This window comes from Granulosicoccus sp. 3-233 (assembly GCF_052681095.1).
Genome location: NZ_JBQYLE010000006.1, coordinates 86,993 through 202,335 on the forward strand (window position 1 = coordinate 86,993; position 115,343 = coordinate 202,335).

A 115,343-nucleotide genomic window follows, 5' to 3' on the forward strand; every position below is an offset into this window, starting at 1 on the left:
GCGGCTCGTGCGGCTCGTGCGGCTCGTGCGGCTCGTGCGGCTCGTGCGGCTCGTGCGGCTCGTGCGGCTCGTGCGGCTCGTGCGGCTTTCATCCTACGTTCATGAACGCCGCTGTCTTCCGGCAATGCATGCAACAGTTTTCAATCGGTATTACAATGACGTAGCTACGTCCGGCGCTATGCCAGACCCCTGACAAACACCGGCCTGGCGTCTGGCAATCGAGTGGACACCGACGCATCGGGCAAGCCAGCTTCTCCCAATCAGTAACGACACTTATTTTCATGACTATCAAAGTATTCGGTCACAAATCTCCCGATACCGACTCCACCGGCTCACCCCTCATCTGGGCCTGGTATCTGACGGAAGTGCGCGGCACTCCTGCTGAAGCCTGTCTGCTTGGCGAGCCCAATACCGAAGCTGCGTTCATGCTCCAGCGCTGGGGTCTGGACAAGCCAGGCATCATCGAAGATGTCAGCGAGGACGACAGCGTCGTGATTGTCGATACCAACAATCCCGCCGAACTGCCCGACGGTATCAACTCGGCGGATATCATCGAGATCATCGATCATCATATGCTCGCAGGCGGTATCAAGACGCGCAAACCCATCACGATCACGGTACGTCCGGTAGCCTGCACAGCCACCATCATGCACGACCTGATGGGCGAAGATGCAGGGCGGATGCCCGAGAACATCAAGGGAGCAATGCTGTCCTGCATACTGTCCGACACGCTCGAATTCCGGTCTCCGACCACAACCGATCGCGACCGTGAGGTGGCCGAGAAGATTGCCGGGGAACTGGCAATTTCCATCCCCGACTATGCCTCTGAAATGTTTGCCGCAAAATCCGACGTGTCCACTTTTTCCGATGCCCAGTTGCTGCGCATGGATTCGAAGCAATACGACATCGCCGGCAAGAGCTTTCGAATCTCGGTACTGGAAACCACTTCTGCCGGTACCGTGCTGGCCCGCAAGGAATCACTGATGCAGGCGATGCCGGGCGTGGCGAGTGAAGACGGAGCAGATCAGGTACTGCTGTTCGTCATCGATATCCTGGCTGAAGAAGCGACATTGCTGGTACCCAACGAACTGGTCAAGCAGGTTGCGGAGAAAAGCTTCGGTGCAACCGTAAACGGCGATACCGTCACCTTGCCAGGCGTGGTCAGCCGCAAGAAGCAGATCATCCCAAGCCTTAAAGTCTGAGGACCACGATCGTTGCGGCTGACGTCAATGCGGCAATTCGCCAGTCGCCCGACAAGCCTGCATACCGCACCAGGTTCGGCGCGGTATGCGGTTGCAGACAGCACCGGACGAAATCAGGGCTGGCAGGGTACAGTCCAGGAATCGATGCCAGCAACCACGACCTCGGTGACCTGATCGCCGAGCTGAACTTGACCTGACCGAGAAACTGTAATGGTCATAGAACTCTGGCTGGCGTTTGTCATCGCATCCACCATCCTGCTGATCATCCCCGGCCCCACGATACTGACCGTCATCAGTTACTCGATTGCACAGGGCAAACGAGCCAATATACCGCTGGTTGCCGCTGTCGCTCTGGGCGACTCGACGGCGTTGATCCTGTCCCTGGCTGGCCTGGGCACGATACTCGCCACCTCGGCCTGGCTTTTCACTGTCATCAAGTGGGTTGGCGGACTGTATCTGGTGTATCTCGGTGTCCGCATGCTGATGAGCAATGACCCCCCTGTCAGTGAGGGCGGGCAGCCTGAGGCTCTGTCCCCATGGACACTGTTTGCAAACACCTGGCTTGTCACCGCGCTGAACCCGAAGGGCATCATCTTCTTCGTCGCATTCCTGCCTCAGTTCCTCGACCACGACAAGCCGGTACCGGCACAGCTGTGGATCCTTTCTCTGACGTTCGTTGCACTGGCAAGCCTGAATGCAATGCTGTATGCGGTATTCGCCACCAATGCCCGCAACCTGCTCTCATCAAGCGCCGCGCGCAAACGCTTCAACCGTGGTGGTGGATGCCTGTTGACGATAGCCGGTGGCTGGGCACTGACAGCCAGGCAGGCAATGTCGTCCTGAGCGCCTGCCCTGCCCGGTTATCACGCATCCGTGACGCAACGAATCTGCATCACAAATCACGGATCACAAACCAAGCAGTCCGCAGTCCGCAGTCCGCAGTCCGCAGTCCGCAGTCCGCAGTCCGCAGTCCGCAGTCCGCAGTCCGCAGTCCGCAAACATGATCATCCATCACACCGACGCGGACTGCATCAACGCCACCTTGCCTGTCCACGAATCGTCCTCAACCGCCGTTGCCAATACCGCTGCAACATCACCGCGGGCAGCCGTTCCCTTGACATCAACATCGTCTCCGTACAGCACGTCACGGCTACCGTCGTCATCCGTGAGACTGACCGGTCGCACAATCGCGTAGGCAAGACCCGACGACTTCAGGTGTTCGTCAGCATCATGCTTGGCCTGAAGATAATGAGCCAGTTCGCTGTTCTGATCCGGTTTGTCGGCGCCGACCGTGCTGAGCATGACGAAGCGTTGCACATCGGACTTCACAGCCATATCCACCAGCCTGATCGCGCCATCACGGTCGACCTTGTCGGTCATCTCGGGCCCTGTCCCCCCTCCCGACCCGGCAGCAAACACCACCACATCGCAGCCTGCGCATACGTCATCCTGCAGATCCGTCAGATCACCCTGACGTAGCGTGACATCCCCGGGTAGATCGCTCGTGTCCGAGCTTGACCTGACCAGTGCTACCGGAGAATGCCCGCGTGACTTCAGTTCTTCGATCAGGCGGACTCCGGTCTTGCCCGTGGCTCCAGCGACTAGTACCTGCATATCATGCTCCTGCGATTCGTTGAGATTGGCGATTGCTTTCCTGTTGGCGAGACTGCCAGCGGCAGATCCCGACTGTCACTCATCGTTCGGGAGCCATCGGCCCGCCATGGGTAATGGCCGCCCGATAGCCGGACTCCATCTGCATATGCTGCCAATACGCGGCGAGACGAGGCGCATCTTCAAGAAATCCGGATCTGGACAGATTCGCCAACAGATATGAGAACTGCATGTCTGCCAGTGACACCATGTCGCCAAACAACAGACCTTTTTCCGGAAGCTGATGGACGATGTACTCCTGATGCTTCTGCATCGCTTCATACGCTGCACTGGTCGGCTCGTCACCGCGCATATGTGGCAACAGCAATTGCATGGCAACACTCGCAAACGAACTCTCGACATAATCAAGCAGTTCCTCATGGCGCAGATGATCGTCGGTACCGGCAGCGGGAACATGCCGACCATCGCCGAACCTGTCATGCAGATAACGCAGACAAGTTGCGGACTCCGCCAGCACTAGCTGTTCATCCTGGATAACCGGAGACTTGCCCAGCGGGTGAACTCTCGCCAGACTCTCAGGCGCCCGAAAGTTTTCCGTACGCTCGTAGAACACCAGATGGTAAGGCTGCTCGAGATCTTCCATCAACCACAGCAGGCGTATGGCACGTGAATAGGCCAGACAGTGAATGGTGATCATGGCAGGAAAATCGCCTTGATGTTGACGAACTCCTTCATGCCGAAACCGCCGTGTTCACGCCCGTAGCCCGAATCCTTGACGCCGCCGAAAGGCATGCCGGGATCCGCAGCACCGAAGGAATTGATACGTACCATCCCGGTATCGAAGTGATCCCGCGCAAGGGTAACGGCTCGCTTCTCATCGCGAGTGAAAATGCCACCTCCGAGCCCATAACGACTGTCGTTGGCAATGCGCATGGCATCCTCATCATTCTTCGCCCTGATGACCGAGGCCACCGGGCCGAACAGTTCATCGTCATGGGCAGGAGTACCAGGCTTGCACTCTGTCAGTACCGTTGCAGGAAAATAGTAGCCGCTTCTCTCCGGCGGATTTCCACCACAGGACACTACCGCACCGCCGGCAACGCTCTTTTCCACCTGCTCGCACAAGGTATCGAATTGCTCTTGGCTCGATACCGGGCCCAGTTGCGTGTCCTCATTCCGTGGATCGCCCATTCTGACCGCTTGCATCTGTTCGACAAATGCACTCAGGAATTCATCATGAACCGCATCACATACGACAAATCTCTTGGCGGACACGCAGGTCTCACCATTGTTGTAAATGCGCCCCTGCACACAGGTTTTCACCGCGAGATCCACATCCGCATCTTCCAGCACCAGGTAGGCGTCGTTGGACCCGAGCTCCAGAACGCTCTTCTTCAAGTGGCGACTGGCCAATGAGCCTATATGTCGTCCGGCACTGTCGCTGCCTGTCATTGTCACGCCTCTGACCTGTGGGTGTGCAATGATTTCATCCGATGTATCGTGATCTATCAGCAGCACCTCGAAAAGCCCCTCGGGCAGACCCGCTTCCCGGCACAAATCGCGAAACTTCAACCCGCTGCCAGTACAAATGGCCGCATGTTTGAGAATGACCGAGTTGCCTGCCATCAGATTCGACGCCAGTACACGAGCGGGCTGGTAAATGGGAAAATTCCACGGCTGAATACTGTAGATGACACCGATCGGTGAGTACGTGACGATGCCCCGCTTGCCCTTTTCGCCATGTGTTCGTTCTTCATCGGCCAGTTCGGCTGGGCCATTCTGTGCCGTGTATTCGAAGATCTGTGCGCACAACTCGACCTCGGTCAATCCGTCGCGATACAGCTTGCCGACTTCCTCAGTCATCAGACTGGCAAGATCTTCCGCGTGATTGCGAAGCGCTGAAGCGATGTCGCGGAGAAAGGGAGCACGCTCTTCATGCGACTTCATGCGCCATTCGTGGAAGGCGCGATTGGCGGACTCGATCCTGTCGAAAGCAGCGTCCTTGCTCATGAGCTCATGACTGCTGATCTCTTCCTCGGTGGCGGGATTGATGGTCGTGATGGTTCCCATGCTCGAATTTCCTCTGCTCTCTGCGGTAGGCTGCCCCGAGTAAACGGTGGAAACTGACAGGGCTGGCCAGGTCGATGAAGCAGAGTCTATCGATGAGGCTTCCGGAAATTCGGGCTTTGCGCTTTCTACATGGTTTCAGGCAATATCCTGCGATTCCTCTCCAACCCGCAACCGTCCAGAGCTCATGGAGGGTGGCGCCGAGCATGGGACAAGCATTGCCAGGGATTCTGGCGCTGTACAAGGCAAACAGCCTCAATGAGACATGATTCCTCGACCCGACATCGCCTTCGGCCGAGCAATGTTCCCGGCCGACGGACGGCCGGGAGTCATACAATGCAAATCAAGTCAACAGCACCAGCGATATCCAGGGTAACAGCAGCAACAACGCCAGCCGCACGATATCCGCGATCCAGAATGGAATCACGCCCTTGAAGATGGTGCCCAGGGAGACATCGGTCAGTACCGAGCGCAAGACAAAGGCGTTCATCCCGACCGGCGGCGTTATCAAGCTGATCTCGGTCACGACAACGACCACAATGGCGAACCAGATACTGACCATTTCAGGATCGGCCAACAGACCACTACCGAAGTCGAGTTGAATGATGATCGGATAGAAGACCGGTACCGTCAGCAGAATCATCGACAGGCTCTCGAAAACGCAGCCCAGTACCAGATAGATGCCAACCATGATCAGGATGACTCCCCAGGTACTGAAGCCTGAGTCGTAGACCATGTCCACCAGCGCATCCGGCAGCCCGGCGAAGTTGACAAAGGACGAGAATATCTCTGCGCCGATGACAATGACGAAAATCATGCCGGATGACAGTACGGTTTCTCGACAGGCAGAGGCGAAACTTTCGCGTGTCAGTCCGCGTATGGCCAACGCCAGCACCAGCGCAAAGAATGCCCCCATGCCAGCCGCCTCGATCGGCGTGAAAAAACCCCCATAGATACCGCCCATGATGAAGGCAAACAGGGCAAGGGTTCCCCACACGCCGATACGGTCGCGTCGCGTCATGGGAGCCGCCTCGGTAACCGGAGGCGCTCGATCGGGAAAGATTCTCACCGTGATCATGACTGCCGCCAGATATAGAACGATGCCCAGCAGGCCTGGCAACAGACCGGCAATGAACAGCTTGCCTATATCACTTTCAGTCAGCAGCCCATAGATGATCAGAATGACCGAAGGTGGAATCAATATACCAAGCGTGCCTCCTGCAGCGATGGCACCGGCTGCCAGACTGTCGGAATAGCCGAAGCGACGCATGGGCGGCATTGCCACGCGCGACATGGTGGCAGCCGTGGCCAGAGAAGACCCGGATACCGCAGAAAAACTGCCGCAACTGATAACGGTGGCCAAGGCCAGTCCACCACGCATACGCCCGAACAGGTGATCAGCGCCGGCAAACAGACCTTGCGCGATACCTGCCTTGGCCATGATGTTCCCCATGAAGATGAACAGGGGAACGACGGACAATGAATAACTGAGCCCGGTTTCGAATACGGCATTGCCGATCATCGAACCCGCTGGCCCCCAGCCACGCATGATCGCGAACCCGATGCCGCCCACCAGAGCCATGGCGAAAGCGATCGGTACGCGCAGGAATATCAGTATCAGCAGAATGCCGATACCCACCAGTGAGATCATCATTGGCGATATTCTCTCAACAAACCGAATATGGCTGCCAGAATGCAGGTAAACGCCCCGAACATGGCAAACAGGCCGAAAGGCACGCCGAGCGATTCGGAATGGGCCCCATCGGCAAACTGCCGGATACCGAGAATCCAGAGGCGCCAGGCGAAGAACAGCAGCACGGCAGCCGAAAGCATACCCACCAGAATATTCAGTACGTGCCTGACACGGGGCGGAATGCTGTTCACCAGCATGTCGACATCCACATGCCCACCGGCACGACTGACCAGTGGCAGAGACGCAAATACCAATGCACCCAGCAACATTTCGGTCAGCTCGAAGGCACCGGTCAGCGGCTTGTCGAGCAGATAACGCCCGATGACATCAATGCCGGTCACCATCATCAGACTGATCAGCAACGCACCGGAGACAAGCTCCAGTGCAATGGCAGACACTCGTTCGATCATTGATCAACGCCAGTGATTTCACGCAGGCGAGCAATGGCGGCAGCACCGTCATACCCCTCCGGCAGTGAATCAGCCCAGTCATTTTCCAGCGCACCGGCAGAAGCCTTCAAGGCTTCAAGAACAGACTCGGGTGCCGCATCCAGGCTGATACCGGCCTCTTCGATCTCGGCGACAGCAGCAGAATCGGCATCGATCCATGCCTGCCCGACTCGCTCGGCAAAGGCCAGACCGGAGATGGACTCGATGGCCGCCTGATCTTCAGCACTGATGGAGTCCCACTTGCCCTGATTCATGACCAGAAACCAGCTGGTATTGTAGATGCCACCGGGAACCGTCATGGAGAATTTCACGTCATCGGTCAGGTTGAATGCCGTCAGAGCTTCATAGGTGAACGTTGCGCCGTCAATCACACCGCGAGACAGCTTTTCATAGACTTCAGTCGACGACATGAACAAGGGCGTGGCACCCAGGGAATCCATCAGGCTTGCCACATAGCCACCCGGCACACGAATCTTCAGACCGGCAAAGTCTTCAGGTGTCTCGATCTTGCGCTGGTTGTTGTGAAACAACCCGGGTCCATGGACAAACAAGCCCAGCAGTTTCGTGCCTTCATGGTCCTTCTCGGCGTCCAGGTCTTCCGTATAGACCGTATAGAATGCCTTGGATGTTTCGATGGCATCGTCGCCCAGAAAGGAAAACTGTCCCACTTCAGCCTTGGTAAAGCGATCATCCTGACTGAAACTGTGCAAGCCGTAGGTAATGTCGGCAACGTCATCGCGCGCCATATCGAAATGTGCAGGTGGACTGCCCAGAGGCTTGCCCAGCACGCGAACACTGACGCGACCTTCGGTGACTTCTTCTATCTCTTTCGCCCAGGGTTTGATGGCGTTCAGTACAACGGGGTGGCGTGGCGGCAACCAGCTGGACAAGACCAGATCCGTATCAGCCTTGAGCGAGCCTGAGAGAGAGGCAGCGAACAATCCTGCCATAACGGCCCCGCCAGTAGTACCCAGCATGGCTCCCAGCGTGGTGAGCCTGTTCAATCCAGTCATCAGAAATCTCCAGTGGTGACAATAGGCATCAACGCGATGCCGATCCGCCCGCAAACGTGGGCTGGCTGGCGACAATATCCGTTGCACGTGCAACTGTCAAGAAATCCTGACAGAGCCTACTCCCGCTGTTCTTCATTCTGCCCAACCAGTCCCATTGACTGCTCGAGCCTGTCCAGTGCCTGCAAAAAGGCCTGCAATTCCTGCTCGTTCAGGCAGGACACGATATTGCGTTCCTGTTCCAGAACCACCGGTGCCACCTTGCCATGCAGAGCTCGCCCCTTGGCTGTCAGCCGCAACTTTGCCTCACGTCGATCATGCCGGCTTTCGGTGCGAGTCACGTAATTCAGCTCGATCATGCGGTTCACACCACGACTGATACGCGATTTGTGAGTACGTGTGCTCTGCACTATATGTTGTGCACTGCATGACTCCCGCGATTTCAACGCAGCCAGAGTCACCAGAATGCGCCATTCGACGATATCGATACCAAAACGATCGGTATAGACCTCGGCCAGTTTGTGACTGACTTCCGCGGCCAGGCGATTGAGGCGAAAAGGGATGAATTTCGACAGTTCCAGATCAGTCATCAATTCCATGCATCTCCAATATTTAATAGTTGCATTCGCAACTTTCTTGACAGTTGCAACTGCAACCGTTAAATTCTACACCAAGTGAGATCGACGCCTCTCCAAGGCCGATCCCTCCCCCCATCGAGCCATCTGAATTGCGGAGCCTCCACATCGTGTCAGACACTCAACTTCACTACATGCCTGGTTTCGGGAACGATTTCGAAACCGAAGCGCTGCCCGATGCCTTGCCTCAAGGCCGCAACAGTCCGCAGCGCTGTAACTACGGCCTCTACGGCGAACAGCTCAGTGGCACAGCCTTTACCGCCCCCAGCCACCAGAACGAGCGTACCTGGTGCTATCGCATACGCCCTTCGGTCAAGCACTCGGCGCGCTACGAGAAGATCGACCTGCCATACTGGCAATCAGCCCCGCGGATTGATCCGGAGATCGTCAGTCTCGGCCAGTATCGCTGGGATCCGATTCCACATACCACCGAGGATCTGAACTGGTTGACGGGCATGCGTACCATGACCACGGCTGGCGATGTCAATACCCAGGTGGGGATGGCGACGCACGTCTACCTGGTCAACCAATCGATGGTCGATGAGTACTTCTACTCGGCCGACAGCGAAATGCTGATCGTACCGCAGGAAGGTGAGCTGCGCCTGTGTACGGAACTCGGTATCATCGATCTGGCACCGAAGGAAATCGCCATCATTCCTCGGGGCCTTGTCTATCGTGTGGAACTGATCAGTGGTCCCGCTCGCGGCTTCGTCTGCGAGAACTACGGGCAGAAGTTCGAGTTACCCGGTCGGGGGCCCATCGGTGCCAATTGCATGGCAAACCGGCGCGACTTCAAAACCCCCGTGGCGGCTTATGAAGATCGCGAAGTGCCATCGACTGTCACCATCAAGTGGTGCGGGCAGTTCCATCGCACGCCAATCGGACACAGCCCGCTGGATGTGGTGGCCTGGCATGGCAACTATGCACCGGTCAAGTATGATCTGCGTACCTATTGCCCCGTCGGTTCCATTCTTTTCGATCACCCCGACCCATCCATCTTCACGGTTCTCACGGCCCCCTCCGGTGTACCGGGCACCGCCAATATCGACTTCGTACTGTTCCGCGAACGCTGGATGACCATGGAAGATACCTTCCGGCCACCGTGGTATCACAAGAACGTCATGTCCGAACTGATGGGCAATATCTATGGCGAATACGACGCCAAACCTCAGGGTTTCGCGCCAGGCGGTATCAGCCTGCACAACATGATGCTGCCACACGGCCCCGATCAGGAAGCCTTCGAAAAGGCCTCCACGGCGGAACTGCAACCGGAGAAACTGGACAACACCATGTCCTTCATGTTCGAGACCCGCTTTCCTCAGCACCTTACCGCCTTTGCAGCCACCGAAGCGCCGCTGCAGGACAATTACATCGACTGCTGGGACAGCATCGAGAAAAAATTCGATGGTACACCGGGCCTCAAGTGAGAGTATGGCCGGCACCACAGTCAATCAGTCAACAGGAAAACCTATGAGCTATCTGAAGAGCTGGGTGGATTCGGCCAATAGTGCCTCCACCGACTTCCCTTTGAACAACCTGCCCTATGGGGTGTTTTCGATCGGCAATGAGGCACCCCGCTGTGGTGTCGCCATTGGCGAGCATGTGCTCGATGTCGCCGCCGTAGAGTCACAAGGGCTTCTGAGTATCGGCGATTCACCGCTATGCCAGGACGCTTGCTGGAACCCTCTGATGGCGCTGGGCAAGGATAGCTGGGCACTGTTTCGTGAACGCCTGACAGCGCTGCTGAGCGAAGGGTCAGCAGAACAGGATCGATTGCAGGAACACCTCTACCCTCTGGCGGATGCACAGATGCACATGCCGTTCACGGTAACCGAGTTCACCGACTTCTACGCCGGCAGACACCACGCGACCAATGTAGGCACGATGTTTCGCGGCGCCGAAAATGCCTTGCCACCCAACTGGTTGCACATCCCCATCGGCTACAACGGCCGAGCCTCTTCCGTGGTCGTTTCCGGTACGGACGTTCGGCGCCCCTGGGGCCAGTTGAAGGGGCCTGATCAGGAACTGCCCGCCTTCATGCCCTCACGTCGATTCGACCTGGAACTGGAAATGGGCGCCATCGTCGGCTCGGCGTCCAATGGCCCTGTCAGCGTGGATGAAGCCGATGCCATGATTTTCGGCTATGTGCTGCTGAATGACTGGTCGGCGCGTGATATCCAGGCGTGGGAGTATCAGCCACTGGGGCCGTTCCAGGCAAAGGCGACGGCCACAACCATCAGCCCATGGATCGTCACATCAGCGGCGCTGGAAGCGTTTCGTGTCAGCACACCCGAGCGCGAATTCGAACTCCTGCCTCACCTGAAAGACACCGGACCGATGCTGTATGACATCGATCTGACGGTGACGCTGGCGCCACAAGACAAGCCCGCCACCACGATCGCCAGTACCAACTATCGTGAAATGTACTACTCCGCCGCGCAGCAACTGGCACATCACTCCACCTCGGGCTGCCCGATGCGAACCGGCGACCTGTTGGGTTCGGGAACCATTTCCGGCCCGGAGACGAGCATGCGCGGATCCCTGCTGGAACTGAGCTGGGGTGGCAAGGAACCCTTGACACTGGACAGCGGTGAGACGCGTTCGTTTCTCGAAGACGGCGATACATTGACATTGCACGGTCACGCCCAGGGCGATGGCTTTCGAATCGGCTTTGGCGATTGCGCCGGCACCCTGGTGCCTGCACTCGACGACCCTTACGCCCGCTGATTCACACAATCCAAACCCATTCAGGAGAATTACCATGGCCAAGGCATTTGCCTCGCAAGGCGACATGACCGAAAAGACCATCAGTTTTACCGAAGTCGGCAATGGCCTTTGGGCATTCACCGCTGAAGGCGATCCGAACTCCGGCGTCATCATCGGTGATGACAGCGTCATGATCGTGGAAGCGCAGGCCACACCTCGTCTGGCCAGCAAGGTCATCGAGAAGGTGCGTGAAGTGACCGACAAGCCGATCTCGCATGTGGTTCTGACGCATTACCACGCCGTACGTGTACTGGGCGCCAGTGCATTCAATGCAGAGCAGATCATCATGTCCGAGACAGCTCGCTCCATGGTTGTCGAGCGCGGCCAGGAAGACTGGGACAGTGAGTTCGGTCGCTTCCCTCGCCTGTTCCAGGGCCATGAGAGCATTCCGGGCCTGACCTGGCCAACGCAGACCTTCAAGGGCCGCATGTCGGTGTATCTGGGCAATCGACGAGTCGATCTCATGCAACTGGGCCGGGCGCATACCGCTGGTGATATCGTCATCCACGTACCGGATGAGAACGTCATGTTCACCGGTGACATCGTTGAAGACCATTCGGCCTGCTATTGCGGTGATGGACACTTCGGGGACTGGGGCAAGACGCTAGACAATATCGCTGCCTTTGATGTAGATGCCATCGCACCCGGCCGCGGAGATGCACTGGTCGGTCGTGAGCAGGTCAACTCTGCAATCGACAGTACCCGCGATTTCCTGGAAAGCACCTGGAAACCGGCTGCCAGAGTCGCTGCCCGTGGTGGTTCGCTCAAGCAGGCGTGGGACGCAGTACGTAAAGCCTGTGATGCGAAATTTTCAGACTATGCCATCTACGAGCACTGCCTGCCCTTCAACGTGGCACGAGCCTACGATGAGGCTCGCGGTATCGATACACCACGTATCTGGACCGCCGCGCGCGATCAGAAGATGTGGGAAGACCTGCAAGGCTGATCCACAAGCCACTACCTGATCAACAGATCCGTTTTCACTATCAAGAGAACCGCCATGGTCGACGTAAGGTACACCACTGCCTTCGAACTCTACCCCTACCAGCGTCACGCTGATCAGGACACGAGCACACCGAAACGCCACCCTGTGGTTGTCGTGGGCGGTGGCCCGATCGGCATGGCCATGGCTCTGGATCTGGGACGAAAAGGCACACCGGTACTGGTGCTCGATGACCATGCCGGTGTGGGCCAGGGCTCCCGCGCCATCTGCTTCGCCCGCCGTACGCTGGAGATCACCGACCGACTCGGTTGCGAACAGCGCATGCTCGACAAGGGCGTGGTCTGGAACGTGGGTCGTGTCTTCCACGGTGAGCAGGAAATCTACGATTTCAATCTGTCGCCTGAGGAGGGCTTGCGCAATCCGGCTTTCATCAATCTGCAACAACCCTATTTCGAGAAGTTTCTGGTCGAGCAGATCCGTATCGAACAGGAGCGCGGTACGCCCATCGATATCCGGGGTTGCAATCAGGTCACGGCCCTGCAGGATCATGGCGATTTCGTCTCGCTCGACGTCGATACGCCCGAAGGTCCGTACTCGCTGGAAGCCGACTGGCTGATTGCCTGTGATGGTGCCCGTTCACCGGTGCGGGACATGCTGGGGCTGGGTTTCGAAGGACGGGTCTTCGAGGACAACTTCCTGATTGCCGATGTGAAGATGAGCGCGCCCTTTCCGACCGAACGCTGGTTCTGGTTCGAACCGCCGTTCAAGAACGCCGGTCAGTCCGCCTTGCTGCACAAGCAGCCCGATGACATCTGGCGAATCGACTTCCAGCTGGGCTGGGATATCGATCGCAAGAAGGAACTGGAGGTGGAACGGATCCGGGCTCGGGTGGATGCCATGCTGGGTGACGGCGTCGACTACGAACTGGAATGGACCAGCATCTACACCTTCCAGTGCCGTCGCATGGAAAAATTTCGACACGGCTCTGTGTTGTTTGCCGGTGACAGCGCGCATCAGGTATCGCCTTTCGGTGCGCGTGGTGCCAACTCCGGCATACAGGATACGGACAATCTTGCCTGGAAACTCGACCTGGTGATCAAAGGCATTGCATCCGACAGCCTGTTGGACAGTTACTCTGAGGAACGTGTTTTCGGAGCTGACGAGAATATTCTCAATTCCAGCCGCGCGACAGATTTCCTGACACCCAAGTCCAGAGCCAGCAAGACCTTTCGCAATGCGGTATTGCAACTGGCGCAACATCATGAATTCGCCCGCCCACTGGTCAACTCCGGGCGACTGTCTGTACCGTGCGTCTACGACAACTTTCCACTGAACGGCGAAGACAGGCTCGATGGCCCTGCTGCGACCCGAGTCGGCGCCGCCTGTGTCGATGTCAAGCTGGATGATGGTTATCTGCTGGACAGACTGGGCAATGATTTCGTGCTCATGGGTATCAACGCGACACTACCGGAATCCCTCGAGGTCGACGGCCTGGAGGTACGCATGCTGAAGCTGTCATCGGACAACGATCCAAGCGGCAAGCTGCAGACACGCTATCTGGGTGACCAGGACAGTGGCGTCTACCTGGTTCGGCCGGACCAGCATGTGGTTGCACGCTGGAGCGAATTCGATGCGGAGAGGGTCCAGGCCGCCGTCAGGAATGCCATTGGCAAGGGGTGACATCATGAGCAATACCGAGACTACGACACTGCAACTGCAATCCAATCTGCCAGACGGCGATGGCTTCTACGATGAATTGCTGCGCGCCCACGAAGGTCTGAGCGATGAACAGAGTGAAGCCTACAATGCCCGGCTGATTCTGATCCTGTGCAATCATATCGGTGACCGCAAGGTGCTGAGCGAGGCACTGGCTGCCGCGAGGATTGCCTCGTGAGTGCCACCATACTGTACGACTATTGGCGCTCATCGGCCAGCTACCGCGTACGCATTGCCTTGAATCTGGCGGGAATCGACTGGCAATCGATTCCGGTGGATCTGGTCGCCGGAGACCATCGGTCGGCGGAACATCTGGCACGCAATCCGCAGGGCCTGGTACCGGTCCTGCAGATCGACGGGCAGAGCCTGACCCAGTCATTGGCCATCCTGCAATATCTGGACAGTACACGCAGTCTCGGCCTGCTGCCCACTGACCCGCTGCAACGTGCCAGAGTGGAGGCCCTGGCGCACAGTGTGGCGATCGATGTGCATCCGGTGTGCAATCTGTCGGTGGTCAAGCATGCCACTGCTGGTCAGGAGCCTGCGCGTACCGAATGGATGCAGCATTTCATCACGCCGGGTCTGGCCGCTTTCGAAGCCTTGCTGGCGGGTTTCGAACAGGCACCCTACTGTATCGGAGACAAGCCTTCCTTCGCCGACATCTGTCTGATGCCACAGTTGTACAATGCGGAACGCTGGGGTGCGGACTTCTCGGGGTGCCGACGGATCCTCCAGGTGGCAGAAGCCTGCCGTGAGCATCCGGCATTCATCGCGGCTCATCCGGACGCCATGCAGCCCTGACAAGGAGCTGGGCCTACTGTGCGGACAATGCCTGGCACAAGGCTCGGCGAAAGCAGCCGACCCGTTTCTGCCCTCCAGTCGATAGCAACGCCACGAATGATGATCGAGCCTGAATCAGCTGCTGTTGGCAGACACCCGATTCAGGGCTCGATCTTCAACGCGGAGCCACGAGACTATTCGGCAGGTCGTATTTCCAGCATGGGGCGGTGGTTGATCCCCTGCACCGGGTTCAGCGTTGAAAAGCCTTCGCTGTCCGTGATGCTGGTTCGTTCACCACCGTTGTGATCGATGCCGAAGTTGGCCGCCAGATAATCCAGCACGGTATCTCGCTGCTCGCCCTGCAAGGGCGGCATTTTCTGCTTTTCGCTCATCCAGTCCAGCAACACATCCCAGCCATCTCGGGTCAGGCCTTGCTGCGTGACCAGGTTGAGAGAATGACAGCCGCCACACCAGGCACCAGTCAGATTCCGCCCTTCACCCTCTGGCCAGTTGGCGCCAAAGGGATCATCCTGTGCCTGCAGGTTCGCCATCGGCAACAGGGCAATCAATACCACCATGGCCCCAGAGATTCCGATCTTGCGGGCAATACCTCGCTCGAATCGTTTGATCATCCGATTCCCGATCATGCCTGGGGAACCATGACCGCGATGCGGTGCATGGCGTTGTTCAGATAGCCCTTGGGATTCCAGCCGACACTGAAGGGTTGTACCCTGCCCTTGTCATCGGTGGCTCTGGCCCAGATCTCGTAATAGCCGTGTACCGGGAACGTCACTTCGCCTTCCCAGGTGGCCCAGGAGAACGGGTTCATCAACGGTGCAAGGGTGGCTTCGGTCCAGGAATTACCGAAGTCATTGGACAGTTCCACCTTGGTGACGGTGTCATCGCCGGCCCAGGCGTGCCCACGCAGACGCAAGGAAGTCTGCCCCGCGGACAGCGTTTCACCCGAACGCGGGCTGGTGATCAGGGATTTGACCGGCATTGAATGGAAGGTTTCGAAGTCGCTGTCAGCGACTTCGGCACCGGGCTGCACGGGATAGGACGGCACTGAGTAGGACGGAGGTGCCATCTTCGTACCGTTCCACTTCTTGTCGGCCAGAACGATTCCGGTCAGCCATTTCTGCGAACAGGACCCCGGCCACCCGGGCATCACCAGTCGCAGCGGCGCTCCGTTCATCGGATGGATGTCTTCACCATTCTGCTGGAAGGCAATGAGGTTGTGAGGGTCAAGTGCCTTTTCGATCGTCACTCCACGTGACAAGGGTGATTTCTCCGGATCACCGGACAGATGGGTGTCCGCACCGAGGTGTCCGGTATAGACGGCTGTCGACTTCACGCCGGCCTTTTCCAGAACATCCTTCAGACGCACACCCGTCCACATGGAGTTGCCGATGGCACCGGTGGTCCACTGATTGCCCTTGGCAGGTGGATTGAAGCCGGCACGGCCATTACCGCCGCATTCGATCTGCAAGGCGAGCTCGACGACCTCGAACTGTGATTTCAGCTCTTCGATGGTGAACGTCAGTGGATTCTCGACTTCACCGGCGATGCTCAGTGTCCATTCATCGACATTGACCTCCTGCGGCGGCACCCCATTGTTGCGCACGAAGTGACGATTGATGGGCGTGATGTCCGCATCCAGCAGATGCGCCGGTGTTTCGGCATTGACCGGGCGATCGTTCAGCACGACCAGCCCGTCCTTGCCATCGATGTCGAAATTCACGGTGCCATCGGCAATGGCTGCAGGAATCAGACCTGCGGGCATGTAACGATGGAACGGTATGAAGCCACCCAGCGCGGTTGCCATGGCCGTCAATCCGGCCCCTTTCAGAAAGCCACGACGATCCGGGTGACTGACTCTGCCGAAGATCTGTCGGTCCGCAGCCTCGGCATCCTTCGCATACAGTTCGAACAATCCGATCTTGCGTTTCTTTACCATGATATTCGCCTCTGGAATGTGTACTGATTATCGAATCAACGATACTTTTTTGCGTCGTCCAGATGGGGAGTATGCACTGGGCCAGTGCGCAAGGCACTCGATTTGTGCTGCGTCATTGCCATTTCGTCTGAACTCCCCATATTCCGGTACTTTCAATCATGAACGCACTGGCCTGACATTCTTCAGGCTACGCTGCAGGAGACCCTGATGACCACACTATCCGTTCTCGACCTGGTTCATGTACGAGAGGGCCATACGCCCGCCGATGCCCTGCCGGAAGCACTCGACTTCGCACGTCACGCCGAGAAACTGGGCTACAAGCGCTTCTGGGTTGCAGAGCACCACAATATGATAGGCATCTCCAGTGCTGCCACATCGGTCGTCATTGGCTATCTGGCCGGTGGCACATCCAGTATTCGCGTCGGATCCGGGGGCATCATGCTGCCCAATCATTCTCCCCTGCAGATTGCCGAACAGTTCGGCACCCTGGAATCCCTGTACCCCGGGCGCGTCGATCTGGGTCTGGGACGTGCGCCGGGTACGGATCAACTGACGGCACAGGCCATGCGACGCGACCTGCACGCCGCCGCAGAGCGATTCCCGCAGGATGTACAGGAGCTGCAACGTCTACTGGATGAGGCCAAACCCAACCAGCCCATTCAGGCAGTACCGGGGGCCGGGCTCAAGGTGCCCCTGTGGATGCTTGGATCGAGCCTGTTCGGTGCGCAGTTAGGTGCCCGGCTCGGTTTGCCCTATGCCTTCGCGTCCCACTTTGCGCCAGATGCTCTGGACAGTGCTCTGGCCACCTACCGCGAGCGCTTTCAGCCGTCCGAACAGTTGCAGACACCGTACGCTGTTCCCTGTATCAACGTGATCGTGGCGGATACCGACGACGAAGCGCGCTATCTCTACACGACCTTGCAACAGATGTTCATCGGCATGATGCGAGGGCGTCGTGGATTGATGCCAGCCCCGATCGATGACATCGAGTCGTACTGGAACAGCGCGGAAAAGGCGCAAGTGAGCCACATGCTGTCCTGTGCTTTCGTGGGCTCGGCCGACACGGTACGCACCGGACTCGAGCAGTTCCTGCAACGCACTCAGGCTGAAGAACTGATGATCAGCATGCCGATATTCGATCGCACGGCACGAGCACGTTCACTTGAACTGCTGGCAGGTATCGGCATCTGAGCCGGAACAGGCATGACAGGCACGGCGAAGAACAGCCACTCGGGCAGCTTCGCCAGCGTTGCGACACCACGGTGTAGCCACGATTGGCAAGGATCGGTCGTGTCTAGAACAACACGTCGGGTAACCATGTAGACACGCCCGGTGCCAGCCAGACCACCAGTATCCCGATGAGCTGCAGACCGATGAATGGCAGGACACCGGCGTAGATCTGACCGGTAGTGACCTCCTTGGGCGCAGCGCCACGCAGATAGAACAGTGAAAAGCCGAAGGGCGGCGTGAGAAAGCTGGTTTGCAGATTGATGGCCAGTAGAATACCCAACCAGACCGGGTCGTGCCCCATCAGAATCAGTGGCGGCACGATCAAAGGCAGTACGATCACGGATATTTCGACGAAATCGAGAAAGAAGCCGAGTACGAAGACAAATGCCAGACAGAACAGCAGGGCGCCGGCTGGGCCGCCCGGCATGTCGGCAAGAATAGCCGCGACGCGCTCCTCGCCCCCCAGTCCGACGAACACCAGAGAGAAGATTCCGGCAGCCAGTATGGTGGCGAAGATCATTGCTGTCATGGTCATGGTCGAACTGACAGCCTCATGAATGATGCGCTGCCGAAATGTGCCACGCAGCGCCGCCAGGATGGCCAGCGCAGCGATCAGCGTCAGACCGATATACATACCTCCGGCCGCCAACGCCACTGTATCCAGATCATTGCGTTGCAGGCGCACCGGAAAGAGCCCTGCCATGACGCCCAGAACAATCAACGCCACCGCACCTGTCAGAATCAAACCTCGGTACTGCCCGACACGCAAGCCTGCCATCAGCAGCGCGCCTACGGCACCGACGGAGGCTGCTTCGGTCGGTGTTGCCACCCCGCCCAGTATGGCCCCGAGTACCGTCACGATCAGCAATACAGGCGGCACGATAGCCCCCAGCACTTCCCGCCTCGATGGCATTGCCAGATCCATCGATGCCGGTGGCATGTCCTGCGGTCGAATCCAGCCGCGCAGCAGAATGTACAGTAGATACAGAACCACCAGAATCAGACCGGGCACGATGGCAGCCGCGAAGAACTGTCCGACGGACAAGGCCTCCACCGAGAATTTGCCTTGCTCGTATTGCGCCTGCTGATAGGCATTGGACATGACATCGGCGAGGATGATCAGCAAGGTTGAGGGTGGGATGATCTGACCCAGCGTACCGGCAGTACAGACGATGCCGGAGGCAACACGAGGGTTGTAGCCGGCACGCAGCATGGTAGGCAATGCGATCATGCCCATGGCCACCACCGTGGCACCGACAATACCGGTAGAGGCCGCCAGCAAGGTACCCACCAACACCACCGAAATACCCAGTCCACCCCGTAGCTGACCGAACAGCCGCCCCATGGTATCGAGCAGTTCTTCGGCAATTCGGCTCTTCTCGAGCACCGCCCCCATCAGCACGAACAGCGGAATGGCAATGAGTACGGAATTGCTGAGCAGGCCGAAAATGCGCTGACTGGTAGCTCCCAGCAGGGAGATATCCATGATGTCCAGCGCCCAGCCCAGATAGGCGAAGACAATGGCCACACCACCGATACTGAATGCCACGGGAAAACCCAGCAGTATCGCCCCCATGAGAGCCGCGAACATGAAGACATCGAGATACTCAGTCATCGCTGTTCGCACCCGAGAACAATCGCAGCAACAGCGCTGCGGATTGCAGCAGAACCAGTATGCAGAAGGCCGGTATGAGCGTCTTCATCAGAAACACTGCCTTGATACCACCCACCGATATCGGGCCTTCCAGAATCTTCCAGGCGTTCACCACCGATGGCCATGACCAGTATATCAATGCAAGCATGGTAGGTATCAGGAAAACCAGATGACCGAAAATCTCGATTCGTCGACGAGCTGCGGGGCCAAGCTTTGCGTAGAACACATCCACGCGCACATGCTTGTCCACCAACAAGGTGTAGCCGGCAGCCAGCATGAACAGGGTGGCATGCATGTAGAGCACACTCTCCTGTACGGCGATGCTGTTGAGTCCGAACACATACCGCCCTACCACAATGCCGAACTGGACCAGCACCATGAGCAGGACCAGCCATCGAACCACAGCGGCGACACCCTTGTTGATGGCATCAATGAAGTCGGCGAGCTGCAGCATCTAGCGTGTACCCGGGTAGTCTCTGTCATTGTCAGGTGGAAGCCCGGCGAAAACCAGCGCAAACTGGCGCCTGTTCGCCGGGCATGGAGTGCTGTATGACTAGCCTCAGTAGCCCATGACTGCGGCGCGAGCATTCATCTGCCCGTTATCTGCATAGCTCATGTAGCCCCCCACCAGATCCCGATAGGCCAGATAGCTTTCGGTGATGCGCTTGACCAGTTCATCATCGTCCTGACGCAACTCGTCAATGACCTCTGCCGCTGCCGCCCCCATGGCAGTAATGACATCCTCCGGCAGACGACGAACCTGCACACCGTGCTCGGCCACCATGGTTTGCAGTGACTGTGCATGTTTTGTCGTGTATTCGGTCCAGACCGGGTTGTAGAGACTCTGACAGGCGAAGTCCACGACCTGTTTGAGATCTTCCGGCAACTCGTTGTACACCTCGGCATTGACACCGCATTCCTCGGCTGAGGCCGGTTCACCGACACCGGGCCAGTAGTAGTTCTTTGCAACCTGATAGAAGCCGAGCGCCGAGTCGGTCCAGGGACCGATGAATTCGCCGGCATCCAGGGCGCCGGTCTGCAGGGCCTGGAACATGTCCCCGCCCCCCATGGCCTGTGCCGCCATGCCCAGTTTGGTTGCCATCTCGGAAGCCAGCCCGGTAGTGCGGTATTTCAGACCCTTGAGATCTTCAGCCGAATTGATTTCCTCGCGAAACCAGCCAGCCCATTGTGGTCCTGAATTGCCGCACAGAAACGGCTTGATATCGAAGCGGCCATACATCTCGTCATACAACTCCTGACCGCCCCCATGGGCCAGCCAGCCGAACTGCTCATCGGCACGCAGACCAAAAGGCTGGGAGCCGAACAACAGGATACCCTTGGACTTGGAACCCCAGTAAGCGGGTACGGCATGGTAGAGCTCCGCCGTGCCTTCGGACACGGCATCGAAGACACCCTGCCCCGGTACCAGTTCGCCGGCAGCGTACAGTTTGACCTCGATGCGGCCACCGGACAAAGCCGTGATGCGATCAGCCAGCATCTGTGCCGCAACACCGGGTCCTGGCAGGTTCTTGGGCCATGCCGTGACCAGTTTCCACTTGCGAACATCCTGCGCAATGACCGGTGCCGTGATTCCCACAGTGGATGTCGCCGCAGCGCCCACCAGACTTGCCTTTACGAATTGCCGTCTTTTCATGATGCTCCTGAAACTTGCTGAATCCAGTTTTTTATACCACATATGTATGGACATAAAACAGCGAATTTCTTCAGAAGCCAGCTGCAGCGACAAGGGCCTGCTCAAACGGACTGACCCCTTGCTGACTGCTGTAAGCGATATGAAGGGTGCTTCAATCCTGCTGCAATGCCTTGCCCAGCAAGGACACAGAGACTGCCAGCAATACCACATCCTTCAGCAGAAACTGGCCGGGTACAACCGACAGTGCGGGAAATCCACCCAGACTCGCTTCCCAGCCGGGAGCCGTGAACAGAAAGCTCAGTGTCACCACAAACGTACCGATGGCTGCCAGTGAACCGAGAATGGCCAACTGACGCTGGCGAGCGCCCACAATCAGTGCGATGGCCGTGAGTATTTCAATGGTACCTATCAGGTTGGACGTCGCCTGGACGCTGAAGATGCCATACAACCAGGACACCAGCGGACTGGAGGCCACCAGACCTTCAATGGCAGTGGCTTCATAGGCCGTGAATTTCATTGCACCGATCCAGAGCAGAACCAGCACTACCGAATAGCGAGTGGCCAGTTCACCTGCTTGGGCCAGTGTGGCACCCAGGCCGGCAGAGCCTGCAGCGCTGACCCGCGTGGTTGGATGACGAGTGTCTACAGTCGTTGTTTGTGCAGTCATGAGTTGATTGATCCTGTTGCTTAGCGTAGTTGTGTGAAAGCAGGAACAGTATCTACCTTTATCGGTATACAATAGTGCCTCTCTATTGACCGTTGGTATCACATGGACCACCTGTCTACACTCTTCACGCATTTCACTCCATCCGCCAGGGTGTTCTTCACCGGCAACCTGCTCGAGACCTCGAGCTTTGCCGCCAGCGAAGGGCATGGGCATCTACATGTATTGCGAGCTGGCGCTGTACAGCTGATTGACAGATCGGGCGTCTCCACCACCTATGACCAGCCTTGCCTGCTTCTCAATGCACGCCCCATGGACCACCGCCTGCAACCTGTGACAGGCAGCGGAACCGATCTGGTCTGTGCTGCCATCGACCTGGGCAGTGAGCTCAACAACCCCTTGATCGTGGCCCTGCCAGCCACACTGCATATCGAGCTGGCGGCCTTGCCACGGCTGGCGGCCACCCTGCAGATGCTGTTCGAGGAAGCTGGTCAGGAAGACAGTGGCCAGCAGGCAGCCATGGACCGACTGACCGAATACCTGCTGGTCCTGTTGCTACGTCATGTCATCTCCACGGGCAGCCTCAGTGCCGGCATTCTGGCCGGGCTGAGCGATGAGCGTCTGCACAAATCCATCAAGGCCATGCATGACAGGCCCGATCATCCGTGGACACTGGAAGAACTGGCAGAACTGGCGGCTCTGTCAAGAGCACGTTTTGCATCACGCTTCAAGACCAGGACTGGCATGACCCCGCTGAATTACCTGACACACTGGCGTATCGGCGTGGCCTGTTCCATGTTGCGCAAGGGACGCCGTATCGAACGCATTGCCGAAGCGGTGGGCTATGGCAGTCAGTCTGCCTTTACGCGGGTATTTACCAGACACATCGGCACCCCGCCGCAGGAATGGCTGGCCCGCAAGCGCGATGCTACAGATCAATAGCCATGCGGTAGCCCGGAGCATAAACCAGTCGGACAACCGTTATCGTTGCATCTTGCGTATTGCGCGTTCGTCGCTCGGCCATGAACACGGCAGCGTGCTTTTCACAACCAAGCGCTCCGGCATCTTCTTCGCTGGCCGATTGCGCTGACAAGACCAGATCGCCACCGCTGAACGGCACATGCTCTACCAGCCATTCATTCGGACTCTGCACGTTGAAGTCGGCATCGGCTGCTGCTGGAACCACCGCCAGGTCGATCCAGCGGTTCTCCACCACATACGGTTTCCCATCTGCCGTGTGCAGGGCGCGCAGAAAGACAATCCTGGCATCGGCCTCGACTTGCATGCGCTCCTGCACAGCCTTCGAGGGGCGCTGCTGTCGACGCTTCAGCAGTTGGTACCCGTACTCACACTGCAACTGTTCGATCTCGAGCCGGATAACCGGAATATTGAACGTGGCCCGACGCTCGGGATTGATGACAACCCGCGTTCCTCCGCGGCGGCGACGTTCCAGCAAACCCTCTTCTGCTATGGCCTGCAAGGCCCGATTGACCGTGGTACGCGCACAACCGAACTCGGCGGCCAGGTCGGCTTCACTGGGCAGCAAGTCCCCCGGTTTCCAGAATCTGTCATGCAACCGCCGCAACACTTCGGTCTGTACGTCCTGCCAGCCATTGATGGAGACACCTTTCATGACGATTCGATTCTTGGATGACCGTGCAACAGAGTCACTTTGCTCTGCCATTGAGGATGGCATGTACGACTTGACAAAGTCAATATGTATGAACATATTGATCACTACCGATCTGCACCACAGCAGGAAACAGCATGCGCCTTGCCAATACCACCCTTGCCACCCTGGACACGGACAGCCCGTATGGGCTGATAGAACAGGGTGCCGTCGTCATCGACAAGGGCAGGATCGAATGGGCTGGCCCGGAAATCGAGCTACCCGAAGAATATGCCAGACATGAACGACAGGACCTGGGTGGCAAACTGGTGACCCCTGCCTTCATCGACTGCCATACGCATATTGTTCATGGTGGCCATCGGGCACGAGAATTCGAAATGCGGCTCGAAGGCGCCAGCTACGAAGAAGTTGCCCGCGCAGGTGGTGGAATCGTATCCACCATGAGTGCCACGCGCGCCTCCGATATCGACGCCTTGATCGAGTCGGCCCTGCCGCGTGTGGATGCCTTGCTCGCCGAAGGCGTCTCCACCATAGAGATCAAGTCTGGTTACGGACTTGATGAAGCCACTGAACTGAACATGCTGCGCGCTGCGCGCCTCATTGAAACCCTGCGTACCGTGCGTATCCGCACCAGCTTTCTGGGTGCCCATTCCGTACCACCGGAATACAAGGGGCGTGCAGACGACTATATCGATGAGGTCTGCCTGCCCACCTTGCGTCTGGCGCATGCGGAGTCACTGCTGGATGCGGTCGACGGTTTCTGCGAAGGTATTGCCTTCAGCCCGGAACAGATTGCACGCGTATTTGATGAGGCTGGCAGACTGGGCCTGCCGGTAAAGCTGCATGCAGAACAGCTGTCACATATCGGCGGCACGGCGCTGGCTGCCAGATATGGTGCACTGTCTGCCGATCACGTGGAATACGCCAATGAGGATGATGCCAGGCTGATGGCCGAATCAGGTACCACGGCGGTCCTGTTGCCCGGTGCGTTCTATACACTGCGAGAGACTCGCAAGCCGCCAATCGAAGCGTTTCGGCAGCACGGGGTAGCCATGGCACTGGCCACAGACTGCAACCCCGGGACTTCACCGGTAACCTCCCTGCTGCTCATGATGAACATGGCCTGTACACTGTTTCGCATGACGCCTGCCGAGGCATTGGCGGGCGTGACTTGCCATGCTGCCTCTGCCCTTGGCTTGAGCGACACGGGTCGCATTCGTCAGGGCATGCGAGCCGATCTGGCGATCTGGGATGTCGAGCATCCGGCTGAGCTATCCTACCGGGTCGGCACCAACAAGCTGTACCAGCGCCTGTTTTCCGACGCCGAAGATTGAACCGAGATGACTTCTCTGAAGAGATTGACCCGAAATTCTGCCCGTTCGGCAGCCTGAATCTCTACGGGCAGCGAATTACAGATCGCAATTACGAACGCAGTTACAGATCGCAGTTACAGATCGCAGTTACAGATCGCAGTTACAGATCGCAGTTACAGATCGCGGCTGCAGATCGCGGCTGCAGATCGCGGCTGCGGTCGCGACTCTGGTTGTTGGCTCTATCTGCATCGGTGCACTGCGTCACTGATGCAACGACAACAACCACTGCAACTGCAACTGCAACTCAGAGCCTGCGCAGCTTCTGCATGACCTCTCGATAGCGTCGCACAATCGCCTCACGCGCAATGTGCTGTCCATCGCTGACCTGATGTCGTCCGGCTGACCAGACATCCGTCACCATGCGATCGTCACCGGCGAACACGAAGGTATCCAGCAGAACATCCCCGACCAGCCCTTCCAAGTCCGGATGCTGACTGTCCAGCGCCATCAGGTCAGCCCATTGCCCGACCTCTATCCGCCCTGCCTGTCGACCAGCGGCCTGCGCACCACCCGACAGGACCTCATCGTAGAGGCGTCTGGCAGTCGATTTCTCCACCGTGGCCAGTGCCGCACGTGAATGATCACGTAGTCGCTGCGAGTAATCGAGGGTTCGCAGTTCCTCGCTGAGTGAGATGCGGATGTTCGAATCCGAACCGATGCCGATGCGACCGTTTTGCGACAGATAGCTGACGCCATCGAAAATGCCATCACCCAGACTGGATTCGGTGATGGGACACAAGCCAGCCACCGCGCCGCTTTGCGCCAGGGCTGCAGTTTCATGTGGCAGCATCTGTGTGCAGTGGATCAGGCACCAGCGCTCGTTCACCGCCGCATTATCCATCAGCCATTCCACCGGGCGGGCTCCCCAGGCCTGCTGTACCTCATCGACTTCGGCAATCTGTTCTGCCAGATGCATGTGGAATGGTGCGTCAGGGGCTATCTGCAGCAGTGGTGCCAGCGAATCCTGACCGACAGCCCGCAGACTGTGTGGCGCCACACCGATGCGGGTATCTGCCGGAAGCTGGCTGATGGCCTCGCGGCTGGCCGTCCAGAGCCTTTCATAGGCAGCCAGGTCCGTCCCGAATCGACATTGCCCCGGCCCCAGAGTACGCTGGTCGCAGCCACCGTACTGATAATGTACCGGCAACAGGGTCAACCCCATGCCAGAGCTTGCCGAGGCTGCTGCCACGCGGGAAGCCAGTTCAGCCATGTCGGTATATTCATGACCGCCGGGTTGATGGTGCAGATAGTGAAATTCCACATTGCAGGCATAGCCTGCTTCAAGCATTTCCATCTGCACAAAGGCCGCGATGGCCTCGACATCATCCGGCGTCAGACGATCCAGAAAGCGGAACATCAACTCTCGCCAGGTCCAGAACGTATCGTTCGGATTGGGTCCACGTTTCTCGGTCAATCCCGCCATGGCGCGCTGAAAGGCATGGCTGTGCAGATTGGCGACAGCCGGCAACAAGTTAGCTGTATGGCTTGTGTCCCTGCTGTTTGAAATCGGAGCCGGGTCATCACTTTCAGTGGTCGCGGTGTGCACAGCGGCGATGCGCCCCTGATCATCGATGCTGACGCTGACGTTCTCCGCCCAACCATCCGGAAGCAGTGCCTGTGCCGCGTGAATTATCTTCATGACGATATGCCCGTGTCCACTTGACAATCTCAATATGTATGGACATATTGGCACAACTGACCAACGACTGACAAGTTCATCATGAGCATGATTCTGGTACCGGGATCGACATCTCTGGCCACGCTGGAGACACTGTGGAGAACAGGAAACGCCGCCGCACTGGATCCACAGGCGCGCCCTGCCATGCAGGCCGCAGCCGAACTCGTGGCGCAGGCGGCAGCCGGTGACGTCGCCGTCTACGGTGTCAACACCGGTTTTGGCAAGCTGGCCAGCATCAAGATCCAACCAGAAGACACAGCCACATTGCAACGCAATCTGGTGCTGTCTCACTGCTGCGGTGTCGGTGAAGCACTGGACGTGGCCACAACCCGGTTGATGATGGCACTGAAACTGTTGTCGCTGGGTCGCGGCGCCTCCGGGGTATCACTGCAGACCGTCGACCTGATCGAGAGCATGCTGGCAAAGGGGGTCACCCCGGTCGTGCCCGTGCAGGGCTCGGTAGGCGCCAGCGGCGATCTTGCGCCACTGGCACACTTCGCCGCCACCCTGTTCGGTGAAGGCCAGGCGGTTCTGGATGGCGAGACCATGCCGGCAGCCCGAGCACTGCAAAAGGCAGGACTGACACCTGTTGAACTGGGGCCCAAGGAAGGTCTGGGACTGATCAACGGCACACAGTTTTCAACGGCCTGCGCTCTGGCCGGGCTGTTCAATACCTGGCGACTGGTTGCCAACTCCACACTGATCTCGGCCATGGCAACCGATGCCATCATGGGCTCCACTGCTCCGCTGAATCCTGCCATTCATTCGCTGCGAGGTCATGCCGGGCAGATTGCCGTTGCCGATGCCATGCGCCAGTTGCTGGAAGGGTCGGAAATACGTGAAAGTCACCGGGAAGGTGATACCCGAGTACAGGACCCCTATTGCATTCGCTGCCAGCCTCAGGTACTCGGCGCAACGATCGACCTGCTGATGTTTGCCGGCCGAACCCTGGAAACCGAAGCCAATGCCGTCACGGACAATCCTCTGGTGCTGGTGGACACTGGCGAAATAGTCTCCGGTGGCAACTTTCATGCAGAACCCGTTGCCTTCGCGGCCGATCAGATTGCCATAGGCATTGCCGAGATCGGTGCCATTGCGCAGCGCCGTGTGGCACTGATGGTCGACCCGACCCTCTCATTCGATCTGCCACCCTTTCTGACCCCCTCACCGGGCCTGAACTCCGGCTACATGATTGCCGAGGTGACCACCGCGGCCCTGATGAGTGAAAACAAGCATCTGGCCAATCCCTGCTCGACAGACTCGACCCCGACCTCGGCCAATCAGGAAGACCATGTGTCGATGGCAGCTCACGGTGCTCGACGACTGTTGCGGATGAACGAGAATCTGGGAAACATACTGGCAATAGAGTTGCTGTGCGCGGCTCAGGGCATCGAGTTTCGTACCCCGCTGACGACCAGTCCGGTTCTGAGCGCCGTACTGAGTACGCTGCGTGCCAGTGTTGCCAGTCTCGACAATGACCGCTATCTGGCGGACGACATCGCCACCGCTGCCAGACTGGTCACACAGGGCGAACTGTGCAAAGTCGCCGGCCTGGACCGGTTCATGGCCCCCATCATCAATGCCTGAAGGAAGACACCCTCATGACAGACTCCAACACCGAATCAGACAACACCCCTCGACCCGATGCGCGACACAATCAGCGTACCGTGATGCCCGCCACGGGTAAGGAGCTATCGTGCAAGAGCTGGCTGACCGAAGCGCCACTACGCATGCTGATGAACAATCTTCATCCGGATGTCGCCGAGAATCCGCATGAACTGGTGGTGTATGGCGGCATCGGGCGCGCGGCGCGTACCTGGGATGACTTCGACAAGATCGTGGCAAGCCTGCAGGAACTCGAATCCGACCAGACTCTGCTGGTGCAATCCGGCAAACCCGTCGGTGTTTTCCGTACCCACGCCGATGCTCCACGGGTACTGATCGCCAATTCCAACCTGGTGCCACACTGGGCAACCTGGGATCATTTCAACGAACTGGACAAGAAGGGCCTTGCCATGTACGGCCAGATGACCGCCGGCTCCTGGATCTACATCGGCAGCCAGGGCATTGTGCAAGGCACCTACGAGACCTTCGTGGAAGCCGGCCGGCAACACTACGATGGTGATCTCACCGGTCGCTGGATTCTGACTGCCGGTCTGGGTGGCATGGGGGGCGCACAACCACTTGCGGCCGTCATGGCTGGCGCGTGTTGCCTGGCCGTGGAATGTGACGAGACGCGAGCCGATTTCCGACAACGCACTCGCTACGTGGACGAAAAAACGCACGATCTGGATGAAGCCCTGGCCATGATCAAGCAATGGACCAGCGAAGGAAAGGCCAAGTCTGTCGCTCTGATCGGCAACGCTGCCGACGTCTATCCCGAACTCGTCAGACGCGGCGTTCGCCCCGACATGGTCACGGACCAGACCAGCGCTCACGATCCTCTGCACGGCTACCTGCCGCAGAGCTGGAGCGTGGCAGAATGGAAGAGTCGTCAGGAGAGTGACCCGAAGGCTGTGGAAAAAGCCGCTCGCGCCAGCATGAAGGTGCATGTAGCGGCCATGGTGGACTTCTGGAATGCCGGCGTTCCCACACTCGATTACGGCAACAACATTCGACAGGTGGCACTGGAGGAAGGACTGGAAAACGCCTTTGCCTTTCCCGGTTTCGTACCCGCCTACATTCGGCCTCTGTTCTGCCGGGGTATCGGGCCATTCCGCTGGGCTGCGCTGTCAGGCGACCCGGAGGACATCTACAAGACCGACGCCAAGGTCAAGGAGATTCTGGCTGACGATCATCATCTGCACAACTGGCTGGACATGGCGCGCGAGCGCATTGCCTTCCAGGGCCTGCCGGCTCGCATCTGCTGGGTCGGACTGGGTGTCCGTGACAAACTGGGACTGGCCTTCAACGAAATGGTCCGTAGCGGCGAGTTGTCAGCGCCGATCGTCATCGGTCGTGATCACCTGGACTCCGGCTCGGTGGCCTCTCCCAACCGGGAAACCGAAGCCATGCGGGATGGTTCGGATGCCGTGTCCGACTGGCCACTGTTGAATGCCCTGCTCAATACGGCCTCCGGCGCCACCTGGGTCTCACTGCATCACGGTGGTGGCGTCGGCATGGGCTTTTCCCAGCATTCAGGCATGGTCATCTGCTGTGATGGCAGCGAGGAGGCCGATCGGCGCATTGCACGTGTATTGTGGAACGACCCTGCCACCGGCGTCATGCGCCACGCCGACGCAGGCTACCCCGAAGCTCTCGACTGTGCCCGGGACAATGGTCTGCAGCTGCCCGCCATTCTGGACTGACAGACGCTTCAGCAACCGCAGGACATCAGCATTCGAAGCATACGGAGTCACGGTCATGCATGACATCATCACCCAGAATCATGTCGATACCTTCCAGAACGATGGTGTCGTCCTGATCCGCGGTCTGTTCGACGGCTACATCGATACCCTCAGACAGGGTGTCGAAGAGAACCTGAACAGTCCCGGCCCCTATGCTGCCGAGAATCTGCAGAGTGGTGAGTCGGGACGGTTCTTCGATGATTATTGCAACTGGCACCGCATTGCGCCCTTCGAGAGGGTCATCCGCGAGTCGGCGGTGGCCGAGGTTGCCGCCTCGCTGATGGACTCGCGACAGGTACAGCTGTTTCACGATCATGTACTGATCAAGGAACCTGGAACAAGCAAACCCACGCCCTGGCACCAGGATAGCCCCTACTATTTCGTTGAAGGTCAGCAGAATGTCTCGTTCTGGGCTCCGCTGGATCACGTCAGTGATGCCAGTCTGCGGTGCGTCGCCGGCTCCCACCTGTGGAAGAAGCCGGTGCTGCCGACTCGCTGGCTGGCCGAGGACAATTTCTATCCGGACTCCGACGATTACCTGCCGGTCCCCGACCCGGACAAGGAAGGCATGGACATTCGCGAATGGACGCTGGAACCGGGCGATGCCGTGGCCTTTTCGTTCTCCACTCTCCATGGTGCGCGCGGCAATCATGCCGGTACCCGTCGCCGGGCCTTTTCACTGCGTTTGCTGGGCGATGATGCCCGTTATGTCGAACGCCCGGGCCCGACATCTCCGCCATTCCCGGGTCATGCCATGCAGGCCGGTGACCGCCTCCGTGAGGACTGGTTTCCGGTGATCTACAGTACGCAGGGAGAGATCATTTCATGAAAAGCCTCGGACTGTCTTTCAAGGCTCTCACCCCAGTACGCTGCACAATCGATCAATCGCGCGACGCACTTCCGGCAGGTGCCGATCATCCTGATGGGTGACGATCCACTGATCGTGAGACAACTCCGCAATGGTTCCACCCTTGCGTTGCAATTCTGCCTCACTGTCTCCGATGAATGTGGGCAACAGAGCAATCCCCACGCCGACCATGACCAGATCAAGACTGTTTCGGGGGGTGTTGACCTCACAGACGCCATCGTTGCCGGCGATCCTTTTCAGCCAGCGGGCAGAGGGTGTGTCGGCAATCACCCGGATCCAGCGCTCCGGGGCTCCCGCTACCGCATACGGTGCGAACTCGACACGCTGTAATTTGCGAGTGGCCAGATGATCATCGGTGGGTCGCTGATTCCTGAAGCCGATGGTGACTTCACGCCGAGGAATATTCAGAATGTCTTCGGCCTGCACAAAACGCAGTTTCAGATCCGGCGGGCTACCGCTCAATGCTTCATGATTGCGCAACAGTAGCAACGTTGTCCAGGTGCCCGCAGAGACCTTGACCAGTGGCTGCCTTGCATCAACCGGTCGGGCTGTCAGTGTGCCGATACGACTTTCGACGTCGGTCAACTGCTGCAACAGTTCACGTGCATCTGCGGTCAGCTCATAGCCACGATCGTGTCGGATGAACAGCTCGCGGCCCATGGCTCTCTCCAGCTGCAACATTCGACGGCCGAGTGTGGCAGCGCTGCTACCGGTTGCCCTGGCCGCCGGCGACAGGCCACCTTCGCGAGCCACCGCCAGAAACAGATGCAGGTCCGACCACTGCACTATCTTTTCATTCATGAAAATATCCTTTCATTTCATATCATTTCGCGTTACCCATTAAGCCTGTAGCCTGATTGCAAATCAAGCCGATCCAGCAGGACTTCATCATGAAAACAGACATCACATCCCCTCTGGGCATCAATACCCTCGGCCACGGCGGACCACGCGTATCGAACTTCGCACTGGGGGCCATGACATTCGGTGCGGAAACCAATGAAGCGGATGCCTTCAGTCAGCTGGACTGCTTTGTCGATCACGGCGGCACATTCATCGATACCGCCGACGTCTACAGCGATGGTGTGTCGGAACAGATCATCGGCAAATGGGGGCGACAGCGTGGTGGCCTGGACGATCTGGTCATTGCAACCAAGGGGCGATTCGCACCACCCGCCGGCAGCCACGGCGCTTCTCGCCGCAGTCTGCTCAGGTCGGTGAATGCCAGTCTTGAACGTCTGCAGATCGATGCCATCGACCTCTACTTCATCCATGGCTGGGACCAGGACACCGATGTCGCCGACACCCTCGCGACACTGGCTGATCTGGTCACGGCAGGCAAGATTCACCATATTGCGTGGTCGAACCTGGCGGGTTGGCAGCTGCAGAAAATCGTGTCAACAGCCGAGGCATACCGACTGCCCATGCCGGTCGCTCTGCAACCCCAGTACAGTCTGCTGGAACGAGGAATCGAACTTGAAGTCCTGCCCTGCTGCCTGAGTGCCGGCATTGCACTGACACCCTGGTCACCACTGGCTGGCGGCTGGCTGACCGGCAAGTATCAGGCGCATACCAGACCCACCGGCAATACCCGTCTGGGGATCGACCCGAACCGGGGTGTCGAAGCCTGGGATCTGCGCAATACCGACAAGACCTGGGAAGTGCTGGCAGTGCTCGAAACCATTGCAGAGCAGCATGCGCGACCGGCAGCACACATTGCACTGGCCTGGCTGGCATCCCGTCCAGGGGTGGCATCCATCCTGCTGGGGGTACGTACTCTGGATCAGTTACGCGACAATCTGGCAGCGGCAGAGTTGCAACTCAGCGAGACAGAGCTGGCGCAACTGACTGTCGCATCAGCCACCGGCCTGCCCGCCTATCCCTACCGCTTTCTGGAAAACTGGAGCAGGATGGATATCTGGAAGACCATGGGAACTGACTGAGTCCGGCCAGCCCCCATGTCTTCAACTCAGGGCCGGGCGCTTGTCGACAACGCGCCGGGCCTTGCCCTCGGAACGCTCGATAGTGCCAGGCCCGGACAATTCGATCGTGCTGCTCAACCCGACCAGAGACTTGATCTTGCGCCCCAGTTCGGTGCGAAGTCTGGCCATGGTCGTGGCATCCTGCAACTCCCGCGTCTCGACAAAGACCGACAGTGTATCCATGCTGGCCTGACGCTCCACCAGCAGCTGATAATGGGGAGACAGGCCATCGATACCCAACAGTATTTCCTCGATCTGGCTGGGGAACATGTTGACTCCGCGAATGATGAGCATGTCATCCGAACGCCCCGTGATCTTGTCCATGCGACGCATCGGACCAAAATCCGGTGGCAGCAGACGCGTCAGATCACGCGTGCGATAACGGATCATCGGCAAGGCCTCTCGGGTCAGCGTCGTGATAACGAGTTCCCCGTACTCCCCTTCGGGCAGCACCTTTCCGGTCTCGGGATCGATGATTTCGGGGTAGTAGTGATCCTCCCAGATGGTTGGCCCGCTCTTGCTCTCGATGTATTCATTGGCAACGCCGGGCCCACCCACTTCGGACAGCCCGTAGATGTCCAGCGCATCGATACCCAGCCTGCTTTCGATCTCCTGTCGCATGCTGTTGGTCCAGGGCTCGGCACCGAAGATACCGACCTTCAAAGAGGTCTCCCGCGGGTCGATTCCCTGTCGCTCCATTTCATCAATGACATTGAGCATGTAGGAAGGCGTGATCATGATGATGCTCGGCTTGAAATCCTGGATGAGCTGAATCTGTTTGGCCGTCTGGCCGCCCCCCATGGGGATGACGGCACAACCCAGGCGCTCGGCCCCGTAGTGAGCACCCAGGCCGCCAGTGAACAGGCCGTAGCCATACGACACGTGCAACATGTCCTTGCGGGTACCGCCGCTGGCGCGGATGCATCGCGCGACCAGGTCTGCCCAATGGTCGATATCCTGACGGGTGTAGGTGACGACGGTCGGCTTGCCTGTGGTGCCACTGGATGCATGGATCCGGACAACATCCTCCATCGGCACAGCCGTCAGACCGAAGGGATAGTTATCGCGAAGATCGCCTTTGGTGGTAAAGGGAAACTTCGCGATATCGGACAGCGACTGCAGATCATCCGGTGTGACGCCAAGCGCCTCGCACTTCAGACGGTAAGGGGCGACCCGGGTATACGCATGACGCACACTCTGCTGCATGCGTTCGAGTTGAATGCCTTGCAGCTCATCGATACTCGCGGTCTCGATCGGTTCAAGACTGCCTGCTTGCCTGTTCGTCTTAATGGTTGCTCCCCCGCGCAATGATTGTATTCGGACAGGCAACTATACACATCACCATCCGGCACTGGCATCCGACAATACCGGCACGCGCCCCGAACACAAGCTGCAAGCCGATCCCGAGTAGCTAGCCAACACCCTGTCTGTCGCTCGAATCGCAGGATCGAAGATAGGTCTGCTGGATGACCCAGGCATCATAACTGGCCCGGTGACGCATTTCCCGGTGCTCGCTGAGCACCTGTTGCTTGACCGCATCCCATCGCTCGGTTTGCGCCTCGCTCATCAGTTGCTCGATGGGACTCAGTCGAAACTGCATGGCAAGTCCTGCTGACTGGAACAGTGTCGTCATCCAGGGCTTGTCGACGACCCATCCATCTGAATAGGTAGACTGGCCTGCCAGCAATTCGTTCAAGGTCTCAGCCACTTCACGAACCGGCCTGCCATGCCGACGCAGCGTCTGCTGTGAAATTCGATGCACGGCTTCGGCCGATTCCTCCCAGTGAGTCCAGTCACTGGCAGGCTTGATCAACAGGCTGTGACGCTGGCCACCGACAGTCACCAGACCCACTTCGATCGGATAGCTGGCACTGCCGAATCCGGAAGCTTCGATATCAACGATGATGGGAATCATGCCAGGCGTTCCAGGGGTCGGGGTCAGACGAATTCCAATGCCGTGTCGTAATACCACATTATCGTCACACAAGAATCATGCCAGCCATGCCCCCCCTTCACTTCATGCCAGCTTGTCTCCCTGTGGCTCTTGCCCCATTTGCCCCATTCAGCTGCCGCCGACAATCAAGTGCTCGGGTCCATAATCGAACCCTGTGATATTACGATTCCCGTCTTCGGTCAGAACCAGAATATCGTGCTCACGATAACCCCCCGCCCCCGGCAGATGATTCGGGATGGTGATCATCGGCTCCATGGAAACCACCATGCCCGGCTGCAGGACCGTATCGCAATCTTCCCGCAGCTCCAGCCCGGCTTCACGTCCGTAGTAATGACATAACACGCCGAAGGAATGCCCATAACCAAAGGAGCGGTACTGCAAGAGATCCTCGCTGGCGTAGAGCTCATTGAGCTCTCGGGCGATGTCCGAGCAGCGGTTGCCCGGAACCAGCAACTGCTTTCCCCGGTCATGCACCCGACAGTTGATCTCCCACAGGCGCCGCGATTCCTCGTCCACCTCCTCGGCAAACAGGGTGCGCTCCAGAGCAACATAATAGCCTGCCACCATCGGAAAACAGTTCAACGACAGGATGTCACCCCGTTCGATCCTGCGACTGGTGACCGGGTTGTGAGCGCCATCGGTATTCAGTCCCGACTGGAACCAGGTCCAGGTATCGAGCAGCTCTGCCTGCGGCCACGTACTGGCAATCTCGCGCACCATGGTGGCCGTGGCATGCAGGGCCACTTCGTGCTCCGGCGTACCGACGGTGGCAGCTTCGACACAGGCAGCACCCCCGATGTCGGCAATACGTGTCATTCGAGTGATATGGGCGATCTCCTCGTCCGACTTGATCATGCGCAGACGCATGGCAGCGGCGGCAATATCCACGAAGTCGATCTGCGGGAAAAAGCTCTTCAGGTCAGCCAGAAAATCGATGTTGACATGATCGAACTCGATTCCAACTCGTCGTACCTGACCCAGCAACTGTTTGACTGCCTGCAGATAATTGTCGCGACTCCAGTCCGTATAGGTGAGGTTCTTGCCGGCGGTGCGTCGCCAGGGCTGCCCACCATCGATACCCGCACTGATACTGGTCAACTCATCATGGGTCATCACCAGGCCATATCGGCGCCCGAACTGGCAGTACAGAAAGTCGGCGTAGTAGTTGATGTTGTGATAGGAACTGAACAGAACGGCGTCAATAGCCTGCTCAGCCATGTGCTGGCGCATGGCCTGCGCACGCTGCTGCATTTCAGCGGCGGAAAACGTGCCTTGGGCCTTCTCACCGTTACCGGTGTAATCCTGAAATCGTTCACGTTGCATGGCGTTGGTCTCCTGATCCCACTTTGTCTGTCAATCGTCCGAGAATGCACTCCGACGCCGCTCTGTTCAACCGATCGATTTTCATGCAAGCTTTAGTTTTTCTCATGTCGACAGAGCGTCATGTCCCAGCTCCCCCTGAACGCCCTGCGTGTATTCGAGTCCGTCGTCCGACATGGCAGCTTCCGGGCGGCGGCCGATGAGTTGTGCGTTTCCCAGTCAGCGGTCAGCCACCAGATTCGACATCTGGAGCAATGGTTCGACACCCCCTTGTTCGATCGTAGCGGCAGTCGACCTCAGGCAATGCAGCGCGCCGAAGAACTGGCAGATACGCTGCGGCATTCGCTGGCACAGATTCGGCACGCCTGTGATCGTGTTCAGCCACGTGGTACCGGTTCAGCAGATCTGGTGATTGCTGCCATTCCGTCCGTGGCTGTCTGCTGGCTGATTCCGCAGTTGTCGCATTTCAGGCAACGACACCCGGATATCACCATCCGCATCATCTATGCATTTCACGGTCAGGCACTGGATATCGACGACGTCGATTTTGCTTTCGTGTATGCCGACGGAGAGCCGGATATCGCTGGTACCCAGGCCCATTATCTGATGCCGGGCGCCAGCGTACCGGTGTGCAGCCCGGCCGTAGCGGCCACGCTGGACACACAAAAGCTGCTGGCAGCGAGCAGCGACATCAGTTTTCTGCATGACTCGGACACACTCGGCTGGCAAGCCTGGTTCCGAAGAGCCGCAGGATGTGAGCAATCAGTACCCGGCGCGATTTACGAGGACTTCAACCTGTTGCGCGCTGCCGTGCTCTCCGGACAGGGTGTGGCCCTGTGCCCACCGGCCATGCTGCAGGACGATCTGCGCACCGGTCGGCTGGTTCGGCTCTCCGAGGTCACGGTGAAGGATTCCTGGAATTATCATGTGCTGGAACATGCGCACTCTCGCGGCAAGGCCGGTTCGTCATCAACATTCAGTGATGGCAGGAGCACAGCCATGGTGAGGGAAACAGGACAGAGCTCGGCACGCGGACGGTCGGATGCTGTCAAGCTGTTCAAGGACTGGCTGTTCAGCATCATTCCGACAGATGGCCGGACAAATGGCCCGGCAGATTGACAGGCAGGCAAGCGAGAATGGCCGTGACAGGCCTATTCGACAGGACCGCGCTGCAGCTGTGCGGCACTTGCGCTATCCCGCCTGTTCGGACTGCCCGCCTCCAACAGGAGACGGGCTTGCATTGCGTCAGTCTCTGGCACCGCTGAGCGTGGACGCGGGTGATGCCACATCCATGTCCGGAGACTCTTCTTCAGGCTCGTGCGGAATAACGATGTTCAGCACGATGGCGATGATGGCAGCCGGCAACAGTCCCGAGGTCATCAGCACCTTGACCGTAGCCGGCAGGTGCTGCAAGGCGTCCGGTTCCAGTTGCAGCCCCAGACCGACCGACAGGGCGATGGCGAAGATCACCATGTTGCGACGATCCCAGACGACATCCGACAGCATGCTGACACCGGCGGAGGCGACCATGCCGAACATCACGATGACGCCACCGCCGAGAACGGCAATGGGCATGCTCGAAATGACTGCGCCGAATTTGGGCACCAGACCACAGACAATCAGAAACAGGCCACCGATGGTCACGACATGACGACTCATGACCCCGGTCATGGAGATCAGCCCTACGTTCTGGCTGAACGAGGTATTCGGAAGTGCGCCGAACACACCAGACAATGCGGTACCAAAACCATCAGCCAGCGTACCACCGGAAATTTCCTTGTCAGTCGCTTCTCGTCCGGCTCCACCCTTGGTGATACCCGAGATATCACCCACGGTTTCGATCGCCGATATGACGCCCATGAGGCACATGCCGATAATGGCGGCGGCATTGAACTCGATCCCGAAGTGAAACGGATCCGGCGCTGAAAACCAGGTCGCTCTGGCGACATTGTCGAAATTGACCATGCCCATGGGAATGGCAACCAGATACCCTGCCAGCAGACCCAGCAAGACCGCGGACACGGACATCATGCCATGGGTGAAGAACTTCAGCCCCAGCGTCACGCAGATGACCAGCAGTGCCAGTCCCCAGTGAGTCAGGCCACCGTATTCCGGCGTGCCGATGAGCGGCACCCCGCCAGCCGCGTATTGAATACCAACCTTGACCAGAGCCAGACCGATCATCAGAACGATCAGACCGGTAACCAGTGGAGGCAACCAATGACGGATGCGGCCGATGACGGTCCCCAGAAAGAAATGAAAGATGCCGCCGATGATGATGCCGCCCATCAAGGCCGCCATGCCGAACTGCACGGCAATGGGAATCATGATGGGGATGAATGCGAAACTGGTGCCCTGCACCACCGGCAGACGCGCCCCCATGGGGCCCATGCCGATGGTCTGGATCAGTGTCGCCACCCCGGCAAAGACCATTGACATCTGAATCATGTAGATCATGTCGGAGATATCGGCCGAGCCAAATCCGAAGCCTGCCGCCCCAGCCACTATAATGGCAGGAGTGACATTGCTGACGAACATTGCCAGTACATGCTGAATACCCAGGGGGGTGCCCTTGACGATGCCGGGAAAGTAGTTCGGATCGCGCATTTGCGCGGGCGTCATGCCGGCTTGAGTGCGTGCCATGTAGTGCTCCGGTTTTGGACCTGATTCGAATGTACACGAGCAAACGGCATATTGCACACATTTTTGCACACAATATTGTGAACAGTTTTCAACAGGCGGCTGATGAACGGGCAGATCACGGGCTGATTGTCTCTGTTCCGGGAACCTCATGACCGCTCTTGCGTTGCAGGCTGTTGGCTTGCAATCGGGATTCATCCTTACAATCGAACGGCAACAATGGAAAACACTGTGGAAACAACAGCAGAGCAAACGCCCGCATGGGCCGGAGTGGATTGGGGGACGTCCAATCTGCGGGTATGGGTCATGAGTGCCGATGACACGCCTCTGCACTCACTCGGCTCCAGTGCCGGCATGGGGACATTGCAGCCAGACGAGTTCGAGCCGACCCTCGTTGCCTTGCTGGAACCCTGGCTGGACGCAGGCAGAACGCTGCCGGTGATCTGCTGCGGCATGGTCGGTGCCCGTCAGGGCTGGAGCGATGCCGGCTATCTGAGCACTCCCGTGAGCCGCGACAGCCGGAGCCCGGCACATGGCGTCGCCACCCACGATGACAGAATCAGCGTTGCCATTCTTCCCGGCGTGAAGCAGGCCTCCCCGGCCGATGTCATGCGCGGTGAGGAGACCCAGATTGCCGGCTTGCTGCACCAGACGCCTGCCTTTGATGGCACGGTCTGTCTGCCTGGTACCCATACCAAATGGGCACGGGTCGAAAGCGGCTGCATCAGTTCCTTCCAGACTTGCATGAGCGGCGAGATGTTCGCCCTGCTCTCCACCCAGTCGGTTCTGCGTCACTCCATGCAGGATTCTCAGTGGTCAGACGACTCCTTTACCCGGGGCGTCAGCGACATCCTGGCCAACCCCGCCAGCCTGTCCAGTCAGCTGTTTGCCTTGCGAGCCGAGAACCTGATCAACGATGTTCCCGGCCACGAATTGAAATCGAGATTGTCCGGCCTGTTGCTGGGGGCCGAACTCGCGGCAACCCGCACGTACTGGCAGGACAAACACGTTACCATTGTCGGCGACGACAGACTGGCAGGACTTTATTCGCAGGCCTTGTCTCAGGTCGAGACTCAGGTGGCCGTGGCCGATGGCGCCAGCCTGACTCTGGCCGGTCTGATCGCCGCTCATCACAGTCAACAGGAGTCATAAGCAGTGAACCGAAATCTGATAGCCATCCTCAGAGGAGTGACCCCTGCGGAAGTGGTCGACATCACAGCGGCAATCATCGAGGCGGGCATCTCCTCCATCGAGGTTCCCCTGAACTCACCCGATGCCTTCAACAGCATCGAGCTGCTGGCAAGTCAATTCGGTGAGTCGGCTCTTGTCGGTGCCGGTACGGTGCTCACCGTGGAAGATGTCGAACAGGTAGCAGCCGTCGGCGGCAAGCTGATCGTCTCACCCAACTGCAACCCCGAGGTCATCAGGGCGACCAAGGCTCATGCCATGTTCTCCTACCCCGGTGTCATGACCGCTACCGAGTGTTTTCTGGCACTGGAAAATGGCGCCGATGGTCTCAAGTTCTTCCCATCTTCCTTGCTGGGTGCGGCCGGTCTGGCAGCGTTGAAGGCCGTTCTGCCACCCAGTGCAGAAACCTATGCCGTCGGTGGGGTTGGTCCGGACAACTTTGCCGAGTGGATCAATGCCGGCGCCAGCGGTTTTGGTATCGGCACCGGAATCTACAAGCCTGGATTCACCGTGGCTGATGTTGCCAGTCGCGCCGAGAGCATTGTGGCTGCATACGATCAGTGCCAGAGTCGATAAGCAGCCATTTCCCGGGGTCGGTCGCATTGCACTGATCTCCTGCGGAAAACGGACTGCGGCTGTGCCGTTGGTCGGGATCGGCAGTCCCGGCCAACGGCCTCTTGCAAAGCGACTGCCTATTCGGCCTCGGTATATTCCTCGATCAAGGCACGCGCTTCGTCCAGCAGTGCCTGACCATCGATACCCTGATCGTTCATGTCTGCCACCCATTCCTCGATCACTGGCGCCGCCTTCTCCTCCCAACGAGCCGCCTCTTCGTCATCGAGCACATTGATCGTATTGCCTCGCTGCACAGCCAGCTCCCTGGCCGGCGCATCCGCCTCTTGCTGGGTACGTCCTGCAAAGGCCGAGAACTCCATGCCTGAATTCTCGTCGATGACCTGCTGAAGGTCTTCAGGCAATGCCTCATAGCGCGCCTTGTTCATCGCCAGCACGAATGTCAGGGTATACAGGGCATGATTGCCGAACTCGGTATGATTCTCGACCAGCTCCGAGACTTTCAATGACGTGGTCACTTCCCAGGGAATGGTTGTCGCCGTGATGACACCCTTGGACAGCGCTTCCGGCACGGCCGGTACGGGCATGCCGATGGGGGTCGCGCCCAGACTCTCCAGCAACTTGTTGACCATGCGCGAACCGCCACGCATCTTGACACCCTTCATGTCATCGACCGAGGATATCGGCTTGGCCGAATGCAATACGCCGGGTCCGTGCACCCAGGTTCCCAGCACCTTCAGATTCGCGAATTCGGTGTCTTTCATCTCCTTTTCGAACAGGCTCCAGTAGGCGCGTGAAACCGCTTCGCCATCGGTCATCATGAATGGCAGTTCGAATACCTCGGTACGCGGATATCTGCCGGGCGTATACCCGACAACCGTCCAGACAATATCTGCCACTCCGTCAATGGCCTGATCGATCAGCTCCGGCGGTTTACCACCCAGTTGCATGGATGGGAAACGCTGGATCTCGATGCGCCCGCCGGACGCCTCTTCGATGTCGTCGGCCCAGACATCGAGTATCAGCTTCGGAACATTTGCCTGAGCCGGCAGGAACTGATGCATGCGCAGGGTAACGTCGGCAGCGACGGCATTACTGGCACCGACCAGGGTCAGGCTCGACAACAGGCTTGCAGCCAGGCAGGATAATGCCAGGCGCTTCTTCAATCGGTTCACTAGAGGGTCTCCGCATCGTGGCGTGTGGGATGTCTGACCGATTGTAACCCTTGAAGCCGGGTGCGCACTCGATCTGTGCGGCCACGATGACGATGCACAGCCAGCCCGGCCCGTATCAGTCGATGCACTGCGGTCACTCGACTCGAGAACTGCAACATGATGCCACCCATACCGCCGGGGGCTTGGGTGCCGTCCCGACACCCACAGCTGCAAACCCTGACTACTTTCCGTAGCGATTGCTGACGTACAGCTCGCTGGGTAGTACCTGCCGTTCGTAATTGGAGTTATGGACACGCTCTGGCAGCTCGATCGGGTCGTGCGGCACATCCTGATAAGGTACTTGCTCCAGCAGATGACTGATGCAGTTGAGGCGCGCCACCTTCTTGTCGTTGCCTGCCACGATGAACCATGGGGCTTCGGGGATATTGGTGCGTTCGAAGGTCAGCTCCTTGGCCTTGGTGTATTGCTCCCACTGAACACGCGCCTGCAGGTCCATGGGGCTCAGCTTCCACTGCTTCAGTGGATCGTAGATCCGCATCTTGAAGCGCCGCTGTTGCTCCTCATCGGTGATGGAGAACCAGTACTTGATCAGACGAATACCGGAGCGGACCAGCATGCGTTCGAATTCGGGCACATCCTGAAAGAACTGCTCCACCTCATCGTCACTGGCGAAGCCCATGACCGATTCGACGCCCGATCGGTTGTACCAGGAACGGTCGAACAGCACGATTTCACCACCTGATGGCAGATGCGGTACGTAGCGCTGAAAATACCACTGTGACTTTTCGCGTTCGGTCGGCTTGTTCAGTGCCACTACCCTGGCAACACGCGGATTGAGCCGTTGGGTGATACGCTTGATGGCACCGCCCTTGCCCGCCGAATCACGACCTTCGAAGATGATGGCCACCTTCTCGCCGCTGTGGACCACCCAGTCCTGCAGCTTGATCAACTCGCGCTGCAGGATCAGCAGTTCACGCATGTAAGTGGAACGTGACAACTGTGAACGCGGGGACTCGGCATAGATCTCCAGCAACTCTTCGGGCATTTCCAGTCCGTCGAACAGCGGTGCCATGTCCTCGTTGAGCAGCTCCTCCATCTCGTCTTCGAGCCACTCGGATTCATCCAGTGCGTGTCGCAGTCTTTGTTCAGTCATTGTCAGGGTCAGTCTTCATTCGATTGGCTGGAACGGAATTACCGAACCCGCCAGGGCCGGAGGCAGAATGCAAGGTCTCGAGACGTTTGCACCCGCCTCCGGCCCTGGAGGGATCCGGCAGACTCACTACCCGTAAACCAGCTCTACGGGCAGTCATGGCCAGTAGCTGGACTCAGGGCAGATCCATGCAGTTGGCATAGAACGTCGTGGTCGCCGGCCAGTCGGAAAATACACCGATGACACCCACGTCCTGCGCCAGTACATCAATGGTCGTCAGAATATCACCATCGCTGTGCAAGGCGTCCAGCGTGCTCTGGTAGTAATAGCTGCCATTGCCCTCGATCACATCCTCGACGATTCGGCCCGATCGATCGGAAGACCAGGAGATGATATCCAGACCAGCCTCCCTGGCATTGACAGCATATTCGGAGGGAACGATCTGATTGTTGTCATCTGTCGTCAGCAGCGTGGGCATGGGGGGTGCAATGATGTTCAACCCCGCTTGCTTGAGTGCTGCAAATTCCTCGCGGCTGGGCGGCGTCGCGGCCATGTCTGCCGGGTTGCGGCCGTCGAGCCAGACTGCCTGCTTGCCGTAGGTGGGGAACTCGCGAATCCACAAGGCAGTGTCATCGATGTCGAAGGATTGTGGCCACACATCGTCATACCAGATGCCTGCGTCGACATAGTCCTGAATGAACTTGCGGGCGTAATTGGCCTGGGTCAGACCCGAATCGCCAAAGCCGTCGGTGACGCCCTTGAGTTCCGGTGTGAATTGCCCACCCAGCTCGCTGATCAGCTGGATGCTTTCCTTGTGGCTCAGCAGCGTTGCGCCCGTGGCATAGAGATCGGTGCGGAAGTCGGCAGTGCCTCCCATGTATTCTTCCACGGTAGTCGCAGCCCTGTTGGCGGAATCCATCTTGCCCTTGAGCGACTTGAATTCCTCCAGCGTGAGATCACTGGCGCAGCAACGGGCAGTGGCTGCCTCGATCATCTCGCCGTTTTCATCGTAGCTGGCTGGTTGAAAGGGTATCGAGCATTTCTCTGCCAGCGGTGTGGCCAGAATGTTGGTGGTCGTGTGCAGATCGCACTGCGCGTGACGGCACACCAGCTCGGCATCACTGGTGAAGGTCACGTCACATTCGATCACGCCGGCACCCATGCGATGTGAGGCCAGATAGGCTTCCATGGTGTGCTCGGGAAACTGCAGCGATGCGCCACGGTGAGCAATGGAGAAATTGCGACGATCATACTGGGTCTTGGTGACTGCACATCCTTGCAGCGTGTCTTTCAGCTCGCTGTCCTGTAACTGATCAACCAGATAGAACGGACGCGGTCCCAGATGGACCGGATCGGTTTGACCGGCAACGGCCGTCCCGGAGACAACACTGGCGGCACTGGCAACAGCCAGTACAACACCGCTCATGAAAACGTTCATGTAATTCCTTCTCGGATGATGGGTGGATGTTCGTACACACTGAAGCGCACAGCATCGCAGCCACATATGACGGAAGGGTTACTTTTCCGGCATTTTTCTTCTTATTCGCTGACTCTGCCACCCAGCATGTGAGAGACCTGACGGCACATCTGCATCAGGGCCTTGCGGGCCTCCACCTTGCAGGGATGCTCCCCGGCGGTCAGGCGCTTGACGAACGGAATGGTCACGGCGGCGATGATCTGTCCGGAATGATCATGCAAGGGTGCCGAGATATTGGTGACCCCTTCCACCACCATCGACGTGCATTCACTGTAACCATGTGCGATGGCGAACTCTCGATTCTGCACGAACAGGCGTCGCAGTTTCGCTGGCTGATCACTCAGTTGCTCATCCAGCAGCAGCAGATCCTCTTTGGACATATCGGACGTCAGCACCGCCCCCGAAGCGGTCTGAACCAGCGGAATACGTGCACCCAGTCGTACTGATGTCACGTTGTTGCCCGGTGAATCCACCTGGGCGATGACCAGAATATCCGTGTCGTGACGTATGGCCATATGCACCGACTGGTTGATCTCCCGAGCCAGCGCCTGCATCGATGCGGCAGCCACTGTCGACAGGCGTCTGACCGGCGGATAACGATGCGCCACCTCGAACAGCCGGGTCGTCAGGGAATAGCGCTCACTGTGATCGTCGAATGCCACATAGCCGCGCTCTTCCAGTACCACCAGCATGCGAAAGATCTCGCTGATGGAGCGTTGCAGCGCCCGCGCAATATCGGCCTTCTTCTGTGCCTCGGGCTCGGAAGCCAGAAACTCGAGTATGTCCAGCCCCTTGGACAGGGCCGGAGCGGTGTACTTGTCGGAACGCTCCTGCGGGCGGTTCACTTCGGGAGCTCCGCAATCGGTGTGGCCGGTGCGGCGCTGCTGACATAGGCGGCCTCCACCAGAGCCATGGTCTGCCAGGCATCCTCGACACTGCTGATCAATTGTGAGTCCTCTCCGGTCACGAAACGCTGCAATTGTGACATTCTCGAGGCAAACGCGTCAGGAAACCACTCCCCCTGCAGATCAATCTGCTGCCAGCCCTGTTCACCGTGTTTCAGCCACAATTCATCGGGCTCACCTCGCGGGTAATCCAGATTGACACCCAGCTTGACGTAGGCTGCCCCCTCGGACCCGCAAAGCCGGAATTCACAGGCCTGAAAACGCCGGCCAAAGGCATGGTCATGATTGACGGACAGGCTGCAGCGCACACGTTCGCCGTAATCGAGTATGGCGCTGGTGCGGGTCTGCGCCATGGTGCTGGCTGGATGGCCCATGGTTCTGGCATGCACACCCAGTGGATTGCCGAGAACGCCCCGAACGAAGTCCAGGTAATGGATCGAATGCAGCGCAATCTCCACCCGCGGCAGCCCTTCGAGAAACTTCCATAGCCCCCAGGGTGTATCCAGCGCCAGCCAGGCATCGAAGTCCAGTACCTCACCCAGCATGCCCTGACCGATGGCGTCCTGCAGAGCCAGCATCATGGGCGAGAAGCGCAGCTGAAAATTCACCGCCGCCTGCAGCTTGCGCTCGCGACAAAGCGACAGGATCTCGGTGGCCTCGGCCAGATCACTGCCCATGGGTTTCTGGATCAGTGCGGCAGCGCCTTCAGGCAACTGCTGCAATACTCCCAGGTGCGCCGCTGGCGGCGTCGCCAGATCGAACACGACCTCACCGGCGGCAGCGGCTTCACTCATCGACGCATAGGCCGTACACCCCCAGGTACCGGCCAGCGCCCGTGCCTTGTCCAGATCCGGATCGAAAATGCCCTGCACCCGATAACCCGCCTTCTCATAAGCCGGCAAGTGGGCATCGGAGACAATGGACCCGGCTCCGATGATGACAATGGGGCGCGCCTGGCTGGCCAGTGGCCAGTGTTGCCTGAAAGGCATCGTATGCTCCGCTCGTTGCTATGAGTTGTTCTACCGTCGGCAAGACAGCCTGGCGGTCCGATGTCCCGAACGCGTCAATCCAGGTGAAAGACATCTTCCATCATGGCCCACCATTCGCCTTCCTTGCGAGTCTCCAGTGGGTTCTGGCAAGGCTTGCAGACGCTCCACCAGCGTTGTGTTTCCGGATCAGCTGCCATCAGCGCGGCATCGGCAGCAAAGTCACTGCCGTGGTATTCCCAGTAGGCGAAGAGCAGGTTTTCCGGCTCCTTGAGGAAGATCGTGTAGTTGCGGATATTGCATTCGCTGATCTTCGCCAGCACCCCCGGCCAGACATCGGCATGCAATCGCTTGTACTCCGCCACCTTGTCTGCATTCAGTCCAATGACCATGCCCATGCGTTGCATCTGTCGTTTCCTCAGTTGATTCGTGTTGTCAGGATGTCGACGCGGCGCTTGTCGATTTCGTCCCAGTCCCAGTCGATACCCAGTCCGGGCTCGGCACTCGGGAACGCGCGTCCATTCTCCATGCGCATGCCGCTGCCCGTGATGTCATCGAGTTGCGGTATGTACTCCAGCCACGGCGCATTCGGAATGGCGCACACCAGACTGACATGCAGCTCCATCAGAAAGTGCGGGCATACCGGCACATTGTGTGCCTCGGCCATGTGCGCCACTTTCAACCAGGGTGTGATGCCGCCAATGCGTGCCACATCCACCTGTACGATGGAGGCGCCCCCCAGGGTCAGATAATCCTTGAACTGGCTCAGCGAGTACATGCTCTCGCCCACGGCAATGGGCACCGTGGTGCTGGCTGCCAGACGCACATGCTCCATGACATCATCTGCCGGCATCGGCTCTTCGAACCAGGCGATATCAAACTCCTCCAGCACCCGGGCACGTCGCGTTGCCTCGGCTCGACCGAAAGCCTGATTGGCATCAACCATGATTTCCGAACTGTCGCCCACGGCCTTTCTGACTGCCGCCAGGCGTTTGCGATCCTCTGACAGATGCGGCCGACCGATCTTGATCTTGGAACCGGCAAAGCCCTTTTCCTTCGCTGCCACGGCATCATCCACCAGGGCCTGGGTATCGATATGCAGCCAGCCACCTTCGGTGGTATACATGGGGACACTGTCCTTGGCGCCACCCAGCATTCGATAGAGCGGCAGGGAGGCACGCTTGCAGCGAAGGTCCCACAATGCCGTGTCGATCGCCGCCAGCGCCAGTGAAGTGATCGCCCCGACCGTGGTGGCATGCGTCGAGAACATCAGCTCGCGCCAGATCCGGTCGATGTTCTCTGCCTCCTGACCGATCAGTTGTGGCGCCAGCGTCTCGGCCAGCAATGACATGACGGCCGGACCACCCTGCCCGATGGTGTAGGAATACCCGATGCCCACTGCGCCATCGCTGTCCGTTATTCGCAGCAACGGGGTTTCCTGGCTGACGAAGGACTGAATGGCATCGGTGCGTCTGACCTTGGGTCGAAGATCGACCATGCACAATTCGACGTGTTCTATGGTTGCCATGCTCTTTCCGGTGTTCCCGCTTCAGCCCAGACTCAGTTGTGTATCGGCATCGAACAGATGGGCGCGACTCATGTCCAGCTGACATCGCAGTGTTTCACCCATCGAGACCGGTCGCGGATTCAGCATCTTGGCCTGGATCTCGCTACCGGCGATTTCGCCGAACAATACCGTTTCCGTGCCCAGCGGCTCGGACAGATTGATCAGCAGATCGAAGCTGGCGGTTTCCGAGCCCAGCGTCAGACCGTGCCCCTCCGGCATCAGATTGTCGGCACGAAACCCGAAGATCACCGACTGCCCGGCGACGACACCACCCAGCAGCCGTGCAGGCACAGGCAATCGGGCGCCGTCTTCGAGGCACAGATGCTGACCATCGCTGTCGATGGTGGCAGGCAGCAGATTCATCGGCGGTGAACCGATGAAGGTGGCCACGAAGGTGTTGACGGGATTCTCGAACACCTGCAAGGGCGTCCCCTGCTGCTCGATATGGCCATCGCGCATGATGACGATCCGATCAGCCAGAGTCATGGCCTCCACCTGGTCGTGCGTGACATACACGATGGTAGTCTTGATACGCTGATGCAACTTCTTGATCTCGATACGCATCTGCGCTCGCAGTTTGGCATCGAGGTTGGACAGAGGTTCGTCGAACAGGAAGACGTCCGGGTGTCGCACGATGGCTCGCCCCATGGCCACCCGTTGCCGTTGCCCACCGGATAGCTCCGCTGGTCGTCGTTGCAGCAATTCGCCCAGGCTCAGTATTTCTGCAGCCTCGGCCACGGCCTTGTCGATCTCCGCGTCGCTGCGGTTGGCAATCTTCAGGGAAAACCCCAGATTCTCAGCCACGGTCATGTGCGGATACAGGGCGTAGTTCTGGAACACCATGGAGATGTTTCGATCTCTTGGCGGCAGATCATTCACCCGCTGTTCACCGATGTGGATATCGCCGCTGCTGAGTTCCTCCAGGCCGGCAATCATGCGCAAGGTGGTGGACTTGCCACAGCCCGAGGGTCCGACCAGTACGACGAATTCGTTGTGCGCGATATCCAGATCGATACCATGCACGACCTCGACCTTGCCGTAGCGCTTGATGATCTTGTTGAGCGAAACGCGTGCCATTGACTATCCCTTGATTCCGCCGAAAGTGAGGCCACTGATGAGGTGCTTTTGCACGATGAAGGTCAGTATCAGAGCCGGAATGATCATCAGGACGGCCAGCGCACACATGCCGCCCCAGTTGATGGTGAATTCGGACGTGAAGTCCAACAGGCCGACCGGCATGGTCTTGGAAAAGACCGAGCGGGTCAGTTGGCTGGCCAGCGCATACTCGTTCCAGGAGGTCAGGAACGCAAAGATGGCCGCCGATGCAATACCGGCCTTGGCCACCGGAAACTCCACTTTCCAAAAGGCCTGCCAGCGTGTACAGCCATCGATCTCGGCGGCTTCTGCCAGTTCGCGCGGCACCTGCCTGAAAAAGCCATCGATCAGCCAGATGGAGAACGGTACATTCATGGCCACGTAGGCCAGAATGAGCCCGAAGTGCGTATCGATTATACCCACCTTGGCAAAGACGATGAACAAGGGCAGTGACAAGGCCACACCCGGCACCGCACGAGTGACCATGAAGCCGACGAAGATGGCCGATTTTCCACGAAAACGATAGCGGGCAAAGGCGTAGCCACCGGCAATGCCGACGAGAATGGCGATGATGGTACTGGTCACCGAGATGATCAGCGAGTTCATGAAATAGCGCAGCACCGGCACTCCACCTTCCCCGACAGCACCGAACATGGCTCGGTAGTGATCGAGACTGAGCTTTTCCGGAATCCAGATCGGCGGCTTGGCCATGATCTCCACCGTCGGTCGAAAGGAGTTGAGCACGATCCACAAGCCGGGCAGGCAGATGATCGACATGGCGATGAACAGCGTGATCAGATGCGCTGCCTTCAGACCGAATTTCTTCAGACGATGTTGTTGATTGATATCCATGTCAGGCGTTGTATCCCAGCGCCGTGCGCGATGCGTTGAGCTTCCTGAAGAAGTAGACGGTGAAGAAGATGGCCAGAAAAATCGAGACATAGCCCATGGCATTGGCCAGACCCATCTTGGCATCCACATAGCCTGTGCGACCGATCAGGGTCCACAACAGTTCGGTGCGTCTGGCGGGGCCACCGTTGGTCATGATCTGTACGATGTCGTAGGCGCGCGCCACATCCAGACTGCGAATGGCCATGGCAATGTAGATGAAGGGCATCAGAAACGGCAAGCTGATGTGACGAAAGGATTGCCACGGGGTACAGCCATCGACCTTGGCCGCCTCCAGCGGGTCACGCGGTATGGCAAACAGCCCTGCCAGAATCAGTATGGCGAACACCGAAGTGGACATCCATACCTCGGCAAAGATGATCGAGAACATCGCCAGTTTGCCGTCAACCAGCCAGGCGATGGCCTGATCGGTGATACCCAGCGACTGCAGGGCATTGTTCACCAGCCCGACATTGTCGTTGAAGATGAACTTGAACTGGAAGCCCACCAGGATGGGTGAGAACATCATCGGAAACATCATGATGGTGCGCAGGCCACGCTGCCCCCAGGTCACCTTGTTGACCAGCAGTGCCAGTCCCAGGCCCAGCAGCATCTCCAGATTCAATGCCACCGTCAGCAGGAACACCGTGCGCCCGAAAGCCCACCAGAAGTTGGCATCGGTGGCAACCTTGACGTAGTTGTATTCTCCGATCCACTTGTACAGGGACTCGGGTCGGGTCAGGCGATACGGCGTGAAGCTCGAGTACAGTGAGAGCAACAACGGCACGAGCACCACGACCAGCAGGATCACGATGGCTGGCAGCAACAGTGCCAGCCACGGTGGTAGTCGACGAAATGCTCTGGTCACGACGGAGCCACGCTCCGTCGTTGTACATGCTGAAGGATCGGCACCCTAGTACTCGCCGTTTTCCCGCATCATCTCGTCAACGGCTTCCGCTGCCACTTCCAGCGCTTCTGCCGATGTCCTGTCTCCCAGAATGGCTGCCTGCAACTCCGGATAGATGACATTGGTGGCCTCTATCCAGTAAGGCGTCTTGGGTGCCGGAAAGGCATGCTCGGCCGCCGCCTGAAACGCTTGCAACACTTCGCTCCGATAGGCATCTCCCTCCGCCTGAGCCACGACGTGCTCCCACACGGCCTTGCGGGTGGGCAAGGGACCTGCCGAGCTCTCCAGCTTCTGGCTCTCTTCATTGGTCAGGAAGGCAACCAGTGAAGCGGCAGCTTCCTTGTTCTCGCAGGACTCGGTAACCGAGAATCCGTGATGACCGGACCAGCCGGTGCGGATACCGGCACTGCCCTGGGGCTGCACCACGACACCGACATTGCCGGCAACCTTGGAGCTCTCCGGATCATTGAAGAAACCTGCCCAGCCGGGCCAGTCGAGATTCAGGGCAATGGTACCCGAGGCAAAGCCCTGCCCCAGCTCATCCCACAGGTAGGAGGTCGTGCCCTTGGGAGCCGCGCCTTGCTGATAGATATTGACGAACCAGTCCAGCGCACGGATACCGGCTTCACTGTTGAATGCCGGTGACCAGTCGTCATTGAACAACTGCCCGCCTTCGGCCACGACCATTTCGTAGAAACGACCGACAATCGCCTCGTCCTTGCCGGCAAACTGGGTGCCATAGAAATTGGGAGGATCGCTGAAGAACACCGCCTGGTCACTGACTTGCTGCCAGGTGTCAGGCGGCGTCAGATCATAACCATATTCCTCCTTGAAGGCCGCCTGCTTATCGGCATCTTCGTACAGGCTCTTCTGATAATACAATGCCGACACATCGAACTGGGCTCGTGGCAGCATGACCAGACTGTCGCCGATTCTGGATGCGGCAATGTTGGAATCCACATAGTCGGCAATGAATTCGGGCGTCAGATACGGGGTCAGATCGGTATACAAGGATGGATACTGCGACGCGAAGGAAGAATGGTTGGAGCCAACGCACCATCCCAGAGACCCGGCTGCCAGGTCCGATTTGAATTCCTTGTCCAGCTCGAAGTGGTTTTTCTTCGAGATGACATTGACGCTGGCACCGGTCTCGGCCTCCCAGTCGGCAATGCGTGCATACAGCGCTTCATATTGCTGGCCGCCAATGAGTTTTGCATCCAGCGTCACGCCATCGAATTCCGCAGCTGTCGCCATACCAGACATGGCCAGCAGCGGAATGGCCAGCGTGGTGGCTGCCCGGTATTTAGAGTTTTTCAAGATCATGCCCCCTTCTTGTGAGTACAGCACCGTGCCTGAATACGACAGGTGTTTCAAATATAAACGCAATTTTCACATACAATCAAGTTATATCTGGAAATTCGCTGAAACTTCAGCCCACAATGAGCCCACCATCCACCGGAGAGTCCTTGATGTTGATCGACACCCATTTGCACCTGATCTACCGCGACAAGCTGAGCTACCCCTGGCTGGCCAACGTCGAACAGCTGAACCGTGATGCCAGCTATGCGGACTACGCGAGCATCGCCCATCGAGTCGGCATCATCGGCGCGCTGCACATGGAGGTTGATGTGGCCGACCCGGACCGGGATGCGGAAACCGACCTGGTGAAATCCCTGATGGATCAACCCGGCAGCCTGATGCGCGGCGCCATCGCTTCCTGCCGTCCGGAATCCGACGAATTCGCAGCCTGGTTCGACAGCCAGCGCTCACGCAGCGAGATCATCGGCCTGCGCCGCATCCTGCACGTGGTACCGGACGACCTGTCCACCTCACGGACTTTCCGGGATAATGTCAAACGCCTGACAGGCACCGGCCTGACTTTCGACCTTTGCGTGCTGGCCAGACAGATTCCGCTGGCCATCGAACTGGTGGATCACTGCCCGGATGTGCAGTTCGTACTGGATCACTGTGGTGTTCCTGACGTGAAATCCGGAGAACTGTCACCGTGGCAGGAAAACATGACGGAACTTGCCAGACGCGACAATGTGGTGGGCAAGGTCTCTGGCGTGATGGCCTATGGCGATCACGACAACTGGGTACTGGACGATCTGCGGCCCTATGTGGAGCACACCATCAGTGCCTTCGGCTGGGATCGTGTGGTCTGGGGCAGCGACAGTCCTGTCTGTACCCAGGGAGGCCGTATCGAGACCTGGGTGGCCGCCACGCACGCCCTGATCGACGGTTGCTCGGCCGATGAAAAGGCGGCGTTACTGCGCAACAACGCCTTGCGGCTCTGGAATCTCTGATAGTTGGCGCTGAACGGGCACGAATACCCCTTTATCAGCTACCATTCGTGCCAGTCAGCCCCTATCTTTTCCAACGGCACGCCTCGAAGACCGGGTTTTCCGCGTGTCGGTTCCGCATCCGATTCCTGTAGGCAACATGACTGAAAAACTGCGATTCACTGTGCTGGGCTGCGGCTCGTCAGGTGGCGTACCACGTGTGGGCAATCAATGGGGCGTCTGTGACCCGCAGAATCCGCTTAACCGACGGCGTCGCTGCGCACTGCTGATAGAAGCGATCGGGGGCGACGGCGGGGTTACAACCGTACTCATCGATACCGGAGCAGACCTGCGCGAGCAATTGCTTGATGCTCAGGTCGGGAATCTGGATGGCGTTCTGCTCACTCATCCGCATGCCGATCATATCTTCGGACTTGACGATCTGCGTCAATTGGCCATCAGCCTGCGTTCCAGTATCACCGTCCACATGGATCAGGCAACCGCTGACGTGGTCATGCAACCCTTCGGCTACTGTTTCCATCAGTCTCCGGGCAGTAGCTACCCGCCCTTCTGCCAGCAGGAGACCATCACACACGGTGTGGCGAGCATCATTGACGGACAAGGTGGCAGAATTTCGGCAATGCCGTTGCTGGCGGAGCACGGTGACATCCATGCGCTGGGCTTCCGCATTGCCGACGTCGCCTATCTGCCTGACATGAAACGCATCACTGACCCGACCAGCCTGGATGCCTTGCAGGGCTGCCGCATCCTGATCATCGACGCCTTGCGCCATGAGCCGCACCCATCGCACATGAACCTGCAGGAGTCTCTGGCCTTCATCGAGCGAATCGGGCCCGAGAAAGCCATTCTCACCAATATGGCGACCGAACTGGATTACGCCGCCTTGCAGGCACAGCTACCCGAACATGTCATACCCGCACATGACGGTCTGCAGCTGACAATCCCCATGGCTTGATCGATCAAGCGCCTCAGCGACTGCCGGCTGACAGCATCAGCCGTGCACGGATGCGGCGGCGCTCGTTCAGACTGGGATTCTGCGCGGCCGGTATTACGGTTTCCACCTCGGCCGGCACCGCCTCTCCACGTCTTTCCTTGCCGGCAATCTTGTCGGCATACATGCGCTGATCCGATTCCCGCAACAACTGTTCGGCCGTCGAGCGTGCCGTCGCCGGAGACGAGACGCCGACACTGGCTGACACGCTGATGTCCTGACCGTCAAACACGAATACGGTTTCTGCCGCCTTGCGGATGGTTGCTTCCACTTCCCGCGTCTTGCGGCCACCATGGCTGTCTCGCACCAGCACCACGAATTCGTCACCACCGAGTCGTGCCAGCAATGCATCGGAGGGCAGATAGGCCGTCAGCGTCACAGCAATGAACTTGAGCAGTTCATCGCCAGCCTCGTGCCCGTAAGTATCATTGACTGCCTTGAAACCGTTGAGATCGAACAGCACGACACGGTTGACACGCGAGCCCCGACGGCGGTTCTGCATGCGCATGGCCAGGTTCTGCTCCAGATACCAGATGAAGAAGCGTCGATTCGGCAAGCCAGTGAGGCTGTCACGGTAGGCAATGTCCTGCAGGGCGGACGTTCGGGAACGCACCTTCGAGCGGACTCGCTCTGGCTCGCCCAGGATGTGACGCGCCATCAGACCTACCAGCAGGCTGTTGGCCGTCACCGCCAGCACACCACCTCCCAAAGCGAACGTCAGACACAGGATGACTGCCGCCACGGCGACAGCACCTGCCAGGAAAATTCCCGGGGGAAATGCGAATGGTTGTCTGTCTGCTCTCATGCCACTGCCTAACCTGCAGGTCGAATGGGCAGGGAATCGCAAGTTGAATGCCAGAGAAATATTGATAGAACCTGTTGTTTGGCCCTTGACTACTGCAAATAGTGTGCTAGCGACTTTTCCTGTCGGGATGGAACAGGTGACACCGATCGGAATCCGGCGCTACTGGCGTCGGCCCCGTTGGCAAACACGCAAGCACGATGCATGCAGAAGACGCGACCTCACACGCGAACCCCGCGACCATACAGTCGGTGCTTTCATGGGGTCGGACCATGAGCGCACGGACAACGCCCCTCACCTTCAGGGTCGGACCATGCCAGTGGCCTCCGGGGTCGGACCATGAGCGCACGAATAACGCCCTTCGTCTCCTGGGTCGGACCATGACCTCCCGGATAAGCCCATTCTCAATGACTGGCCAGCGTCTCCAGAGCGGCGCAGTTGATCAGTTCGATATGCCCGCGCGTCTGTCTGACCCACTCACGGCGCTGGAACTCTGCCAGTTGACGGGAAATGACTTCGCGGGCAGTGCCCAGCTCCGCTGATAATTGCTGATGGGTGATGGTGATATCGGAGTCACCGCCTGCGAGCTCCAGCAGTTTTTGCGCAACCCTTACGTCCATGCGCTGAAAGGCGACCTCCTCGACCATCAGAAAGAGATCACTGATACGGCGGGAATAGGCATGAAAGACGAACTGTCGGAACTCACTGGAATGTTCCAGCAGCCTGTCGAACAAGCGCCGCGGAATGGCCACCGCCTGCACCTCGGTCTCCGTCACACCAGACGCCGTGTACTCCTCATGAGCCAGCAGACAGGATGTCGTGAGCACACAGCTCTGACCACCCCGAACTCGGTACAGAACGATCTCACGACCCTTTTCAGACAGATGCTGGACCCGAACCGTACCGCTCAGAACCATCAGCAGATTGTCCGGCTTCTGACCGGGACCAAAGACCACCGTATCGGCGGGTGCCTTGATGATCTTGCTCTCACCAAGGAGCAGATCGTGATCTTCCGCGGACAGCTGCGCCAGGGCCGGAAATGTTGAAAGCCAGTCCATAGAAATCCATTGCACTTGCAGGAAATGACAACAGCCACGAGCCGGCAACTTCCCGCTGCCGGCTCGTGCCACGACTACCGCAGCAGATTCTCGTTGCCGAACTACTCGGACAACGGAATCCGGTAACTGGCAAACCCACTGTCCAGCGTATCGATGTATTCGAAGCGCTGCGCATTGTCGGCTTCTGCCGCCGCTGGCGATGTCTGGAACTGCACCTGAACGTCACCATTGATCGGCGCGAAACGCCAGTTGCCGTCAGCCTTCGGATCCAGTTCTCCCGAGGCCAGAATATAGTCGACCAGCACCTGTCGATTGGTTTGCGGAGCTTCGACAATGATGGTGCTGCCATCGAGAGCCGGGAAGTTTCCGCCGCCACCAGCACGATAATTGTTGGTAACCACCACGAACTCCTGGTCCGGATCGATGGGCTCACCATTGAACGTCAGATTGATGATGCGACGAGCCGTCTCGTCCAGCAGTTCTCCCTTGTCGCCGTAGCGCGCAGGCTGAGCCACATCGATCTGATAGCTGACGCCGTCGATGACATCGAAATTGTAGGACGGATGCGTCTCGCTGATCAGCTCCTGGGGCTCTGTCGAGGACGGATCGATCTGATTGAACTGCGCGGCGGAACGCTCCAGCCATTCGTGTACCTGCGCCCCATCGAGTTTTACCAATCGTGCCGTATTGGGGTAGATGTACAGATCAGCAACGTTGCGAATGGCTATTTCGCCAGCTGGCAGATCGGTGAAGTAATCCGGACCGCCACGACCACCAGCCTTGAACGGTGCGCCGGCGGACAAGACCGGTAAACCTTCGTATTCGGTACCTTCAATGACCTGCTTGCCGTACCAGGCTTGCGCATTGTTGACGATCTGGATGGACGGATCGTCCTGTACCAGGGCAAAGAAACTGTTGATCGGTGAGGCGATACTGCCGACTGCCTGACCCACCCATTCGATGGTCGCTTCGTGCTCATCGGCAACGGCATCAACGATGTCCTGCTGCGAGCCGACAACGGGAATACTGTCGCGTCCTTCGCGGCGGAAAATGGCGCGATTCTCCACGGCACTGTCACTGACCGTCCAGGCGTCGCCTTCCTGAGTCAATGTCAGGTCGATGATGCCCAGATGACTTCCCCAGAAACCCGGCATGACAGCCGGAACACCATTGAGCGTGCCTTTTTCCAGATCAGCCCCGGGAAAGCCCTCGTAGGCGTCGGAAGGAAATACGCTGTGCGCATGCCCGAACAGGATGGCGTCGATACCGTCTACCTGCGACAGCTCGGCCGTTGCATTTTCCTTCAAGCCATCCGGGTGCGAGGTCGCGATACCGCTGTGAGCGATGGCAACGACCACATCAGCGCCCGCTTCACGAATCTCGGGCACCAGAGCCTCGGCCGTGTCGACAATACCACGCACCGTGACACGACCTTCCAGATGGCCCTTGTCCCAGCTCATGATCTGTGGCGGTGTGAAGCCGATGACGCCCACCTTGAGGTCCTGCCACTGTCCATCGTCATCCATCACGCGCCGATCCAGCATCACATACGGCTGGATGTAGCTGCGATCATTACTCGGATCCTCGTCCCCGTCCACCGCAAAGACGTTGGACAACACATACGGAAAGTTGGCCCCAGACAGCGATTTGAGCAGAAACTCCAGACCGTAATTGAATTCATGATTGCCGATATTGGCAGCATCATAGCCCAGCAGATTCATTGCCTTGAACATCGGATGCACTTCACCATAGCTCAGCCCCCGCGAGCGTGCCATGTAGTCTCCCATCGGATTGCCCTGCAGCAGATCGCCATTGTCGAACAGCAGACTGTTGCGAGCCTCGGCGCGGGCGTCTCTGATCAGAGTGGCGGTTCGTGCCAGACCGAAATCATCCACCTCGGTGTTCTTGTAGTAATCGAAGTTCAGTGCATGCATGTGCAGATCGGTGGTCTGCATCAGACGCAGCTGCAGATCCGCAGCCAGAGCACTGGCGGTCAGGCCGCACGTCAGAAGCGGCACGAATAGCAGGGCCTTGATGCCCGTGCCGGAGATGCTGTGATTCATGAGCGATTTCCCTTGTACAGAGTCGTATCAGCCGTCAGTCTACAACGTAATCGAGGGGCACCAGTGGAAAGTCAGCCTCTCATGACGCCGCCATGGTCGGCTGCAGGTCGGACGGTTCATCGATATCCTTGAGGATACCGGCAGAATCGCAAGGCACCTCCTGCACACAGTCCGGAAAATCCCTTGCAAGCACCCTGGCGCCGACATCTCCTTCCAGTCGCAGCACCGAATCGAACAGCGATGCAGCGATCAGCACCGGATTGCCACGCTGCCCCTGATAGGTCGGGATATACAGCGCCTTGCCCGGATTCAGGCGGTATGCAGCTAACAGGGATTGCATGACGCTGGCAGTGACTTCCGGCATGTCAGCCAGACAGACGATCACCGCGTCCACTCCGGCTTCACCGAGTTCACCGATGCCGCAGATCAGGGAACTGGCCATGCCACTGGCATGCAGTGCGTTGTGTACGGTGCTTATCGGCAGGCTCGCGCGCTGATCGGCGATCTGACACAGTTGCTCGACCGACTCGGCATCATGGCCGGTCACCACGAGAGCGCTGTCAAGACCACTGTGTCCCACTGCGTCCAGAACATGAGTCAGCAGAGGCTTGCCGGTTTGCGTGGCAAGCAACTTGTTATGCTCGCCAAAGCGTCGGGAAGACCCTGCTGCCAGCACCAGGGCCGCAACGCCGAGATTGCCTGTGCCCCTGACACGCGGCTCTGGCCGGTCGACGATCTCATGCAACAGCCCCCCCACACCGAGCGAGGCAATCCAGCCGGAGCTCACCGGCAGCCGGGCAGACAGACGCTCCAGCACCTTGTCCAGCCCATTGGGTTTGGGCGACCGCGCGCAACCCGGCAGACCGATGATGCTGGTGTTCCCAAGCCTGCCGATCAGCAACAGATTCCCCGGATCCATCGGCATCCCGAAATGTTCCACTTGACCACCCAGCCTCACAATGGCCGATGGCACGATATCCTGACGATCGCTGATAGCCGACGCCCCTGCCACCAGAAGCCAGTCCACGCCACCTTCGACAGCATCGCTCATGGCCCTGACAAGCTCGTCGACGTCATGTGACACTCGCCGTTCGCTCGTCAGCTGCGCACCCTGCTTCAACAGCCGCTGCCTGGTGACACCGACGGTCTTGTCAAGAATCGACTCCCTCATGCCCGGCAGGCGCGTCTGGATCAGAGCGGCTCGCTGGGGTACGGTGGCATGCACCCGAATCTGTCGCCCCTGCAAACCCGCCAGAACCTGTTGCAAGGCATTCTTGCTGACCGCGTAGGGAATGATCTTGACGGTTGCAACCAGTCGTGACTTGCCAACCGAAGTCGACGGGTGCACGGTCGCAATGGTGATGCCTTCATTCACCAGGTTGGCCTGATAGACGAGGGTTCGCTCGAAATCACAGATCCCGTCGGTCTGAGCATGCAGATTCACTCGACCGGTACTGGCCTTTCCCAGCCTCAGCCCTTCACCCGCCAGTGCCGTCGCCAGTTGCAGTGCTGCCTCATCCTCGTGGATATCGTCACTGTCGAGCTGGGCCACAGTTATGTTGGCAATGCCGTCCGCCTGCAGTTGCTGCACCAGAGCCGCGGTCAGACGCTGCCCCTTGCGTATCTTTCCCGCAGAAGTCCGTACCGAATGTGCCAGCAGACTGCCCGCAGAATCCTCCACCGGAATATCACCAAACTTCATGTTCTACCCATCGTCTATTGTTCGCCTTGCAGCGCATTGGCCATACCGGAGCAATAAGCACTGTACATTGCCTCTCCCCTGGGATCCAGAAACGGCATCAGCCTTGCTGCCGGCGCCACGATATCGGCCAGAACAACGGCGGCGGTATCTCGCCCCAGCACCGGACTGGCAGATGCACCAACGGGTGCAGTCAGCGGCCCCTGCACCTGCCAGGCGGACGCTGTGTTCTTGCCTGTCGCATGCGATTCCATGGACACATCCAGTGCATGATCGCTCAAGGACAAGCTGCCATCGCCCAGTACGATCGCATCTTCCGTACTGATCACCAGAGTTGCAATATCAATGTTTTCCGCGGACAGTTGCAGATCGACAAATGAACACTTCACGCTGGCCGGATCGATCGACTCGGCGGCACTGTCAAGTAGCGATAACCCGTTCCCATTCATGAAACGCGACAGCACCAGGCTTGCATCGCCAGCTGCCACCAGCGCCAGCAGCTGACCGTCCTTCACCCGCGGCGCCTCGTCCGTTCCCTGTTGCGACAGTTGCACATCAAGATAGACTGCCAGACTGCCAGGCTTGCCTGACGACGAGCTGTCTGCCGCCAGCTCGAAACGCTTCAGGTACAGATTCAATGAGGTTTCAGTCTGCGTACCGGTGGATCGAGTATCGACAACGCCTTCCAGGACCCCGCTGCCCAGATTCATCCGATCAATGGCCAGCATCAGCCGGTCATCCACCATCTCCGCCTGGACATCGAACATCGACACCGGCCAGGTCTCCGCCACCACTCGATCCGCTCGATAGCTGACGCTACCCACCAGGGGCTTGTCCGCCGAACCCAGGTAGCGCATCAGGCTCCCGAACGCAGAACCCTCTCCTGCCAGCGCCATGAGCGAGAACTCGGCCGGCAAGGCCTGCTCTGACGACAAGAAGCGCAGGTCCTCGCCGTGCAGTTCTTCGGAACTCAATTGCGCCTTCACGGTGATCGGCTTGCTGCTCGTATCGAGGCGTGCTTCACCGACAAGATCGCTCTGCCCCCATTGCAAGGCAAACTCGTTCAGCTGCCATTCTGCTTCGTCTCGCAGCACGTCACCCGATACGGTCAATGGTGACAGATCTGCGAAGGATGCAGGCACGATGAGTTGCCAATCCCGGACAGACGCAATATTCATCGAATAGCCCAGGGACACGTCGGACAACCGAGCCGGTTTGCCGATAGACCCTTCGAGCAACAAATGACTGTCTCCCAACTCGACATCCAGCTTCACACCCTCGGCACCGGCCCCCTTGGGAAAGCCTCTTGTCATGTAATGCAAGCTTGGCAAATCGGCCGACATCAACAATGTTCTGCCCAGCAATTCGCCATCAATCTGCAGACGTGTGCCATTCCCGGAGTTATCCGTCGAGGCAGCACCACTGATACGCAGACTGACACTCTGCGACACTTCATCACGACCGCTATGCAACGTCATGGAATCGATCAGGATATCGCGAATCTGCAGATCAGACAGTGAGTCGACAAGGCGGCGTACGACAGACCCTTCATCCACCAGGTGTTCAAGCAGTGATTGCAGATTGTCTGGTCTGTTCGGTTCATCGTGCAGCTGCAAGTCCGCCCCGGCAAGGGATAGTCTGTCGACAGAAGGATGGCCACGCAGCAGATCCAGCCATCGTACCGATACCTGCATCGAGTCCAGATACAGCATTGCCGCTCCCTGATCGGGCTCGATGCTCATACTACTCACATCGACTTGCAGCAACGGGCCGAAAGGCCTGATCTCCACGTCTTTCATTGCAACATGAGCATCGAGTCTGCTGGTAGCCAGGGATGCCAGGCGATCAGCCAACCAGTTACCGGGCAGGTATGTGGCCAACAGAACCAGGGCTGCAATCAATAGCGTGAGTGCTGCCAGTATTCGTCCAAGCCATCGAACCATCTTGCCACCTTCCGCGCCTGTGATCCGCAGCGTGAAGAAGGCAGCCCGGACTCAGGTGCCAGAGATCAACTCTCTACAGCGGTTTGCTGCTCCTCTTCATAGCGGTTCAGGCGATTGTACAAAGTCTTGAGGCTGATACCCAGAACTTTGGCACTCTGGCTCTTGTTGTTGTCGCAGGCGATCAGTGTCGCCTTGATCAGTTGTTCTTCCACATCCTTGAACGCCATGCCGATGAATGGTGCTATCTGGTCGCTGACACCGCTGTCCCCTTCCACGAACAGCGTGGGGTCGGCACCGATCTCATCACCGTCCTCGGTCAGTCGGTAAGCGGTCAACAGCGTATTCTTCAATTCGACCTGATTGCCCGGCCAGTAATGGCCGCGCAATTGATCCAGCATGGCAAGGGACAGGCTCTTTTCACTGTCAAATACCTTGTTGAGCTGATCCACGGCACGTCTTGCGAACAGTTCGATATCCTCCTTGCGCTCGACCAGAGGCGGCACACGAATGGTATTTTTCGCCAGAGTGTAATAGAAGGGATCGTACAACCGACCCTCGGCAAGCGCCACTTCCGCCGGCTCCCGCAATATGCCAACGATGGAGCACTCGTAGGCCGTCGGCGTCAAGGCGTTGCTGGCCAGCGCCTTGCCAGACACCATGAAGCTCTTCAAGCGCCGCTGAATATCCAGTGACAGGGTCGAGACATCATCCAGCACCAGCGTACCGCCATTGGCTTTCTGCAGGTAGGCTTCGATGCCACCGGCCTCGCCGCCCGCCTCGCGCCCATGATCGCCAAAGAATCTGTCAATCGCCTGACTACCGGTTTCGCTGGCGCAACTGATCACATAGGCCTTGCCGGGACGTTTGCCATACTGGTGCAGCAGTGCCGCGACATCGCCCTTGAGAACACCCGGCTGCCCGATGATCAGGGCGGGACACGGGGCTTTCTCCCCCACGTTCCTCAGTTGTCTGAACAACTCCTGACTTGCCGGTGAACTGCCCTCCAGAGCACCAAACCCCAGGGTCAGTTCCGGTGGATAGTCCCGGGTGGCGACGGTGGACTTGCGCCGATGCGCATCGGCGCGACGCACCGCCAGCAACAGATCACGTGCCTGGGCAGGCTTCACCAGAAAATCGAAGACCCCGGCTTGCAGGCAACGGCGGGTTCTCTCGGCGTCATCAGTACCGCTGATGACGATGATCTGCCCGACGCCCGCAGCACTCAGCGACTTTATCGCGTCAACGCCATCTCCGTCCGGCAGCGAGAGATCCAGCAGGACCACGGCAGGAGGCTGTTGCTGAACCCGCTGCATCGCCTCTGACAGCTTCTGCACATTGTCGGCCTTGAAATCGGCTCGCTCCAGCACTCGCTGCAGGGCAGATGCCGTGGCCACATCGTCTTCCACGATCAGTACGTCCAGAACCGGCTGTTCGTTCATTGTCTTGTCTCTCATGGTGATTCTGTTGTCGGCTCTCAGTAGGCGTTCATGCGGTTGTAGAGTGTCTTGAGACTGACGCCAAGCGTCTTCGCCGTCTTCTCCTTGTCACCATCGAAGTGCAACAGCGTGGCATTGAGCAACTGTCTTTCGAATTCCCAGATGGTGGTTCCCACCCACTGCTCGATTTCCGAACCCGATTCTGCACTGGCCGCATCGGTCTGATCGCTTTCGATCTGCACCTCTTCACCGGATCCGGTCGCAGCGACCGCCTGTTCGATGACGCTACGCAACTCGCGCACATTGCGTTTCCAGACGGCATTGGCGATCAGTTCGCGACTGGATGCCGAAAAGCGCAGCTCGCCCTCCCGCGCTCCGGCAGCCTCGGCCAGCAACCAATCGGCAATGGCCTGAATATCATCTCGGCACTGGCGCAGATTGGGTACCGCGAGCGTGGTCTGTGCCAAGCGGAACAGGAAATCCGAACGCAGTGAGGTCTCGTCCACATCCGTGGTGCCGGAGTCGCGAGCGATGCCAATGACCGACAAGGTAGCTTCCGCGCCACGGTTGCCATCAACCCGTCGAAATGATCCCGATTCCAGAAACGGCAGCAGCCGCGATTGCATGTCCATGGGCAGCTTCTCGACATGATCCAGCACCAGTGTGCCGGCCGCTGCCTGCTCGATATACCCGCGGTGCAGAATTTCACCACTACGAGGGTCTTCCCGGCCAAACATTCGCACCATGGCCAGCTCACCGGTTTCATCGGCGCAGTCGATGACCAGACATTGCCCTGTTCTCCTGCCTCGCTGATGAATGGCACGAGCAACCGACGGCTTGTCGACGCCGGGCTCACCGGTAATCAGAGCGTGTCCCCGGCTGCGTTCCGCACTGAAACTCATGGTCGTGCGCAAGGTGCTCAGTGCATGGTGATCACCCACCTGAAACCAGCCGCTCTTCGCAACGGCGACGCCCATCAGCCCGGCGGAGCGATCGAGGTTTGCCACGCCATTCTCGTCGGCAGCCCGCTCCGCGGAGCCTGACGATGAGCGCTCTTCCTTGCTCATCGCATGTTCGCTGGCCTGATGCGGATCGAGCATGGCACGCAGACTGGCCAGGTCAACCGGCTTTATCAGCAACTCAACCGCCTGGCTGCGAATACTCTTGATGGCAGCGCGCTGGGAATTGTCCCCGCTGATGACGATGAAACGGCCACGCGTGTCGTTGCGAAGCTCTTCCATCAGGTCCAGACCATTGCCGTCCGGCAGATCGATATCGATCAGCATCAGCTCCGGTCCTTTGTCGCGAATCTGCGCGCGTGCCGCATCGACTCGATGGGCGATGGTCACCTCATAGCCAAGTGACACCAGCACCCGCTCGTAAGCTCGTGCAAGAGTGACATCATCTTCCAGCACCAGCGAAGTGGGTCTTGAGGGCATGAACAGGCTTCCGGTTCGTGGATGATGGAAGCAGTATCAGTCAGCATACCTTGTTGATTGCAATAATTTGTAATATATACACATACCCGCGGAACGCGACCCCACAGCCGCCATCGAGCCTGCCACCGGGAATCTGCCGCAGGTCGCCAGCATCGTCGACTCGCAGCATCGAGCAGTCAGCAATTCTGCAAAATACTTGCTCCAATGAAACAGAAAAAGGCCCGCGTCTTACCACTTTGCCATCCCAGGATTTCCTCATGCGATTACACTCCAGAACAGAACACTTCGGATGACGCACATGTCACGGTCAATTGTCTTTCCTGCGCTGCTTCGTTCAGCAACCCTGATGGCCACCATGTGCGGCCTGGCTCTCGCTTTACCTGGTCAGGCTCTCGCCCAGCAATCGGTGCGGGTGAGCGAGAACGATGGCCTGCTGTCTGTCCAGGCCAGTAACACATCCGCCAGCGCCCTGGCTCAGGTGTTGACCGATGAACTGGGCATCAGTGTGGTGGTGACCGGTGATACCGAGACAATGGTCAATATCGATATCGTGGATGAACCACTGCAAAAGGCCTTGTCAAAGCTCAGTCCCAATCACATGCTGGTGCGCAGCAGCAAGGCGCCGGACAGCGACATCGTCGAAGTGGTGTTGATGATGGGAGAAGGCAGCTCGGCAGGCAGTAGTGGCGGTGACGATCAGTTTCTGCCCAGTGGCTCACCGGCCGACGACATCATAGTCGATGATCAGCCGCTGAACGACGAAGGCGTCCCGGTGGAGCAGACCGAAGCGCCGCAGGACATTGCCGATGCACCACCGCCCGACCCGTCCGGCGCACCCCCACCGGATTCGTTTGACCCGGTCACGGGCCTGCCGATAGATCCGCTCACCGGTCAACCGGTGCAGCAATAACAGGCCCGTCAACAGTAACCACCTCCAGCTGACAGCGCCGAGTTGTGTGATGGTGGTTGTCGACTCGGTAACGATCGGATCTTCCAGTGCATTGGCGGCTGCCTGCATCGGAACCTGGGTAACGCTGTCGGCATTGTTGTCCGGGTCATCATCCGGTGTCTTGGAGCTGACTTGCGCCGTGATGTCGCCAGCCGTCAGTGAACCTGACAGTGACAGCACCAACTGACTGCTGCTGCTGCCACTCATGCGCGCCAGCTCGCAGCTGGCATGACCAGGCGTCAGGTTCAGACACTGCCAGCCGTCACCTGAATGACTCAGTAGTCGAGCATTGCCGAACTGCACATCAACCTCGATCAGATGAGCGCCCTGCAATCCGCCGTTGCTGACATACAGACTCACTTCGGCCAGTCCGTCATCTGCAGCGAATTTCGACACGATGGACAGATCTGCCGCATACAGCTCGGCCACAGCGGCCAGATCTCCGGCGCTGGGGGCAATGCGCTGCCCCATCGTGACACCGTTATCCGCCAGCGCGGTAATGGTCGGCTGGCCGTTGGCCGAAAAGTTCATGGGTCCATAGTGCATGATGGATCCGTGGTCGTAGTCACCCAGCAGCTGAGTACCTGCAGGTGCAACATCGAAATTGTGCCGCTTGTCGGCACTGATGTTTTCCCAGTGAATCCGGATATGCTGATCACGATCCGGACGTGTGTGCTCATGCTCAAGCCCGAGGAGATGCCCGATCTCGTGCATCATGCTTCCTGCATTGCAATTGGGTGCCACCCAGATTTCCTGCTCGCCGCCACGCCTGCCCACCCAGGAAGCGCAGCCCTCACCGTACTGGAACACCACCGAATCGGCCGGCATTGCCTGCCCGGCTGGCCACTCATCCAGTGCCATCAAGGTAATGCCACTGACACTGTTCCAGTAGTCGATGGCCTGTCTGACTGCCACCACACCACTGGCTGTCAGGCTGGCATCAAGCCGGTACGGCACGATACCGTCCGGCCATAGACGCGAGGTTCTGTTGAGCCCGATCGACCGTGTCTTGCTGCTGCTGGCGGACACCAGTATGTCTCCTTCCACCACCTGCAGTGTCGAGTCAGCAGCGCCAGGGGCTGACAGTTCGGCAAACTCTGCAGTCTCCGCCGTGCCGATGGCCGGACTCAGCAGACTGGCGAGCATGACAGTCACACTCCCGAGCCTCCGCACACGCACTCGCCTTGCCGGCACAGCGCTACGCGGCAAGCGCGTGTTGTCTCGATGCTGCGACCTGGTGCACGATATTGGCACGAAGGAACCTCTGGAAACATGACTTGAGTCTCCCAGCGGCACCATCGAGATTTTCTTTACCGGCAGCTGCCCCCGAAACGGTTACAGCGAATTGAAAGGGCCATGCCGATGATCCTGTGCGCTTGCCGCACCCGCTGCATCGTCCTCGGCAGCCTCGGCCAGCTCGATTGCAGCTGGATCACAGTTGACTGCAGCCCCCGGCGAGACGAGCGACAGCATCATGCAGAGTCACCCGTCGGTGGTCGCAGGCTCGGGACCGCGAACGCGCTGCATGACCATCAGTATCAGAGTCGTGTGTCGGACTTGGTACGGTTGACCACCATGGCGCCGATCTCCTCGACGGACATGCGCGTGGTATTGAGCCAGGGAATGCCGTGCGAACGAAACAGGGCTTCTGCCTGGGCTATCTCGCGCTGGCAGGTTGCCGCGGTACTGTAGGTCGACCCCTGATAACGTTGCTGCCGAATCTGCAACAGGCGAAACGGATCGATTGTCAGACCGAACAGCTTGTCGGTATAACGTTGCAGAGCCTGAGGCAGCTCCTTGCGCTCGAGTTCGTGATCGGTCAAGGGGTAGTTGGACACATAGAGACCATAATGCAGGGACAGGTACAGCGATGTCGGCGTCTTGCCACAACGCGATACCCCGACAATGATCAGATCCGCTTGCCGGTAATGATCGAAGTCCATGCCATCATCGGTCTGCAGGGCAAAATGCACCGCGGCGATTCGCGATGTATAGGCCTTCTCGTCGGTGACCCCGTGCGATTTGCCGATGGTATGGGACGACTTCACGCCCAGACGTTTTTCCATAGGACCGATGAACGTTCGGAACAGATCGAAGACCTCCATATCCGACTCATCAAACACGGCACGCAGGTTATCGTTGACCATGGTCAGAAAGACCAGCGGGGACGTGCCGCTCTGCTCACGAATCCGGCTACAGCGTTCCACCAGCCTGCGAGCCTTGTCGACAGTGTCCACGAAGGTGAAGGTTTCCATGTGGAAGTCGAATCCGGGAAATTGACTCAACAGACTGTGAGCCATGGCCTCCGCCGTCAATCCGGTGCGATCCGAGACAATAAAGGCCGTGCGTTTCTGTGTGTTGGGCATGAGCTTTGAATGTGAGTGCAATCTGCAGTGGGCAAATCCATTACCATACCCGGCACTGTGCGACACGATGAACTTTCAGGCAAGCTTCCTGCTGTACCTGAATACCAACCGTTGCCACTGGCAACGTCTTGTAACAAGGAGTTGAAGTGACTCAATACATCCGTTGGTTCAAAGAGCTGGGCATGAACGATGTCCCGGTGGTTGGTGGCAAGAATGCCTCTCTGGGCGAGATGATCTCCAACCTGTCCAATGCCGGCATCAGCGTACCGGACGGTTTCGCCACGACGGCTGATGCCTTCCGCGAGCATCTTCAGGTCAGCGGTCTGGATGCGCGAATCAATGCCTGCCTGGACGAACTGGACACCGATGACATGCAGGCGCTGGCAGAAACCGGTGCGAAGATCCGCCAATGGGTCATCGAGACTCCCTTGCCAGCAGGCCTGGTTGAAGCAGTAACCGCAGGCTGGGCCGAGATCAGCGAAGGTGCCGGCGGCGCTGCATCGGTCGCGGTGCGTTCATCGGCGACGGCGGAAGATCTTCCCGAAGCCTCCTTCGCCGGTCAGCAGGAAACCTTTCTCAATGTGCAGTCTCTGGACGATGTGCTGCACCGGATCCGCGAGGTATTTGCCTCGCTCTACAACGATCGCGCCATCTCCTACCGGGTTCATCAGGGTTTCGCGCACGCCGATGTGGCTCTGTCGGCCGGTATCCAGAGAATGGTACGCAGTGATATCGGCGCCAGTGGCGTGATGTTCTCGATCGATACCGAATCCGGTTTCAGTGATGCCGTGTTCATCACCTCCTCCTGGGGTCTGGGTGAATGCGTGGTACAGGGTTCGGTCAACCCGGACGAATTCTATGTGCACAAACCGACGCTGGCTGCGGAACGACCTGCTGTGCTCAAGCGCAGCCGCGGTGCCAAGCGCATCAAGATGATCTACGGTCAGAGCACCGCTGTCGATACCGTCGATGTCGATCAGGCCGATCAGATGCGCTTTTCTCTTGATGATGACGATGTGCATGCCCTGGCCCGCATGGCTGTGACCATCGAGCAGCACTATGGCCGGCCAATGGATATCGAATGGGGCAAGGACGGCAATGATGGCAAGCTCTACATTCTGCAGGCTCGCCCGGAAACGGTCGAATCACGCAGCAATCGCAATGTCATCACCCGTTATCAACTGGCCTCTCACCAGGCGGCAGTGCTGGCCAGCGGACGCAGTATCGGTCAGCGTATCGGTGCCGGCGTCGTGCGAATCGTGGACAGCATTGCCGATATCGGCAGCGTTCGGGATGGCGATGTGCTGGTCACCGACATGACCGACCCCGACTGGGAACCTGTCATGAAACGAGCCGCAGCCATTGTCACGAATCGCGGCGGACGTACCTGTCACGCGGCCATCATCGCGCGTGAACTGGGTGTGCCCGCGGTTGTCGGCTGCAACAACGCGACCAGCCAGCTGCAGGACGGTCAGGAAGTCACGGTCAGTTGCGCCGAAGGCGACACCGGCTACATCTACGAGGGCAGTCTGACATTCGATATTGCCGAAACCCAACTCGACAACCTGCCTGAACTGCCGTTCAAGCTCACCATGAATGTCGGCAATCCGGAGCGGGCTTTCAGCTTCAGTCAGTTGCCACACAACGGTATCGGTCTGGCCAGACTCGAATTCATCATCAGCAACACCATCGGCATTCACCCCAAGGCATTGCTGCACCATGACGCCATGCCGGAAGATGTTCAGCAGCAGATTGCCGAGCGCAGCGCCGGCTATGCCGATCCTCTGGACTTCTATGTCAGCAAGATTGCCGAAGGCGTGGCCACTCTGGCTGCCGCCTTTGCTCCGCACCCGGTCATCGTGCGCCTGTCCGACTTCAAGTCGAACGAATACCGCAACATGATCGGTGGTGTGCTGTTCGAACCCGAGGAGGAGAATCCGATGATCGGATTCCGTGGTGCATCACGCTACCTGTCTTCCTCCTTCTCGGAATGCTTCGAGCTCGAGTGCCGCGCGCTGAAGCAGGTGCGCGAGGTCATGGGGTTCAGGAACGTCGAACTCATGGTGCCCTTCGTACGCACGCTCGAGGAAGCGGATCAGGTACTGGCGCTGATGGCGGAGAACGGTCTGCAACGCGGCGACCATGACCTGCGAGTGGTCATGATGTGCGAAGTACCGAGCAATGCCATTCTCGCCGAGGAGTTCCTGACACGATTCGACGGCTTCTCCATCGGCTCCAACGACCTGACGCAACTGACACTGGGACTGGATCGCGACTCGGGCCTGGTGGCACACTTGTTCGATGAACGGGATCCGGCGGTCAAGAAAATGCTGCAGATGGCCATAAAGGCGGCTCATGACCAGAACAAGTATGTCGGTATCTGCGGCCAGGGGCCATCCGATCATCCGGATCTGGCGCAGTGGCTGATGGATCAGGGTATCTCCAGCGTGTCCCTGAATCCGGATACCATTGTGGAAACCTGGCAATTCCTGGCTTCCAGACAGTCGAGCTAGCGTTGCACCCATGAGAAAACCCGGGAACAAACAGGACGCCGACCAGAGCTTCTGGAAGGCCATGCAGAAGGATCTGCCTCCCGATGAACAGGAATCCAACTCACCGCTTATCGACCTGACGGCCGACCTTTCGGAACATTCTCCGGAAGAACTCGAAAAACGACGCCGATCACTGCTTGCCATGCTGGCCAACAATGAAGCACGCAAACAGCAAGTGCAGCGTCATCGCCTGCCTGCCCTGACGCCGGGGCTGGCGATAGCCATCAAGGCCGGGCCTTACCAGAACCGCAAAGCCACGGTCAAGGACGCAGACTACATCCACAGCCGGGCATTGCTGCACATCGACGGTGAACCCGACGCGCAGTGGGTCGATTTTTCGTCACTGGCGCCCGTCATCGATACGCCGTAAGCTATCGCCACCAACCCTTTGATCGACACCGGAGACAGGGACGCCATGCATCATGTCAGGCGCGTGTTCAGCCTGGATCTCAGATCCATTGCGCTGTTCCGCATCATGCTCGCACTCCTGTTACTGGCAGATCTGGCGCTGCGCAGCCTGGATCTGTCGGTCTTCTATACCGATGCAGGTGTTCTGCCGCGTTATCAGTGGCTGAAGGTTACGCACCAGTGGCACTGGTCCATTCACGCCGCCAGTGGAGAACTGTGGTGGCAGGCTCTGCTGTTCCTCATCGCCGCCGCCTTCGCTCTGGCACTGCTGTTCGGTTATCGCAGCAAGCTGGCAGCCGTCGCCTCCTTCATCCTGCTGGCGTCCCTGCTCAATCGCAATGGACTGCTGCTGCAAGGTGGCGACAATCTGCTGGTGGTGATGAGTTTCTGGGCAATGTTTCTGCCGCTGGGCGCACGCTATTCCATCGACAGTGCGCTACAGACCGTACACAGGCACAACCCCAATGCCGTGCCGGCCAACGCTTTCCGGGAACAACCCTACTTCTCGATTGCGACCATCGCCATCGTTTTCCAGGTGTTGTATCTGTACACATTCACCGCTTTTCTGAAAACCGGAGACGCCTGGGTCAGTCGCTTCGATGCGGCGTTCTATGCGGTCAATCTGCAGCATTTCGCCACACCGATCGGTCACTGGATCGGCCAGTTTCCCCTGCTGCTGAAACCGGCCACCTTCTATGTCCTGGCGGTCGAGTTCATTGCACCGCTGCTGGTGCTCAGCCCCTTCTACTGGCCACGCCTGAGAATCATCGGGCTTCTGTTGCTGGCGTCACTGCATGCGGCATTCCTGCTGATGCTGCACATCGGTCTGTTCCCACTGATCGATTTCATGGCATTGAGTCTGCTGATACCCGGCAGCGCCTGGGTCTGGCTACGCAGCACCGACAGACAACGCGCTCGCCGACAGCGGCAGTCCGCGATTGTCATCTACTACGATGAAGATTGCGGCTTCTGCCTGAAGACCTGCCTGATCCTGCGCAGTTTCCTGCTGCCGCAGGACTGCAGGATTCTCAAGGCGCAGAATCATCCCGAGATTCACGCCATCATGGAGCGCGAGAACTCCTGGGTCGTCACCGATGCCGAAGGCAAGGCGCATATTCACTGGCATGCCATGGTCCTGCTGTTCCGGCAACGCTGGCCATTCAAGGTGCTGGCCTGGATCATGTCCCTGCCTCCCCTCTTGTACCTGGGTAACCGCCTCTATCGCTGGGTTGCTGACAACCGCGGTCTGATGGGTACTCTGACCGAGCGTGTTCTGCCGTTCAGGGCGCTCAGCCTCCGACCCACCCTCATCGGCTCGCTGCTGGCGGTGCTGTTCTTTTACGTCGTGACTGCCTTCAACCTCTACGGCATGCCGGGAATGCGTGGGCAGATGCCGCAGCATGTCAATCATCTGGCCAGGGTCTTTCGCATCAACCAGCGCTGGGACATGTTCGCGCCCTACCCGCTGACCACCTCCTCCTATCTGCTCATACCGGGGCAATTGCGCAATGGAGAACAAGTCGATCTGTACCCGCTGACGTCCAGCCTGCCGGACTGGCAGCCTCCGGAGCGATTCTACCCGCTGTATGACGGCTATCGCTGGCGCAAGTACCTGGGCCGCGTTGACGGACATCGCAACAATGCGGTGCGAGAGGCTTTTGGCAGCTATCTGTGCAAGAGCTGGAACAATCAGCCTCGGTCGCGCGATACCCAACTGGCAACCCTCGAAATTCATGTGGTGAAACTGCGAACCAACACACAGGGGCAGCAGAAGGAAGAAACGCGGCGCAGGATCTGGCGACACTGGTGTTACCCGGAATTTGCCGATTCCTGAGTATTCGAGTGTCAGTGTCATTCTGACCGTCTCTGCCGTCTCGCCGATGTGGCTTTCGTTGCTCCGGATTCAAGCCATGGTGAGGTTGCCTTCACTTTCCTCCGATTGGACTCACGGTGAGGCGGCCCTTCGCTTGCCTCTGACTCGATTCACGGTGAGGTGGCCCTTCGCTTGCCTCTGACTCGATTCACGGTGAGGTGGCCCTTCGCTTGCCTCTGACTCGATTCACGATGAGGTGGCCCTTCGCTTTCCTCTGACTCGATTCACGATGAGGCGGCCTTCATTTCCGTGACTCAACTCACGATATAGTTGGCGTTGCCGGTTGCTATCAGCGTCTGCTCATCGTTTCTCAGTCGCATGCTGCACACAGCGACGCGCCGCCCCAGTCTTACCACCTCGGCTTCGGCCAGAAATTCCTTGCCGATGCCCTGTCGCAGGTAGTCGACCCGCAGATCGATGGTCGCCAGTCGAGAGAAACGCTGCAGGATCTGCTCACTGTTCTCCTCCTTGTGAAAACCGGCAATTCCCATCATGACGGCCAGACCACCCGTCACATCCAGCACGGATGAGATGACGCCGCCGTGCAGCCGCCCGAACAGGTAATGCCCGATGAGTTCCGGCCGCATCTGAAAGCCGATGCGAATGGGACCCGGATCGAGCTGCTGTATCCTGAAACCCAGAAATTCGTTGAAACTGATGCGGTGTTCGAACAGCGTCGTGATGTCGTCCAGCAGACGCTGCTGCTCCTCGCCGGAGCGCAGCTGCGGGCCGCCAGCATCGCCAGCTTGATCGGAAATTGGTGAGACCACGTTATTTATCTTCAAATGATTGACCAGTCTGCATGGTAGCTGCCAATCGGCGCACAGTGATAGGTGAACTTGTTCGATCATGAGCCGCTATCGGTAGAAGTCCCTCCATCGGTCTTGCCGGATCAGCGACAACAACACATGACAGCGCACAGCCACCCCTCTCCCATCGTCCAGTCGTCCGTATTCGGCGGAGTGATCCGCCTTGTTCGCGGAGTTTGCGGCGTCGCCGGCATCCTTGCGCTGCAGATGGTCGGGAGTGTGTCGACTCCGGCCACTGCAGCCATTTTCAAATGTGTCAGTGCCTCGGGGGATACCACCTACACCAGCGCACCTTGCGCTCATGATGAATCCACCCGACGCATATCAAGCAGCGCCACGGCCGTTGCCGGACTCGATTGCCGCATCGCCCGCAAACTGGCCTTTGACACCACACGCCGCATGAAACAGGGCGAGTCTTCAGAATCCCTGTTCGATACGCACGGTGGCATGGACAGCCTGTCACCGGAAGTGATGGGACTGATCAGCTACATCTACACATTCCGGGGCAATGAGGCCGTCAGCGCCGGCCGCATCGCGACGCTGGCCACCGAACGTTGCCAGGTAGGCTCTTTCGGAGCCAATGTCCGCCGTTGTGAGACCTATCCCTTCGAATTCGTGCAGCAACTGGGCGGTTGCGAGGCCGCTCGCGGTGAATCGGACAACATCGCAGAGCGCGCGGGGACCGATTCCGAGCAGCCACAGGCCTTGCCCGTTGCGGCGGACGAACCAGCCGTTGGCGCGGCAGTACCGACCCGTTACGCGGCGCCGTCCGCCCCGACAGCCTCCATTGATGACTCGGCAGCCAGAGCCGCAGCCACGCGCGCTGTCAACGAACGCGCCAGTTGCCGGCAGCGCATCAGCGAGACCATCGAGAACACCAATGGACGGATGCAGAATGGCAGTTCGACCGCCGATCAGGATAGGATTCGGGCATTGCACCGGCAATTGCGGATGCAATTGGCACGTTGCTGAGTCGATCATTGCCGGAAACCGCCCGCATTCGGCACTTCACGGGCCTATTGCGACACACGATCAGACCCGCTACGGTTAAACAGGTACCATAGCGAATTGCTCAGCAGATCCGTGTCATGGCTTCAAGGCTCCCCGTCAATCCCGCTCGACCGCTTTTCGACTATCCGCCGTACTGGGCGGAGTGTTACGGCCGTGCGCCCTTTCTGCCCATGTCCCGGGCGGAAATGGATGAACTCGGCTGGGACAGCTGCGACATCATCGTGGTGACCGGCGACGCCTATGTCGATCACCCGAGCTTCGGCATGGCTATCGTCGGACGGCTGCTGGAAGCCCATGGCTTTCGTGTCGGTATCATTGCCCAGCCGGACTGGCAGGATACGACGGCATTCGAGGCACTGGGTGCACCGAACCTGTTCTTTGGCGTGACCGCCGGCAACATGGACTCGATGATCAATCGCTACACGGCGGATCGCAAGATACGCTCCGATGATGCCTACTCACCGGACGATATCGGCGGCAAGCGTCCCGATCGCAGCTCCATCGTCTATTCGCATCGCTGCCGTGAAGCCTATCGTGATGTCCCCATCGTCATCGGTGGCATCGAGGCTTCCCTGCGCCGGATTGCCCACTACGACTACTGGCAGGACAAGGTCAGACACTCCATTCTGGCCGACGCCAAGGCCGATCTGCTGGTCTACGGCAATGGCGAGCGCGCCATCGTCGATATCGCTCATCGCCTGGCTGCCGGGCAGGCCATCTCGGACATCACGGACTTGCGCGGTACCGCCTACATGATCGAGGATCTGCCTGAAGACTGGATCGTCATCGATTCAAGCAAGGTGGACAAACCCGGGCGAATCGAGGAACCGGTCAACCCCTACATCGTGCCGGAGAACAGTTCCACCGAGATGGCGGGAGCTCCCTGTCAGGATGGCTCCGGAGCGGAGGTTGCGCCCGTGACCGGCGATGAATCAGCGGTCATCGGTCAAGTATCGAGCAGTGGCAACACGCAGGTGCTCAATTTCATGAGCCGTGAAGAGCGCCAGGCCATTCGCCAGCAGAAACGGCACAAGACGGTGCTGCGCCTGCCATCGTTCGACATGGTCAGCAATGACAAGGTCCTGTACGCTCATGCCAATCGTGTGTTGCACCTGGAGACCAATCCCGGCAACGCCCGCGCACTGGTGCAGAACCAGGGCGGCCAGAAACTGTGGCTCAACCCACCGCCCATTCCCCTGACCACCGAGGAAATGGACTACGTCTTCGATCAGCCGTATGCCCGGGTTCCGCACCCGATGTACGGCAAGGCACGCATACCGGCCTACGAGATGATCCGTTTCTCGATCAATATCATGCGTGGTTGCTTTGGCGGCTGCACCTTCTGTTCGATCACCGAGCACGAGGGGCGTGTCATCCAGAACCGCTCGGAAGAGTCCATCATCAAGGAAATCGAGACCATACGTGATGAGGTACCGGGATTCACCGGTGTCATCTCCGATCTGGGTGGACCAACTGCCAACATGTATCGCATTGCCTGCAAATCGCGGGAAATCGAGGCCAATTGCCGGCTGCCGTCCTGCGTCTACCCCGATATCTGTTCGAACCTGAACACCGACCATTCCTCGCTCATTCAACTGTACAAGCGTGCCCGCGAGCTGCCGGGCGTCAAGAAGGTCCTGATCGCCTCCGGGCTGCGTTACGACCTCGCAGTCAAGTCGCCCGAATACGTCGAAGAACTGGTTACTCATCATGTCGGTGGCTATCTGAAGATCGCCCCCGAACACACCGAGCGCGGACCGCTGGACAAGATGATGAAACCGGGCATCGGTGCCTATGATGAATTCAAGGAACTGTTCGAGAAGTTCAGTCGCAAGGCCGGCAAGCAGCAGTATCTGATCCCCTACTTCATCGCGGCGCACCCGGGCACCACGGATACCGACATGATGAATCTGGCGTTGTGGCTCAAGCGCTACGGCTTCCGGGCTGATCAGGTACAGAATTTCTACCCTTCGCCCATGGCAACGGCAACTACCATGTATCACACGGGCAAGAACCCCTTGAAGCGCGTCCGTCGCGACGGAGGAGACGTGCCGATTGCCAAGTCAGGCACGCAGCGCAAACTGCACAAGGCCTTTCTTCGCTACCACGATCCGAAGAACTGGCCCCTGCTGCGTGATGCCCTGCGGGCCATGGGGCGCAGCGATCTCATCGGCAATGGCAAGCAGCATCTGATTCCGACCTATCAGCCCAAGGGCGATGGCTATCGGAATGCGCGGAGCAAGAACAGTACGCCACTCGAGAGAAATCGCGGGCGTGGTGCCGCCGGCAAGGTTCGCAAGGGCCGGATCCTGTCACAGCACACGGGGCTGCCACCACGCGAGACCGAATGATCTGCCAACAGGTCTCGACTTGCAGGCTGGACAGCCGCGTCTGTCAGACGCCCTGACCCAGACGCCGGATCAGCAGTGACTGCATGGATTTGCCCAGCGTTTCAGCGGCATCCAGCATACCGTGGCTCAGGCCACGATTGACCGCCTGCACATAACGCTGCCCCGCGTCTGTCTCGAGGATATCGGTAAAGGCCCTGAGAGTGTCCAGTGACTGTTGCTGGTACAGAAAGGCGATGGTTTCGAGCGAACTCTCTTGATAAGCTCGCGTCAGTACAGGCCTCTGCGCCTGGGCCGTATCGATCAACTGTCTGGCACTGCGTCGCTGTTCGACCGGCAAGGCGGGCGTCAGGCCCAGCTGCAGAGCCACCTGCATACTGATCAGAGTGTCAACAGCCGCTTCGCTTGCCTGCAGCGCGCGCTCGAGCGCCTGAATGGCAAGCTGACGTGCTTCAGTCAGACTGCGCAGGCCACTGGATTGGTGCCAGAGGGTGAATCGCTCGCGATGCAGAAGAATCGAATTGCTGATCTCCGCCTCGCGGATCTCCCGGCCCGGTGCACTCCGATAGAATCGCAGCAGATTGCCCAGCTGTTGCTCGTCCAGTTCAGCGTACAACTGTTCCTGCACGGCATGCTGCAATCGTTCGCTGTTGAAGGCGCTGGACAGCGTCGACTTCAGATAGGGAATATCCTGCTCCACGAATGGCAGGTCCAGCCCACCGGAACGGATGGATTGTTCAAAACTGGCAATGACGGCTGTCGGCAGGCTCTGCAATTGCTCGCTCATGCCGCTCGACTCCAGCAGTTCGGCCGTTGCCGCAATGACAGATGGCGATGCTCTCTCGTGCCGATTCGAATCGGCCCACAGTGGCTGAATGGATACGAAGAAAGCCAGTGACATCCCTGTCACCGATAATAGGTATCCCGTGCGCTTGATCATCTACCGCGCCTCTTGTTATGCGTGTACAGCGGCCTGAAAGAGCATTGACTCAGGCCACGAAAACACTAACGGCACGAAACTTGATCAGGCGAGTATCGGCCCGGGTTTCTGTGGGCGATGCACGACTGTCGACAGGCGATTGCCAATACGTTCACATTGCGCCGGATGCACCATGGGCAGTCCGGCGCAAATGAAGCGCCTACTGCGCCAGATCCTGCAGCTGCAGCTCTCTGGGTTGCAGATTGACCCGATAGGCGAAGTTCGCCACACCATCCTGCAAGGTCACTTTCCAGATGTCACCGAAGTCCCTCACCTTGACATCTTCATCGATCGGATAGCGGTGCGTGTTGCAGGTATCCACAGTCTCCTCCAGGCAGACATCCGTCAGGCCGATGCCGGCCATGATGTCATACAGGGTGCCGCTGTGGCCGGCTACCAGCGCGACACTGCCGGCAGGCAGGCTCAGCAGCGCTTCGATTAGCGGTGCTTCGGAAGGTGTCGTGCTTTCCGGGTCGAGTTCGGTTGCATCGGCGGTGCCGTCACCATTGCTCACCGGGTATTCCTGAATCCCATCATCAGGGAACTTGTCGATGTCCCCGGACAGATTGGCTTCAGCCGTGATCTGCTCGATGGTCTGACGAGTCCGGATCTTGTGGCTGGAAAAGGCATTGGTGAGTCGCTGGGTGATGCCGGCTTCACTGAAAAGATTGGCGAGCAACTCTGCACGCAATTCCCCTTTGGCATTGAGCACTTCGGCGCACTTGGACTCGCCACAGACTTCCACGAACGAACCATCTTCCTGTTCGGCCAGCTGCGTCATCTTTTCCGCATGCCGGGTGAAGTAGATTTCCACATCATCGGTATTGTCGATGCTCTCGGCATCCAGTGCGGCCAGAATGTCTTCATCCGTTATCACGGGAGGTTCGACCGGTGTGTCGGTATCACCGGCAACGTCGGACTTGGGTGGGTAGTAGCCGTCGGCATACCAGGCCACCTGATATTCCTCGGAACCGGAGTAGTCAACCACCGTGGAATTCGTGGCGGCACCTACCGTCGTCAGGTAGTCGCCATTCAGAAACAGATTGTAGCCTTCGGCCTCGGCCACGGAACACCACGACAGGACAGCCATGCCATCGTCACCGGTTTCCAGCTCCACAACCGGAGAGAGCGCTCCTTCAATACATGCTCCCAGACCGCCGGCAGCTGCAGACGTGCTGACATTGGCTTGTGACGACGCCGGCGAGCAACTGCCAGTCGAATCACAGGCAGTCACGAAGAACTGATAATCGGTGGCCGCCGTCAATCCGGACACATCAGCCATGGTTGCCGTAATGCCACTCTGCACACGACGACTGTCCTGATAGAGATCGTAGTAATCAGCCCCGTCGGAGGCATCCCAGCTCACTCGCACACCGTTACTGCCAAGTGCCTCTGCCGAGACATTCTCGACACCCATGGCATAGGCCTGACTCATCGCGACTCCAAGACCGGAGATGATCAGATATCCAGATAATTTCACGGAAATTTCCATAGTCCAAAAACGAGCCCCGATTATAGAACCCCCGCAAAATGTAACCGTGCCGATTAACACTCCGGGTCGGACCACACTCCGGGTCGGACCACCGTAACCCATTGCCTGCAAACACATTTCCCGATGGAACGCGTCATAAAAAGGGCTTTAATGCAGCGTTTTAGCTCGGAAAAAGCGTCAATTAAGACCGGATTGTCATGGTGACGCGCAAGATATCACCCATTCGCCGTGGTCCGACCCCAGGTGGTTGATGAATGATCAACGACTGATCGTTCACATGTGGTCCGACCCCGAGTGGTTGATGATCGATCAACAACTGATCGATCAGTCGTGGTCCGACCCGGGGGAATCAGAAGGCCTTGTTGACGGCGCCGCCATCGATCAGCAGGTTCTGACCGGTGATATAGCCTGCATGCTCGCTGCACAGGAAGGCGCAGGCCGCTCCGAATTCTTCGGGTTTGCCAAAGCGCTTTGCGGGTATGCCTGCGGCACGTTCGCTGATGACATCATCGATTGCCTTGCCAGAGCGCTCGGAGGCAACCTTGAAGCCACCGCGCAGCCGATCCGTATCGAAGGCACCCGGCATGATCTGGTTGATGGTGACACCGGTAGGTGCTACCGAGCGGGATACACCGGCCAGAAAGGACGTCAGACCAGCCCGAGCACCACTGGACAAATCCAGACCCGGAATGGGTGACACCACCGACGATGACGTGATGTTGACAATGCGACCCCAACCTCGCTCGCCCATGCCATCCACACAATGCCGGATCAGTTCCAGCGGAGTCACCATGTTCATGGTAACGCCCGTCAGCATCGCCTCACGATCGATCTCGCGAAAGTCCCTAAACGGAGGTCCCCCGTTGTTGTTGACCAGAATATCCGGTTCCGGACAGGCATCGAACAGGGCCTGTTGACCTGACTCGGTGGAAACATCCGCCATGACCACGGAGACATCCACACCAAAGGCTTCCAGATCCTTGCGGGTCAGATCCAGTTGCTGCTCGTCACGTCCATTGATGACCAGATTGACACCGGCTTCAGCCAGCGACATGGCACAGGCTCTTCCCAGACCGCGTGAAGAGGCACATACGATGGCCTTGCGGCCACTGATTCCAAGATCCATTGTTCGTTTCAAACTCGAGTTGACTGAGACAAGGTGCACAGCATAACCCAGTCAAACGGCCCGGCGCTCTCAGGGGTCGAGACTGCCATTGCGAACCTCTGCCGTTTCGAACTCATCCGGATCCACCCCTTCCAGACAGCCGACGTTGACGCCAATCTGCAGCGGGTCACGTCGACGCTGGTGATGGGTATAAATACCGCACTGGCGGCAGAAATAATGTCTGGCGACCCCGGTATTCCACTGATACAGGGTCAGCAAGTCACTGCCGCGCAGAATGCGAAGATCGCCGACCTGCACCGTGAGCATGGCAGCACCCTTGCGCCGGCACAGCGAACAATTGCAGCGCCTGACTTCAGGCTCGCCCGGTGGCAACAGCAGATCGAACTGCACGCCCCCGCAATGACAACTCGCCTGTAGACAGCGCGGCGAATCACCATCAGCCATGGCAAACACCAGTGCTCATGAAGAGGCGTCTGAGAGCAATTGCTCCCTGGCGGTCAACAGGTGTTCGATGACATCCACCAGCCAGGGACCGGCACAGATGGTCTCGTTGCTGGGCAGGGACACCACCAGCGGGTCCAGCCCGGACTGACGCAAGGCCGGATGCTCGGCCAGCATCTGACCGCGTGAGTAGGTCCCCTCACTGTAAGGAGACTCGATCAGTGCCTCGGGCGCCAGCCGGATCATGTCTTCCAGCTGCAACACCCCATAGGATTCGACGCCCAGATCGCTTGCCACATTATGCCAGCCGGCACGGCGCATGGCCTCACCCCGCAATGACTTCGGTCCGACCGTATACCCATTGGCATCGTAGACTGCAGCCCGCGGTGCCTCGACACCGCTGTGCTCCTGCATGCGATTCAGCGCCTGCACGCGCTCATCGACGGCGGCCAGGCGCTGCTCCAGCACAGCAATCTGCTGTTCGGCTTCGGACTCGCGTTGCAGAACCTTCCCGACCCGCCGCAGATTGTTCAGCATCGCGTCGACGGATTCGGCAATCTCCAGCGATTCGACTCTCAGCCCCAGCTCGTCCAGCAGTGACAGCGTATAGCGCGAGGTGTACGGCCCCGTCACGATGACATCCGGCGCCAGCGGCAGGATATCCTCGGCAATCGGCTGAACCTGCGGGTGGGCCTGCGCCTGCACATGCAGGCGCGACCCTGCCTCATCGCGACTGAGCCGGGACAAGGCGAGTATCTGTGCCGGATCGGCCAGCAGCATGACCAATTGATCGGCACACAGATTGATGGAAATCACTCGAGGCAGCGTTTCCGTGGCGAACGCTTCCACGCTGACACACAGACTCAGCAACGCCCCGAGAAACAGCCGCCTCATGATGCAACTTGCCCTGACAAGCTACAGCTTGCTGATGCGCTTCTGTACACCGGGTTTGTACGGAGCATGCTCGGCCAGATAGTCCGATACCACGTCTTCGACATTCGGGCCGAAATCGTAGGCGTTGATGGCATTCTCGGCGAACACCGAATAACCGTCACCACCACCTCGAACATAGTTGTTGGACACCACGCCATACAGCGCTTCTGGATCGATGGGTTGCATCTCTCCTTCAACCTCGACCATGACCTCCTTGATGCGCCCTTCATTGGCGGGCACGGATGGATCCCAGGTAAAGCTCAATCCCGCCACTTGCGGAAATCGCCCCTTGACCTCCTCTACCTGACTGACACCGTTTTCCAGTGCTGCAACAACATCCGCACCACTGAGCTGGAAGGTGGCCAGCGTGTTCTGGAAGGGTAGAACGGTCAGCACTTCACCCATCGTGATTTCACCGGCATCGATGGAGGCACGTACCCCACCGGAATTCATGATGGCAATGCTTACACCCTGATCCTTGACGCGATCCAGCAGGGCATCGGCGATCAGGTTGCCCATTTCGCATTCCTGAACCCGGCACACATCACGGTTGCCGTCGATCGGCGCATCAGCCGCCGCAACAACCTTGTTGCGAATACTGTCCAGTGGCTCGGCCAGTTCGGCAACGCGAGCCAGAATATCCTCGTTCTCGTCAATGCTGCCGTCAATCGTGATCGGCTCACCCGTGGCTTCTACCACTTCGCCATCATCATTGAAGGTGACAGCCAGCTCACCCAGATACTTGCCATAGGCATAGGCCTGCACGATGGCCGTATCACCCACCATGGTCGGATACGGGCCGGTCGCCTTGTCCGACGTGTTGGACAGGAATGTGTTGCTGTGACCACCGACGATCACATCGACACCCGTCGTCTCTGCAGCCACGCGCTTGTCGACTTCGTAGCCGGAATGCGACAGCACCACGATGCGCTTGATTCCCTGCGCCGTCAGTTCATCGACCTCCGCCTGCACCGCAGCCACCGGGTCGGAGAACGTGATGTTCTTGCCGGGGCTGGCCAGCTCGTTGGTATCCTGCGGGGTCAGACCGATGATGCCGTACTTCTGCCCGGCTTTCTCCACCACGGTGGACTTCATGATCTTGTTGGCCAGGGCCGGTTCCTGGCTGACGTCGGCATTGGACATGACAACCGGAAAATCGACGTTGTCGATGAACTCACGCAGTACCACCGGCCCATCATCGAATTCATGATTACCCACCGTCATGCCATCGTACTGCAGGGTGTTCATGATCTCGGCCGCCACCTTGCCCTTGTAGAAGGTGTAGAACAGCGACCCCTGAAAGCGGTCACCACCATCGAACAACAAGGCATCCGGATGACGCTCACGGGCTTGCGCCACAGCCGTCACCATGCGGGCATAACCACCAAAGCACTCACCCGCCTCATTGTCTTCGGCAGAACAGGGACTGTCGTACTTGCTGATGGGTTCCACCCGCGAGTGGAAATCATTGCTGTGCAGGATGGTAATGGTGTCGTCGGCATGTGCCAGCGTGCTCAGGGTCATGGCAGCAGATGCCATCAGCAATGGCAGGCCGCGACCCGGTGCACACGCTCGCAGCAAGGCGCTACGTACAGGTGAAATGGAAGTCTTCATCGGTGGATATCTCCTCTGACGATGGAAAGGCGTGTTGAACGAGAACAGGTTCCGCGACCCGCCTCGATGTTTACGACATGAAGCGAAAGGCGTAACTGGCAAGCCCCCTACTCGTAAATCGGGAAGAATGTATTGAATGCCTTCTCACAGAATACACCCGGATCGTTGAATCGTTGGTTCCGGTTGAGGGCATTGATCGCTGCCATGTCGGAGGCACTGAGCTCGAAATCGAATATGGCGGCATTCTCGATCAGACGCTCCGGTTTGGAAGTCTTCGGAATGATGGCATTACCCCGCTGCACGCCCCAGCGCAGCACCACCTGCGCGGGTGTCTTGCCCAGACGTTCGGCAATGGCCATCACACTCGGCTGCTGCAGCACGGACTCGCTCTGACTGGCCATGTCCAGCTCAAGGTAGGACAGGGCACCCAGCGGTGAAAAGGCCGTCACGGCAATATCCTCTTCAGCGCAGAACCGCAGCAGATTGGCCTGCGTCAGATAGGGGTGTGACTCGACCTGCAGTACGGCAGGCGCAATGCGTGCGTAGTTCAGCAGATCACGCATCAGAGACACGCCATAGTTGCACACGCCGATGTAGCGCGTCAGGCCACTGTCCACCAGAGTTTCCATGGCATGCCAGGTATCCTGCAGCGGCACGCTGGCGGGCTTGAGCATCGGTACGTCGTCGCTCGGGTCGTGCACCCACTCGGGCGGATAACGGGTTTCGAACGGCACGAATTCCAGCGCGATGGGAAAATGGATCAGGTACAGATCCAGATAATCCAGGCCCAGATCTTCCAGAGTCTGGTCCATGGCCATGATCACATGGTCGGGATGATGATAGGTATTCCACAATTTGGACGTCACCCATAATTCTTCCCGCGTACACAATCCCTCATCGATGGCCCGTCGAATGCCCTCCCCCACCTGCTTTTCGTTACCGTAGTCACAGGCACTGTCCAGATGGCGATACCCGGCACGTATGGCCTCGACCACTGCATCCGCCACGGTCTCGCGATCGATCTTCCAGAGGCCCAGACCGATGACCGGCATCTGACCGCCATCGCCAACTGTCAGAGTGGGAATTGTTGTCATGCTTTACCTGCCTTGCTTGCGTGTTTGTGAATAGTCGAGATCGCACCGATTCACGACTGGAGATTGATGACCTGACCACGGCTGATCGATTCGTGGGCGGCTGCACCCATGCGTACTGCCATGGCGCCATCACTGGCTGTCACCTCCACCGGTGTACCAGTCAGAACCGCCAGTGCAAAGCGATGATGCTGATAGAAGGTGGACCCGTGATGATCACCCGCCGCGGCCAGCGCCGGATCGAGGGTAAGCACATCCACCTGCGGTGGACTCTGGTCACGAGGACTGAACACCACCCGCGCATGACGCTCGCCGGCATCAGGCCAGAAGCGGTCCGGACCCGGAATGAAGGCATCGAGTTTGCCCTGCTCTCCAATGGCAGTGAGCTGTTCCTGAGGTTCAGCACCATCGGCGAACATGCACAATTCCAGAGAACCTCGGGCGCCGTTGTCGAAATCGACGATCACCAGTGCATTATCCAGAATATCGGGAGTGCGTCCTTCGTAGCGCTCATCCAGGTGATTGACGTCCATCGAGCCACTGGCGAAGATCCGCACCGGTTCTGCACCGGTCATCAGACGCATCAGGTCGAAGTGATGGCAGCATTTCTCCACCAGCGTTCCGCCGGTATTGTCACTGAACCGATTCCAGGCGCCCACCTTGTCCAGAAACGGGTAACGATGCTCCTTGATGGTCAGCAGACGAATACTGCCGATCTCACCGGTGGCCAGGCGTTCCAGAAAGCGAGCCGTGGCCGGCATGTATCGATATTCCATGGCCACCCAGAACGGTGCCGGAAACCCTTCCAGCTGCTGTTGCAGATCCTCACAGTGTTCGACCGTGGTACACAGCGGTTTCTCAGTCAGGATTGCCTTGCCCAGTGGCAACAGTTCGCTGATGATCGCATGATGCGTGAAGTTGGGCGACACGATGACGAAGGCATCGACTTGATCGAGAGGCAGTTGTGCCAGATCACGGTAGGCCATGGCCTCGGTATTGCCCAGAGAGCGAGCCAATGCCAGCGCTGACTCACGCATGGCATCATCCGGATCGATGATGGCCACCACCGACAATGGCAATTGGTGAATATCCCTGACCAGAGCAAGGTTTTTCAAATGCTCATGGCCCATCATTCCGGAGCCGATTATGGCGTAGCGTAGAGTTTTCATGTGAGGATTCTAGCCTCAAAGCAGCCTTGCCGGTTAAACTGGTCAGCATGATAAGAGACGCAAAATTCAGTATCGGTCAGGTCGTGCGACACCGTGTCTATCCGTTTCGTGGCGTCATCTATGACGTGGACCCGGTATTCGGCAATACCGAGGAATGGTATGAAGCCATTCCGGAAGCGGTTCGACCACGCAAGGATCAACCTTTCTACCACCTGTATGCCGAAAACGAGGAATCCGTTTACGAGGCTTATGTGTCGGAACAGAACCTGCTGCCCGACGAGGACGGCACGCCGCTGCGCCATCCACGCATCGCCGTCGAGTTCGAACGCAGTGGCAGTGGCACCTACATACCCAGACACATCGCGACACACTAGAGGATGAGCTTGCCAGGCAAGAAGGCTTCGTGAATTCGATGCTCGGCAATCGGCGAGAACAACGCCAGATCGTGCTGTCTTGAATACCCGCGCATCCGGCTACACTCACGGCTCGGTTTTCCGGCATGTCAGCGGACTGTCGATAACATCCGCGATCGGCCTGGTCGCCATTTTCGCAGTCGATCTGGTTGATGTTTTCTTCATCGCCTTGCTGGGTCATCCGGAACTGGCGGCTGCGGTGGGCTTTGCCGGTACCGCCCTGTTCTTCGGGGCCGCCATCGGCATCGGCCTGTCGATTGCCACCTCGACCGTCGTGGCCCAGGCCATCGGTGCAGCCAATCGCGATGAGGCCGCCAGGCTGGCTACACATGGATTGCTGTTCGGGCTGTGCCTGACCGTCCCGCTGTCAGTGCTGAGCCTGGTATTCGCACGGGAGCTGATCGCCTTGCTGGGCGCCGACGGTGAAACCCTGGAGCTGGCGGTCGTCTATTTTCGCATCGTGGTTGCTTCCCTGCCCATTCTGGGCATCGGCATGGCCGGTACATCACTGCTCAGGGCTGTCGGCGAAGCACGACTCGCCATGTGGGCAACCATCATTGCCGGCCTGGTCAACGCCATTCTCGACCCCATCTTCATCTTCGGATTCGATCTGGATCTGACCGGCGCCGCGATGGCCTCGGTGCTGTCTCGCTGCACGGTAGCCGGCCTTGCCCTGTATTACATCGTCAGCCGCCACCAGCTGATCCAGCACCCCAGACCCACCGAGCTGCTCGGCGATCTGCGCCAATTGCGCGGCATTGCCATCCCCTCCCTGATCACCAACCTGGCGGGTCCGCTGGGCGCGGCCTATGCCACCACACAGATGGCAAGATTCGGGACCGATGCAGTGGCAGCGGCAGCGGTCGTGGGCCGCATGACGCCCGTGGCATTTGCCGGGCTCTACGGTCTGTCGGGAGCCATTGGTCCGGTCGCCTCACAGAATGTCGGTGCCAGCCAGCCCCGACGAGTCACACAGACCCTGCAATCCGGCGGCCTGTTCGTGACGCTCTACGTGATTCCGGTGGCCGTGATCATGTTCCTGCTCAAGGATATTCTGGTAGACATCTTTTCACTGGAAGCCGATGCGGCGGAACTGTTGCGCTTCTACTGCACCTTCATCGTCATCAGTTACTGGCTCTACGGCCTGCAGCTGGCGGCCAACCCGCTGTTCACGGCGCTGCGTCACCCCGGTTATGCCACGATCAGCAACATCATCCGTGACCTGTGTCTGGGCATTCCACTGATCCACCTCGGCAGTCAGCTGTTCGGTGCCCGCGGGGTGCTGGCCGGACAGGCCATGGGCAACATGCTCGCCGGTATCCTGGCCTTCAGCATTGCCTTGTGGCTGGCAAGGCGAGTGGAAGTGGGCAAGAACATCGATCTGCCGTTCGCCTGCCTGAAACGGCGCTGGCATTACTACCGCGCACTGGTGCCCGGTGTACAGCACCGCGGTTGAAGAGAATCCGACTCCTGCAGTTCATAGCGTCGAACACCCGGATGAAAAAACCACCCTGCGGTACCACGCACCAAAGGCGCTGATTGAGGCTAGATATCGGTACGCCAGCCAGTCGCCTCGATTATCCGAGACTGCGCAGTACCTTGCGCGTTGCCGCCACCATTGGTTCATGCGTTTCAGCGAGAAGCGCCACACGATCGAAGCGATCGGGGTCGGCGTTGACCGCTTGCCGCAAGGCAGCTCCGAAGGCCATCCGCAGCTCGGTGCCAATATTGTATTTGCAGATGTGACTGGACCGGGCCAGAGAGGCACGCTGATCCACAGGCACACCGGACCCCCCATGTATCACCAGTGGAACCGAGGTCACAGCCTCGATCGCCTGAATGCGCTGTTCGTCCAGTCGTCCACCGGCATCCTGTTGCAGATGCACATTGCCCACCGAAATCGCCATGGCATCCACCGCCGTCTCGGCCGCGAAGCGGGCGGCCTCTTCAGGGTCGGTACCGGCGGATTTCTCACCATCGGCATAACCGACGAAACCGATCTCCCCTTCACAGGAAATACCGGCAGCATGTGCCAGTTCTGCAATCTCCGCCGTCTCCTCGATATTCTGCGCCAGTGGCTTGCGTGAACCGTCGAACATGACCGAACTGAATCCACAGTCGATGGCTTCACGGCATTCCTCGAAGGAATAACCATGGTCCAGATGCACGACCACCGGCACGGATGCCTGTTCCGCCAGCCAGGTCAGCATCTTTCCCAGCACCGGCAATGGCGTATGCGCCCTGCAGCCGGGACCGGCTTGTAGTATCAAGGGCAGGGACTCGGCTTCCGCCGCAGCGACAAAGGCGCGCATGTCCTCCCACCCCAACGTCACCAGACCAGCCACTGCACGTCCATCGCGCAGGGCCGGCTGCAGCACCTCTGACAGTGTGACCAGTGCCATTACTTGAACTTCGCGATCATGTCCTTGATACCGGGTATGGTCTCGATCTGGTAGGCATGCGTCGGCTGGAAGAACTGCACCAGAGAGCGCTGCGAGAGGCCGGCCAGAATGGTGAAGTAGTACATCTCGTACCCTGGCAGGGCCGCGCATGGGTGGTAGCCCTTGTCCAGACAGATGGTCGAGCCATCCACGATGTGATACGCATCGCCGGGTTCGTTGTCGACTCGCTGCAGCATCTGGACCCCCGATCCATGATTGGGGCGAAAACGGAAATTGTAGGTTTCGTCGTGGCGGGTCTCGTCCGGCAGACGATCGGTATCGTGCTTGTGCGACGGAAAGCCGGACCAGCCACCCTGACCGACAGTAAACAGCTCGCTGACCAGCAGACGCCCGACCTTGTCATGCTGCTTCTGTCCGAGGATGTGCTTGATCTTGCGATGCGTCTTGGTATCGTCAGAGCCATACTGCACCCGGTCGAGCTCAGCCACGCGCACATCGAACGGCTCCAGCACCTGATCGTAGCGAGCGCCCGCCACAAAGACTTCAGCGGTCTCGGACACACAGGACATCGTGACCCTGGCCCCCACCGGCACATAGACACCTTCGGGCTCGCCGTCCCAGACATCCACGCCACGATTGCCCAGCGCATCGAAACTCAGGCCTTCCACCTCGACGTTCACCGTACCGGTGGCTGGCACGATGCAGGTTTCGTAGCCTGGCACCGTGTATTCGAAGGCCTGGTCCTTCTTCAGCTTGATGATGTTGAAGTAGTTCAGCGGTACCGTTGCGTCATCGATATCGACAATCGGCTTGTTCTGGTTGTCATAGGGGGCAATATGCATGAGAGGTATCCTTCAGCTGAGAGTGGGGCCGGGATGCGAGGCCAGAAAGGCTTCCAGTTCGGCAGTGGTTGGCATGGCAGGGGCACAGCCGACGCGGGCAACGACCATGGAGGCGCAGGCAGAGCCTCTCAAGACGGCATCCTGCAACTCACGGCCATCGGCCAGGGCTGCAATGAAACCGCCCATGAAACTGTCGCCGGCACCAGTGGGCTTGAGGGCTTCCGCCGGATAGATGCCGGTACGAATTTCCTGCTCGGCGCTCAGAGTGATCGCACCCTGCTCGCCCATCTTGTAGACAACGATGGCCGCACCGTCGCGGGCCAGCTGCCGCGCCTTGTCCAGGCCACCTTCATGGTCGCCGGCCATGAAGCCGAATTCGACATCATTGCCGATGATGATGTCGCACAGTTCGCCGGCGCGGCTGTAGACCTCGGCGGCATCTGCAGCAGAAGCCCAGCTGTACGGTCGATAATCCACATCGAAAATCAGTGGAATACCTGCTTCCCGTGCCAGTTCGAAGGCGCGGAATGCAGCGCTGCGTGAGGGCTCGACGGCCAATACCGTGCCCGTGGTGATCAGTGCGGAAAAGCCTGAATAGTCCACGGCCTCGACATCGTCCATACTCATCTGAAAGTCTGCTGCACCATTCCGATAGATGACCGTCTGATGACCTTCCAGCCGACTCTCCGAGACAGCCAGAGAATTGCGGAATTCTCCGCCAACGGAACGCACATGCTGGCGCTCGATCCCGTAGTGATCCAGCTGCTCCAGACAGAAGCGACCGATAGCGTCATCGGATACACAGGTAACCAGCGACGTCTGACCGCCGTGCCGGCCGATGGCCACGCAGATGTTGGCGGAAGACCCCCCCAGACTGGCGGAAAATGTCGCTGCCTGCTCGATCGCGGTACCAGCGGGTTCGGGACTGAAGTCCATGCCGGCACGACCCAGTACGACAAAGCGCTTGCCCTTCAACATGTTCTGAGCATTCATACGCCGCGTCGCTGCCGGCTGCGGCTCGACTCCACTTCCCGGTGCGCCTCCAAGACCCTGTCACTGTCACTGACTTGTGGCGTCCCGACTTCCCACCAGGTATGACCTTCTGTCGTCCAGCCTTCATAGGCATCGACCTTCATGACGATCACCGAGGTCTTGCTGGCAGCCTTGGCACGCTTGAACGCCTCGGCAAGTTCGGCGGCGTTTTCCACGGTCTCCGCAATTGCGCCCATGGCATGGGCATGCGCTTCGAAATCCACGGCAAACGGGTCCACCGCCGTTGGTGTATCGGCAATCAGATTGTTGAAGCTCTCGTTGCCCGTGTTGTTCTGCAGCTTGTTGATGACGGCAAAGCCACCGTTGTCCAGCACCAGAATGATCAGCTTCTTGTCCGTCAGCACGCTGGAATAGATGTCCGAATTCATCATCAGGTAGGAGCCATCCCCGGTGAAGACGATGGTGTCCTTGTCGGCCTGCTTTTCCGACTGTGCAATTCTGGCCCCCCAGCCACCGGCTATCTCGTAGCCCATGCAGGAAAAACCGAACTCTATATCCACGGTACCGGCATCCAGCGTGCGCCAGTTGGCCGCCACTTCAGCCGGCAGACCACCGGCGGCAGCAACGATGCGATCTTGCGGGTCGCACAGCTCATTGACCACGCCGATGGCCTGGGCATAGGAGTTGGGTCGGTTGCCATGGGCAACATTCACCGCCACATAGGCATCCCACTTCTCACGCTCTTCGGCGGCGAAGTCGACCCAGGACTGTTCAAAGGCATGCCCGCCCATCAGCACGGACAGTTGCTCCAATGCCAGCCTTGCATCACCCACAACCGACAATGCGCCGTGCTTGCCCGCATCATGACGTCCCGCATTGACGGCAATGAAATCGGCATCCTGTGCGAACGCTGTCCAGGAACCGGTGGTGAAATCCTGCAGGCGGGTCCCCACGGCCAGAATCACATCGGCCTTCTCTGCCAGCGTATTGGCAGAGTTCGAGCCCGTCACGCCAATTGGTCCCGCATTCAGCGGATGGGTGGCCTGGAGATTGGCACGACCGGCAATGGTTTCCACCACGGGTATGCGGTGCGTCTCGGCAAAGGCGACAAGCTCCTTGACCGCGCCGGAATACTGCACCCCGCCACCGGCGATGATCAGTGGGCGCTCGGCACTCTTGAGACGCGTCACGGCATCCGCCAGCTCGTGCACATCGGGGGTTGCGCGCCGGATGCGATGAACTCGTCGCTCGAAGAAGCTGTCCGGATAGTCATACGCCCAGCCCTGTACATCCTGTGGCAAGCCCAGAAAGGCTGGCCCGCAATCGGCCGGATCGAGCATCGTCGCCACCGCATTGGGCAGACTCTGGATGATCTGCGCCGGATGCACGATACGATCCCAGTAACGTGTGACCGCCTTGAACGCATCATTGACCCCCAGGCTCGGGTTGTTGAAATGTTCCATCTGCTGCAGCACCGGATCAGGCAGGCGCGTCACATAGGTGTCGCCACACAGCATCAGCATGGGCAGTCGATTGGCATGTGCCAGTGCCGCAGAGGTCAGCAGATTGGAGGTACCCGGCCCGGCAGAGGCGGTACAGAACATGATGCGGCGACGCAAGTGATACTTGGCATAGGCGGCAGCCGCGAAGCCCATGCTTTGCTCGTTCTGACCGCGATACAGCGGCAGAGCATCGCGGTGCTGGTACAGCGCCTCACCGAGACAGGTGACATTGCCGTGGCCGAAGATGCCGAACCCACCGCCGAACAGACGCTGCTCCTCACCGTCGATGACAATGTACTGATTGGCCATCCAGCGAACGATAGCCTGGGCCAGAGTAAGTCGGGTAGATGTGCCTGTGCGGTCATCAGTCATGATCATTGCTCGCTATCGGGTTACGGGCCCGGCAAATGGATGGACGCCTTGTATTGACGATCTGTCAGCACACAGAATACAATAAATGCAACCGGTTGCAAACCATTGGAAACCCACTACGCATGAGTACAAGAATTGGTAATGCCCCCTGCTCCTGGGGTGTCGAGTTCGCCAAAGACGAACGCAATCCTGCCTGGCAGACCGTCCTTGACCAGTGCAGCCGTGCCGGTTACTCGGGGATCGAGCTGGGTCCGGTCGGCTACATGCCCGAAGACCCTGCCGAACTGGGCGATGCCCTGGCTGCCCGAGATCTCACGCTGATCGGCGGTGTCGTTTTCCGTGCCTTTCATGATCCTGCCCAATGGGACGATGTGATGGATGGTGCGGTCAGGACCTGCAAGGCGCTGACCGCCCACGGCGCAAGGCATTTCGTGCTGATCGATTCCATTTCACCGCGCCGAGCCCCCACTGCCGGGCGTGGCGATGAAGCCGAACAGATGGATACCGCCGAGTGGAAGGCCTATCGCGACCGCATCATGACGATCGCGAAGATGGGCTATGAGGAATACGGTCTGATTCCCGAAATCCACCCACATGCCGGAGGCTTCATGGATTTCGAACCCGAAGTGGAACGGCTGCTGGCCGAGACCGATCCGGAACTGCTGAAGATCTGCATCGATACCGGTCATTGTACCTATGCAGGCTTCGACCCCATCGCCTTCATGCAAAGGCACATGGAGCGCATCACCTACGTGCACTTCAAGACCACCGACCCGAAGATCAAGGCGGCAGCCATTGCCAATCGAACCGGCTTCTACGATGCCTGCGGTCAGGGAATCTTCTGCAATCTCGCCGACGGTGAAGTGGACTTCCCTGCCGTTCGCAAACTGCTTGTCGACAGCGGCTATGAAGGCTGGTGCACCATCGAACAGGATTGCGATCCGCGTCTGGATCCCGATCCGGAAGGCGATGCCAGACTGAATCGCGAATACCTGCAATCCATAGGCTTTGCCTGATCTCACCACGGACGTATCGAAGAACATGAAAAAATTGCAATGGGGCATGATCGGCGGCGGCGAAGGCAGCCAGATCGGACCGGCTCACCGCCTGGGCGCCGGCCTGGATGGCCTGTTCGAGTTCAGTGCCGCTGCACTCGACCACCGACCCGAGGCCGGTCGTCAGTATGGTCAGCAACTGGGCCTGGCAGCGGATCGCTCCTACGGAGACTGGCGGGAAATGCTGGCCGGAGAATCTGCCCGCGAAGACCGCATTCAACTGGTAACGGTGGCCACACCGAACTCCACCCATTTCGAGATCACCAAGGCCTTTCTGGAAGCCGGTTTTCACGTACTGTGCGAAAAGCCCATGACCATGACCGTCGATGAGGGTGAGCAGATCGTCAGGGCTGCCGAACAGAACCAGCGCATCTGCGCGGTGAACTACGGCTATTCCGGTTACTCTCTGGTTCGCCACATGCGGGCCATGATTGCGCGCGGCGACCTGGGCAGAATCCGCCTGGTCAATGCCGAGTTTGCTCATGGACATCATGCCGATGCGGCCGATGCCGACAATCCACGCGTGCGCTGGCGCTACGATCCGGCCCAGGCCGGCGTCTCCGCGCAGTTTGCCGACTGCGGCATTCATGCCCTGCACATGGCCAGTTTCGTCACCGGAGAGGAAGTCACGCGACTGTCTGCCGATACCGTCTCCTGCATCGCCTCACGCGAGCTCGAAGATGATGCCATGGTCAATTTCCGCATGAGCGGTGGCACAGTCGGTCGCCTGTGGACCTCATCCATAGCCATCGGTCGGCAGCACGGCCTGGGGATTCAGGTGTTTGGTGAGAAAGGCGGCTTGCGCTGGTCACAGGAGCATCCCAACCAGCTGTACTGGATGCCCCTGAACGAGCGTCTGCAGATCATCGAACGCGGCGAAGCCAATCTCTCCCCAGAAGCGGATCGCACCACACGCGTCACCATCGGCCATGCCGAAGGCATGCCGCTGGCTTTTGCCAACATCTACAAGGATCTGGCCGAGGCCATCCGGGCCAGCAATGAAGGTCGTGCCATTGACCCGGCAGCGGATCTCTACCCGCGTGCCGCTGATGGCCTGCGTTCGATGGCAGCGGTGGTGGCGGTGGCCGAGTCTGGCGCAGCCGAAGGCCAGTGGGTTGATGCCCGCCCGCCGATGTTTCGCTGATCCGTCACGACCAGTGGCAGGAAGACCGTGTCCGCTAGCCTCAAGGGCGCGGGCGCGGTCGCAAAGTACTTCGTTCCACCACCGTACTGGGAAACAGCCGGGCCTCCGGATAGCGGTCCGGCTCCTCCAGCATGGCCACGATCAGTTCGATCGATGAACTGATGATCTGCGCAATCGGTTGCCGGATGGTCGTCAGGGCAATGCTTTCCCAACCCGACATTTCCATATCGTTCAGCCCTATCACGCCGACATCTTCGGGAACCCGCAAACCGGCATCCCGGATGGCGCTCAGCGCGCCAATGGACAGCACATCATCCCCGCAGAAATAGGCCTCGGCTGGCTGCCCCTGCAACAGACGCAGCATTTCCCTGCGCCCCGCCTCGAAGGAATAATTGTCAGCATGGGAATACGTGACCTCGACCTGCTCATGCAATGCCAGCTCGGCCAGAAAGCCCTGCTGACGATCCTGTGTCGAGGTTGCTGTTTCCGGCCCTCCCAGGAAGGCAACACGCCTGTAGTCCCTCTCCAGCAGTTCACGCGCCGCAATCCGACCGCATTCGACATTGTCGATACCGACGACGTGTACCTGTGGTGAACTGGACTGCCGGCCGAAGGAATGCACCACCGGCATGCCGGCCTGCCGAAAGGCTTGCGAGAACTCCGGGGTCAGAGTGGAGGATGCAACGATGACCCCGTCCACCGAGTACTGTCGCAACATGCGCAGTGAATTGCCGGGATCGGTCTCCTCACTGAGGTTCACCAGCAAGGGGCGCAAGCCCCTGTCCTGCAGGCCACGAGTGAACAGATCGAAGACTTCCAGAAAGATCGGGTTGTGAAAGTTGTTCGAGACCAGTCCGATGAGCCGTGTACGCCCGGTGGTCAGGCTCGATGCCAGCGCATTCGGCATGTAGCCCAGCTCCGCAGCGGCCTTCTCAACCTTGCGTCGCATGGTTTCCGAGACGGAGGCACCATCGGTGAAGGCACGTGATACGGCGGAACGTGACACACCCGCGCGTTCCGCCACATCCTTGAGTGTGACCACACTCACCCCTCAGTGCCCGGCAGTGTCATCCGGCCAGTTGCACAGGAACAACTGCCACAGCGCATAAACCCCCATGGCTCCGAAAATGATGCCCCAGAACGGGGCGCCGGTAATGAATTCGAAAACAGCCCAGCCCAGACAGACGGCGACCAGCACCACACGGCGCCAGATCGGCCGAAAGAAGTCTATGTGCAGTTCAAACAATTGCATGATTGTCGTGTTCGCATCAGGCAGCGCCTGCGTATTCGGCCCCGGTCTTGGCGCCAGTAATGTAGGACACGACATCCTGCCCGTCGGTTTCCGACGCATTCAGGTTGGCCACGATCCTACCCCGTCTGAACACGATTATACGATCAACCAGGTCGAATACCTGTCGCATGTTGTGACTGATCAGAATCAGTGGTTCGCCAGCCGCCTTCAACGTTCGAACGATGTTTTCCACCTGTTCGGTTTCCTGCACACCCAGTGCGGCAGTCGGCTCATCCATGATGGTCAGCTTCGAATGGAAGGTGGCCGTCCGGGCGATGGCCACGCACTGACGCTGACCACCCGACATGTTGCGAATGGGGTTGTTGATATTGGGAATCTTGACAGCCGTGCGCTTCAATCCTTCCTCGGTGGCCTTTCGCATGCCGCGACGGTCGAGAATGGAAAACGGTCCCAGATTCAACAGCGTCTTTTCCCGGCCGAGAAACAGATTGGACGGCACATCCAGATCATCTGCCAGAGCCAAGGTCTGAAACACCGTCTCGATACCCGCTTCACGCGCATCCAGTGGACCGGAAAAGTGCACCTCCTTGCCCAGAAAGAACAGCTTGCCTCGCGTCGGCTGCTCGACACCGGTAATCTGGCGGACGAATGTCGATTTGCCCGCCCCATTGTCCCCCATGATTGCCACGTGTTCACCGGCACGCAGCTCGAAATTTGCATCGTTGAGGGCGTGCACACCACCGTAGTGCTTGGTCAGTCCTTCGGTCTTGAGAATGATGTCGCTCATGTGTTCAACTCTCCGCTGCGCGTCGCTTCTGACGATAGACATCTGCCACCACCGCTCCCACGATGATGCCGCCCTTGATCATTTCCTGGTAGAAGGCATCCAGCCGGATGAAGGTAAAACCGGAAATGATGACACCGAATATCAACATGCCGATGGCCGTACCGATCAGGGAACCACGTCCGCCGGCCAGGGATACGCCACCAATGACCGTCATTGCGATGGCATCAAGTTCGTACATCACTCCCATGCCCGATTGCGCTGTCAGACCCCGTGCAGCCAGGACCATTGCCGCCACCCCCGCCAACAGACCGGCGATGGAATAGACCAGCACCAGGTGTCGTTCGACATTGATACCCGACATGCGAGCTGCGTCCTGGTTGGAACCGATGGCATAGGTATGCTTGCCATAGACGGTGTAGGTCATGATCAGGTGGAACAGCAGAAGAATGCCCAGAAAGATGAACACCGGCATCATGCCTTCACCCAATGCGGCAAACTGATCGGTGGGAAAAGACACTGGCTGACCTTTGGTCCACCACTTGGCCACGCCTCTGGCCGAGACCATCATGCCAAGTGTGGCAATGAATGGCGGAATCTTCGTATACGCGATCAGGGCTCCATTGATGAAGCCTGCCAACAGGCCACACGCCAGCCCCACGGCAATGGGAATGATGACAGGCAGATCTACCCAACCCTGTTGCAGGAAGATGGCCTTGTCATAGCTGCCAACCTGCGCAAAACTCATGGCGATCATCGCCGTGGCACCCACTACCGAGCCGGATGAGAGATCGATACCACCAGTGATGATGACCTGCGTGACACCGATCGCAATGATACCGATGATCGATACCTGCAGAATCATGATCTTGAGTCGAACGACGTTGCCAAAGAAGCTCTGATCGCGGACCACCCAGCCCAGTATCTCGAAGATGATGGCGATGCCGATCAGTCCGATCAGGGCATTGAGCTCTGGCGGCCAATGGCGCTTTTTCTTGGTTACAGGCAACGCAGCACCCGCGGCTGATTCTCCCACCATGACGATTAAGACTCCTGTTCAAGACCGAAGGGGCAGCCTGCAAAGGCTGCCCACAAGACAAACTACATCGTGTGAAATCAGAACTGATCCACGTTAGCGGGAGTGACCAGCTGGAAGGGGATATAGACTTTCTGTTCAACCTCTTCGCCGGCGACCAGCTTCAGCGCCGTATCGACAGAACCTGCGCCCTGACCTGCCGCATCCTGAAAGACAGTGACGTCAAGATCACCCGCCTTCATCGCAGCCAGTGCATCGGATGTGGCATCCACACCACCCACCACGACGTCCGCCATGTCCATGCCGGCGGCCTTCATGCCCTGGATGGCGCCGATCGCCATTTCGTCATTGTTGGCCAGCACCGCATCGAACTCGACCCCACCCGAGATCCAGTTGGTCATCAGATCCTGGCTCTCGACACGGCTCCAGTTGGCAGTCTGCTCTTCCACGATGTTCATGAAGTTGCACATATCCATGCCAACGACATCCTTGACGTCCTTGGTGCGCTGCACCGCAGCCTGATTGCTCAACTGCCCCATCATGACCACAACATTGGCACCGCCGGACTTGCCCGCAGCACGCAACTCCTTGCAGACCTCGAAAGCGGACAAGGTACCGGACTCGATTTCGTTGGAGCCCACGAAAGACTGATTGTCAGGCAATTCGTTGACGTTGACCGGCTCACGATTGAGATAGACCATCGGGATACCTGCATCGGCAGCAGCCTTCGACATGGCAGCCGTGGCGTCGGTATCGACCGGATTGACGATGATGGCATCGACACCGGCGGCGATGAAATTCTGTATCTGATTGAGCTGCTTGCCGACGTCATTGGTGGCGTCCTCTACCTGGATATCGACGCCATCGATGGACTCGGCATGATCCGTCATTGCATTTCTCATGACGGTCAGAAAGTTGTCGTCGAAACTGGCAATGGTGGCGCCGATGGATTCAGCCATGGCTGATCCCGAGATCATGGTGGCAATCCCGGCAGCAATCAGTGTCTTCTTCATTTCTCTTCTCCTGGTGTGGTGTCCGGTGCACAAGTTCTGAAACCGGAAAATGCCCTTGAACAGGGTTCTGTGAAAAACATGGTGGATTCGGTCATCATGCAGGTTCGGCCTGCAAGGCATGACGCATGAAAGCCAGCGACTCTTGCAACGCTGACAGTGGGTCCTGCAGTTCGTGAACCTGCGGGGCAAAGGCTTCCATCGACACCGGCCCGAGATAACCGCCGCGGATGAGCTCGCGCAACTGCTCGAGATTGCCCAGTCGATCATGCGCATCGACCAGGCCCCGATCGGCATCCTGCATCTCGTCGACAGACAGGCCGGGATCCGTCACACCGGAGACATGAACGATTCCGGTATGTTCCGGGAAGACAGGTCCTCCCCCGGCCAGATGATGATGAAAGGTATCGTGAACAAGCCTGAAGCAATGCGCCACATCGAGCGCCTCGATGACCGCCACGACCTCTGCCTTGCTGCGAACGCTACTGCTGGTGAATCCCAGTGGCTCGATCAGCCCGATGACATCGTGCTGCTCCAGCAAGGGCTGCAGGCCTTGCATTGCCGCTGTCAGATTCCGCCGGCGTTCTTCGGCACCGATGCCACGACCATCATTTCGCGGAATCAGGCTGATGGCCGAGGCCCCGCATTCCGACGCCAGGGCAAGCAACTCCCGGGCCTCCGGCAGCTTGTCGACCTTGTCATCGTCAAAGCCGCACACCTCGGCCACGGCCAGAATCTGCAAACCGGCATCTCGTGCGGCCTGACCCGCTGCAGCAGCACTCATGCCATCGAACAGATCTCCGGCCAGATCATTGCGGACCTCGATACCCACGCCATTCAACCGGCTGGCGGTTGCCAGCAACTCGGTGTACGAAGCCTTTGCCAGGGTCATGTGATTGAGTGCCAATCTGAACAAGATTCCTCCGGTAGAACGTGAGATGAATGCGCTCGCCTGTTCACAACTGCTGTGATTATGCTGTCAACGTTAGTCCGTTGCAAGCACTTTTTGCAACCGGTTGCAACTGAATCAGCCATGCCGCATCCCGAGGTTCGAATGACCGGCGGGCTGGCGATGACGATCGTGGACACCTGTCGCTGGCGCAATGCTGCACCAGAGTCGTCTCTGGATGACGCCGCATTCGCTGCATACAGCAGAGGTCGAGCTGCCTGCTTATCGAGCGGCCTGACTATCGAGCCGCCTGACTATCGAGCCGCCTGATATCGAACTGCCTGACAATGACGATGGGGGTTTGTCGCCGACGATACACCCGACAAGACGCGCGTCTTGCAACGCAAGCATTCCGGCACGGTTTTCGCGAAGCTCATGACAGCTTGCAGGCGTGCAGCGGTCCGGGACACGCGGAGCCTGTCGCGGATTCACCGAATATCCAGTTGGTTGATCAGCACCACGATGCAGGGGCCCGGTTTGACCGAACGTCGGCGGTTGATAGCCAACGGCGCTTCGTGGCGCCCTGCACGCCCCACGGACAGCGGATTTTATGCGACATAAAGGTTAAACTTCCCACCTGTTGCCGAGTCGTCAGCCCGCCTTCAGCCATCTGCCCGCGAGCTGCTTCAGGACGTCGACTTGATAAGTGGCCAACCATGATTGACCAAAAATGATAGATGAAGATCTTTACCAGCAAGCTGCCGATGAGCTGAATACGGACAAACGCCGGCCGCACATCTGGGCCAGAGCCTGCGCTCTGGCCAGTGATGATCACGATGAGGCACGTTACCTGTACACCAACCTGCGTGTCGAGGAGCTGATTGCGGAGCGCGCGGCGGCCGAAGCATCTTCCCCATCCATGGGCGCTGGCGAGCTCGATCCAGTGGACGCCTCACTTGCCCTGGAGCCGCTCGACTTCGATGAGGACTCACCAGAGTCGATATCCACGCCCTCGGGCATGGATCAGGCTCCACGACCCGAGGTTGACGCCCTCACACTCAATTCCGCAGCCTCGGACGAGCTGGGCGATTTTGAGGCAGTGCAAAGCCGGAATTTCGAGGAAAGCTTTGATGTCAAACCCGGCTCGGACGCCGAGGGCGATGAGCAGGCCGTGGATGAGCTGGAACTGGAAGATGACTTTCTCGACGAGACGATCAATCTGACCTCCGAGCTGGACGGTACTGCCGTCTTCGAGCTGGACAAGGCCGATGCATCCGATGCCGATGACACTCTAAGCGATCACGGCATCGACGAGCAACAGACCGAACTCAGTGCCGACGAGGAACTGGAAGCATTACTCGGCGGCGTGTATGAAGCCGGCGCACCGGTCTCCACTGGCGCTGACGACAATGAAGCCGCCATGACAGCGGATTTCAGCGACGTTTCCGGCTCGCATGGCGTTCTGGACGACGATATGGCCTGGCTCGATGACGATCTGCACACGGCAGAGAATTCGGTCGTCCAGGAAGCCAGCGATGACCAGCCGTTGCAGACGGTCGCCGATGACAGGGAAGATGCCCTGACGCTGGAGGACTTTCACGATACAGACAGTGTGGCCAGAGAGCTCGAACGACAGGCTGCCGAGATCACCGGACAACCCGGTGACGTGGTGGCTGTTGGCGAGCAATCCTTGCACGATCATGAAAGTGCCAGTGACGAGGAACAACTGGCGCTGGTACTCGATGGCGATTCGACTGAAGGGGAGCCTGCCGATTCGAGTGATCCGACCGGACTGGATTCCATTTTCGACTCCATCGAGCAGGATGCCGACGAAGCCGTCTCCAGACTGTCCGACGAACCAGCTTCAGCGCAGCTTGACGACACGTCTGAACCGATAAGCGTTCCCGACGATGCGCAGGACAGCGAGATCCACGCCATCGATCTCGGTGACATCGACGAGCCTGGCGAGGACGATACGTCGGCCAGCGACACACAGGTTCAGGAGCCGATCCCTGCAGCCGCCATGTCAGCTGCCGCAGCAGGCGCTGCAGCCTTGTCAGACCGTACTCGTCCTGCGCCGACCGGTCCCGACACCGTGCGGGTACCCGATATCTCGGCAGCCTCTCTCCCCGCTGACCTGCCATCCTCGAACGAGGAGTTGCTCAGTCGACCCGAACTGCCACTTGACCTGACCGGAGAGCGCTCCAGCGGTTCTCCTTACAGTGTGCTGCGCCGTGGCGCACAGGCACAGGCTGTCAAGCGGGGCGTTTCCTGGTCTGCCCTGTTTCTGACTCTGCCCTTCCTGATCTACCGACACCTTTTCGGCACGGCAGTGATGTACGTCATCATGTCGCTGATACTGGTCGCCGGATTGCTGATCTCCGGCATGGCCTGGCTCGATGCAGGCGCCGCTGCCAGTGTCGCGATCAAGGCGAGTACGATCGGATTTGCCATCCTGTCCTTCATCGGCCTGCTGTATCTGCCATTTCGCCATGCCAATCAATGGCGTGAAGACAAGCTCGAACAACGAGGTTTCGAACAGGTTGCCCTGGTCCGGGACAGATCGCCCGGCAAGGCGATCACTCAGGCCAGAAATGCGGCAACACTCGATTAAATGTCTACCGTCCGCGAGTTTCGGACCTGCAAACGCCGAAGAGCCCTCATAAACCGGCTCGAGGCATACATTTGCCGCGCTGCCCGTCGTTATCCCTAATCAAGTCATCGCGCAAGAATGACGAGACGTGACCCACTGAGGTCACGTCAGGGCTGAACCATTTGCGACAGCCATTTAGGGGGCGCCGGGAAAGGGATTTCCCGGCTCCAGTTCCCTCGGTCAATACGCCTGTCTCTGCAGCCTCTAGCGAAAGGCATCATCCAGCTTCTCTCGAAGCAGATTCTTCTGCACTTTCCCCATGGTGTTACGTGGCAGTTCCGCCACGAATTCGACCTTCTTCGGCTGTTTGAAGCGCGCCAGCCTGTCTGCCAGGGCGGCAGTCAGGTTCTCCGCAGTCAGCCCGGCGGCCGCCGCCGAGCCATCGCGTACGACCACGGCAACCACCGCTTCACCAAAATCCGGATGGGGAACACCGACCACGGCCGACTCGGTCACGCCCGGTAACTCGTCGATCAGCAGTTCCAGTTCCTTGGGATAGATGTTGTACCCACCGGAGATGATCAGATCCTTCGATCGTCCGACGATGGTGACGTATTGACGTTCATCGATCGTGGCCAGATCCCCGGTAATGAAGAAGCCATCTTCCAGCAACTCCTCTCGTGTCTTTTCGGGCATCTGCCAGTAACCGGCAAACACATTGGGGCCACGTACGTGCAGGATGCCGACTTCACCCGTCGGCAAGGGCTCCGTGGTCTCGGGCAGGCAGACCCTCACCTCCACGCCAGGCAGGGCTCGCCCCACGGTGCCGGCAATGCGATCACCGTCCACCGGGTTGGAGGTGTTCATGTTGGTTTCCGTCATGCCATAACGCTCCAGTATTCGCTGTCCGGTTCGCGCTTCGAATTCACGATGGGTATCGGCCAGCAAAGGCGCACTACCGGAGATGAACAGACGCATATGACTGGCACACTCGCGCGTGAATCGCTCATCAGCCAGCAGGCGCGTATAGAAGGTGGGAACCCCCATCATGGCCGTGGCAGACGGCAGAGCCTGCAACACGGCATCGGTCGAGAAGCCCGGCTGGAAGATCATGCGTCCGCCGCACAACAGCATCACATTGCTTGCCACGAACAGGCCATGGGTATGAAAGATGGGCAAGGCATGCAACAGCACATCGGATGACGTGAATTGCCAGTACGAGACCAGCGTTTGTGCATTCGACAACAGATTTGCATGAGTCAGCATGGCTCCCTTGGATCGGCCGGTGGTGCCCGAGGTGTACAGAATGGCCGCCAGATCATCAGGCCCCCGTGCAACGATCTCCTGCACAGCCTCACAGGCGGATGCCTTGTCGATCAGACTGCCGCCACCCGCACCATCGAGCGTCAGCAACTGCGATGCACCGATCAGCCGCTCTCCCATGGCACGCTTCTGCGGATCCAGCACCAGCACCCGGGGAGTGGCATCACCGATGAAGTAATCGAGCTCTGCTTCCGTGTAGGCCGTATTGAGCGGCAGAAACACCGCACCTGTGCGGATACAGGCCACGTACAAGGCCAGCGCCGCGATGCTCTTCGACACCTGTACTGCAACTCTGTCTCCCGCATCGACACCGCGATCGAGCAGTACGGCAGCCATGCGCGCACTCAGATCGAGGAATGCCTGATCGCCGATGTCACCGTCTGCATTGCCAATGAACAGTTCACCGTTACCGGCCTTTCGGCCATCAACGATGGCATCGAACAGAACATTACTCATCCGGTCATTTTCTCCTTCATCTATATGTTTCTGAACTCAGGCTCTTCTGAGTGTACGTTTCGGACGGGCCAGCAAGGCATCCACTTCCTGAGACACCTTGACGACATTTTCATTGGCATAGGCTTCATGATTGTCTTCCACCTTGTCCAGATCATAGAGGTAGCTGACCATGACGCCGGCAGACTGCGACAAGCCCTTCCTGAACACATCCGCTGCGGGCAGTACCTGATCGAGACTGGCACCATTGCCCAGATGGAATCGCGCAACCGGGTCCAGTGGCAGCTTGTCCGCGCGCTTCTCGTTCTTCAGATAGTGGGCCGTCAGAAACTTCAGGTGTTCGTTATCACCCTCGATCAGTTCGAAGGTGTCCATGGCAGCGATGCGCTGTGCCGTCTGCAAGGCGTCATGCAGGCGCCCTTGTTCCTCAGCGACTTCGGACTCGGCAGCAGCGGGCTGCAACTCGGCGGAGTCCAGGGCCTTGTCGACCCAGCGCATCAGCCCCGGCACGGGTGACAGGGTTCTGTATATCTCCAGGTTCGGCAGCTGGCGAGACAGTTCCTGAGCCACCTGCTTGATCAGGAAGTTGCCGAAAGAGACCCCGGCCAGGCCTTTCTGACAGTTGGAAATGGAATAGAAAACGGCCGTTGTGGCTTCCTGCTGGGGCACGATGTCCCGAGTGGTCTGCAGGACTTGCCGGATGGAGGTGGGCGTCGAGCGAGTCAGCGCCACTTCCACGAATATAAGCGGTTCATCGACCATGGCCGGATGAAAGAATGCGAAACAGCGTCGATCATCCGGTTCCAGACGACTGCGCAGGGACGACCAGCTGTTGATTGCATGTACCGCCTCGTAGGCGATGATCTTCTCCAGAATACTGGCAGGGCTGTGCCAGTCGATCTCTCGCAGAACCAGAAAGCCTCGATTGAACCAGGAGCGAAACAGATGCTGAAAGTCGACATCGATGCAACGCAGTTCCGGATGCTCCCTGCACGCTGCAAGCAACTGAGCACGCATGCGCACCAGCTCGTTGGTGGCGCCCGGTACCCGGTTGAGCCTGCGCAGCAGCTCCTGCCGACGAGGCTCGACGCTCTCCATCAGAATCGACAGATTATCTGCCGACTTCTCCTCGGAATACCGCTGCGCCGCTCGCAGGGCATGTTCGGCATTGATGTCATAGCGATCAGCCATCAGTCGAAAGAACACCAGTTGCTCATCCGGATCTGCTGCCGCAAAACGATTCAGAAGGCCACGAGCCAGGCGATGACCGGACATCTCGCCTCGCTGGGACAGCAGTGCATCACACAGCTCGGACAACGAACCCTGCCCCTCGCCCTGATGTTGTGATTCGTCACGTGCGAAGACCGAACTGAGCAGCTCGGACAGATAGCTTATTCGACTCATCGTGCCAGCACCTCACTGGCACGGTTTCCGATGATGACTGTCATACTGCCTCTCCCATGACCTGGTCAGGCAACCATGTTGCCAGATCCGGCAGCAGGCACAAGATGACAATTGCCAGAATCATGCAGGCCACATAAGGCAGGGAGCCCAGCAGTATGGTCTTCAGCGGAATGTCCGGCGCAATACCATTGATGACATACAGGTTCAGACCGACCGGCGGTGAAATCAGGCCGATTTCCATGTTGATGGTCAGGATGACCGCAAACCAGTAGGGGTCGAATCCGGCGGTAGTGATGATCGGCAACAGTATCGGCGCGGCCATGAGAATGACAGCCACGGGTGGCAGAAAAAAACCGGCGATGAGCAGGAACACATTGATCATGCCCATCAGGACCCAGCGATTGACCTCCAGGGTACCGATATAGGTCGCTATCGACTGGGTGATGCTGAGACTGGACAGCATGTAGGAAAACACACCGGCAGCTGCGATGATGAACAGAATCATCACGCTTTCTCGCGTGGAATCCCGCAGCACCACCCACAGTGATGTCGGACTCCACAATCGGTAGATGATCACGGCAATCAGCAGGCACAGCAAGGCGCCGACAGCAGCTGTCTCGGACGGTGTGGCGATGCCACCGTACATCGCATACAGCACACCGGCAATGATCAGCAGAAACGGCACAACCCGTGGCAGGATCTCCACACGCTGCTTCCAGCTGTAGCGCCTGGCTTCCAATGCCCCGCCCCTGCCCTGTTGCCGCCAGGTCGTGAAGATAGACCAGGCCATGAACAGGGTCACCAGCAGCAGCCCCGGAAAGACACCAGCCAGAAACAACCGCCCAATGGAAGTCTCGGTCGCTATACCATAGACGATCATGGTGACCGATGGCGGTATCAGTATTCCAAGGGTGCCACCAGCGGCGATGGAACCCGCCGCCACACCATCAGGATAGCCTCGACGGCGCATCTCCGGTATGCCCATCTTGCCGATGGCCGCGCAGGTTGCAGGCGATGAACCGGACATGGCCGCGAACAGCGAGCATGCGCCCAGATTGGATATCACCAGGCCACCGGGCACCCGCGTCAGCCAGCGGTCGAGCGCCTCGTAGAGATCCGCACCGGCGCGGGTCGACGAAATGGCCGATCCCATGATGATGAACATCGGAATGGACAGCAATGCAAAGCTGTCCAGTTTGCCGAAGAAGATCTCCGGCATCAGTTCCAGTGAGCGAAGCCCGTCGAAGACAATCAGAAAACCGGCCGACACGATCAGCAGCCCGGTGGCTACCGAGACTCCGGAGAACAGCACCAGGATGGTGGAAATGGCGACGATTGCGCCTAGCAGCAGGGGATCCATCAGTGCGTCGCCTCGGGAAAGGGTTCATCGATGTTGCTGATGATCGCCATCAGATCGGCAGCCAGCTGCAACAGGTACAGGCCGAACCCCAGGGGCATGGCCAGGTACGGAATCCACAGTGGCGGCCCCCAGACCGTGTCTGATGACCAGCCCTTGCTCCAGGCAAAGTGCCACAGTTCGGCCGAGTAGAAGAGCATGACCCCGATGACACTGATTGCTGCCATCAGGGTCAGGCAGGCCAGGCCCTTGCGCATGAATACCGGCAACATTCTGGGCAGGAGGTCCACATTGACATGCCCCTTCAGCAACTGCACATAGGGCAGGCCGATCAGCGTGGCGCCAATCATCAGATAGATCACGGTCTCCGTCTGCCAGACGGTGGACGCATTGTTGATCTTGCGCACCCAGATCATCTGACAGGTGAGCAGCACCGACGCCAGAATCATGCTGGCCGACACTGCCCCACATACCTGCGACACAAAGGAGATCGCCCGCATCCACCATGGGTCTGCGGGCGAGCGTGTACGTTCAGCCATCATTCAACGGACAGCGCCAGGTCCAGCAACTCCTGTCCTTCGGGCAGATCTTCGACGAAGGACTTGTAGGAGGACTCCTGTGCCACGGCGCGCCAGGCCTCGAATTCCTCGGCAGACATCTCGGCTATCTCGACACCGGCCTCACGGAAGGTCTCGACCGAGGCGGCATCTTCCTTCTTCGCCTCTTCCAGATAGAAATCCTGCGCCTTCGCGGACGCCTCCCGCAACGCCGTCTGCTGGGCTTCACTCAGCCCATCGAAGGTACTCTTGTTCATCAGCAATGGCTGGTACATGAACCACAGGGCAACGTCCGCTGCCGGTGTATAGCACTTGACCTGCTCGTACAATCGATAGGACACAAAGGAAGACGAGGACGTGTTCGCCGCATCCAGTACACCGGTCTGCATGGCATTGTAGATTTCACTGGAAGCCATGGATGCGATCGATGCACCGGCCGAGGCCAGCATCTGCTCGAATGCCTTGCCCGCTGCCCGTGTCTGCAGACCCTGCACATCTTCCGGCGAGGTGATGCATTTGTCCTTGCCGGCAAAGCCACCCGCCAGATAGCCGTGCACCAGCACCATGACATCGTCCTCGGCCATGGTCTCTTCCAGCCTTTCCATGAACGGTGAATCGTTAAGACGCGCCGCATGATCATGGTTCTTGACCAGCCCCGGCATCAGCGTCAGATTGTAAGCCGGCTGCTGGCCACCAGCGTAGGACAGCGGCAAGACGGTCATGTCCAGCTGGCCTCTGGACAAGGGCTTGTATTGTTCACGTGGCGGAAACAAGGATTTGGAAGGAAAGATGGTGATCTCCAGATCCACCCCTGCCGCCGCGACCTCGTCAGCCACGATCTGTGCCACCTTGTGGCGAATATCCTGAGTGGACCACTGGTGAGACAGCCGCAATTCCTCGGCATTGGCAACGGCAGCGGATGCCAAGCCTGTCGCCAGTACCGTGGCAATACTGATTCGCTTGATACGCATTTCCTGAATCCTCTTGGTGGTGGTGATCTGTGGTGGTGATCTCGCGTCCGTGTATTCAACGGCTCGATAGTTGTATACAATATGAAGCCTGTTGAATGCAAGTGTTCTGACCCATGACGAGTATCCGGGAACAACTCGAACAGGCCATTCTGCTGGGAGAATTCAGTAGCGGTTCGCATCTGGATGAAACCCAGCTGGCAAGCCGTTTCAATGTGTCGCGCACGCCGATACGCGAGGCCCTCAAGCAACTGGTGGCCTCCGGACTGCTGGAACACCGCCCCAACCGCGGCGTGTTCGTACGCACCCCTTCCGTACAGGAACTGCTGGAAATGTTCGAGGTGATGGCAGAGCTGGAAGCGTTGTGCGTCAAGCTGGCAGCGCGCCGCTCCCGCAAGGCCGACATGCAGTCATTGCAGAATCTGGCAGACGCCTGCGAACAGGCGATGGAATCCGGCGATTGTGATCGCTACTATCACGCCAATGAACGTCTGCACAATGAACTGTACCGGCTCTCCGGCAACCGTTTTCTGGAACAGCAGGCTGCCGCCCTGCACCGTCGTCTGCAACCCTACCGTCGACTGCAACTGCGGGTACCGTATCGCATGCGCCAGTCAATGAATGAACACCGCATCATCGTGGATGCAGTGTGTCAGGGCCAGGCAGAGGTGGCCGCCGATGCCATTCGCTCGCACATCGCCATTCAGGGCGAGAAGTTCAATGACCTGGTAGCCGACCTGTCGGCCCTGAATACCGGCAGCTGATGAGCGACCAATTACAGGAAGTGATCCGCCGAGCGCTCGGCGGCCTCCTGTTCTCACTCAAGCGGTGCGCTGGCGCCACAGAACGATCAGATTGGGCAACACCACCAGCAGCAACATGAGTAACATGGCGCCGAAGAAGGCTCCACTCAGCTGATAGCGACTGGCCAGAAACTGACTGAGCAGCGGCGACAGGAACTGACCGAGAAAGACGGCTGTGGAAATGCCGCCGGAGGCGCGTCCGCGCATCGACGCAGGCACCTTCGACATCAGCCAGATGGTGAGATTGGGGAAATTGAAACCCAGTGCCACGCCGATCAACGGCATGCTGGCATACATGGTGACGAGAGAGCGGGCCTGGGAGAGCAGGAAGAAGCCGGTCGCCAGACACAGAAAGCTGCCCAGCAGTATCTGACGATTGCCGAATCGAGCACGCAGACGCTGATAATTGGCCGAGGCTACCGACGAGCAGATCTGACTCAGCACAACGGCAAAGCCTGCCACCTTCAGGCTGTCCGCACCCAACTCCAGAGACAGGAACGGCAACTGCGTCGGAATGAAATAGAACAGCAGCATGGTCACGAAGCCCAGTGCGTAGATGAACATGGCATGAGCCACCGGGAATCTGCCGCCATCGATACCCGGTTCGTCCCGGTTCGGTGGTGGTTTGCTGACATACCGATGAACAAGCGGCAGCAGCAGCACCGGCACCAGATAGACGGCAAACGGCGCTCGCCAGGACCAGTCGGCCAGGATGGAACCTGCCGAAATGAACACGATACCGCCAGCGGCCATGGCCGACGACTGGATGCCCATTGCCCGATCACGCTCCGGCCCCTGAAAATGGTCGGTGAGCAAGGCCATGGATGACACCATGATCATGCCGACCGCCCCGCCCAGCAGCAAGCGGCTGAACAGCAGCCAGCTCAGATCATTCAGCCACAGGCCGGCACTGCCCGCTGCGATATAGACGAGAACGCCCAACTGCAGCAGGACACGACGGCCAAAGCGGTCCGCCAGAATACCGGCCAGCGGTGCCGTGATGGCAATGGCCAGTCCCGGTATGGTCAGGATGAGCCGGGTCAGATAGTCGGCATCCGGATGATCGGAGAAATGCGCCAGCAGTCCCGGCAGACCGGGCGCGATGGTCGCGCCGGCCATAACGGTCAGACTGGCGCAGGCCAGCAGCACCGGCAGCAGGAACGGGGAACGTCGCAACAGGACGGTTGACATTGGCAGCAGTCTGAAAGTGTCTAGCGCACTTCACGACGGGAAAGGCGACGTTCCAGCCAGCGCACACCGGCGGAGACGATCAGGATCAACACCAGATATTCGAGGATCAGCACCGTATAGGTTTCCAGCGGCCGATACTCGGCCGTGACCATCTCGTTGGCTCGTCGAGTCAGCTCCTCCATGCCGATGACAGACACCAGCGAGGACATCTTGAGCATGTAGACCAGCTGATTGCCCAGCGGCGGCAGCACCCGACGCAAAGCCTGCGGCAGCACGACATAGCGCATGCGATCGATGTAGCCCAGCCCCAGCGAATCGGATGCCTCAATCTGCCCGCGATCGATGGACTGGATACCGGCGCGAAAGATCTCCGCTTCGAAGGCACTGTCCGATAGCGCCAGCGCGACCACCCCGGCCCAGAAGACGTTGATGGTGATTCCCAGCATGATGGGAAGGCCGTAATAGACCCACAGGATGAGTACCAGTAACGGCACCGCTCGCACGAGCTCGACATACAGTCGGTTGAAGCCCCGCGCCACGGGGTTCACGGACAGACCCGGCAAGGCCACCAGCAGACCGATGACCACCGAGATCACGATGGCAGTCAATGACAGCAGGATCGTGTACTTCAGCCCACCGAGCATGAACAGCAGATTGGCTCGTCCCGCGTCGGTCATGGGAGAGACCACGTACCATTGCAGTTGTCCGGCACAGCCGCTCAGCAGCAGTGTCAGTAACAGCAGCAGGCAGCAGCCGCGGTGCTTGCGCATGGCAAGGCCAGCCTTCCTTGAAATGGTGTGCATCAGTGTTGCAGTATCTGCTGAAGGAAGAGCCGCCCTCTTTCGCTCTCGGGGTTGGAGAAGAATTGCGCAGGAGTGGATTGCTCGACGATGACTCCGCCATCCATGAAGACCATGGTATCGGCGACCTTGCGTGCAAACCCCATTTCATGAGTGACCACCATCATGGTCATGCCGGTTTCGGCCAGCTCGATCATCACATCCAGCACCTCGGAAATCATTTCCGGATCCAGCGCCGAGGTCGGTTCATCGAACAGCATGATGGCCGGCTCCATGCACAGGCTGCGAGCGATGGCTACGCGCTGCTGCTGCCCACCGGAGAGCTGCCCCGGGTACTTGTCGGCCTGTTCCGGTATGCGCACCCTCTCCAGATAGTGTTGTGCCAGGGATTCTGCCTTGTCACGCGAGAGCTTGCGAGCCCGCAGCGGGCCCAGCATGAGATTCTCCAGTACCGACAGGTGCGGAAACAGATTGAACTGCTGAAATACCATGCCGATATGGGTGCGTGCCTCTCGCAGGGCCTTGCGACTCTTGCCCAGCTCCGTGCCATTCACGACAACCTGTCCGCCATCATGCTGCTCCAGCTGATTGACGCAGCGAATCAGAGTCGATTTGCCCGAGCCGGAAGGTCCGCAGATGACCATGCGCTCACCGGCGCAGACCTCCAGACTGACATCGGTCAGAGCCTGGAAATCGCCGTAATGTTTGGTCAGATTCCTGATCTGAATGACTGGTGTAGACATCGGCCGATTGTAGCGCAGTACGATGGTCCGCAAAAACAAACCGTAAATCACCTCAATGGGTATACTGCCGTAGTCCAACCAACACTAGTAACAGAATCATGCTGGCAAGACTCAAGAAACTGGTAGGCAACAGCATCAGCTCCACGGTCATGACGCTTCTGATGGCCGGCACCCTGTGTCAGTCTGCCATGGCCGCCGATTCCGTATTGGCCGATATCCTGGCCAGCGGCACCCTCAAGGTCGGCACCACGGGCGATTGGGACCCCATGACACTGAAGGACCCGGCCACCAACAGCTACAAGGGTTACGATATCGATGTCGTGACAAAACTGGCAGAAGATCTGGACGTCAAGCTCGAGCTGGTTCCCGCTGACTGGAAAACGCTGGTCAATGGCATCACCTCCGGCAAGTATCACATGACAGGCAGCGCCTCCATCAGTGCCAGCCGTGCCAAGGCAGCCGGCTACACCGACAGCTATTTCTCACTCAGCACCGTGCCGCTGACTCTGGCCATCAACGCCGAGCGCTTTACCGACTGGGACGATCTGAACCAGCCGGAAGTCACCGTAGCGGCCACGCTGGGCACCACTCAGGAGCAACAGGTCAAGACCTTCTTTCCCGACGCTGCCTACAAGATCATCGAAGCCCCGGCCCGTGACTTCCAGGAAGTGCTGGCTGGACGCGCCGATGCGCACATCACCTCCAACGTGGAAGCGTTCAAACTGGTGGCCAAATATCCGCAGATGATGATTGTGCCCGTCAAGGAAGCACGAGCCCGTACCCCCGTTGCCATGCTGGTGCCGCAGGAAGACCAGATCTGGATCAACTACCTCAATACCTGGATTCGCCTGCAGAGCGAACGAGGCTTTTTCGACGAACTTGCCACCAAGTGGCAACTCAGCAATTGATCAACCGAACCGACGAGTGAACGATCATGTTTGAAGCATTACCGGAACCCAAGGCAGATGCCATCCTGAGCCTGATGGCGGCATTCAGGGCAGATACCCGTCCCAACAAGATGGATCTGGGGGTGGGGATCTACAAGGATTCTGCCGGCAAGACCCCGGTCATGCGTGCCATCAAGAGCGCGGAAACCCGTCTGCTGGAATCCCAGGACACCAAGGCCTACGTCAGCCCGACAGGTAGTGCGCCGTTCTGCGCAGCCATGATTGCCCAGGTCTTCGGCAAGGATGCAGACACCTCGCGCATTCGTGCTGCGCAGTCCGTTGGTGGCAGCGGCGCCTTGCGTGTACTGGCCGACCTGCTGAAGGAAGGACGACCGGATGCCGAGATCTGGGTTTCCGACCCCTCCTGGCCCAACCATGTGCCGCTGATGAAAGCGGCCGGCTATTCACTGCAGAACTATCCCTATTACGATGCCGCCACCGGACAGGTACGTATCGATGACATGCTGGCCACCCTGAGCAAGGCAAAGAGCGGCGATATCGTTCTGCTGCACGGCTGCTGCCACAACCCCACCGGCGCTGATCTGAGCACGGACGAGTGGAACCGAGTCATCGACCTGCTCCTCGAGAAGGACCTCTTCCCCTTTGTCGACCTGGCCTATCAGGGATTCGGCGATGGACTGGAAGAAGATGCCGCCGCTGTACGCCTGATGGCCAGCCGGGTACCCGAGATGGTGGTCGCTGCCAGTTGCTCCAAGAACCTTGGTCTGTACCGCGAACGTGTCGGTGCCGCGATGCTGCTGGGCAAGAACGAAGCCGACGCCACCCGTGCCCACGGTCGACTGGGCAGCGTCATTCGCGCCAATTACTCCATGCCACCCGATCACGGCGCCAACACCACCGAAATCGTGCTGAGCGACGACGGTCTGAACAATGAATGGCGGGAAGAACTGGAAGCCATGCGTCAGCGCATGGTCGGACTGCGCCAGGCATTTTCAGAAGCCCTGCGCAAGCGCTCCAATTCAGACCGCTTCGATTACATCGCCGCACAGAAGGGCATGTTCAGCCGCCTGCCGCTTTCCACGGCGCATATCGACAGCCTGCGCGAAGATCACGCCATCTATATTGTCGGTGATGGCCGTATCAATGTCGCCGGTCTGCCGGAAGGGGGTCTGGACAAGCTGGCCGATGCCATCTGCACCGTTCTCGGCGATGACTGAACCATCGGATTGCTGAGCTGATCAGCGTCTGGCAGCTCCCGGTCTGATGACCGTGGAGCTGCCGCCCGATCCATGACTCATCAACGCTTCTGCTGTTGATCGAGGGGACAGGCATTGCGATGCCGAACACCTGCAGAGTCCTCCTTGGCCGACTGAAACGAGGCGCCCCGGGGGATCAGACTCCCCGCCTGCGGCACGTCAATCAGTTCGCCGGCAATGTGAACTTCTCATCCGGCAGATCCAGATACGCTTCGACACCTGCCGCCGCGATGACCGTCACGGTGCCGGCTTCGGTGTCCTCGATGGTCAAACCGCCGAACTCCACCATCACCTGCACCGTGCCGAAGGGCACCTCGGCAGCCACCGAATCGACATCCACCTGCTCCGGTTTCTGCACACCGATGGTGACGGTGACCTGCATGTCATCGCGATTCAGTCCCAGAGTGCGGAACAGCGTCAGCGAGCTGTGATGGAGTGCATCGTGCACGGCTCGTCGAGCTGCCTTGGTGTAATCCTCACCGTAGAGATCATTGCCGGTGCCCATCTCCAGGATGATTCGCTTCAAGCTCATGACTGTTCTCCGGACGCGGGCTGCTCATCGATATCCAGGTACACCACGGCGACTGCATTGGCCATGACTGTCGTGTTTCCGGTCTCACGGTTGACGATATCGAGCCCGCCCTTGACCACATTCACCTGCGCTCGACCGTACGGAAGCACGTCTGCCACGGTCTGACGATTTACCGCATCGGGGTCAGCCACACCGATTTCCACGTCCACTTCCATGGACTCTCGCGGGTAGCCGAGCGCAGGCGCGATGGATATCGAGTTGTGCCACAGCGCATCCTTCAACGCCCGAACGGCAGCCTTCGTATAGTCCTGCCCGCGCAAGTCGGTTCCCATTCCCATTTCGATCAACAGTCGTTTACGTGCCATGGTTCTGATTCATTGAATGTTCGATTGTGCAGATGAACTGATAGTCGGTGAACTGATCGACAAATGCAAACTCCCGCACCTCGACAATCGCAAGCTCATCGGCAATCCGGTCAACATTTCATACTCTGATTTCACCAATGCTTGTCCAAAGCATCAACAATACTGATAATGTTCGTCACGGTAGGCCTCTGGCCGACTGACACCCGGCAAGCCATTGCACGACGCATCGATGTCCGTTCAGAGCTTGCATGAACCCCGAAAGACTTGGAGAGAGACTTGAAACAGACCCATCTGACCAGACTGGCAGCTGCCGTCGTACTCGGCCTCGGACTCAGCAGCGGTGCACAGGCCGCCGAATGCATCGCACCGGCCAATCCCGGCGGCGGCTGGGATTTCACCTGTCGTTCCATCAGCAAGATCATGTACGACATCAAGGCCGTCGATGACCCCATTCAGGTGACCAATATGGCGGGTGGTGGTGGTGGCCTGGCCTACACCCACGTTGTCACCGAACGTGCCGATGATGCGGAACTTATCGTCGCCGCCTCCTCGGCCACCGCCACTCGCCTGGCGCAGAATGCCTTTGGCGGAATGACCTCCGATCAGGTTCGCTTCCTGGGTGCCATCGGTGCCGACCCCGGTGTCATCGTTGTCGCCAAGGACGCGCCCTATCAAACCCTGAATGACTTGCTGGATGCCGTCAAGGCTGACCCATCCAAGGTCGCCTTTGCTGGCGGTTCTGCCGTAGGCGGTTTCGATCACCTGAAAGT

At 58.7% G+C, this 115,343-nt stretch carries 104 protein-coding genes (1 of these 104 cut by a window edge); 34 read left to right on the plus strand and 70 right to left on the minus strand.

Annotation, left to right across the window (positions count from 1 at the left end; genetic code table 11):
- Nucleotides 1-281: 281 nt before the first annotated feature.
- The gene (locus tag ACUNV4_RS16470; protein ID WP_430879683.1) at nucleotides 282-1,202 is read left to right on the plus strand and encodes a manganese-dependent inorganic pyrophosphatase; all 921 of its coding nucleotides are present in this window, start codon (nucleotides 282-284) and stop codon (nucleotides 1,200-1,202) included.
- A gap of 210 nt (nucleotides 1,203-1,412) precedes the next feature.
- Entirely contained in the window at nucleotides 1,413-2,045 is a 633-nt protein-coding gene (locus ACUNV4_RS16475) for a LysE family translocator (RefSeq protein ID WP_430879684.1), read from the plus strand.
- A 168-nt stretch (nucleotides 2,046-2,213) separates the two neighbouring features.
- Here the strand turns inward: ACUNV4_RS16475 and ACUNV4_RS16480 are convergent, their stop codons facing one another.
- The 7 genes from ACUNV4_RS16480 to ACUNV4_RS16510 all read right to left on the minus strand — a co-directional run bounded on the left by ACUNV4_RS16480 (nucleotide 2,214) and on the right by ACUNV4_RS16510 (nucleotide 8,631).
- Nucleotides 2,214-2,816, minus strand: coding sequence for an SDR family oxidoreductase (locus ACUNV4_RS16480; RefSeq protein WP_430879685.1), 603 nt, complete (start codon nucleotides 2,814-2,816; stop codon nucleotides 2,214-2,216).
- 79 nt (nucleotides 2,817-2,895) lie between these two features.
- Nucleotides 2,896-3,510, minus strand: a complete 615-nt coding sequence (locus ACUNV4_RS16485) for a glutathione S-transferase family protein (RefSeq protein WP_430879686.1) — start codon at nucleotides 3,508-3,510, stop codon at nucleotides 2,896-2,898.
- A complete protein-coding gene (locus ACUNV4_RS16490; RefSeq protein WP_430879687.1) occupies nucleotides 3,507-4,883 on the minus strand; it encodes an NAD-dependent succinate-semialdehyde dehydrogenase in 1,377 nt (458 codons plus the stop codon). Before ACUNV4_RS16490 ends, ACUNV4_RS16485 begins: the two co-directional genes overlap by 4 nt.
- A gap of 340 nt (nucleotides 4,884-5,223) precedes the next feature.
- The gene (locus tag ACUNV4_RS16495) at nucleotides 5,224-6,534 is read right to left on the minus strand and encodes a TRAP transporter large permease (RefSeq protein ID WP_430879688.1); all 1,311 of its coding nucleotides are present in this window, start codon (nucleotides 6,532-6,534) and stop codon (nucleotides 5,224-5,226) included.
- Nucleotides 6,531-6,983: a TRAP transporter small permease gene (locus ACUNV4_RS16500; protein WP_430879689.1), complete on the minus strand. Its 453-nt coding sequence runs from the start codon at nucleotides 6,981-6,983 to the stop codon at nucleotides 6,531-6,533. Before ACUNV4_RS16500 ends, ACUNV4_RS16495 begins: the two co-directional genes overlap by 4 nt.
- Entirely contained in the window at nucleotides 6,980-8,035 is a 1,056-nt protein-coding gene (locus tag ACUNV4_RS16505) for a TRAP transporter substrate-binding protein (RefSeq protein WP_430879690.1), read from the minus strand. The genes ACUNV4_RS16500 and ACUNV4_RS16505 overlap by 4 nt, the downstream gene beginning before the upstream one ends.
- Nucleotides 8,036-8,151: 116 nt before the next feature.
- Nucleotides 8,152-8,631 carry a MarR family winged helix-turn-helix transcriptional regulator gene (locus ACUNV4_RS16510; RefSeq protein WP_430879691.1) on the minus strand — a complete coding sequence of 160 codons (480 nt, stop codon included), beginning with the start codon at nucleotides 8,629-8,631 and terminating at the stop codon, nucleotides 8,152-8,154.
- Between the two features lie 146 nt (nucleotides 8,632-8,777).
- Between ACUNV4_RS16510 and hmgA the strand changes: the two genes are divergently transcribed.
- Genes hmgA through maiA form a run of 6 tightly spaced genes read left to right on the plus strand, consistent with a single transcriptional unit; the run spans nucleotide 8,778 to nucleotide 14,893 of the window.
- The gene (gene hmgA / locus ACUNV4_RS16515; RefSeq protein ID WP_430879692.1) at nucleotides 8,778-10,094 is read left to right on the plus strand and encodes a homogentisate 1,2-dioxygenase; all 1,317 of its coding nucleotides are present in this window, start codon (nucleotides 8,778-8,780) and stop codon (nucleotides 10,092-10,094) included.
- A 43-nt stretch (nucleotides 10,095-10,137) separates the two neighbouring features.
- Nucleotides 10,138-11,394 carry a fumarylacetoacetase gene (fahA, locus tag ACUNV4_RS16520; RefSeq protein ID WP_430879693.1) on the plus strand — a complete coding sequence of 419 codons (1,257 nt, stop codon included), beginning with the start codon at nucleotides 10,138-10,140 and terminating at the stop codon, nucleotides 11,392-11,394.
- Nucleotides 11,395-11,428: 34 nt separating this feature from the next.
- A complete protein-coding gene (locus ACUNV4_RS16525) occupies nucleotides 11,429-12,379 on the plus strand; it encodes an MBL fold metallo-hydrolase (RefSeq protein ID WP_430879694.1) in 951 nt (316 codons plus the stop codon).
- A 54-nt stretch (nucleotides 12,380-12,433) separates the two neighbouring features.
- The gene (locus tag ACUNV4_RS16530) at nucleotides 12,434-14,056 is read left to right on the plus strand and encodes an FAD-dependent oxidoreductase (protein WP_430879695.1); all 1,623 of its coding nucleotides are present in this window, start codon (nucleotides 12,434-12,436) and stop codon (nucleotides 14,054-14,056) included.
- Between the two features lie 4 nt (nucleotides 14,057-14,060).
- Nucleotides 14,061-14,270, plus strand: coding sequence for a DUF2783 domain-containing protein (locus ACUNV4_RS16535; protein ID WP_430879696.1), 210 nt, complete (start codon nucleotides 14,061-14,063; stop codon nucleotides 14,268-14,270).
- Nucleotides 14,267-14,893, plus strand: a complete 627-nt coding sequence (maiA, locus tag ACUNV4_RS16540; RefSeq protein ID WP_430879697.1) for a maleylacetoacetate isomerase — start codon at nucleotides 14,267-14,269, stop codon at nucleotides 14,891-14,893. The genes ACUNV4_RS16535 and maiA overlap by 4 nt, the downstream gene beginning before the upstream one ends.
- Nucleotides 14,894-15,066: 173 nt before the next feature.
- Here maiA and ACUNV4_RS16545 read toward each other — a convergent pair whose 3' ends face one another.
- On the minus strand, nucleotides 15,067-15,504 hold the full coding sequence (locus tag ACUNV4_RS16545; RefSeq protein ID WP_430879698.1) for a hypothetical protein: 438 nt from the start codon (nucleotides 15,502-15,504) through the stop codon (nucleotides 15,067-15,069).
- An 11-nt stretch (nucleotides 15,505-15,515) separates the two neighbouring features.
- A complete protein-coding gene (locus tag ACUNV4_RS16550; RefSeq protein WP_430879699.1) occupies nucleotides 15,516-16,829 on the minus strand; it encodes a molybdopterin-dependent oxidoreductase in 1,314 nt (437 codons plus the stop codon).
- Nucleotides 16,830-17,036: 207 nt separating this feature from the next.
- On the opposite strand from ACUNV4_RS16550, the gene ACUNV4_RS16555 reads away from it, so the two are divergent.
- Nucleotides 17,037-18,020 (plus strand): LLM class flavin-dependent oxidoreductase, encoded by a 984-nt coding sequence (locus tag ACUNV4_RS16555; protein ID WP_430879700.1) that lies wholly within the window; start codon nucleotides 17,037-17,039, stop codon nucleotides 18,018-18,020.
- A gap of 103 nt (nucleotides 18,021-18,123) precedes the next feature.
- Here the strand turns inward: ACUNV4_RS16555 and ACUNV4_RS16560 are convergent, their stop codons facing one another.
- The 4 genes from ACUNV4_RS16560 to ACUNV4_RS16575 all read right to left on the minus strand — a co-directional run bounded on the left by ACUNV4_RS16560 (nucleotide 18,124) and on the right by ACUNV4_RS16575 (nucleotide 22,034).
- Nucleotides 18,124-19,674, minus strand: coding sequence for a TRAP transporter large permease (locus tag ACUNV4_RS16560; protein ID WP_430879701.1), 1,551 nt, complete (start codon nucleotides 19,672-19,674; stop codon nucleotides 18,124-18,126).
- Nucleotides 19,667-20,167: a TRAP transporter small permease subunit gene (locus ACUNV4_RS16565; protein WP_430879702.1), complete on the minus strand. Its 501-nt coding sequence runs from the start codon at nucleotides 20,165-20,167 to the stop codon at nucleotides 19,667-19,669. The genes ACUNV4_RS16560 and ACUNV4_RS16565 overlap by 8 nt, the downstream gene beginning before the upstream one ends.
- 105 nt (nucleotides 20,168-20,272) lie before the next feature.
- On the minus strand, nucleotides 20,273-21,367 hold the full coding sequence (locus tag ACUNV4_RS16570) for a TRAP transporter substrate-binding protein (RefSeq protein WP_430879703.1): 1,095 nt from the start codon (nucleotides 21,365-21,367) through the stop codon (nucleotides 20,273-20,275).
- 151 nt (nucleotides 21,368-21,518) lie between these two features.
- On the minus strand, nucleotides 21,519-22,034 hold the full coding sequence (locus ACUNV4_RS16575) for a YkgB family protein (protein WP_430879704.1): 516 nt from the start codon (nucleotides 22,032-22,034) through the stop codon (nucleotides 21,519-21,521).
- Nucleotides 22,035-22,136: 102 nt separating this feature from the next.
- On the opposite strand from ACUNV4_RS16575, the gene ACUNV4_RS16580 reads away from it, so the two are divergent.
- Complete coding sequence (locus tag ACUNV4_RS16580; RefSeq protein WP_430879705.1) at nucleotides 22,137-22,973, plus strand: cupin domain-containing protein; 837 nt, start codon at nucleotides 22,137-22,139, stop codon at nucleotides 22,971-22,973.
- Here the strand turns inward: ACUNV4_RS16580 and ACUNV4_RS16585 are convergent.
- Nucleotides 22,960-23,664, minus strand: a complete 705-nt coding sequence (locus tag ACUNV4_RS16585) for a GntR family transcriptional regulator (protein ID WP_430879706.1) — start codon at nucleotides 23,662-23,664, stop codon at nucleotides 22,960-22,962. The two genes, ACUNV4_RS16580 and ACUNV4_RS16585, sit on opposite strands and share 14 nt — an antisense overlap.
- Nucleotides 23,665-23,798: 134 nt before the next feature.
- On the opposite strand from ACUNV4_RS16585, the gene hutI reads away from it, so the two are divergent.
- On the plus strand, nucleotides 23,799-24,995 hold the full coding sequence (gene hutI / locus ACUNV4_RS16590; RefSeq protein WP_430879707.1) for an imidazolonepropionase: 1,197 nt from the start codon (nucleotides 23,799-23,801) through the stop codon (nucleotides 24,993-24,995).
- Between the two features lie 283 nt (nucleotides 24,996-25,278).
- Here the strand turns inward: hutI and ACUNV4_RS16595 are convergent, their stop codons facing one another.
- Nucleotides 25,279-26,673: a formimidoylglutamate deiminase gene (locus ACUNV4_RS16595; RefSeq protein WP_430879708.1), complete on the minus strand. Its 1,395-nt coding sequence runs from the start codon at nucleotides 26,671-26,673 to the stop codon at nucleotides 25,279-25,281.
- A gap of 81 nt (nucleotides 26,674-26,754) precedes the next feature.
- Here ACUNV4_RS16595 and hutH point away from each other — a divergent pair, with 81 nt between their 5' ends.
- The 3 genes from hutH to ACUNV4_RS16610 are packed head-to-tail and all read left to right on the plus strand — an operon-like array spanning nucleotide 26,755 to nucleotide 30,888.
- Entirely contained in the window at nucleotides 26,755-28,299 is a 1,545-nt protein-coding gene (gene hutH / locus ACUNV4_RS16600) for a histidine ammonia-lyase (RefSeq protein WP_430879709.1), read from the plus strand.
- A gap of 14 nt (nucleotides 28,300-28,313) precedes the next feature.
- On the plus strand, nucleotides 28,314-30,020 hold the full coding sequence (gene hutU / locus ACUNV4_RS16605; RefSeq protein ID WP_430879710.1) for a urocanate hydratase: 1,707 nt from the start codon (nucleotides 28,314-28,316) through the stop codon (nucleotides 30,018-30,020).
- 55 nt (nucleotides 30,021-30,075) lie between these two features.
- Nucleotides 30,076-30,888 (plus strand): phytanoyl-CoA dioxygenase family protein, encoded by an 813-nt coding sequence (locus ACUNV4_RS16610; protein ID WP_430879711.1) that lies wholly within the window; start codon nucleotides 30,076-30,078, stop codon nucleotides 30,886-30,888.
- A 27-nt stretch (nucleotides 30,889-30,915) separates the two neighbouring features.
- On the opposite strand, the gene ACUNV4_RS16615 is transcribed toward ACUNV4_RS16610, so the two are convergent.
- Nucleotides 30,916-31,728, minus strand: coding sequence for a LysR family transcriptional regulator (locus tag ACUNV4_RS16615; protein ID WP_430879712.1), 813 nt, complete (start codon nucleotides 31,726-31,728; stop codon nucleotides 30,916-30,918).
- An 89-nt stretch (nucleotides 31,729-31,817) separates the two neighbouring features.
- On the opposite strand from ACUNV4_RS16615, the gene ACUNV4_RS16620 reads away from it, so the two are divergent.
- Complete coding sequence (locus ACUNV4_RS16620) at nucleotides 31,818-32,867, plus strand: aldo/keto reductase (protein ID WP_430879713.1); 1,050 nt, start codon at nucleotides 31,818-31,820, stop codon at nucleotides 32,865-32,867.
- A gap of 21 nt (nucleotides 32,868-32,888) precedes the next feature.
- Here the strand turns inward: ACUNV4_RS16620 and paaK are convergent, their stop codons facing one another.
- From paaK to ACUNV4_RS16635, 3 genes are all read right to left on the minus strand, one after another.
- Nucleotides 32,889-34,235 carry a phenylacetate--CoA ligase PaaK gene (gene paaK, locus ACUNV4_RS16625; RefSeq protein WP_430879714.1) on the minus strand — a complete coding sequence of 449 codons (1,347 nt, stop codon included), beginning with the start codon at nucleotides 34,233-34,235 and terminating at the stop codon, nucleotides 32,889-32,891.
- Nucleotides 34,236-34,317: 82 nt separating this feature from the next.
- Nucleotides 34,318-34,821 (minus strand): 3'-5' exonuclease, encoded by a 504-nt coding sequence (locus ACUNV4_RS16630; protein ID WP_430879715.1) that lies wholly within the window; start codon nucleotides 34,819-34,821, stop codon nucleotides 34,318-34,320.
- 147 nt (nucleotides 34,822-34,968) lie between these two features.
- Nucleotides 34,969-36,183, minus strand: a complete 1,215-nt coding sequence (locus ACUNV4_RS16635) for an aminopeptidase P family protein (protein WP_430879716.1) — start codon at nucleotides 36,181-36,183, stop codon at nucleotides 34,969-34,971.
- Between the two features lie 120 nt (nucleotides 36,184-36,303).
- On the opposite strand from ACUNV4_RS16635, the gene ACUNV4_RS16640 reads away from it, so the two are divergent.
- A complete protein-coding gene (locus ACUNV4_RS16640) occupies nucleotides 36,304-37,299 on the plus strand; it encodes a LysR family transcriptional regulator (RefSeq protein WP_430879717.1) in 996 nt (331 codons plus the stop codon).
- A gap of 126 nt (nucleotides 37,300-37,425) precedes the next feature.
- Here the strand turns inward: ACUNV4_RS16640 and ACUNV4_RS16645 are convergent, their stop codons facing one another.
- Nucleotides 37,426-38,823, minus strand: a complete 1,398-nt coding sequence (locus ACUNV4_RS16645) for a nucleobase:cation symporter-2 family protein (protein WP_430879718.1) — start codon at nucleotides 38,821-38,823, stop codon at nucleotides 37,426-37,428.
- Between the two features lie 228 nt (nucleotides 38,824-39,051).
- Between ACUNV4_RS16645 and ACUNV4_RS16650 the strand changes: the two genes are divergently transcribed.
- Nucleotides 39,052-39,972 (plus strand): 2-dehydro-3-deoxygalactonokinase, encoded by a 921-nt coding sequence (locus ACUNV4_RS16650; RefSeq protein WP_430879719.1) that lies wholly within the window; start codon nucleotides 39,052-39,054, stop codon nucleotides 39,970-39,972.
- Nucleotides 39,973-39,975: 3 nt separating this feature from the next.
- Nucleotides 39,976-40,584: a 2-dehydro-3-deoxy-6-phosphogalactonate aldolase gene (locus tag ACUNV4_RS16655; protein ID WP_430879720.1), complete on the plus strand. Its 609-nt coding sequence runs from the start codon at nucleotides 39,976-39,978 to the stop codon at nucleotides 40,582-40,584.
- 116 nt (nucleotides 40,585-40,700) lie between these two features.
- On the opposite strand, the gene ACUNV4_RS16660 is transcribed toward ACUNV4_RS16655, so the two are convergent.
- The 11 genes from ACUNV4_RS16660 to ACUNV4_RS16710 form a co-directional block, all read right to left on the minus strand.
- On the minus strand, nucleotides 40,701-41,756 hold the full coding sequence (locus ACUNV4_RS16660) for a TRAP transporter substrate-binding protein (RefSeq protein WP_430879721.1): 1,056 nt from the start codon (nucleotides 41,754-41,756) through the stop codon (nucleotides 40,701-40,703).
- Between the two features lie 220 nt (nucleotides 41,757-41,976).
- Nucleotides 41,977-42,801 (minus strand): polyphosphate kinase 2, encoded by an 825-nt coding sequence (ppk2, locus tag ACUNV4_RS16665; RefSeq protein WP_430879968.1) that lies wholly within the window; start codon nucleotides 42,799-42,801, stop codon nucleotides 41,977-41,979.
- Nucleotides 42,802-43,081: 280 nt separating this feature from the next.
- Entirely contained in the window at nucleotides 43,082-44,344 is a 1,263-nt protein-coding gene (locus ACUNV4_RS16670) for a glycerophosphodiester phosphodiesterase family protein (RefSeq protein WP_430879722.1), read from the minus strand.
- Nucleotides 44,345-44,445: 101 nt separating this feature from the next.
- Entirely contained in the window at nucleotides 44,446-45,228 is a 783-nt protein-coding gene (locus tag ACUNV4_RS16675; RefSeq protein WP_430879723.1) for an IclR family transcriptional regulator, read from the minus strand.
- Nucleotides 45,225-46,277: a Gfo/Idh/MocA family protein gene (locus ACUNV4_RS16680; RefSeq protein ID WP_430879724.1), complete on the minus strand. Its 1,053-nt coding sequence runs from the start codon at nucleotides 46,275-46,277 to the stop codon at nucleotides 45,225-45,227. The genes ACUNV4_RS16675 and ACUNV4_RS16680 overlap by 4 nt, the downstream gene beginning before the upstream one ends.
- 74 nt (nucleotides 46,278-46,351) lie before the next feature.
- Nucleotides 46,352-46,681: an L-rhamnose mutarotase gene (locus tag ACUNV4_RS16685; RefSeq protein ID WP_430879725.1), complete on the minus strand. Its 330-nt coding sequence runs from the start codon at nucleotides 46,679-46,681 to the stop codon at nucleotides 46,352-46,354.
- An 11-nt stretch (nucleotides 46,682-46,692) separates the two neighbouring features.
- A complete protein-coding gene (locus tag ACUNV4_RS16690; protein ID WP_430879726.1) occupies nucleotides 46,693-47,802 on the minus strand; it encodes a mandelate racemase/muconate lactonizing enzyme family protein in 1,110 nt (369 codons plus the stop codon).
- Between the two features lie 21 nt (nucleotides 47,803-47,823).
- Nucleotides 47,824-48,918 carry an ABC transporter ATP-binding protein gene (locus ACUNV4_RS16695; RefSeq protein ID WP_430879727.1) on the minus strand — a complete coding sequence of 365 codons (1,095 nt, stop codon included), beginning with the start codon at nucleotides 48,916-48,918 and terminating at the stop codon, nucleotides 47,824-47,826.
- Nucleotides 48,919-48,921: 3 nt separating this feature from the next.
- Complete coding sequence (locus ACUNV4_RS16700; RefSeq protein ID WP_430879728.1) at nucleotides 48,922-49,788, minus strand: carbohydrate ABC transporter permease; 867 nt, start codon at nucleotides 49,786-49,788, stop codon at nucleotides 48,922-48,924.
- 1 nt (nucleotide 49,789) lies between these two features.
- On the minus strand, nucleotides 49,790-50,692 hold the full coding sequence (locus tag ACUNV4_RS16705) for a carbohydrate ABC transporter permease (RefSeq protein WP_430879729.1): 903 nt from the start codon (nucleotides 50,690-50,692) through the stop codon (nucleotides 49,790-49,792).
- 45 nt (nucleotides 50,693-50,737) lie between these two features.
- Nucleotides 50,738-52,048 (minus strand): extracellular solute-binding protein, encoded by a 1,311-nt coding sequence (locus ACUNV4_RS16710; protein WP_430879730.1) that lies wholly within the window; start codon nucleotides 52,046-52,048, stop codon nucleotides 50,738-50,740.
- Nucleotides 52,049-52,170: 122 nt separating this feature from the next.
- Between ACUNV4_RS16710 and ACUNV4_RS16715 the strand changes: the two genes are divergently transcribed.
- Nucleotides 52,171-53,037, plus strand: coding sequence for an amidohydrolase family protein (locus ACUNV4_RS16715; protein ID WP_430879731.1), 867 nt, complete (start codon nucleotides 52,171-52,173; stop codon nucleotides 53,035-53,037).
- 136 nt (nucleotides 53,038-53,173) lie between these two features.
- Complete coding sequence (locus ACUNV4_RS16720) at nucleotides 53,174-53,989, plus strand: MBL fold metallo-hydrolase (protein WP_430879732.1); 816 nt, start codon at nucleotides 53,174-53,176, stop codon at nucleotides 53,987-53,989.
- A 13-nt stretch (nucleotides 53,990-54,002) separates the two neighbouring features.
- Here ACUNV4_RS16720 and ACUNV4_RS16725 read toward each other — a convergent pair whose 3' ends face one another.
- The 10 genes from ACUNV4_RS16725 to ACUNV4_RS16770 form a co-directional block, all read right to left on the minus strand.
- Nucleotides 54,003-54,830, minus strand: a complete 828-nt coding sequence (locus ACUNV4_RS16725) for a GGDEF domain-containing protein (protein WP_430879733.1) — start codon at nucleotides 54,828-54,830, stop codon at nucleotides 54,003-54,005.
- 401 nt (nucleotides 54,831-55,231) lie between these two features.
- The gene (locus ACUNV4_RS16730) at nucleotides 55,232-55,885 is read right to left on the minus strand and encodes a Crp/Fnr family transcriptional regulator (protein WP_430879734.1); all 654 of its coding nucleotides are present in this window, start codon (nucleotides 55,883-55,885) and stop codon (nucleotides 55,232-55,234) included.
- Between the two features lie 101 nt (nucleotides 55,886-55,986).
- The gene (locus tag ACUNV4_RS16735; RefSeq protein WP_430879735.1) at nucleotides 55,987-57,948 is read right to left on the minus strand and encodes a bifunctional 2',3'-cyclic-nucleotide 2'-phosphodiesterase/3'-nucleotidase; all 1,962 of its coding nucleotides are present in this window, start codon (nucleotides 57,946-57,948) and stop codon (nucleotides 55,987-55,989) included.
- A 79-nt stretch (nucleotides 57,949-58,027) separates the two neighbouring features.
- Entirely contained in the window at nucleotides 58,028-59,650 is a 1,623-nt protein-coding gene (locus tag ACUNV4_RS16740) for an NTP transferase domain-containing protein (RefSeq protein ID WP_430879736.1), read from the minus strand.
- 14 nt (nucleotides 59,651-59,664) lie between these two features.
- On the minus strand, nucleotides 59,665-61,590 hold the full coding sequence (locus ACUNV4_RS16745) for an AsmA family protein (RefSeq protein WP_430879737.1): 1,926 nt from the start codon (nucleotides 61,588-61,590) through the stop codon (nucleotides 59,665-59,667).
- A 65-nt stretch (nucleotides 61,591-61,655) separates the two neighbouring features.
- Entirely contained in the window at nucleotides 61,656-63,044 is a 1,389-nt protein-coding gene (locus ACUNV4_RS16750) for a sigma-54-dependent transcriptional regulator (protein ID WP_430879738.1), read from the minus strand.
- Between the two features lie 20 nt (nucleotides 63,045-63,064).
- A complete protein-coding gene (locus tag ACUNV4_RS16755) occupies nucleotides 63,065-64,465 on the minus strand; it encodes a sigma-54-dependent transcriptional regulator (protein WP_430879739.1) in 1,401 nt (466 codons plus the stop codon).
- Nucleotides 64,466-65,180: 715 nt separating this feature from the next.
- Nucleotides 65,181-66,560 carry a M12 family metallopeptidase gene (locus tag ACUNV4_RS16760; RefSeq protein WP_430879740.1) on the minus strand — a complete coding sequence of 460 codons (1,380 nt, stop codon included), beginning with the start codon at nucleotides 66,558-66,560 and terminating at the stop codon, nucleotides 65,181-65,183.
- Nucleotides 66,561-66,749: 189 nt separating this feature from the next.
- The gene (locus tag ACUNV4_RS16765) at nucleotides 66,750-66,890 is read right to left on the minus strand and encodes a hypothetical protein (protein WP_430879741.1); all 141 of its coding nucleotides are present in this window, start codon (nucleotides 66,888-66,890) and stop codon (nucleotides 66,750-66,752) included.
- Between the two features lie 62 nt (nucleotides 66,891-66,952).
- On the minus strand, nucleotides 66,953-67,780 hold the full coding sequence (locus ACUNV4_RS16770; RefSeq protein ID WP_430879742.1) for a pyruvate, water dikinase regulatory protein: 828 nt from the start codon (nucleotides 67,778-67,780) through the stop codon (nucleotides 66,953-66,955).
- Nucleotides 67,781-67,926: 146 nt separating this feature from the next.
- Here ACUNV4_RS16770 and ppsA point away from each other — a divergent pair, with 146 nt between their 5' ends.
- The 3 genes from ppsA to ACUNV4_RS16785 are packed head-to-tail and all read left to right on the plus strand — an operon-like array spanning nucleotide 67,927 to nucleotide 72,574.
- Nucleotides 67,927-70,293 carry a phosphoenolpyruvate synthase gene (gene ppsA / locus ACUNV4_RS16775; protein ID WP_430879743.1) on the plus strand — a complete coding sequence of 789 codons (2,367 nt, stop codon included), beginning with the start codon at nucleotides 67,927-67,929 and terminating at the stop codon, nucleotides 70,291-70,293.
- A gap of 10 nt (nucleotides 70,294-70,303) precedes the next feature.
- Complete coding sequence (locus tag ACUNV4_RS16780) at nucleotides 70,304-70,702, plus strand: hypothetical protein (RefSeq protein WP_430879744.1); 399 nt, start codon at nucleotides 70,304-70,306, stop codon at nucleotides 70,700-70,702.
- 45 nt (nucleotides 70,703-70,747) lie between these two features.
- Nucleotides 70,748-72,574, plus strand: coding sequence for a DCC1-like thiol-disulfide oxidoreductase family protein (locus ACUNV4_RS16785; protein WP_430879745.1), 1,827 nt, complete (start codon nucleotides 70,748-70,750; stop codon nucleotides 72,572-72,574).
- 293 nt (nucleotides 72,575-72,867) lie between these two features.
- Here ACUNV4_RS16785 and ACUNV4_RS16790 read toward each other — a convergent pair whose 3' ends face one another.
- Nucleotides 72,868-73,383 (minus strand): thioesterase family protein, encoded by a 516-nt coding sequence (locus ACUNV4_RS16790; protein WP_430879746.1) that lies wholly within the window; start codon nucleotides 73,381-73,383, stop codon nucleotides 72,868-72,870.
- Nucleotides 73,384-73,521: 138 nt separating this feature from the next.
- Between ACUNV4_RS16790 and ACUNV4_RS16795 the strand changes: the two genes are divergently transcribed.
- Both ACUNV4_RS16795 and ACUNV4_RS16800 read left to right on the plus strand, forming a co-directional pair.
- Nucleotides 73,522-74,394: a hypothetical protein gene (locus ACUNV4_RS16795; RefSeq protein WP_430879747.1), complete on the plus strand. Its 873-nt coding sequence runs from the start codon at nucleotides 73,522-73,524 to the stop codon at nucleotides 74,392-74,394.
- 116 nt (nucleotides 74,395-74,510) lie between these two features.
- Nucleotides 74,511-76,784: a YgiQ family radical SAM protein gene (locus ACUNV4_RS16800; protein WP_430879748.1), complete on the plus strand. Its 2,274-nt coding sequence runs from the start codon at nucleotides 74,511-74,513 to the stop codon at nucleotides 76,782-76,784.
- A gap of 43 nt (nucleotides 76,785-76,827) precedes the next feature.
- On the opposite strand, the gene ACUNV4_RS16805 is transcribed toward ACUNV4_RS16800, so the two are convergent.
- The 8 genes from ACUNV4_RS16805 to ACUNV4_RS16840 all read right to left on the minus strand — a co-directional run bounded on the left by ACUNV4_RS16805 (nucleotide 76,828) and on the right by ACUNV4_RS16840 (nucleotide 85,626).
- A complete protein-coding gene (locus ACUNV4_RS16805; RefSeq protein WP_430879749.1) occupies nucleotides 76,828-77,682 on the minus strand; it encodes a hypothetical protein in 855 nt (284 codons plus the stop codon).
- 238 nt (nucleotides 77,683-77,920) lie between these two features.
- Nucleotides 77,921-79,240: a phosphoglycerate mutase family protein gene (locus ACUNV4_RS16810; RefSeq protein WP_430879750.1), complete on the minus strand. Its 1,320-nt coding sequence runs from the start codon at nucleotides 79,238-79,240 to the stop codon at nucleotides 77,921-77,923.
- A gap of 361 nt (nucleotides 79,241-79,601) precedes the next feature.
- The gene (locus ACUNV4_RS16815; RefSeq protein ID WP_430879751.1) at nucleotides 79,602-80,378 is read right to left on the minus strand and encodes an SDR family oxidoreductase; all 777 of its coding nucleotides are present in this window, start codon (nucleotides 80,376-80,378) and stop codon (nucleotides 79,602-79,604) included.
- Between the two features lie 69 nt (nucleotides 80,379-80,447).
- Entirely contained in the window at nucleotides 80,448-80,822 is a 375-nt protein-coding gene (locus ACUNV4_RS16820) for a GFA family protein (RefSeq protein ID WP_430879752.1), read from the minus strand.
- A gap of 15 nt (nucleotides 80,823-80,837) precedes the next feature.
- The gene (locus ACUNV4_RS16825) at nucleotides 80,838-81,713 is read right to left on the minus strand and encodes an ABC transporter substrate-binding protein (protein ID WP_430879753.1); all 876 of its coding nucleotides are present in this window, start codon (nucleotides 81,711-81,713) and stop codon (nucleotides 80,838-80,840) included.
- A 21-nt stretch (nucleotides 81,714-81,734) separates the two neighbouring features.
- Nucleotides 81,735-83,366 carry a bifunctional metallophosphatase/5'-nucleotidase gene (locus ACUNV4_RS16830; protein ID WP_430879754.1) on the minus strand — a complete coding sequence of 544 codons (1,632 nt, stop codon included), beginning with the start codon at nucleotides 83,364-83,366 and terminating at the stop codon, nucleotides 81,735-81,737.
- Nucleotides 83,367-83,473: 107 nt separating this feature from the next.
- Nucleotides 83,474-84,460 carry an aldo/keto reductase gene (locus tag ACUNV4_RS16835; protein WP_430879755.1) on the minus strand — a complete coding sequence of 329 codons (987 nt, stop codon included), beginning with the start codon at nucleotides 84,458-84,460 and terminating at the stop codon, nucleotides 83,474-83,476.
- 50 nt (nucleotides 84,461-84,510) lie between these two features.
- The gene (locus tag ACUNV4_RS16840) at nucleotides 84,511-85,626 is read right to left on the minus strand and encodes a Gfo/Idh/MocA family protein (protein ID WP_430879756.1); all 1,116 of its coding nucleotides are present in this window, start codon (nucleotides 85,624-85,626) and stop codon (nucleotides 84,511-84,513) included.
- A 47-nt stretch (nucleotides 85,627-85,673) separates the two neighbouring features.
- On the opposite strand from ACUNV4_RS16840, the gene hspQ reads away from it, so the two are divergent.
- Nucleotides 85,674-86,000 (plus strand): heat shock protein HspQ, encoded by a 327-nt coding sequence (hspQ, locus tag ACUNV4_RS16845; protein ID WP_430879757.1) that lies wholly within the window; start codon nucleotides 85,674-85,676, stop codon nucleotides 85,998-86,000.
- A 79-nt stretch (nucleotides 86,001-86,079) separates the two neighbouring features.
- Nucleotides 86,080-87,495 carry an MATE family efflux transporter gene (locus ACUNV4_RS16850; RefSeq protein WP_430879758.1) on the plus strand — a complete coding sequence of 472 codons (1,416 nt, stop codon included), beginning with the start codon at nucleotides 86,080-86,082 and terminating at the stop codon, nucleotides 87,493-87,495.
- Nucleotides 87,496-87,616: 121 nt separating this feature from the next.
- Here ACUNV4_RS16850 and ACUNV4_RS16855 read toward each other — a convergent pair whose 3' ends face one another.
- From ACUNV4_RS16855 to iolD, 4 genes are read right to left on the minus strand one after another with little or no spacing between them, the layout of a single operon-like run.
- A complete protein-coding gene (locus tag ACUNV4_RS16855) occupies nucleotides 87,617-88,441 on the minus strand; it encodes a class II fructose-bisphosphate aldolase (RefSeq protein WP_430879759.1) in 825 nt (274 codons plus the stop codon).
- Entirely contained in the window at nucleotides 88,441-89,283 is an 843-nt protein-coding gene (locus ACUNV4_RS16860; RefSeq protein WP_430879760.1) for a 5-deoxy-glucuronate isomerase, read from the minus strand. Before ACUNV4_RS16860 ends, ACUNV4_RS16855 begins: the two co-directional genes overlap by 1 nt.
- 12 nt (nucleotides 89,284-89,295) lie before the next feature.
- Entirely contained in the window at nucleotides 89,296-90,276 is a 981-nt protein-coding gene (iolC, locus tag ACUNV4_RS16865) for a 5-dehydro-2-deoxygluconokinase (RefSeq protein WP_430879761.1), read from the minus strand.
- Entirely contained in the window at nucleotides 90,273-92,150 is a 1,878-nt protein-coding gene (iolD, locus tag ACUNV4_RS16870; RefSeq protein ID WP_430879762.1) for a 3D-(3,5/4)-trihydroxycyclohexane-1,2-dione acylhydrolase (decyclizing), read from the minus strand. The genes iolC and iolD overlap by 4 nt, the downstream gene beginning before the upstream one ends.
- Before the next feature lie 122 nt (nucleotides 92,151-92,272).
- Here iolD and ACUNV4_RS16875 point away from each other — a divergent pair, with 122 nt between their 5' ends.
- Together ACUNV4_RS16875 and ACUNV4_RS16880 are read left to right on the plus strand one after the other, a co-directional pair.
- Nucleotides 92,273-93,166: a sugar phosphate isomerase/epimerase family protein gene (locus ACUNV4_RS16875; protein ID WP_430879763.1), complete on the plus strand. Its 894-nt coding sequence runs from the start codon at nucleotides 92,273-92,275 to the stop codon at nucleotides 93,164-93,166.
- A gap of 25 nt (nucleotides 93,167-93,191) precedes the next feature.
- Nucleotides 93,192-94,349, plus strand: a complete 1,158-nt coding sequence (locus tag ACUNV4_RS16880; protein WP_430879764.1) for a Gfo/Idh/MocA family protein — start codon at nucleotides 93,192-93,194, stop codon at nucleotides 94,347-94,349.
- 40 nt (nucleotides 94,350-94,389) lie between these two features.
- Here ACUNV4_RS16880 and ACUNV4_RS16885 read toward each other — a convergent pair whose 3' ends face one another.
- The 6 genes from ACUNV4_RS16885 to ACUNV4_RS16910 form a co-directional block, all read right to left on the minus strand.
- Nucleotides 94,390-95,397, minus strand: coding sequence for a LacI family DNA-binding transcriptional regulator (locus tag ACUNV4_RS16885; RefSeq protein WP_430879765.1), 1,008 nt, complete (start codon nucleotides 95,395-95,397; stop codon nucleotides 94,390-94,392).
- 3 nt (nucleotides 95,398-95,400) lie between these two features.
- The gene (locus ACUNV4_RS16890; RefSeq protein WP_430879766.1) at nucleotides 95,401-95,601 is read right to left on the minus strand and encodes a hypothetical protein; all 201 of its coding nucleotides are present in this window, start codon (nucleotides 95,599-95,601) and stop codon (nucleotides 95,401-95,403) included.
- A gap of 16 nt (nucleotides 95,602-95,617) precedes the next feature.
- A complete protein-coding gene (locus ACUNV4_RS16895) occupies nucleotides 95,618-96,388 on the minus strand; it encodes an ATP-binding cassette domain-containing protein (protein WP_430879767.1) in 771 nt (256 codons plus the stop codon).
- 4 nt (nucleotides 96,389-96,392) lie between these two features.
- Nucleotides 96,393-97,424: an ABC transporter permease gene (locus tag ACUNV4_RS16900; RefSeq protein ID WP_430879768.1), complete on the minus strand. Its 1,032-nt coding sequence runs from the start codon at nucleotides 97,422-97,424 to the stop codon at nucleotides 96,393-96,395.
- Between the two features lie 77 nt (nucleotides 97,425-97,501).
- Complete coding sequence (locus ACUNV4_RS16905) at nucleotides 97,502-98,434, minus strand: sugar ABC transporter substrate-binding protein (RefSeq protein ID WP_430879769.1); 933 nt, start codon at nucleotides 98,432-98,434, stop codon at nucleotides 97,502-97,504.
- A gap of 94 nt (nucleotides 98,435-98,528) precedes the next feature.
- Nucleotides 98,529-99,347, minus strand: coding sequence for a TIM barrel protein (locus ACUNV4_RS16910; RefSeq protein ID WP_430879770.1), 819 nt, complete (start codon nucleotides 99,345-99,347; stop codon nucleotides 98,529-98,531).
- Between the two features lie 703 nt (nucleotides 99,348-100,050).
- On the opposite strand from ACUNV4_RS16910, the gene ACUNV4_RS16915 reads away from it, so the two are divergent.
- Nucleotides 100,051-101,934: a hypothetical protein gene (locus ACUNV4_RS16915; RefSeq protein ID WP_430879771.1), complete on the plus strand. Its 1,884-nt coding sequence runs from the start codon at nucleotides 100,051-100,053 to the stop codon at nucleotides 101,932-101,934.
- Nucleotides 101,935-102,177: 243 nt separating this feature from the next.
- On the opposite strand, the gene ACUNV4_RS16920 is transcribed toward ACUNV4_RS16915, so the two are convergent.
- From ACUNV4_RS16920 to dctP, 5 genes are read right to left on the minus strand one after another with little or no spacing between them, the layout of a single operon-like run.
- A complete protein-coding gene (locus tag ACUNV4_RS16920; RefSeq protein WP_430879772.1) occupies nucleotides 102,178-103,692 on the minus strand; it encodes a malonate--CoA ligase in 1,515 nt (504 codons plus the stop codon).
- 36 nt (nucleotides 103,693-103,728) lie between these two features.
- Nucleotides 103,729-105,093 carry a malonyl-CoA decarboxylase gene (locus ACUNV4_RS16925; protein ID WP_430879773.1) on the minus strand — a complete coding sequence of 455 codons (1,365 nt, stop codon included), beginning with the start codon at nucleotides 105,091-105,093 and terminating at the stop codon, nucleotides 103,729-103,731.
- 40 nt (nucleotides 105,094-105,133) lie between these two features.
- A complete protein-coding gene (locus tag ACUNV4_RS16930) occupies nucleotides 105,134-106,453 on the minus strand; it encodes a TRAP transporter large permease (RefSeq protein ID WP_430879774.1) in 1,320 nt (439 codons plus the stop codon).
- Entirely contained in the window at nucleotides 106,453-106,989 is a 537-nt protein-coding gene (locus ACUNV4_RS16935; RefSeq protein ID WP_430879775.1) for a TRAP transporter small permease subunit, read from the minus strand. The genes ACUNV4_RS16930 and ACUNV4_RS16935 overlap by 1 nt, the downstream gene beginning before the upstream one ends.
- A complete protein-coding gene (dctP, locus tag ACUNV4_RS16940; protein ID WP_430879776.1) occupies nucleotides 106,989-107,978 on the minus strand; it encodes a TRAP transporter substrate-binding protein DctP in 990 nt (329 codons plus the stop codon). Before dctP ends, ACUNV4_RS16935 begins: the two co-directional genes overlap by 1 nt.
- Nucleotides 107,979-108,091: 113 nt before the next feature.
- On the opposite strand from dctP, the gene ACUNV4_RS16945 reads away from it, so the two are divergent.
- Complete coding sequence (locus tag ACUNV4_RS16945) at nucleotides 108,092-108,739, plus strand: GntR family transcriptional regulator (protein ID WP_430879777.1); 648 nt, start codon at nucleotides 108,092-108,094, stop codon at nucleotides 108,737-108,739.
- Nucleotides 108,740-108,796: 57 nt separating this feature from the next.
- On the opposite strand, the gene ACUNV4_RS16950 is transcribed toward ACUNV4_RS16945, so the two are convergent.
- Genes ACUNV4_RS16950 through ACUNV4_RS16960 form a run of 3 tightly spaced genes read right to left on the minus strand, consistent with a single transcriptional unit; the run spans nucleotide 108,797 to nucleotide 111,512 of the window.
- Nucleotides 108,797-109,969 (minus strand): MFS transporter, encoded by a 1,173-nt coding sequence (locus tag ACUNV4_RS16950; protein ID WP_430879778.1) that lies wholly within the window; start codon nucleotides 109,967-109,969, stop codon nucleotides 108,797-108,799.
- Between the two features lie 20 nt (nucleotides 109,970-109,989).
- Nucleotides 109,990-110,739 carry an amino acid ABC transporter permease gene (locus ACUNV4_RS16955; RefSeq protein WP_430879779.1) on the minus strand — a complete coding sequence of 250 codons (750 nt, stop codon included), beginning with the start codon at nucleotides 110,737-110,739 and terminating at the stop codon, nucleotides 109,990-109,992.
- Between the two features lie 32 nt (nucleotides 110,740-110,771).
- Nucleotides 110,772-111,512, minus strand: coding sequence for an amino acid ABC transporter ATP-binding protein (locus tag ACUNV4_RS16960; protein WP_430879780.1), 741 nt, complete (start codon nucleotides 111,510-111,512; stop codon nucleotides 110,772-110,774).
- A gap of 98 nt (nucleotides 111,513-111,610) precedes the next feature.
- Here ACUNV4_RS16960 and ACUNV4_RS16965 point away from each other — a divergent pair, with 98 nt between their 5' ends.
- Nucleotides 111,611-112,420, plus strand: a complete 810-nt coding sequence (locus ACUNV4_RS16965) for a transporter substrate-binding domain-containing protein (protein WP_430879781.1) — start codon at nucleotides 111,611-111,613, stop codon at nucleotides 112,418-112,420.
- Nucleotides 112,421-112,446: 26 nt separating this feature from the next.
- Nucleotides 112,447-113,637: an amino acid aminotransferase gene (locus ACUNV4_RS16970; protein ID WP_430879782.1), complete on the plus strand. Its 1,191-nt coding sequence runs from the start codon at nucleotides 112,447-112,449 to the stop codon at nucleotides 113,635-113,637.
- Nucleotides 113,638-113,839: 202 nt separating this feature from the next.
- Here the strand turns inward: ACUNV4_RS16970 and ACUNV4_RS16975 are convergent, their stop codons facing one another.
- Together ACUNV4_RS16975 and ACUNV4_RS16980 are read right to left on the minus strand one after the other, a co-directional pair.
- On the minus strand, nucleotides 113,840-114,208 hold the full coding sequence (locus ACUNV4_RS16975; protein WP_430879783.1) for a Lin0512 family protein: 369 nt from the start codon (nucleotides 114,206-114,208) through the stop codon (nucleotides 113,840-113,842).
- Nucleotides 114,205-114,573 (minus strand): Lin0512 family protein, encoded by a 369-nt coding sequence (locus ACUNV4_RS16980; protein ID WP_430879784.1) that lies wholly within the window; start codon nucleotides 114,571-114,573, stop codon nucleotides 114,205-114,207. Before ACUNV4_RS16980 ends, ACUNV4_RS16975 begins: the two co-directional genes overlap by 4 nt.
- 276 nt (nucleotides 114,574-114,849) lie before the next feature.
- On the opposite strand from ACUNV4_RS16980, the gene ACUNV4_RS16985 reads away from it, so the two are divergent.
- Nucleotides 114,850-115,343: the 5' portion of a Bug family tripartite tricarboxylate transporter substrate binding protein gene (locus tag ACUNV4_RS16985; RefSeq protein WP_430879785.1), read on the plus strand. Its footprint extends 478 nt past the window's final position; 494 of the gene's 972 nt are visible here — the first part of the coding sequence; it begins with the start codon at nucleotides 114,850-114,852; the stop codon falls past the right edge of the window.

Coding starts and splice junctions, on each gene's coding strand:
- ACUNV4_RS16950 (WP_430879778.1), bottom strand. CDS start 109,969: ATGTCAACCGTCCTGTTGCGACGTTCCCCGTTCCTGCTGCCGGTGCTG.
- ACUNV4_RS16875 (WP_430879763.1), top strand. CDS start 92,273: ATGAGTACAAGAATTGGTAATGCCCCCTGCTCCTGGGGTGTCGAGTTC.
- ACUNV4_RS16965 (WP_430879781.1), top strand. CDS start 111,611: ATGCTGGCAAGACTCAAGAAACTGGTAGGCAACAGCATCAGCTCCACG.
- ACUNV4_RS16760 (WP_430879740.1), bottom strand. CDS start 66,560: ATGCTCGCCAGTCTGCTGAGTCCGGCCATCGGCACGGCGGAGACTGCA.
- ACUNV4_RS16580 (WP_430879705.1), top strand. CDS start 22,137: ATGGACCACCTGTCTACACTCTTCACGCATTTCACTCCATCCGCCAGG.
- ACUNV4_RS16915 (WP_430879771.1), top strand. CDS start 100,051: ATGATAGATGAAGATCTTTACCAGCAAGCTGCCGATGAGCTGAATACG.
- ACUNV4_RS16975 (WP_430879783.1), bottom strand. CDS start 114,208: ATGAGCTTGAAGCGAATCATCCTGGAGATGGGCACCGGCAATGATCTC.
- ACUNV4_RS16490 (WP_430879687.1), bottom strand. CDS start 4,883: ATGGGAACCATCACGACCATCAATCCCGCCACCGAGGAAGAGATCAGC.
- ACUNV4_RS16615 (WP_430879712.1), bottom strand. CDS start 31,728: ATGAATGAAAAGATAGTGCAGTGGTCGGACCTGCATCTGTTTCTGGCG.
- ACUNV4_RS16930 (WP_430879774.1), bottom strand. CDS start 106,453: ATGGATCCCCTGCTGCTAGGCGCAATCGTCGCCATTTCCACCATCCTG.
- ACUNV4_RS16680 (WP_430879724.1), bottom strand. CDS start 46,277: ATGCCTTTCAGGCAACACTGGCCACTGGCCAGCCAGGCGCGCCCCATT.
- ppk2 (WP_430879968.1), bottom strand. CDS start 42,801: ATGCCCGAAGAGTTGCTGGAGATCTATGCCGAGTCCCCGCGTTCACAG.
- hutI (WP_430879707.1), top strand. CDS start 23,799: ATGCGCCTTGCCAATACCACCCTTGCCACCCTGGACACGGACAGCCCG.
- ACUNV4_RS16535 (WP_430879696.1), top strand. CDS start 14,061: ATGAGCAATACCGAGACTACGACACTGCAACTGCAATCCAATCTGCCA.
- ACUNV4_RS16510 (WP_430879691.1), bottom strand. CDS start 8,631: ATGGAATTGATGACTGATCTGGAACTGTCGAAATTCATCCCTTTTCGC.
- ACUNV4_RS16700 (WP_430879728.1), bottom strand. CDS start 49,788: ATGGATATCAATCAACAACATCGTCTGAAGAAATTCGGTCTGAAGGCA.
- ACUNV4_RS16925 (WP_430879773.1), bottom strand. CDS start 105,093: ATGAGTCGAATAAGCTATCTGTCCGAGCTGCTCAGTTCGGTCTTCGCA.
- ACUNV4_RS16715 (WP_430879731.1), top strand. CDS start 52,171: ATGAGCCCACCATCCACCGGAGAGTCCTTGATGTTGATCGACACCCAT.
- ACUNV4_RS16805 (WP_430879749.1), bottom strand. CDS start 77,682: ATGTCACTGGCTTTCTTCGTATCCATTCAGCCACTGTGGGCCGATTCG.
- ACUNV4_RS16890 (WP_430879766.1), bottom strand. CDS start 95,601: ATGCAATTGTTTGAACTGCACATAGACTTCTTTCGGCCGATCTGGCGC.
- ACUNV4_RS16670 (WP_430879722.1), bottom strand. CDS start 44,344: ATGAACGTTTTCATGAGCGGTGTTGTACTGGCTGTTGCCAGTGCCGCC.
- ACUNV4_RS16620 (WP_430879713.1), top strand. CDS start 31,818: ATGAAAACAGACATCACATCCCCTCTGGGCATCAATACCCTCGGCCAC.
- iolD (WP_430879762.1), bottom strand. CDS start 92,150: ATGACTGATGACCGCACAGGCACATCTACCCGACTTACTCTGGCCCAG.
- ACUNV4_RS16960 (WP_430879780.1), bottom strand. CDS start 111,512: ATGTCTACACCAGTCATTCAGATCAGGAATCTGACCAAACATTACGGC.
- ACUNV4_RS16820 (WP_430879752.1), bottom strand. CDS start 80,822: ATGGCTGATGGTGATTCGCCGCGCTGTCTACAGGCGAGTTGTCATTGC.
- ACUNV4_RS16785 (WP_430879745.1), top strand. CDS start 70,748: ATGCATCATGTCAGGCGCGTGTTCAGCCTGGATCTCAGATCCATTGCG.
- ACUNV4_RS16525 (WP_430879694.1), top strand. CDS start 11,429: ATGGCCAAGGCATTTGCCTCGCAAGGCGACATGACCGAAAAGACCATC.
- ACUNV4_RS16555 (WP_430879700.1), top strand. CDS start 17,037: ATGACCACACTATCCGTTCTCGACCTGGTTCATGTACGAGAGGGCCAT.
- ACUNV4_RS16970 (WP_430879782.1), top strand. CDS start 112,447: ATGTTTGAAGCATTACCGGAACCCAAGGCAGATGCCATCCTGAGCCTG.
- ACUNV4_RS16955 (WP_430879779.1), bottom strand. CDS start 110,739: ATGCGCAAGCACCGCGGCTGCTGCCTGCTGCTGTTACTGACACTGCTG.
- ACUNV4_RS16610 (WP_430879711.1), top strand. CDS start 30,076: ATGCATGACATCATCACCCAGAATCATGTCGATACCTTCCAGAACGAT.
- iolC (WP_430879761.1), bottom strand. CDS start 90,276: ATGAATGCTCAGAACATGTTGAAGGGCAAGCGCTTTGTCGTACTGGGT.
- ACUNV4_RS16570 (WP_430879703.1), bottom strand. CDS start 21,367: ATGAAAAGACGGCAATTCGTAAAGGCAAGTCTGGTGGGCGCTGCGGCG.
- ACUNV4_RS16945 (WP_430879777.1), top strand. CDS start 108,092: ATGACGAGTATCCGGGAACAACTCGAACAGGCCATTCTGCTGGGAGAA.
- ACUNV4_RS16980 (WP_430879784.1), bottom strand. CDS start 114,573: ATGGCACGTAAACGACTGTTGATCGAAATGGGAATGGGAACCGACTTG.
- ACUNV4_RS16685 (WP_430879725.1), bottom strand. CDS start 46,681: ATGCAACGCATGGGCATGGTCATTGGACTGAATGCAGACAAGGTGGCG.
- hutH (WP_430879709.1), top strand. CDS start 26,755: ATGAGCATGATTCTGGTACCGGGATCGACATCTCTGGCCACGCTGGAG.
- ACUNV4_RS16825 (WP_430879753.1), bottom strand. CDS start 81,713: ATGAGGCGGCTGTTTCTCGGGGCGTTGCTGAGTCTGTGTGTCAGCGTG.
- ACUNV4_RS16640 (WP_430879717.1), top strand. CDS start 36,304: ATGTCCCAGCTCCCCCTGAACGCCCTGCGTGTATTCGAGTCCGTCGTC.
- ACUNV4_RS16530 (WP_430879695.1), top strand. CDS start 12,434: ATGGTCGACGTAAGGTACACCACTGCCTTCGAACTCTACCCCTACCAG.
- ACUNV4_RS16895 (WP_430879767.1), bottom strand. CDS start 96,388: ATGAGCGACATCATTCTCAAGACCGAAGGACTGACCAAGCACTACGGT.
- ACUNV4_RS16550 (WP_430879699.1), bottom strand. CDS start 16,829: ATGGTAAAGAAACGCAAGATCGGATTGTTCGAACTGTATGCGAAGGAT.
- ACUNV4_RS16740 (WP_430879736.1), bottom strand. CDS start 59,650: ATGAAGTTTGGTGATATTCCGGTGGAGGATTCTGCGGGCAGTCTGCTG.
- ACUNV4_RS16505 (WP_430879690.1), bottom strand. CDS start 8,035: ATGACTGGATTGAACAGGCTCACCACGCTGGGAGCCATGCTGGGTACT.
- ACUNV4_RS16475 (WP_430879684.1), top strand. CDS start 1,413: ATGGTCATAGAACTCTGGCTGGCGTTTGTCATCGCATCCACCATCCTG.
- ACUNV4_RS16585 (WP_430879706.1), bottom strand. CDS start 23,664: ATGAAAGGTGTCTCCATCAATGGCTGGCAGGACGTACAGACCGAAGTG.
- ACUNV4_RS16595 (WP_430879708.1), bottom strand. CDS start 26,673: ATGAAGATAATTCACGCGGCACAGGCACTGCTTCCGGATGGTTGGGCG.
- ACUNV4_RS16745 (WP_430879737.1), bottom strand. CDS start 61,590: ATGGTTCGATGGCTTGGACGAATACTGGCAGCACTCACGCTATTGATT.
- ACUNV4_RS16830 (WP_430879754.1), bottom strand. CDS start 83,366: ATGAAGACTTCCATTTCACCTGTACGTAGCGCCTTGCTGCGAGCGTGT.
- ACUNV4_RS16905 (WP_430879769.1), bottom strand. CDS start 98,434: ATGAAGAAGACACTGATTGCTGCCGGGATTGCCACCATGATCTCGGGA.
- ACUNV4_RS16575 (WP_430879704.1), bottom strand. CDS start 22,034: ATGACTGCACAAACAACGACTGTAGACACTCGTCATCCAACCACGCGG.
- ACUNV4_RS16770 (WP_430879742.1), bottom strand. CDS start 67,780: ATGCCCAACACACAGAAACGCACGGCCTTTATTGTCTCGGATCGCACC.
- ACUNV4_RS16545 (WP_430879698.1), bottom strand. CDS start 15,504: ATGATCAAACGATTCGAGCGAGGTATTGCCCGCAAGATCGGAATCTCT.
- ACUNV4_RS16835 (WP_430879755.1), bottom strand. CDS start 84,460: ATGACAACAATTCCCACTCTGACAGTTGGCGATGGCGGTCAGATGCCG.
- ACUNV4_RS16495 (WP_430879688.1), bottom strand. CDS start 6,534: ATGATGATCTCACTGGTGGGTATCGGCATTCTGCTGATACTGATATTC.
- ACUNV4_RS16690 (WP_430879726.1), bottom strand. CDS start 47,802: ATGGCAACCATAGAACACGTCGAATTGTGCATGGTCGATCTTCGACCC.
- ACUNV4_RS16855 (WP_430879759.1), bottom strand. CDS start 88,441: ATGGCACTGGTCACACTGTCAGAGGTGCTGCAGCCGGCCCTGCGCGAT.
- fahA (WP_430879693.1), top strand. CDS start 10,138: ATGAGCTATCTGAAGAGCTGGGTGGATTCGGCCAATAGTGCCTCCACC.
- ACUNV4_RS16560 (WP_430879701.1), bottom strand. CDS start 19,674: ATGACTGAGTATCTCGATGTCTTCATGTTCGCGGCTCTCATGGGGGCG.
- ACUNV4_RS16730 (WP_430879734.1), bottom strand. CDS start 55,885: ATGGACTGGCTTTCAACATTTCCGGCCCTGGCGCAGCTGTCCGCGGAA.
- ACUNV4_RS16840 (WP_430879756.1), bottom strand. CDS start 85,626: ATGAAAACTCTACGCTACGCCATAATCGGCTCCGGAATGATGGGCCAT.
- ACUNV4_RS16815 (WP_430879751.1), bottom strand. CDS start 80,378: ATGGATCTTGGAATCAGTGGCCGCAAGGCCATCGTATGTGCCTCTTCA.
- ACUNV4_RS16900 (WP_430879768.1), bottom strand. CDS start 97,424: ATGGTGGGAGAATCAGCCGCGGGTGCTGCGTTGCCTGTAACCAAGAAA.
- ACUNV4_RS16800 (WP_430879748.1), top strand. CDS start 74,511: ATGGCTTCAAGGCTCCCCGTCAATCCCGCTCGACCGCTTTTCGACTAT.
- ACUNV4_RS16780 (WP_430879744.1), top strand. CDS start 70,304: ATGAGAAAACCCGGGAACAAACAGGACGCCGACCAGAGCTTCTGGAAG.
- ACUNV4_RS16720 (WP_430879732.1), top strand. CDS start 53,174: ATGACTGAAAAACTGCGATTCACTGTGCTGGGCTGCGGCTCGTCAGGT.
- ACUNV4_RS16795 (WP_430879747.1), top strand. CDS start 73,522: ATGACAGCGCACAGCCACCCCTCTCCCATCGTCCAGTCGTCCGTATTC.
- ACUNV4_RS16635 (WP_430879716.1), bottom strand. CDS start 36,183: ATGCAACGTGAACGATTTCAGGATTACACCGGTAACGGTGAGAAGGCC.
- hutU (WP_430879710.1), top strand. CDS start 28,314: ATGACAGACTCCAACACCGAATCAGACAACACCCCTCGACCCGATGCG.
- ACUNV4_RS16695 (WP_430879727.1), bottom strand. CDS start 48,918: ATGGCACGCGTTTCGCTCAACAAGATCATCAAGCGCTACGGCAAGGTC.
- ACUNV4_RS16765 (WP_430879741.1), bottom strand. CDS start 66,890: ATGATGCTGTCGCTCGTCTCGCCGGGGGCTGCAGTCAACTGTGATCCA.
- ACUNV4_RS16750 (WP_430879738.1), bottom strand. CDS start 63,044: ATGAGAGACAAGACAATGAACGAACAGCCGGTTCTGGACGTACTGATC.
- ACUNV4_RS16645 (WP_430879718.1), bottom strand. CDS start 38,823: ATGGCACGCACTCAAGCCGGCATGACGCCCGCGCAAATGCGCGATCCG.
- ACUNV4_RS16480 (WP_430879685.1), bottom strand. CDS start 2,816: ATGCAGGTACTAGTCGCTGGAGCCACGGGCAAGACCGGAGTCCGCCTG.
- ACUNV4_RS16920 (WP_430879772.1), bottom strand. CDS start 103,692: ATGAGTAATGTTCTGTTCGATGCCATCGTTGATGGCCGAAAGGCCGGT.
- ACUNV4_RS16500 (WP_430879689.1), bottom strand. CDS start 6,983: ATGATCGAACGAGTGTCTGCCATTGCACTGGAGCTTGTCTCCGGTGCG.
- ACUNV4_RS16755 (WP_430879739.1), bottom strand. CDS start 64,465: ATGCCCTCAAGACCCACTTCGCTGGTGCTGGAAGATGATGTCACTCTT.
- dctP (WP_430879776.1), bottom strand. CDS start 107,978: ATGCGTATCAAGCGAATCAGTATTGCCACGGTACTGGCGACAGGCTTG.
- ACUNV4_RS16470 (WP_430879683.1), top strand. CDS start 282: ATGACTATCAAAGTATTCGGTCACAAATCTCCCGATACCGACTCCACC.
- ACUNV4_RS16735 (WP_430879735.1), bottom strand. CDS start 57,948: ATGAATCACAGCATCTCCGGCACGGGCATCAAGGCCCTGCTATTCGTG.
- hspQ (WP_430879757.1), top strand. CDS start 85,674: ATGATAAGAGACGCAAAATTCAGTATCGGTCAGGTCGTGCGACACCGT.
- ACUNV4_RS16725 (WP_430879733.1), bottom strand. CDS start 54,830: ATGAGAGCAGACAGACAACCATTCGCATTTCCCCCGGGAATTTTCCTG.
- ACUNV4_RS16935 (WP_430879775.1), bottom strand. CDS start 106,989: ATGGCTGAACGTACACGCTCGCCCGCAGACCCATGGTGGATGCGGGCG.
- ACUNV4_RS16565 (WP_430879702.1), bottom strand. CDS start 20,167: ATGCTGCAGCTCGCCGACTTCATTGATGCCATCAACAAGGGTGTCGCC.
- ACUNV4_RS16630 (WP_430879715.1), bottom strand. CDS start 34,821: ATGATTCCCATCATCGTTGATATCGAAGCTTCCGGATTCGGCAGTGCC.
- ACUNV4_RS16485 (WP_430879686.1), bottom strand. CDS start 3,510: ATGATCACCATTCACTGTCTGGCCTATTCACGTGCCATACGCCTGCTG.
- ACUNV4_RS16860 (WP_430879760.1), bottom strand. CDS start 89,283: ATGCATATTGCCCCCTATGACAACCAGAACAAGCCGATTGTCGATATC.
- ACUNV4_RS16880 (WP_430879764.1), top strand. CDS start 93,192: ATGAAAAAATTGCAATGGGGCATGATCGGCGGCGGCGAAGGCAGCCAG.